Origin of the sequence: Lysinibacillus sp. NPDC093190 (assembly GCF_050280425.1) — a bacterium.
In the GTDB taxonomy this organism is placed as follows: domain Bacteria; phylum Bacillota; class Bacilli; order Bacillales_A; family Planococcaceae; genus Lysinibacillus.
The window spans coordinates 19947-135289 of the sequence record NZ_JBNNVG010000004.1 but is presented as its reverse complement, the minus strand read 5'-3'; the positions used below and the strand labels follow the sequence as shown (position 1 = coordinate 135289).

The 115343-nt window shown below is 35.9% G+C and carries 103 protein-coding genes, 5 pseudogenes and 2 riboswitches (1 of these 110 only partly in view); of the genes and pseudogenes, 64 read left to right on the top strand and 44 right to left on the bottom strand.

Going from position 1 to position 115343, the window contains the following annotated elements:
• The 9 genes from ACQKOF_RS05310 to ACQKOF_RS05270 form a co-directional block, all read left to right on the top strand.
• On the top strand, positions 1-198 hold the end of the coding sequence (locus ACQKOF_RS05310; protein WP_427554381.1) for an Imm51 family immunity protein. 1467 nt of this gene lie to the left of the window's left edge; 198 of the gene's 1665 nt are visible here — the last part of the coding sequence; its start codon lies beyond the left edge, outside the window; it ends in the stop codon at positions 196-198.
• Between the two features lie 149 nt (positions 199-347).
• Positions 348-758: a hypothetical protein gene (locus tag ACQKOF_RS05305; RefSeq protein ID WP_427554379.1), complete on the top strand. Its 411-nt coding sequence runs from the start codon at positions 348-350 to the stop codon at positions 756-758.
• 19 nt (positions 759-777) lie between these two features.
• A complete protein-coding gene (locus ACQKOF_RS05300; RefSeq protein ID WP_427554377.1) occupies positions 778-1563 on the top strand; it encodes a hypothetical protein in 786 nt (261 codons plus the stop codon).
• Positions 1564-1571: 8 nt separating this feature from the next.
• Entirely contained in the window at positions 1572-1835 is a 264-nt protein-coding gene (locus ACQKOF_RS05295) for a hypothetical protein (RefSeq protein WP_427554376.1), read from the top strand.
• A gap of 154 nt (positions 1836-1989) precedes the next feature.
• Positions 1990-2697: a WGR domain-containing protein gene (locus ACQKOF_RS05290; protein ID WP_427554374.1), complete on the top strand. Its 708-nt coding sequence runs from the start codon at positions 1990-1992 to the stop codon at positions 2695-2697.
• Between the two features lie 793 nt (positions 2698-3490).
• Positions 3491-3817, top strand: coding sequence for an ArsR/SmtB family transcription factor (locus ACQKOF_RS05285; protein WP_427554372.1), 327 nt, complete (start codon positions 3491-3493; stop codon positions 3815-3817).
• Positions 3814-4224 (top strand): SRPBCC family protein, encoded by a 411-nt coding sequence (locus tag ACQKOF_RS05280; protein WP_427554370.1) that lies wholly within the window; start codon positions 3814-3816, stop codon positions 4222-4224. Before ACQKOF_RS05285 ends, ACQKOF_RS05280 begins: the two co-directional genes overlap by 4 nt.
• Before the next feature lie 208 nt (positions 4225-4432).
• A complete protein-coding gene (locus ACQKOF_RS05275) occupies positions 4433-7603 on the top strand; it encodes an ATP-binding cassette domain-containing protein (RefSeq protein ID WP_427554368.1) in 3171 nt (1056 codons plus the stop codon).
• Positions 7604-7723: 120 nt separating this feature from the next.
• The gene (locus ACQKOF_RS05270; RefSeq protein WP_427554366.1) at positions 7724-8416 is read left to right on the top strand and encodes a diphthine--ammonia ligase; all 693 of its coding nucleotides are present in this window, start codon (positions 7724-7726) and stop codon (positions 8414-8416) included.
• 515 nt (positions 8417-8931) lie between these two features.
• Here ACQKOF_RS05270 and ACQKOF_RS05265 read toward each other — a convergent pair.
• Together ACQKOF_RS05265 and ACQKOF_RS05260 are read right to left on the bottom strand one after the other, a co-directional pair.
• Entirely contained in the window at positions 8932-9048 is a 117-nt protein-coding gene (locus ACQKOF_RS05265; protein ID WP_427554364.1) for a YjcZ family sporulation protein, read from the bottom strand.
• 245 nt (positions 9049-9293) lie between these two features.
• Positions 9294-9908, bottom strand: coding sequence for a hypothetical protein (locus tag ACQKOF_RS05260; RefSeq protein ID WP_427554362.1), 615 nt, complete (start codon positions 9906-9908; stop codon positions 9294-9296).
• 170 nt (positions 9909-10078) lie between these two features.
• Between ACQKOF_RS05260 and ACQKOF_RS05255 the strand changes: the two genes are divergently transcribed.
• Positions 10079-10495, top strand: coding sequence for a VOC family protein (locus tag ACQKOF_RS05255; protein WP_427554360.1), 417 nt, complete (start codon positions 10079-10081; stop codon positions 10493-10495).
• A 237-nt stretch (positions 10496-10732) separates the two neighbouring features.
• Positions 10733-11722 (top strand): hypothetical protein, encoded by a 990-nt coding sequence (locus ACQKOF_RS05250; RefSeq protein ID WP_427554358.1) that lies wholly within the window; start codon positions 10733-10735, stop codon positions 11720-11722.
• Between the two features lie 88 nt (positions 11723-11810).
• On the opposite strand, the gene ACQKOF_RS05245 is transcribed toward ACQKOF_RS05250, so the two are convergent.
• The gene (locus tag ACQKOF_RS05245) at positions 11811-12725 is read right to left on the bottom strand and encodes an NlpC/P60 family protein (protein WP_427554356.1); all 915 of its coding nucleotides are present in this window, start codon (positions 12723-12725) and stop codon (positions 11811-11813) included.
• A gap of 1039 nt (positions 12726-13764) precedes the next feature.
• Between ACQKOF_RS05245 and ACQKOF_RS05240 the strand changes: the two genes are divergently transcribed.
• A complete protein-coding gene (locus tag ACQKOF_RS05240; RefSeq protein ID WP_427554354.1) occupies positions 13765-14565 on the top strand; it encodes a helix-turn-helix domain-containing protein in 801 nt (266 codons plus the stop codon).
• On the opposite strand, the pseudogene ACQKOF_RS05235 reads toward ACQKOF_RS05240, so the two are convergent.
• Together ACQKOF_RS05235 and ACQKOF_RS05230 are read right to left on the bottom strand one after the other, a co-directional pair.
• Positions 14563-14893: pseudogene (locus ACQKOF_RS05235) on the bottom strand (LysR family transcriptional regulator); the annotation flags it as partial. The gene ACQKOF_RS05240 and the pseudogene ACQKOF_RS05235 sit on opposite strands and share 3 nt — an antisense overlap.
• Before the next feature lie 273 nt (positions 14894-15166).
• Complete coding sequence (locus ACQKOF_RS05230) at positions 15167-15646, bottom strand: NUDIX hydrolase (protein WP_427554504.1); 480 nt, start codon at positions 15644-15646, stop codon at positions 15167-15169.
• 248 nt (positions 15647-15894) lie between these two features.
• Positions 15895-16088, top strand: a riboswitch (cobalamin riboswitch).
• Between the two features lie 194 nt (positions 16089-16282).
• On the opposite strand from ACQKOF_RS05230, the gene mmgD reads away from it, so the two are divergent.
• From mmgD to ACQKOF_RS05200, 6 genes are all read left to right on the top strand, one after another.
• Positions 16283-17404, top strand: coding sequence for a citrate synthase (gene mmgD / locus ACQKOF_RS05225; protein WP_427554352.1), 1122 nt, complete (start codon positions 16283-16285; stop codon positions 17402-17404).
• Between the two features lie 98 nt (positions 17405-17502).
• On the top strand, positions 17503-18936 hold the full coding sequence (gene prpD, locus ACQKOF_RS05220) for a 2-methylcitrate dehydratase (RefSeq protein WP_427554350.1): 1434 nt from the start codon (positions 17503-17505) through the stop codon (positions 18934-18936).
• Positions 18937-18948: 12 nt separating this feature from the next.
• The gene (gene prpB, locus ACQKOF_RS05215; RefSeq protein ID WP_427554348.1) at positions 18949-19863 is read left to right on the top strand and encodes a methylisocitrate lyase; all 915 of its coding nucleotides are present in this window, start codon (positions 18949-18951) and stop codon (positions 19861-19863) included.
• Positions 19864-19910: 47 nt separating this feature from the next.
• Positions 19911-21569 carry an acyl-CoA dehydrogenase family protein gene (locus ACQKOF_RS05210; protein WP_427554346.1) on the top strand — a complete coding sequence of 553 codons (1659 nt, stop codon included), beginning with the start codon at positions 19911-19913 and terminating at the stop codon, positions 21567-21569.
• Positions 21570-21595: 26 nt separating this feature from the next.
• Positions 21596-22381: an enoyl-CoA hydratase-related protein gene (locus ACQKOF_RS05205; protein ID WP_427554344.1), complete on the top strand. Its 786-nt coding sequence runs from the start codon at positions 21596-21598 to the stop codon at positions 22379-22381.
• A 14-nt stretch (positions 22382-22395) separates the two neighbouring features.
• Positions 22396-23460 (top strand): enoyl-CoA hydratase/isomerase family protein, encoded by a 1065-nt coding sequence (locus ACQKOF_RS05200; RefSeq protein WP_427554342.1) that lies wholly within the window; start codon positions 22396-22398, stop codon positions 23458-23460.
• 228 nt (positions 23461-23688) lie between these two features.
• Here the strand turns inward: ACQKOF_RS05200 and ACQKOF_RS05195 are convergent, their stop codons facing one another.
• The 4 genes from ACQKOF_RS05195 to ACQKOF_RS05180 all read right to left on the bottom strand — a co-directional run bounded on the left by ACQKOF_RS05195 (position 23689) and on the right by ACQKOF_RS05180 (position 25464).
• Positions 23689-23940, bottom strand: a complete 252-nt coding sequence (locus tag ACQKOF_RS05195; RefSeq protein WP_427554340.1) for a hypothetical protein — start codon at positions 23938-23940, stop codon at positions 23689-23691.
• Positions 23941-24327: 387 nt separating this feature from the next.
• Positions 24328-24558 carry a hypothetical protein gene (locus ACQKOF_RS05190; protein ID WP_427554338.1) on the bottom strand — a complete coding sequence of 77 codons (231 nt, stop codon included), beginning with the start codon at positions 24556-24558 and terminating at the stop codon, positions 24328-24330.
• A 35-nt stretch (positions 24559-24593) separates the two neighbouring features.
• Entirely contained in the window at positions 24594-25187 is a 594-nt protein-coding gene (locus ACQKOF_RS05185; protein WP_427554336.1) for a TetR/AcrR family transcriptional regulator, read from the bottom strand.
• Between the two features lie 169 nt (positions 25188-25356).
• Positions 25357-25464, bottom strand: coding sequence for an HAD hydrolase-like protein (locus tag ACQKOF_RS05180; protein ID WP_427554334.1), 108 nt, complete (start codon positions 25462-25464; stop codon positions 25357-25359).
• A 164-nt stretch (positions 25465-25628) separates the two neighbouring features.
• On the opposite strand from ACQKOF_RS05180, the gene ACQKOF_RS05175 reads away from it, so the two are divergent.
• The 13 genes from ACQKOF_RS05175 (at position 25629) to ACQKOF_RS05115 (ending at position 38148) form a co-directional block, all read left to right on the top strand.
• Complete coding sequence (locus ACQKOF_RS05175; RefSeq protein WP_427554332.1) at positions 25629-25949, top strand: ArsR/SmtB family transcription factor; 321 nt, start codon at positions 25629-25631, stop codon at positions 25947-25949.
• Entirely contained in the window at positions 25949-27007 is a 1059-nt protein-coding gene (arsB, locus tag ACQKOF_RS05170; RefSeq protein WP_427554330.1) for an ACR3 family arsenite efflux transporter, read from the top strand. Before ACQKOF_RS05175 ends, arsB begins: the two co-directional genes overlap by 1 nt.
• Before the next feature lie 10 nt (positions 27008-27017).
• Complete coding sequence (arsC, locus tag ACQKOF_RS05165) at positions 27018-27437, top strand: arsenate reductase (thioredoxin) (RefSeq protein WP_427554328.1); 420 nt, start codon at positions 27018-27020, stop codon at positions 27435-27437.
• 1 nt (position 27438) lies between these two features.
• Complete coding sequence (gene arsD, locus ACQKOF_RS05160) at positions 27439-27798, top strand: arsenite efflux transporter metallochaperone ArsD (RefSeq protein ID WP_427554326.1); 360 nt, start codon at positions 27439-27441, stop codon at positions 27796-27798.
• A 1-nt stretch (position 27799) separates the two neighbouring features.
• A complete protein-coding gene (gene arsA / locus ACQKOF_RS05155) occupies positions 27800-29569 on the top strand; it encodes an arsenical pump-driving ATPase (RefSeq protein ID WP_427554324.1) in 1770 nt (589 codons plus the stop codon).
• A complete protein-coding gene (locus ACQKOF_RS05150; protein WP_427554323.1) occupies positions 29566-29847 on the top strand; it encodes a Fe-S cluster assembly protein HesB in 282 nt (93 codons plus the stop codon). The genes arsA and ACQKOF_RS05150 overlap by 4 nt, the downstream gene beginning before the upstream one ends.
• A gap of 14 nt (positions 29848-29861) precedes the next feature.
• Positions 29862-30665 (top strand): arsenite methyltransferase, encoded by an 804-nt coding sequence (locus ACQKOF_RS05145; protein WP_427554321.1) that lies wholly within the window; start codon positions 29862-29864, stop codon positions 30663-30665.
• Between the two features lie 591 nt (positions 30666-31256).
• Positions 31257-32150, top strand: a complete 894-nt coding sequence (locus ACQKOF_RS05140) for a cation diffusion facilitator family transporter (protein ID WP_427554319.1) — start codon at positions 31257-31259, stop codon at positions 32148-32150.
• Between the two features lie 883 nt (positions 32151-33033).
• The gene (locus ACQKOF_RS05135) at positions 33034-34158 is read left to right on the top strand and encodes an ABC transporter (RefSeq protein ID WP_427554317.1); all 1125 of its coding nucleotides are present in this window, start codon (positions 33034-33036) and stop codon (positions 34156-34158) included.
• A 16-nt stretch (positions 34159-34174) separates the two neighbouring features.
• Entirely contained in the window at positions 34175-35386 is a 1212-nt protein-coding gene (locus ACQKOF_RS05130; protein WP_427554315.1) for an ABC transporter permease, read from the top strand.
• Positions 35387-35397: 11 nt separating this feature from the next.
• Complete coding sequence (locus tag ACQKOF_RS05125) at positions 35398-36324, top strand: ABC transporter ATP-binding protein (RefSeq protein WP_427554313.1); 927 nt, start codon at positions 35398-35400, stop codon at positions 36322-36324.
• Between the two features lie 916 nt (positions 36325-37240).
• Positions 37241-37528, top strand: coding sequence for an autorepressor SdpR family transcription factor (locus ACQKOF_RS05120; RefSeq protein WP_427554311.1), 288 nt, complete (start codon positions 37241-37243; stop codon positions 37526-37528).
• A complete protein-coding gene (locus ACQKOF_RS05115) occupies positions 37525-38148 on the top strand; it encodes a hypothetical protein (protein ID WP_427554310.1) in 624 nt (207 codons plus the stop codon). Before ACQKOF_RS05120 ends, ACQKOF_RS05115 begins: the two co-directional genes overlap by 4 nt.
• 252 nt (positions 38149-38400) lie before the next feature.
• Here ACQKOF_RS05115 and ACQKOF_RS05110 read toward each other — a convergent pair whose 3' ends face one another.
• Complete coding sequence (locus ACQKOF_RS05110; protein WP_427554308.1) at positions 38401-39312, bottom strand: DNA glycosylase; 912 nt, start codon at positions 39310-39312, stop codon at positions 38401-38403.
• Positions 39313-39480: 168 nt separating this feature from the next.
• Here ACQKOF_RS05110 and ACQKOF_RS05105 point away from each other — a divergent pair, with 168 nt between their 5' ends.
• The 5 genes from ACQKOF_RS05105 (at position 39481) to ACQKOF_RS05085 (ending at position 42901) form a co-directional block, all read left to right on the top strand.
• Positions 39481-40194 carry a 2OG-Fe(II) oxygenase gene (locus tag ACQKOF_RS05105; RefSeq protein ID WP_427554306.1) on the top strand — a complete coding sequence of 238 codons (714 nt, stop codon included), beginning with the start codon at positions 39481-39483 and terminating at the stop codon, positions 40192-40194.
• Between the two features lie 88 nt (positions 40195-40282).
• Positions 40283-40921, top strand: a complete 639-nt coding sequence (gene adaA, locus ACQKOF_RS05100; protein ID WP_427554304.1) for a bifunctional transcriptional activator/DNA repair enzyme AdaA — start codon at positions 40283-40285, stop codon at positions 40919-40921.
• Positions 40905-41438 carry a methylated-DNA--[protein]-cysteine S-methyltransferase gene (gene adaB, locus ACQKOF_RS05095; RefSeq protein WP_427554302.1) on the top strand — a complete coding sequence of 178 codons (534 nt, stop codon included), beginning with the start codon at positions 40905-40907 and terminating at the stop codon, positions 41436-41438. Before adaA ends, adaB begins: the two co-directional genes overlap by 17 nt.
• 31 nt (positions 41439-41469) lie before the next feature.
• Positions 41470-42288 (top strand): radical SAM protein, encoded by an 819-nt coding sequence (locus tag ACQKOF_RS05090; protein WP_427554300.1) that lies wholly within the window; start codon positions 41470-41472, stop codon positions 42286-42288.
• A 94-nt stretch (positions 42289-42382) separates the two neighbouring features.
• Positions 42383-42901 (top strand): GNAT family N-acetyltransferase, encoded by a 519-nt coding sequence (locus ACQKOF_RS05085; RefSeq protein ID WP_427554298.1) that lies wholly within the window; start codon positions 42383-42385, stop codon positions 42899-42901.
• A gap of 48 nt (positions 42902-42949) precedes the next feature.
• Here the strand turns inward: ACQKOF_RS05085 and ACQKOF_RS05080 are convergent.
• Positions 42950-43312, bottom strand: a pseudogene (locus tag ACQKOF_RS05080) (FMN-binding negative transcriptional regulator); the annotation flags it as partial.
• A 560-nt stretch (positions 43313-43872) separates the two neighbouring features.
• Between ACQKOF_RS05080 and ACQKOF_RS05075 the strand changes: the two are divergent.
• The 4 genes from ACQKOF_RS05075 to ACQKOF_RS05060 all read left to right on the top strand — a co-directional run bounded on the left by ACQKOF_RS05075 (position 43873) and on the right by ACQKOF_RS05060 (position 47946).
• Positions 43873-46008, top strand: a complete 2136-nt coding sequence (locus tag ACQKOF_RS05075; protein WP_427554296.1) for an ATP-dependent helicase — start codon at positions 43873-43875, stop codon at positions 46006-46008.
• 280 nt (positions 46009-46288) lie between these two features.
• A complete protein-coding gene (locus ACQKOF_RS05070; protein WP_427554294.1) occupies positions 46289-46486 on the top strand; it encodes a hypothetical protein in 198 nt (65 codons plus the stop codon).
• Positions 46487-47360: 874 nt separating this feature from the next.
• Positions 47361-47552, top strand: a complete 192-nt coding sequence (locus tag ACQKOF_RS05065; RefSeq protein ID WP_427554292.1) for a hypothetical protein — start codon at positions 47361-47363, stop codon at positions 47550-47552.
• 76 nt (positions 47553-47628) lie between these two features.
• Entirely contained in the window at positions 47629-47946 is a 318-nt protein-coding gene (locus tag ACQKOF_RS05060) for a hypothetical protein (RefSeq protein WP_427554290.1), read from the top strand.
• A gap of 496 nt (positions 47947-48442) precedes the next feature.
• Here the strand turns inward: ACQKOF_RS05060 and ACQKOF_RS05055 are convergent, their stop codons facing one another.
• Positions 48443-48535: a hypothetical protein gene (locus tag ACQKOF_RS05055; RefSeq protein ID WP_427554288.1), complete on the bottom strand. Its 93-nt coding sequence runs from the start codon at positions 48533-48535 to the stop codon at positions 48443-48445.
• A gap of 521 nt (positions 48536-49056) precedes the next feature.
• Between ACQKOF_RS05055 and ACQKOF_RS05050 the strand changes: the two genes are divergently transcribed.
• Positions 49057-49479, top strand: coding sequence for a hypothetical protein (locus tag ACQKOF_RS05050; protein ID WP_427554286.1), 423 nt, complete (start codon positions 49057-49059; stop codon positions 49477-49479).
• Positions 49480-49566: 87 nt separating this feature from the next.
• On the opposite strand, the gene ACQKOF_RS05045 is transcribed toward ACQKOF_RS05050, so the two are convergent.
• Together ACQKOF_RS05045 and ACQKOF_RS05040 are read right to left on the bottom strand one after the other, a co-directional pair.
• Positions 49567-49719, bottom strand: a complete 153-nt coding sequence (locus tag ACQKOF_RS05045) for a hypothetical protein (RefSeq protein WP_427554284.1) — start codon at positions 49717-49719, stop codon at positions 49567-49569.
• Positions 49719-49907 carry a hypothetical protein gene (locus tag ACQKOF_RS05040; protein ID WP_427554282.1) on the bottom strand — a complete coding sequence of 63 codons (189 nt, stop codon included), beginning with the start codon at positions 49905-49907 and terminating at the stop codon, positions 49719-49721. Before ACQKOF_RS05040 ends, ACQKOF_RS05045 begins: the two co-directional genes overlap by 1 nt.
• Positions 49908-50508: 601 nt before the next feature.
• Between ACQKOF_RS05040 and ACQKOF_RS05035 the strand changes: the two genes are divergently transcribed.
• Positions 50509-50853 (top strand): hypothetical protein, encoded by a 345-nt coding sequence (locus ACQKOF_RS05035; RefSeq protein ID WP_427554281.1) that lies wholly within the window; start codon positions 50509-50511, stop codon positions 50851-50853.
• A gap of 386 nt (positions 50854-51239) precedes the next feature.
• Positions 51240-51503 (top strand): annotated as a pseudogene (locus ACQKOF_RS05030) (DNA mismatch repair protein MutT); the annotation flags it as partial.
• 313 nt (positions 51504-51816) lie between these two features.
• On the opposite strand, the gene ACQKOF_RS05025 reads toward ACQKOF_RS05030, so the two are convergent.
• Positions 51817-52092 carry a YqhV family protein gene (locus ACQKOF_RS05025; protein WP_427554279.1) on the bottom strand — a complete coding sequence of 92 codons (276 nt, stop codon included), beginning with the start codon at positions 52090-52092 and terminating at the stop codon, positions 51817-51819.
• Positions 52093-53236: 1144 nt separating this feature from the next.
• On the opposite strand from ACQKOF_RS05025, the gene ACQKOF_RS05020 reads away from it, so the two are divergent.
• On the top strand, positions 53237-53416 hold the full coding sequence (locus ACQKOF_RS05020) for a hypothetical protein (protein WP_427554277.1): 180 nt from the start codon (positions 53237-53239) through the stop codon (positions 53414-53416).
• A gap of 743 nt (positions 53417-54159) precedes the next feature.
• Here ACQKOF_RS05020 and ACQKOF_RS05015 read toward each other — a convergent pair.
• Positions 54160-55611 carry a PLP-dependent aminotransferase family protein gene (locus ACQKOF_RS05015; RefSeq protein ID WP_427554275.1) on the bottom strand — a complete coding sequence of 484 codons (1452 nt, stop codon included), beginning with the start codon at positions 55609-55611 and terminating at the stop codon, positions 54160-54162.
• Between the two features lie 140 nt (positions 55612-55751).
• Between ACQKOF_RS05015 and ACQKOF_RS05010 the strand changes: the two genes are divergently transcribed.
• The gene (locus ACQKOF_RS05010) at positions 55752-56798 is read left to right on the top strand and encodes an ornithine cyclodeaminase family protein (RefSeq protein WP_427554273.1); all 1047 of its coding nucleotides are present in this window, start codon (positions 55752-55754) and stop codon (positions 56796-56798) included.
• 30 nt (positions 56799-56828) lie between these two features.
• Positions 56829-57698 carry a PhzF family phenazine biosynthesis protein gene (locus ACQKOF_RS05005; protein ID WP_427554271.1) on the top strand — a complete coding sequence of 290 codons (870 nt, stop codon included), beginning with the start codon at positions 56829-56831 and terminating at the stop codon, positions 57696-57698.
• A gap of 200 nt (positions 57699-57898) precedes the next feature.
• On the opposite strand, the gene ACQKOF_RS05000 is transcribed toward ACQKOF_RS05005, so the two are convergent.
• Positions 57899-58198, bottom strand: coding sequence for an MBL fold metallo-hydrolase (locus tag ACQKOF_RS05000; protein WP_427554269.1), 300 nt, complete (start codon positions 58196-58198; stop codon positions 57899-57901).
• Between the two features lie 305 nt (positions 58199-58503).
• Between ACQKOF_RS05000 and ACQKOF_RS04995 the strand changes: the two genes are divergently transcribed.
• From ACQKOF_RS04995 to ACQKOF_RS04975, 5 genes and pseudogenes are all read left to right on the top strand, one after another.
• Positions 58504-59070, top strand: a complete 567-nt coding sequence (locus ACQKOF_RS04995; protein ID WP_036130195.1) for a TetR/AcrR family transcriptional regulator — start codon at positions 58504-58506, stop codon at positions 59068-59070.
• 58 nt (positions 59071-59128) lie between these two features.
• Complete coding sequence (locus ACQKOF_RS04990; protein WP_427554267.1) at positions 59129-60985, top strand: alpha/beta fold hydrolase; 1857 nt, start codon at positions 59129-59131, stop codon at positions 60983-60985.
• Positions 60986-62897: 1912 nt separating this feature from the next.
• Positions 62898-62993 carry a GntR family transcriptional regulator gene (locus ACQKOF_RS04985; RefSeq protein WP_427554502.1) on the top strand — a complete coding sequence of 32 codons (96 nt, stop codon included), beginning with the start codon at positions 62898-62900 and terminating at the stop codon, positions 62991-62993.
• A gap of 485 nt (positions 62994-63478) precedes the next feature.
• Positions 63479-64327 (top strand): acetyl-CoA carboxylase, carboxyltransferase subunit beta, encoded by an 849-nt coding sequence (gene accD / locus ACQKOF_RS04980; protein ID WP_427554265.1) that lies wholly within the window; start codon positions 63479-63481, stop codon positions 64325-64327.
• A pseudogene (locus tag ACQKOF_RS04975) lies at positions 64320-65281 on the top strand (acetyl-CoA carboxylase carboxyltransferase subunit alpha). The gene accD and the pseudogene ACQKOF_RS04975 overlap by 8 nt, the downstream one beginning before the upstream one ends.
• 1012 nt (positions 65282-66293) lie before the next feature.
• Here the strand turns inward: ACQKOF_RS04975 and ACQKOF_RS04970 are convergent.
• The 4 genes from ACQKOF_RS04970 to ACQKOF_RS04955 form a co-directional block, all read right to left on the bottom strand.
• The gene (locus ACQKOF_RS04970; RefSeq protein WP_427554500.1) at positions 66294-67775 is read right to left on the bottom strand and encodes a sodium:solute symporter family protein; all 1482 of its coding nucleotides are present in this window, start codon (positions 67773-67775) and stop codon (positions 66294-66296) included.
• 7 nt (positions 67776-67782) lie between these two features.
• The gene (locus ACQKOF_RS04965) at positions 67783-67989 is read right to left on the bottom strand and encodes a DUF3311 domain-containing protein (RefSeq protein WP_427554263.1); all 207 of its coding nucleotides are present in this window, start codon (positions 67987-67989) and stop codon (positions 67783-67785) included.
• Between the two features lie 210 nt (positions 67990-68199).
• On the bottom strand, positions 68200-69489 hold the full coding sequence (locus ACQKOF_RS04960; RefSeq protein WP_427554261.1) for an amidohydrolase: 1290 nt from the start codon (positions 69487-69489) through the stop codon (positions 68200-68202).
• Positions 69486-70709 carry a MalY/PatB family protein gene (locus tag ACQKOF_RS04955; protein WP_427554259.1) on the bottom strand — a complete coding sequence of 408 codons (1224 nt, stop codon included), beginning with the start codon at positions 70707-70709 and terminating at the stop codon, positions 69486-69488. The genes ACQKOF_RS04960 and ACQKOF_RS04955 overlap by 4 nt, the downstream gene beginning before the upstream one ends.
• Positions 70710-70904: 195 nt before the next feature.
• Here ACQKOF_RS04955 and ACQKOF_RS04950 point away from each other — a divergent pair, with 195 nt between their 5' ends.
• Complete coding sequence (locus tag ACQKOF_RS04950; protein WP_427554257.1) at positions 70905-71384, top strand: MarR family winged helix-turn-helix transcriptional regulator; 480 nt, start codon at positions 70905-70907, stop codon at positions 71382-71384.
• Positions 71385-71557: 173 nt separating this feature from the next.
• Here ACQKOF_RS04950 and ACQKOF_RS04945 read toward each other — a convergent pair whose 3' ends face one another.
• From ACQKOF_RS04945 to ACQKOF_RS04905, 9 genes are all read right to left on the bottom strand, one after another.
• Complete coding sequence (locus ACQKOF_RS04945) at positions 71558-72481, bottom strand: alpha/beta hydrolase fold domain-containing protein (RefSeq protein ID WP_427554255.1); 924 nt, start codon at positions 72479-72481, stop codon at positions 71558-71560.
• Between the two features lie 868 nt (positions 72482-73349).
• Positions 73350-74282, bottom strand: a complete 933-nt coding sequence (arcC, locus tag ACQKOF_RS04940; RefSeq protein ID WP_427554253.1) for a carbamate kinase — start codon at positions 74280-74282, stop codon at positions 73350-73352.
• A 5-nt stretch (positions 74283-74287) separates the two neighbouring features.
• Entirely contained in the window at positions 74288-75058 is a 771-nt protein-coding gene (locus tag ACQKOF_RS04935; protein WP_427554251.1) for a DUF2877 domain-containing protein, read from the bottom strand.
• Positions 75055-76320 carry a DUF1116 domain-containing protein gene (locus tag ACQKOF_RS04930; RefSeq protein WP_427554249.1) on the bottom strand — a complete coding sequence of 422 codons (1266 nt, stop codon included), beginning with the start codon at positions 76318-76320 and terminating at the stop codon, positions 75055-75057. The genes ACQKOF_RS04935 and ACQKOF_RS04930 overlap by 4 nt, the downstream gene beginning before the upstream one ends.
• Positions 76320-78077, bottom strand: a complete 1758-nt coding sequence (locus ACQKOF_RS04925; protein ID WP_427554247.1) for an acyl-CoA synthetase FdrA — start codon at positions 78075-78077, stop codon at positions 76320-76322. Before ACQKOF_RS04925 ends, ACQKOF_RS04930 begins: the two co-directional genes overlap by 1 nt.
• A 17-nt stretch (positions 78078-78094) precedes the next feature.
• Positions 78095-79144, bottom strand: coding sequence for an ureidoglycolate dehydrogenase (gene allD, locus ACQKOF_RS04920; RefSeq protein ID WP_427554245.1), 1050 nt, complete (start codon positions 79142-79144; stop codon positions 78095-78097).
• A gap of 133 nt (positions 79145-79277) precedes the next feature.
• Entirely contained in the window at positions 79278-80081 is an 804-nt protein-coding gene (gene allE / locus ACQKOF_RS04915) for a (S)-ureidoglycine aminohydrolase (protein ID WP_427554243.1), read from the bottom strand.
• 27 nt (positions 80082-80108) lie between these two features.
• Entirely contained in the window at positions 80109-81338 is a 1230-nt protein-coding gene (gene allC / locus ACQKOF_RS04910; protein WP_427554241.1) for an allantoate deiminase, read from the bottom strand.
• 300 nt (positions 81339-81638) lie between these two features.
• Positions 81639-83261, bottom strand: coding sequence for a lactate permease LctP family transporter (locus ACQKOF_RS04905; protein ID WP_427554239.1), 1623 nt, complete (start codon positions 83259-83261; stop codon positions 81639-81641).
• A 309-nt stretch (positions 83262-83570) separates the two neighbouring features.
• On the opposite strand from ACQKOF_RS04905, the gene ACQKOF_RS04900 reads away from it, so the two are divergent.
• Positions 83571-85184, top strand: a complete 1614-nt coding sequence (locus tag ACQKOF_RS04900; protein ID WP_427554237.1) for a PucR family transcriptional regulator — start codon at positions 83571-83573, stop codon at positions 85182-85184.
• 351 nt (positions 85185-85535) lie between these two features.
• Here the strand turns inward: ACQKOF_RS04900 and ACQKOF_RS04895 are convergent, their stop codons facing one another.
• The 7 genes and pseudogenes from ACQKOF_RS04895 to ACQKOF_RS04865 all read right to left on the bottom strand — a co-directional run bounded on the left by ACQKOF_RS04895 (position 85536) and on the right by ACQKOF_RS04865 (position 94772).
• Positions 85536-86426, bottom strand: a complete 891-nt coding sequence (locus ACQKOF_RS04895; RefSeq protein ID WP_427554498.1) for an alpha/beta fold hydrolase — start codon at positions 86424-86426, stop codon at positions 85536-85538.
• Positions 86427-86820: 394 nt separating this feature from the next.
• Positions 86821-88074: an MFS transporter gene (locus tag ACQKOF_RS04890; RefSeq protein WP_427554235.1), complete on the bottom strand. Its 1254-nt coding sequence runs from the start codon at positions 88072-88074 to the stop codon at positions 86821-86823.
• A gap of 450 nt (positions 88075-88524) precedes the next feature.
• Positions 88525-88899 (bottom strand): cupin domain-containing protein, encoded by a 375-nt coding sequence (locus tag ACQKOF_RS04885; RefSeq protein WP_387082784.1) that lies wholly within the window; start codon positions 88897-88899, stop codon positions 88525-88527.
• A 108-nt stretch (positions 88900-89007) separates the two neighbouring features.
• On the bottom strand, positions 89008-89967 hold the full coding sequence (locus ACQKOF_RS04880) for a 2-hydroxyacid dehydrogenase (RefSeq protein ID WP_427554232.1): 960 nt from the start codon (positions 89965-89967) through the stop codon (positions 89008-89010).
• A gap of 441 nt (positions 89968-90408) precedes the next feature.
• Positions 90409-92731, bottom strand: a pseudogene (locus ACQKOF_RS04875) (ABC transporter permease).
• A 2-nt stretch (positions 92732-92733) separates the two neighbouring features.
• A complete protein-coding gene (locus tag ACQKOF_RS04870; RefSeq protein ID WP_427554230.1) occupies positions 92734-93438 on the bottom strand; it encodes an ABC transporter ATP-binding protein in 705 nt (234 codons plus the stop codon).
• 746 nt (positions 93439-94184) lie between these two features.
• A complete protein-coding gene (locus ACQKOF_RS04865) occupies positions 94185-94772 on the bottom strand; it encodes an SCO family protein (protein ID WP_427554228.1) in 588 nt (195 codons plus the stop codon).
• 591 nt (positions 94773-95363) lie between these two features.
• Between ACQKOF_RS04865 and ACQKOF_RS04860 the strand changes: the two genes are divergently transcribed.
• The 5 genes from ACQKOF_RS04860 (at position 95364) to ACQKOF_RS04840 (ending at position 99914) form a co-directional block, all read left to right on the top strand.
• Positions 95364-95699 (top strand): DUF485 domain-containing protein, encoded by a 336-nt coding sequence (locus ACQKOF_RS04860; RefSeq protein WP_427554226.1) that lies wholly within the window; start codon positions 95364-95366, stop codon positions 95697-95699.
• Positions 95700-97253 carry a solute symporter family protein gene (locus ACQKOF_RS04855; RefSeq protein ID WP_427554225.1) on the top strand — a complete coding sequence of 518 codons (1554 nt, stop codon included), beginning with the start codon at positions 95700-95702 and terminating at the stop codon, positions 97251-97253.
• 487 nt (positions 97254-97740) lie between these two features.
• Positions 97741-98079, top strand: a complete 339-nt coding sequence (locus ACQKOF_RS04850) for a DUF485 domain-containing protein (protein WP_427554223.1) — start codon at positions 97741-97743, stop codon at positions 98077-98079.
• 8 nt (positions 98080-98087) lie between these two features.
• Complete coding sequence (locus ACQKOF_RS04845; protein ID WP_427554496.1) at positions 98088-99632, top strand: solute symporter family protein; 1545 nt, start codon at positions 98088-98090, stop codon at positions 99630-99632.
• A 99-nt stretch (positions 99633-99731) separates the two neighbouring features.
• The gene (locus tag ACQKOF_RS04840) at positions 99732-99914 is read left to right on the top strand and encodes a hypothetical protein (RefSeq protein ID WP_427554221.1); all 183 of its coding nucleotides are present in this window, start codon (positions 99732-99734) and stop codon (positions 99912-99914) included.
• Between the two features lie 232 nt (positions 99915-100146).
• Here ACQKOF_RS04840 and ACQKOF_RS04835 read toward each other — a convergent pair whose 3' ends face one another.
• The 7 genes from ACQKOF_RS04835 to parE form a co-directional block, all read right to left on the bottom strand.
• Complete coding sequence (locus ACQKOF_RS04835; protein WP_427554219.1) at positions 100147-100896, bottom strand: TatD family hydrolase; 750 nt, start codon at positions 100894-100896, stop codon at positions 100147-100149.
• Entirely contained in the window at positions 100886-101635 is a 750-nt protein-coding gene (locus ACQKOF_RS04830) for an ABC transporter ATP-binding protein (protein WP_427554217.1), read from the bottom strand. The genes ACQKOF_RS04835 and ACQKOF_RS04830 overlap by 11 nt, the downstream gene beginning before the upstream one ends.
• Positions 101613-102383, bottom strand: a complete 771-nt coding sequence (locus tag ACQKOF_RS04825; protein WP_427554494.1) for an ABC transporter permease — start codon at positions 102381-102383, stop codon at positions 101613-101615. The genes ACQKOF_RS04830 and ACQKOF_RS04825 overlap by 23 nt, the downstream gene beginning before the upstream one ends.
• Complete coding sequence (locus tag ACQKOF_RS04820) at positions 102383-102673, bottom strand: thiamine-binding protein (RefSeq protein ID WP_427554215.1); 291 nt, start codon at positions 102671-102673, stop codon at positions 102383-102385. The genes ACQKOF_RS04825 and ACQKOF_RS04820 overlap by 1 nt, the downstream gene beginning before the upstream one ends.
• A gap of 1 nt (position 102674) precedes the next feature.
• Positions 102675-103670 (bottom strand): ABC transporter substrate-binding protein, encoded by a 996-nt coding sequence (locus ACQKOF_RS04815; protein WP_427554213.1) that lies wholly within the window; start codon positions 103668-103670, stop codon positions 102675-102677.
• 169 nt (positions 103671-103839) lie between these two features.
• A riboswitch (TPP riboswitch) is annotated at positions 103840-103949 on the bottom strand.
• A 732-nt stretch (positions 103950-104681) separates the two neighbouring features.
• A complete protein-coding gene (gene parC, locus ACQKOF_RS04810; protein ID WP_427554211.1) occupies positions 104682-107114 on the bottom strand; it encodes a DNA topoisomerase IV subunit A in 2433 nt (810 codons plus the stop codon).
• On the bottom strand, positions 107111-109087 hold the full coding sequence (gene parE / locus ACQKOF_RS04805; protein ID WP_427554209.1) for a DNA topoisomerase IV subunit B: 1977 nt from the start codon (positions 109085-109087) through the stop codon (positions 107111-107113). Before parE ends, parC begins: the two co-directional genes overlap by 4 nt.
• A gap of 693 nt (positions 109088-109780) precedes the next feature.
• Between parE and plsY the strand changes: the two genes are divergently transcribed.
• The 6 genes from plsY to ACQKOF_RS04775 form a co-directional block, all read left to right on the top strand.
• Positions 109781-110383, top strand: coding sequence for a glycerol-3-phosphate 1-O-acyltransferase PlsY (plsY, locus tag ACQKOF_RS04800; RefSeq protein ID WP_427554207.1), 603 nt, complete (start codon positions 109781-109783; stop codon positions 110381-110383).
• An 18-nt stretch (positions 110384-110401) separates the two neighbouring features.
• Positions 110402-110692 (top strand): HesB/YadR/YfhF family protein, encoded by a 291-nt coding sequence (locus tag ACQKOF_RS04795; protein WP_427554205.1) that lies wholly within the window; start codon positions 110402-110404, stop codon positions 110690-110692.
• Between the two features lie 129 nt (positions 110693-110821).
• Entirely contained in the window at positions 110822-112357 is a 1536-nt protein-coding gene (locus ACQKOF_RS04790) for a spore germination protein (RefSeq protein ID WP_427554203.1), read from the top strand.
• 26 nt (positions 112358-112383) lie between these two features.
• The gene (locus tag ACQKOF_RS04785; protein WP_427554201.1) at positions 112384-113583 is read left to right on the top strand and encodes a Ger(x)C family spore germination protein; all 1200 of its coding nucleotides are present in this window, start codon (positions 112384-112386) and stop codon (positions 113581-113583) included.
• 3 nt (positions 113584-113586) lie between these two features.
• Entirely contained in the window at positions 113587-113820 is a 234-nt protein-coding gene (locus tag ACQKOF_RS04780) for a hypothetical protein (protein WP_427554199.1), read from the top strand.
• A gap of 36 nt (positions 113821-113856) precedes the next feature.
• Positions 113857-115343 (top strand): endospore germination permease (locus ACQKOF_RS04775; protein ID WP_427554197.1); only part of this gene is annotated, 1487 nt, incomplete at its 3' end.

The window sequence follows — 115343 nt, the reverse complement described above, 5'->3', positions numbered from 1 at the left end:
TGCTCGCTTGCTGATGTGTATTTGCAAGAAAAGTTGCCAGAGCTAGAAGGCATTGTGCGTTTCGACCCAGAAACAGATATGTTCTGTGCGTATGCCAGCGAAAAGGACGCATTGTTGCGATTCGCTGTCGGATTTAAACAAGCGTGTGAAAATGATGAAAAAATACATGATTTATTTTCTAGGGCGATATTGGATTAATGGATATTGAAGACGCATTAAGAGAACGTGAATGGTAGTGAGTTATGTTTAAAATAACTGTTACGATGCTACCCAATACTCTATATTATAAAGGCTTTTAAAGAGGGAATTTTTACTAATTAGAAACTCAAGATAAAGGGGAATGGCCTATGCAAGATATTCGACCAACGTCACGCTGGCGCAATGCTAAAAGAAAAGAAGAGGAAGAATTTACTGCTGGATTGATTGAGAAAGATGACTGTATTTACGCGGAATTGTTTCCAGATAGTTTTATTCATCAGACAGAAATGGTGCTAGAGCAGTATGCAGCATCCATTGCGAAACTGCCAAATCACCCAGATAGCTATCCTGCAATTATGAAATCTATTGAAACGGCGGTACTTGCCCTAAATGAGATTAATGAGATAGGTGGAGGCGGATTAATTGAAACTGGAGAACGAGAGGAGCTTTGCGACTATTTTGACCAAGTGCTGATTCATTGTGGACTTGATATTGATGACCTTACTAAAAGTCAGAATCTTGGACGTTATGAGTTAACAGATGATTGGCGTGAGTGGTAATTAGAGGGGGGTGTTCGTTTTGCTTGAATTGACGAGTGCAGTATGGGGAAATCTGACAGGACCAAAGGGCTCTGGAGAGAATGTGCCAGCGTTATTACAGCGATTGAAGCAAGCATACGACCAAGAAACAGTTGATGCGCTTTTTGAAGACTATTTGTTTCATCAAAATACCATTTATACAGTTACCTATGCGGCTGTTCCTTATTTGATGCAGATAGCTTGTTCAACGAACTATCTCGAAGTGCAACATCATTTGTTTATTATCTGCGGTATTATTGAGGCGAGTCGCGGTGATAGTGGCTTTCCGACAGCTTTAAAGATACTTGATGAACATATCGGAGCAGATATTTACAATAGCTATATTGAGGCAATACGTGAGATGGCGTTATTAGGAAAAGATGTGCGTACCTACGCAACTACTTTGGATGATAATGTGGAAAAGCGTTATGTTCTCGCCGCAGATGCAACTTATCGAGGAGCGTACAGACTGGCGGATATGCTATTGACGTTTGTGACAGGGGATGAGTATATTGCTATATGTCCACATTGCAAGGAAGATGTATATTTGTGGGAGGGAGCTACACAGGCATTTGTACAAGACCCTGTTTTCGACAAGGAACAAGAGGCTCACAAAGTTGTACCTGCCTCGAAATTTTCAGATATGGAGCAAATATTGTTAGCAGAACAAGCGGCATTGATTGGTGAACAAGAACTTGTACATGATTTGCCGTATTTAGCTGGTGAGGTAAACTGTCCTTCGTGTAGTGTAAATATACAAATTTGGTCGGCGCTACTTGAGCAGTAATGGATATATTGAAAATTGAAATGTCAAGAAGAAATGAACTTTATTTTTGTCTCAATACAGTCTCAACAGTGGCGTTGCTCCATATTTTTCAACAAAGAGAGGGTGTGATTTTGGTCGATGCTTCTTCTGTTCATAAAATAACATTTATACTTGGGAATGATGAGTTAATTGACAACCAGAAATACGAGATGACTCTTTCTTTATCACTTAATGCCTTTGACTATGGCATCTACAAATTGCGTGAATTCATCAATACGGGGAATATTTCTTAAAGTATCAATTGATATAGTGTGATTTTAATGATTATGCGATAGTAAGAAGCATTTTGGGGAATGGATTATAAACAACCTTTCTACCACAAAAGAGTGTGTAACAGTATTACGAAAGTTTGAAATAAAGACAACACAGGAATGGATGTACAGTTAGATGAAAAAAACTTTTACATATCAAGACGAAAAATCAAATAAATTTTGGACAATTGATTATTTTAGGATGACAATATATGTGCATTACGGAAAAAATGGAACAATCGGGAAGTATGGAATGAAAGAATTTGAGTCACAAGAAATATGTGAAAAAGAAGCCCAAAAGTTAATTGTCAGTAAAATAAAGAAAGGGTATCAAGAAAATCCTACATTTGATTTTGATAATTGTCTTTACTTTGATGTAGGGGAATATGGTCCACATCCAAAAACGTCACACCCACGTTTTGTCGCCCATTTCACAGAAGAATTTTATTATGATTGTGGTGATGAAGAAGCACCTTTTGGTAGTGATGAAGGGTCTGATACACTTTATGAAATGGAAGAAGTCATAAGAAAGAAGCGCATCATTGACTTTGCTACTTTCCCGAAGCATTTAATAGAGAATATATGGGGAATGGATTATATATCAGTTGACACATTGGATGAAAAAGCTGTGCGTGATATGGCAAAAGAGCATGAAATGGATGTGATGCAAAGTGACATAATTACCTATGCAACAGCCTTTGGTCAAATTAAAATTACTGGGAAACTAGATTCAGCTTTGAAGAAGAATGCACTTTTAGCATTGAAGCGTTTTGCTATCATGTATTCTGATGGACAATTAACGGCAACACAGCAGACAATGTATAATGATTTACTTGCGTTTTAAATTGAAGTCAACAAGAAATAGACGGATTATAGCAAGATTGCCCAGTATTTGGAGTAACGAGATGCCGAGCCGTTCGATTCGCACGAAGCATTGATTGATGTGTTGCAACCTAGATGTATTCGGATTAGTGCGAATCAACAGCATCAGCTCGACTGTGTTTTTGATTTTTCTCTGGATGAAAATTATAGCGACCAGTTTTTGGGTTGTATACTTTGACGAGAATTTTGAGGTATATAATATTTCTCATGGAAGCTAGATCTTAATTTGAAAAGAAGAAATCAAAAACAGAGAATATTAAAAAAAGAAATGATGTAGATTTGAAATAAAGTTGTACCATCAAGAGACAAAATATACTTCTTGTAGCATTCTTGTGGAAATGCAGCAGGCATACTAGAAGTAAAAGGGAAATAAGCCCAAATGAAATAAAGGCTATAAAAAAGGAAAAGAAGTATCTACTTTCATGTCCATAAACGTGGACGTTAAAGTGGATACTTCTTTTTCAAGTAGAGGTAGTTTGGACAGGATAATAAAACAAAAGCAGGCAATCCAAAGAAGTACTGATATGTCCAAGCTTATTTTTAAGATTTTGATTTAATACATTAGAATTTTTAAAAAATCATGGATCCTGAATACAAGTACGCGGTGGAATCCAAGTTAAGGAAATTCTATTCGTATTAATGTAAGGTGAATAAAACGAATGTAAATATCTCAAAATAAAAATTGACTGGACACTAATTGGTGTCATATAATTAAGACACCAATCAGTGTCCAATTCATAAGGGGGAGGGCGATTTTGAGCGACAAGACTCAAGAGCGTGATGTTTATGCTGCTATTGCTGATCCAACAAGACGTCAATTAATACGTTTGCTGGCAGATGTAGAAGAATTACCTCTTCACGAATTAACGGCTCAATTTCAAATGGGTCGTACAGCCGTTTCTAAGCATTTGGCTATCCTTAAAGATGCTGATCTCGTAATTGCTCGAAGGGTTGGTAGAGAAACGAGGTATCGATTGAATGCCAAACCGTTGCAAGAAATTCAAGATTGGGTATCGTATTACGAAGATTTCTGGAAAGAAAGAATGGTTAAATTAAATCTTTTATTGGAGGAAAAAAAATGAAAGCAGATGTATCTTTAGATTATCAATTTACAAGTTCAATCGAGAAAGTTTGGAACGCATTAACGGATTCAGACACTCTTGAAAAATGGATATGGAAAAATGACTTTAAACCAATCGTAGGACATAAATTTCAATTCCGAGCTGAGCCAAATGAATGGTGGGATGGAATTGTCAATTGCGAGGTACTTAAAGTGGACGAGCCTCATACATTATCTTACACTTGGGCAAGTGCCGGAGAAACTACTACTGTTACATGGACGTTGACAGAAGGTTCAGATGGAACTACACATTTACATCTTGATCAAAGCGGATTCAGTGAAGCAACGAAAGCTCGCCAAGGAGCAATCGAAGGAGCTAAATACGCTTGGGTTAACATGGGTAATCAGCTCGAAAAAGTGTTAGCATAAAAATGATTTCTTCTTCTCCCATGATACCTGCTTTTCAAGATCAACCTTTTAAGCAAGTATCAAAAAGTTAAGGAGAATAATCAATATTAATCGTTTGGCGCTTTTCAGGACACGAAAAGCGTCATTTTTTTGTCGATTCATAAACACAACAAATACAGTTGAAGTTGTGCTAACATGACTGTACTAGATGGAATGGAGAGAATAGCCGATGAAAATAAATCAATTAATTGCTAACAATATAAATCGCTTAGATGTCGACTTGCCGGAAGATCAATCTTTAGGAATTGCTGGTTTGTCCGGATCTGGTAAAACTACATTTTGTCAAACTATTGGTGAAGAATCTAAGAAGCGTCTCGTTTCTTTATTGCCAAAGGCTGAATATCAGTATTTATTCCCTAATATAATGGAAACAAATTTCAGTGCCATCAAGATGGAAGAAATGCCTTTAGTCCTTTTTCTCGGGAAATCATCAATTTCTACCAATCCACGTTCAACGGTTGGTACCCATACAGGCATTTTTAAAGAGATTCGTGAAAGGCTTGCAGAAAAGTTTGATCTTTCGCCAGAGGTTTTTTCCTTTAATAATGCATTAGGCTGGTGTCCTGCATGTAAAGGACGAGGAACAACTAAAAATGTCGAATGTAAAAAGTGTGAGGGTAAGCGTTACAGTCCAGAAGTTGAGCAATATAAGCTAGAATTATGGAATCAGCCGCATAGTATTTCCGATATTAACAATTTAAGTATTGAAGCGATTTATTCCCTTTCAGAGGAATTAAATATTAGCGAAGAGAGACAACACATTCTTGAAAATATTATCAATATGAATATTGGTTACTTAACAATAAATCGAATCATGGGTACTTTATCTGGCGGGGAATTAACACGACTTTACTTAGCAGAATTTATGGCAGCTAGTGAAAATACCGTGATTATTATTGATGAAATTTCTGTTGGTCTTGATCACCAAACTTTGTTGAAAATTTTAGAACAGATTAAACAATTGGGCTATAAAAATCAAATTTGGCTTATTGATCATTCTGATACGGTGCTCGATACAGCGGATGAGCAACTGTTCTTTGGGCCGGGCAGTGGGAAATACGGCGGAAGAATCGTCGAAGAATCACCACGTCCAGAGCCAATCCATTGGGAACGAAATCAGGTAATGCCTACAGACTATTATCAATTTCATGATCTTTACTGTCGTAATATTGAAATGGCTGACATTCAGATTCCAAAAAATAGACTTGTAACTGTTACAGGTGAGTCTGGCTGTGGGAAATCAACCCTTGTCAATGAGTGCATCTCCAAGGATTTTCTAAAACGATATCCAAAAGATAAACTGGTCATGGTAGGACAAGACCGAAACCAATCGATAACTAGCCGATCAACTGTTGCAACGTTTCTTGATATCAAAAGGAAAATGACGAAATACAGTGACGAAATTGACGATATTTTTCAACGCTCCATTGAAGACATTATTGAGGAGCTTCCAAATGAAGACATCGTTCATAAACGCTTAAGTTTACTGATCAAGCTGGGGCTCGGTTATTTGACGTTGGAACGAAAAACACAATCTTTATCGACAGGTGAGTTTCAATGTGTTCATTTAGTTTCTGAGCTGTTTTCGAACGCAAGAAACCCGCATACGCTGTTTATTTTCGACGAACCTTCAAAAGGTTTATCACAAAATATTTTAAACCAATTCATTGATAGTGTTAGGGACATTCTGCAAGATGAATCCGTCTCTATTATGATGATTGAACATAATGCCTATATGATAGATAGCTCTGATTTTATCGTAGATTTTGGGAAAAGACAGCAGGAACCTGTTCGACATCTTGATGTTGTTAGTCATGATGATTATTTTAGTCAACTTAACAGTACAAGTAGTGATGCTTCATTGCATATAACTTCTACACTAGATTTTAAAAATGACATTCATTACTTAGAAGAAAATCATATTACCTATTTTAAAAATGCTGAAAACATTTATAAAGGCGGTATTTTAAAAAGCTTATCATCCATGGCCCGTTTAATTTATGGGGAGTACGAATCTGCAACGATTGCACCAGTCGTTGCCATTGACCTGGAAAGACACTTATATAGTCAGTATAGTTTTTTATATGAAATTGGTGGCTTAATCAACCATATCGTGGCTGCCCATCCGACCAATAAAAATACAAGAAGCTTTGATTTCTTTAGTCAAGAAAATCATTGCCCTAGCTGTTCTGGCCGCCTGGAAATTGAAAAATTTGATTTCGATATAGTCATACAAGACAAAACAGTGCCATTTTGGGATGGCTTATTACATCTAGACGTGATGGAAGTATTAAAATATTATCAATATCCGAAATTGCAATTCCTTTTTGATGAGATCAAAAAGGAACTGGGTCAAGATATTAGTAAAAGCTACAATGAGATGACAGAAGAAGAAAGACATACATTCCTATATGGTTATTGGGAAAAATCATTTTATGATAAAGCAAGTAAGTCCTCCAAAAAATGGGAAGGTTTTAATTTTATCCTTGGACGTTATATCGTTATTTCGAAATCAATTATTAAAGAGCAAATGAAAGAATCAAAAGAAATGATTGCCTGTCCAATATGTCATGGAGCGGTGCTAAACCATAAGAAAAAACTAACGTTTGGAGACACTGATATTCGGGAAATAATTCATCAACCGATCGATCAGGTCATAAAAACTGTAGGGAACTTACCAGAGCTTGAAAAACTAAAAGCAATTGTAGGTGGCGATATGACACTTACGGAAGATGTCTCCTTACTTCCTAGAGAAACACAAGTATCGTTAAAAATGCTTGAATTAGATCTAGCAAGCTTTGCCGGTTATGAAATAGTACTAAATAATGTTTTACCATTCTGGGACAAAATTAAAGATAATATCGAAGCAATAAGCCGCAATAATCTAATTACAATCTGTGATTTTGCCAACATTGACGAAACGAGAGAAACCATCATTGATAAGTATTTCACTAATGGCAAATACAAAAAACTAACATACGTCTATGAAGCATTTGGCTATAAAAAAATTGTGACACAAATTAATAAAATTAAAGCAAGTCATAAATGTCCATTCTGTAATGGGAAGAAAGTCATTTCAGAAGATAATCTCCATGATGGCGTCTATAAATTATCAGTACCATGTGTTAGTTGCTATGCAAGTGGCATCAATGATGAAGGGCGTAAGGAGATCGTCGAAGGTGTAGACGTTCAAACATGGCTTACAGGCAAAGTAAATGATGTTGTGGTTGAAAGTTTACGAACGGAGGCTGTTTCAGATATACCTATTTTCAATCGTATTCGTGAGTTAAATAAACGAGATATGATGGCGATTTACCAATACCTTGAGCAAAATAATTAATTATTTTAAAAGTAAGCTACCTCATAAACTCATTTGCAAAAATAAATGCAAATGAGTTTTTATGTTATTCTGAGAAAGAGCTTGTAAAAAAGTTATTAGAATAAAAGGGGAAAGATATGAATGGCAGAATTAGTGGATTGGAAAAATAATGCTCACGGCCATAAATTTATAGCTTCATTTAGCGGAGGAAAAGATAGTGTCTTAGCTCTATATAAATCGATGAAGGTTGGAGAGGCGATTGGACTGATCGTCATGCTGGAGGAAGAAGGTAAAAGTTCCAGATCTCATGGAATGCCTCCTGAACTCATTCGTGCTCAAGCTCAATCTATAGGTTTATCTGTTTATACTGCAGCAGCAAGCTGGACAGAATACGAAAATGTATTTATGCACCTTTTAGAAAAAGCTAAAAATCAAGGTGCCGAAGTGTTAGTAACGGGAGACTTAGATATGCCGGAACATGGCTGCTGGCATGACAAGGTTACGCAGAATGCTGGGTTAAAGCTAGGCATGCCTTTATGGGAAATGAATCATCGTGAAGCCGTCGATGAGTTCATAAACCTAGGATTTGTTACAATCATTGTAACTGTTAATTTAGCATTAGGAATGCGAGAGGATGATTTAGGGCGGACGTTAACCCATGAATACGTAAAGGAGCTTGAATCCCGTGGTATTGACCCTTGCGGAGAAGGTGGAGAGTTCCATACGACAGTATTAGATGGGCCCATTTTTAAACATCCTATTCCAGTTCGTAAATGTGAGGTTATTAAAAACGGAGAATATGCTTTTTTACCTTTAGAGCTAGACCAAAACTAAATCTTATAGGTGCCGCACAGAAGATTATAATTGTAAATTGCGGAATGATACTGTATTTTCCTTTAAACACAGAGAATAGCGTGGGACATTGTCTATCTATTTGAGGCGTGTTTCATGTTATTTTTTTGCCTGCAGTAAAAAATGTTTGAATTTAGGACTATATGTATTTAGTATCGATAAAAGATTTTCGTGATCCTTAGGTATCATTTGCGAACTTTTTTGACATATTCCATCCAGAATATTCGTGTTTAAGTCGTTGGAATGCGCTTCCTCCATCGGCTGAAACACGAACATTTTAGTTACCAGTAATATCTTCAACTGACTGTATAATCATGTGTTCCCTTACTAGCTCAAAGAGTTGGGATGAAAAAAATATTACTGTAAATAATGGATACTTTGATTGGAAAAATATTAAAAGGGTCACCGGAGGAAAGTGACCCTTAGTAAATATTTGAAGGGAAAGGATAAGATTATATTATCCTATTAATTATGGGCATTGGAGGCGGTATTGGGTATTAATAGAATCCGATGAAGCTAGTGCCGACAATGATCAATAGAATGAATAGAACAACGATTAGCGCAAATGCTGAACCAGTACCATAACCGCCGCCAGAACCGCAGTATTCAGACATAGTAATTACCTCCTTTCTACAATCTATAATATGAATTGTTGTTAAAAGGAAGTGCGATATTTATCTACTCATTAAAATAAAATTTTAAAAAAGTTTTATAAAAAAACCACTCATGTAAAAGTGACCCTGAAATATGGTGATAAAAAGCTAATTATAAAAATTCAGCGAATAATATAAAAAAGATTGATTATTTTTCATCCTCCTTATTTCACAAAAGCCCGCCTTAGCTTAATAATGAAAGATATTTAACTAGGTCTAATGTATTCTCCTGTTAAAGCATTAAAGCCCGCTGCTTGCATTTTTGTTTGGTCACTATTCCAACCGATCACTAATAGAAGATTAATATTTCTCTCTATATCTTTTCTAAGCATAAAATTATACCCTTTAGCCCAATTTTTACCTGGATAAATACCGCCGATTTTTAGTGCCTTTTGAAGCATTTCAGGTGAATCATATATAATATCTTTCATTTGTATAAACTCTTTTTTTGGGTAAGGAGAAGCACCATCGCTCGTTAAATCATTTGTATCATCTATTTTTCCGTCATGAATGGTTACTAAAAAAGCCTTATTAGTTTCTGGCACTCCAAATAAAATATTCCAATGCTTTCTTTTGCCGTTACTTCCAATTGACTTCCCAGGCTTATCTAAATCAATATTTATTGCATCTATTAATTGAGCATTTTTATTCCATTTCAATGCAGGCGGATTGGCTAATTCAATCGCTTGCTTTATTGATAATTCTTGCTGTTCAGCGACTTCTAATGGATCTTCAGTTGATTGTAGTGTACGAGCAGATACTTTCTCAACAGCACCAACTGAAATTAACAAAAGTAAGACAACAAACACTATTTTTTTCATTTTCTCGCCACCTTTTTAAGGATATTGTTTACAAACTTTATTCATTTATTCACCGTCGATCAATAAGCTATTACTTGTCGAACAATTATTCCAATGGTAAAAAGGGATATACTGGATTTTATAGAATACTATTAACCAACCTATAAAATTTTTAATCAGGGGTGATGAGATTGGAAATTACTCAAGAACAAAAGTCGTTATTCAGTAAAATTGGCTATCTCTATTTACCAGCTAACAATATTGATGAAGTAATTGAATGGTACCAAAATAAGCTTGGATTTCATCTGAAAACACCGAAGTTTCAAGATGATATTGGTTTTGTAGCAGTATTAACACCGCCAGAAGGATATGTTGTATTACTCCTTGTAGAAACAAGGGATCCTACAACAGCAGATTTTTTACGCGACGGTCGCACGTATCAAACGTTTACTTTAAATTGTCCAGACCTTGAATATACACATTCATCTTTAAAAAATAGTGGTGTAGAAGTTACCGAAATTGTTATGCGAGGGGAAAATGCTAAATACTTTGTCTTTACCGACCCATCAGGTAATCATATTGAGGCTGCTTGGTCTGTATGGGATTAGGTGTAATCAACATTAATTTTCAACAGGGAGGATTCAAATTAATATTGATTTATAACTTTAACATTGCGATGTCTGTTCTATAAGAGTACTTTTCAGCAAAACAGAAGCTAATATTGAGTAATGGCGCATATAATTTATACAAATAACCTCGTTAGTATGGGGTGATTTTTTATTGGATGTTTAAGTAAAATGGTTTTAGTTAGATCAAAAATCATCGTTCAAGGTGGAATTGAAATCATGAATGCAAATCAAAATGAGCGAATTCTCTATGCGGTTTTCGAAAATGAAATTCAATTACCTATCCTAGATATTACTCATCCTCTTTTCAACGCAAGTATTGATGAACAGGCGTATCATTTGAGCTGTCGCAAGTCAGCCCGGAGCATTGAATCATTGAAGAAGATGCCTGCCTTTATCCGGAACATCTTTGTGAAAATGTCGAATGTCGACAATTCCTATCTTAGCGGCATGCGTACTTTGCTGTACAAACTTGGCCCCGAATTAAGCAGGGGGATAAAATTAGGTTTCCGAGACAAGTGGGCTGTGAAGCAAACCTCTTTCATGGGACTTCGGATTAGGCTGAGGGATCTTTGCCGGAGCCAGTCGAAAATTTTGCTAGCCCAGCTCAAGCAATTCCCTGAACGGAACCTTTGTTTCTTCAATATCGCTGGTGGGGCCGCTACTGACAGTATCAACACCCTGATTCTAATGCAGGAATCGGACCCGGAATTACTAAAAGGACGGAAGATTGAGATCAACATTTTAGATATCGATACTTACGGTCCCAATTTCGCCAAACGGTGCATCGATGTTTTGAAGCGGCCGGGGGAACGCTTTCATGGTCTGGACATTAACCTCAAAACAATTCGTTATGACTGGAGCCAGCCTGAGGCATTACAAAAGATGAGTTTGGAACGATCCGATTGGATTCAGCTCTGTTCATCGGAGGGCGGTCTTTTTGAATACGGTTCAGAATTAGATATCATTGAAAATTTAAATCATTTCTTTGCCAACTCACCTAAGGACGCTCGGGTCACGGGTTCATTAATTTTCGACCGGGCGCATGTAAATCCGGGATACCTTGGATTTACAGAGTTTATTGGCGTGCAAATTCGATATCTAGGGCTGGAGGGGTTGCAGCGAATTTTATCTCAAACTTCGTGGGTTTTGGAAGAATCCCATGAAATTGATACAATCTATATTCTGTTTTCCTTGAAGAAAGCGTGACTGGTAGGGAAGTGTGACATGATATTGCCTAGAAGCAAAAGAACGAAAAAAGGCATCTCATCCATAGATGAAACACCTTTTCTTGAAGTTATTGAGTTAATCGTTGAAGGAAGGTATCTAATTGTACTAGTGTGACATTGTCGTTCACCCCGAAAGCATTGTTACCTTTACCAATCGTAATTTTATTGGAAGAGAGAATAGCTACATAATTGTAAGCCCAATGCGTACTTGGAACATCAACAAATTGTAATGCTGTTCCTTGTTGTTTTAAATGGAATGCTTCCACTAAAACTTTCGCTAATTGACCACGTGTTATAGGAGAACCAGCATTGAATTTTCCGTTTACATCACCCGTAAAAACGCCGAGTTTTTTTAGTGCTTCCGCAGCACCTGCATATTTAGACGTTGGACTTACATCAGGAAAACTTGAATTGGTGTTACTAGTATCTAAATGTAATTGATTAGCCAGTTTAAGAGCAACCTCACCACGCGATGCATAAACGCTAAAGTCAACTTCAGTGCCTTTTACTTCTCCCAAATCATTTTCAGTGAAGTTTGCAATGCGTTTTGCCCCTACGTAACGAGATCCCCAGTAATAGGGATCATTGATTTTATCGATTTTAACCCCAGAACTTGTAGTAGCTGAAATAAAATTGCTGTCACCTATGTATATGCCAACATGGGAAACACCGCTTCCCGAAGTATTAAAAAATACTAGATCCCCAGTCTTCAACTGATCTTTAGCAATAGCAGTACCTTGCTGATATTGAGCTGTAGATGTACGTTGTAGTGAAATCCCTAACTTAGAAAAAACGATTTGTGTATATGCTGAGCAATCTACACCTGTCTTAATATCTGTTCCTCCATATTGATAAGGAACACCTATATATGCTTTTGCTGTATTTGTTATATCTGCTATTGTTGCTGCTTTCGCATCATGATTACCCATGCCTGTGAAGAACATAAACGATGCGAAAATGGGTAGTAACCATTTTTTCTTCAATTAAACCTTACTCCTTTCAAAAAGCTTTCGACTTTGACTAAAGTAAGAATAGCATGAAACAGGCATGAGTTATTTTTCAATAATATTACCGATTCCCCTTAAACAGCAAAATTGATACCTTAATTTTAACTGTGTAAAACTTCTGCAATAATCATGGGCAATTTTACTAAAAATAGTTGAAGTAATTGGATAGAGAGGGATAAAAGTGTTAAGTTAGATATTTTATCTAATTAAAAACCGTTATTTATTTTTAAGTGATTCCCTAGTTATTTCACTGAGGATTGAGGTGAACACGGTATTTTGGCTGTCACTCTTTAAAGTTTTCGCTATTATTGGTATGATTATCCACCGACCAACTGACTGGTATTTTGAAGATAAAACTTTATTTTCTCGCTTACAATACTGAGAAAATTAGCTTAGATTACTTTATAATAATTTAAATTGGATATACGAAATAAAATAAAAGGATTCTTTTGATGGCATTCGGTACTCCGGAGGTATGAATCAAAAGAATCTTTTTTGTATTACAGGAGGAGGTTTTCGAAAAGCTTATACTTGATTAAAAAAACAAAAAAACCCAGTTTAATACTGGGGCGGCGGTTTGTCAGGTCAAGTATTTTTACTTTTCTGGGTAATCTATATGTAATGGAGGTGAACTAAACAACCTCTAGTATTATTAAGTCGTAACAACCAAGTTGAACTTACCCTGTGTGGAACTGACCATACATTAGAGCAATATCATTTCTACAATTTTAGGATATGGTTAAAAAACCCCCCGTCAACCATTTCTATTAACAAAATAGTTTGACCGTAAATTACACTCCATTCAAGTATTGATCGAACCGTAGCTAAGAGAATATAGTGTTGTTTTATTGGCTATGTAATTAAAAAAATCCTTATTAGCGTTTACAAATGCTGGAACGGATTTTGTGTATCACTGGATTTGTTGCCTTGCGGTTGATTTTTTCTACTAAAATAAAATATAACTCCATTGGAATTGAAGGCAAAATGCATTTTAATAATAGTATAGGGAGTGAAAATGATGAGAGAAATAAATATTGCAAAAGTTATTACAACAAAAAGAAAAGAAAAAGGTATCACACAAGATAAACTTGCTGAGTATGTCGGTGTATCGAAGGCTTCCGTATCCAAATGGGAGACGGCTCAAAGCTATCCGGATATCACCCTGCTGCCACAATTGGCAAACTATTTTAATATAAGCATTGATGAACTCATAGGCTACCACCCGCAAATGACAAAAGAAGATATAAAGAAAACATACCAACGGCTGGCTGAGGATTTTAGCAACAAGCCTTTTGATGATGTACTTGATCAATGCCGTGCAATTATAAAGAAATATTTCTCTTGTTTTCCTCTGCTACTGCAAATGGCTAAATTATTTGTCAATCATTTTGTCCTTGCTACGGAAAGGGGAAAACAAGAAGCACTGTTACAGGAAGCCATTGATTTATGTATCCGGATTAAGAAGGAAAGTGATGATATTTGGATCGCGAAGCAGGCAAATTCATTGGAAGTGCTATGTCATATTATCTTAAATCAACCAATGGAAGCTTTGGAATTACTTGACGAAACAATGAAACCGCCGATTAGTGATAACTTTTTACTCTCCAAAGCCTATCAAATGACAGGAAATATAGAGAAGGCAAAGGAAGCTTTGCAGGTTAGTCTGTATCAACATCTTCACGGCCTACTTGCGCCGGCACAGTCATACTTGCTGTTAGTTGCCAATCAACCTGAAAAATTTGAGCAGGCCCTTGAACGTTTTATCGAAATTTCAAAAATCTTTGAAGTAGAAAAACTGGACCCTAATTTGTTGTAACAAATAGTCCGACACTAAATTTGTTAATTCACCAGGTAAAGTACCGATCACTAATTTCCCTGCTTTTAATTTTTTAAGTTCAATTATCTGATTGCTTGTATTATCTATTGCTCGAAAAATATGAGTACATTGCTCATGCAATATCTTACCAGCATCTGTAATAGCTATTTTTTCCCAAGACGATCGAATAGTGGAATGCCAAGTTCATTTTCCAATACTTTAATTTGATGGCTAAGCGTTGGTTGAGTAATATTCAATTTTTCGGCAGCCTTTGTAAAATGAAGTTCATTGCACAATACTAAAAATATTCAAGCTGTCGTATTTCCATATACGTACCTTCTTTAATAAGATTATTTCTTATATTATAACATTATTTATATAGAGAACCGTTTAATTCATCGGAGAATTGATATCAAATTTAGTAATATGAGAGGAGTCAAATACAATATCGAACTCCACCATGCGACTGCCATTTTTGCATAAAACCCTTCATGATTAACACTATTAGAACGCTATCAATCTGATTACCTTCAACAAAATAATTTATCAGCATGACCACCCGAAAACGACTTAAGAGAAATCATTATTACATAAATTTTCACTATTCAATTGCAAAAGAACTACCTAAATCCCACAATTCATCCTCTAGAGTTTCTAATAGAGTTTTTGTTCTCTTTTCCATATTATCAGGGAGCTCTTTTTTACTGAAATATGTAAGTTTCAAACTCTCACCATCCTTTATCTCCAACACACCACTTACATTTTTAGCAATATAAAGATGAATGACTGTATAGACTTCATCCCCATTTGGATATTGGAAATAATAATCTGGTCCTGAAAAAACACCAATCAGGTCAAATTCATTGGCTACGAGTCCTGTTTCTTCATGGAGCTCACGGTAAGCAACTTCTTCTAAAGTTTCATTTAGTTCCATTGAGCCCCCGGGTAATCCCCAATCCAACGTATCCGAACGATGTTGAAAGAGAATTTTCTTATCATCGTTTATCACAAGAATTGTCGCCCCGATGCTTATAATCGGCCTACTACCGATAAGTTTCCTTAATTCTGAAATATAGCCTATACTCGTCCCCCTAATACTTGTCATTAAAAAATATTCGTTTTTTCAAAATATGAATCCTCTATTTTACTTCCAAGTTTTAAAAATAGCTTCATTGGTATTGATCAACAATCTTTTTTGTGCAAAATAGTGCTAAAAAATACAGAATAGTTCTTCAAAAATGAAAAATAGCTTTTTATGATCAGGCTTTTTCAAATTTTGACTATATTGATTGTTTTGAAAACTCTATGTTAAGGTTAAAAGACAAATTGAATATGCTAAATTTTGGTGGTTCAAATGGATTTATTCCATTTGATTAAAAGGGAAGTTGGTGAGAGTCCAACACTGTCCCGCAACTGTATTTAGGAGTTCAATAACAAAGCCACTGTTTTGTTTGTCAAAATGGGAAGGTGTTATTGTAGCGTTGATCATAAGTCAGGAGACCTGCCACTAAGGTAAGCATCAATTGACCTACGAGGATAGGGAGGTGTTAGCTACTGCATGATCTTTGTGAATGCTTGTAAATTCACTGTTTATTTGCTCTGTCATGCTTTTGTAGATTAACAACTTCTCAAAGGGGTAGAAGTTGTTTTTTTTGTAGTTCTTTCGTGTTTAATTGGTAACGCTTACAAGAATAATTAAACAAAGGGGTTGTAATGAATGGAGTTAAATTATTCGCCAGGTCTTGATGGCATCATTGCCGCTGAAACAAAGCTATCTTTTTTAGACACTATAGGAAGTCAAATTGTCATAAGAGGCTATGATTTGATTGAATTATCACAGAAATATTCATATTTAGACATTGTCTACTTATTGTTGCATGGGGAAATACCAAATACCAAGCAACAAGCTGATTTACAGGACAAGTTGAAATCTAATTATCAAGTTCCACAAGAGATTTTTCAAATTTTCAAGTTATTGCCTAACGGGACACATGCTATGGATGGGCTTAGAACAGGAATTTCTGTTTTAGCAGGCTATGATCAGCACATCAATGATCGTTCTACTGAAAAGAATTTGACGCGAGCATATAGACTTTTAGGTGGCATGCCCAACATCGTAGCGAATAGCTATCGTGTATTAAATGGTCAAGATGTCGTGGAGCCTGATAGCAAGCTTTCCTATAGTGCAAATTTTTATTACATGATTACTGGCAGAAAACCAACTGCGTTAGAAGAAGAAATCTTTGATCAGTCACTCGTTTTATATAGTGAACATGAGATGCCAAATTCGACGTTTACAGCTCGTGTAATTGCCTCTACACAATCTGATTTGTATGGTGCTTTAACTGGGGCTGTCGCATCATTGAAAGGTAATTTACATGGTGGGGCAAATGAGGCTGTGATGTATATGCTTCTTGAAGCCAAAACAGTTGAAGGCTTTGAAACATTGCTGGAAAACAAACTACAAAATAAAGAAAAGATTATGGGCTTTGGTCACCGTGTATATATGAAAAAGATGGACCCAAGAGCGCAAATTATGAAAGAGGCTTTGCACAAATTATGTTTGGAGCAAGGGGATGACCGCTTATATCACATGTGTGAAGCTGGTGAAAAAGTGATGGTACAGAAAAAAGGGTTGTACCCAAATTTAGATTATTATGCAGCACCAGTGTACTACATGCTTAGTTTGCCGATTGAAATATATACACCAATCTTCTTTGGCTCACGAACTATCGGCTTATGTGCTCATGTGATAGAACAGCATGACAATAATAGATTATTTAGACCTCGTGTCAATTATATTGGCGAGCGTCATAACCTTGAAGAATTATCGGTATAATCAAGTTTTAACAACTCGCCATAGAGCTGATGGGCATTCTGACCAATGTCCATCAGTATACCAGTATATCAAATTCATGCCTTGAGAGGAAGATATAGATGATTAAAACAAATGACATATCTAAGACAGATCAATTACTAACTGATATTGCCGATTACGTATTAAATACAACGATTACAAGTGAAGAGGCATACGAAACAGCACGTTATGTATTATTGGATACTTTGGGTTGTGGCATTTTAGCCTTACAGTATCCTGAATGTAGGAAACTTCTTGGTCCAGTAGTACCAGGTACAGTCGTCCCTAATGGTACACGTGTTCCGGGAACTTCCTATGTTCTTGATCCAGTTAGAGGCGCCTTCAATATCGGTTGTATGATTCGTTGGTTGGATTATAACGATACTTGGCTTGCGGCTGAATGGGGACATCCTTCAGATAATTTAGGTGGCATATTAGCTGTTGCGGATTATTTGAGTCGCGTACGTATTGCAGAGGGTAAAGAGCCTCTAAAAATGAAAGACGTTTTAGAAATGATGATACAAGCCCATGAAATACAAGGCATTCTAGCACTAGAAAATAGCTTAAATCGTGTAGGTTTAGATCATGTTCTGTTTGTCAAAATTGCGACAACAGCTGTTGTGACAAAAGCATTAGGTGGCTCTCATCAAGAAATTATCAATGCATTGTCAAATGCTTGGATTGATAATTCAAGCCTACGAACATATCGACATGCACCTAATACAGGTTCTAGAAAATCATGGGCTGCTGGAGATGCAACAAGCAGGGCAGTGCAATTAGCTATGATGGCCGTGAAAGGCGAAATGGGATATGCAACAGCCTTATCAGCACCTGGCTGGGGGTTCCAAGACGTTCTCTTTAATAAACAAGAATTAAAACTTGCTAGACCACTTGCATCTTATGTCATGGAAAATGTTCTATTCAAAGTTTCTTATCCAGCCGAATTTCATGCACAAACCGCTGCTGAATGCGCTGTGCATTTACATCATGAAGTGAAAAATCGATTAAACGATATTGAAAAAATTGAAATTACTACACATGAATCTGCCATTCGTATCATCGATAAAGAGGGGCCTCTCAATAATCCAGCTGATCGTGATCACTGCATTCAATACATTACAGCTATTGGTCTCATCTACGGAGACATTACAGCAGACCACTATGAAGATGATGTGGCCGCAGATCCAAGTATCGATGACTTGAGAAATAAAATGGAGGTCGTTGGAAAAACACAATATACAATCGATTACTTAGACCCTGAAAAACGCTCGATTGCCAATGCTGTTCAAGTTGATTACAAAGATGGCACATCATCAGAGCTAGTTGAGTGTGAATATCCTTTGGGACACCGATTCCGTCGAGAGGAAGCATTCCCTCAAATCATTGATAAATTCCATCAAAATATGAGTACACATTATTCTCAAAAACAATTAAGTAAAATTAATCAGATTTGTGCTGATAAAGAGCTTCTTGAAAATAGTTATGTTCATGAATTTGTAGATTTATTTATTTAGGAGGTTTTATAGATGGCGTGGATTGTGAACGAAGCAGTTTCACAAAAACAATTGGCTGAACAATTTCGAGCTTTAATCACTCATTCAACTATTTTGCAAATACCAGGAGCTCATGATGCAATGGCAGGCTTAATGGCTAAAAAAGTTGGTTTTGAGGCATTGTATCTTTCTGGAGCTGCCTACACAGCGAGCAGGGGCTTACCTGATTTAGGAATAATATATTCAAATGAAGTTGCTGAACGTGCTAGCGATATTATTCGTGCAACTAATTTACCAATACTAGTAGATATTGATACTGGCTTTGGTGGTGTATTAAACGTTGCACGTACAGCTCGCGAAATGGTAGAGGCAGGAGTGGCTGCTGTACAGCTTGAGGATCAAAATCTTCCCAAAAAATGTGGTCATTTGAATGGTAAAACACTCGTTTCCCAAGAGGAAATGATACAAAAAATAAAAATGATTAAACAAGTAGCGCCTACTTTAGTTATTGTTGCCCGCACAGATGCAAGGTCTGTAGAAGGTTTAGAACAGGCAATCATTAGAGCTAAAGCCTATGTAGCAGCCGGTGCGGATGCTATTTTTCCAGAGGCTCTACAATCGGAAAAAGAGTTTAGACAATTTGCAAGTGAGCTAGATGCTCCTTTATTAGCCAATATGACTGAATTTGGTCAAACGCCTTATTATACAGCTAAGGAGTTTGAAAAAATGGGCTATGCGATGGTTATTTATCCCGTTACATCAATGAGAGTAGCAGCAAAAGCATATGAACGAGTGTTTGACTTAATAAAAAATACAGGGACTCAAAAAGAAGCTATTGAGGATATGCAAACTAGAAGTGATTTATATGAAACAATTTCTTATTACAAATTCGAAGATTTAGATAGTGAGTTGGCGAAAACCATCTTACCTAAAGAGGAAATAAAGTAGGAGAAAAGGAATCTGCTTTTCTCCTCTTTCTTTCAAGGGGGCCTAGTATGGATAAAATAGAAGACAAAATGTCGATCTTTACACCTGAGGACTTTCAAGATGAGGAAAAGCTCATAGCAAAAACTGCAGAGCTGTTCATTAAACAAGATGTCTCACCTAATATTTCAGCTATTGAGCAGCATCAATATGATGTCACTCGTCAATTATTTCAAAAAGCAGGTGACCTTGGTTTACTTGCCATTGAGATACCCGAAGACTATGGCGGACTTGAGCTCAATAAAAAAATCTCAGGGTTAGTTGCAGAAAGAATGGGTTATGGTGGCTCATTTAGTGTATCTTACAATATTCATGCAGGGGTCGGCACATTACCCTATGTCTATTTTGGAGATGAGTCACAAAAGCTGAGGTACTTACCAAAGCTGGCTTCAGGTGAATGGATTGGAGCCTATGCCCTGACGGAGCCAGACGCAGGTTCAGATGCATTACGTCCCAAAACAAATGCGATTTTGAATGAGGATGGCACAGCATGGGTATTAAACGGTGAAAAGCAATGGATTACCAATGCTCAGCTAGCAGATATCTTTGTTGTTTTTGCGAAAACAAACGAAGGAATGACAGCTTTCATTGTAGAACGTTCCTTTGCAGGAGTATCTGTGGGGCAAGAAGAAGAGAAGATGGGCATTAAAGGGTCTTCGACGGCAACCCTTATTTTGGAGGACGTTGCAGTACCAAGTGATAATGTTCTTGGCGAAGTTGGAAAAGGCCATAAGGTTGCTATGAATATATTGAATATGGCGCGACTAAAGCTAGCTTTCTCAAACATTGGAACTTCCAAACAGGCACTTCAATTAGCTGTGAATTACGGTAAGGAACGAAAACAATTTCAAAAACCCATCGTTGATTTTACAATGATACAGGAAAAACTTGCTGAAATGGCAGTATTAATTTATGGCGCAGAAAGTGCTGCATACCGAACAGCTGGAGAAATGGATGATGTCATGGAGTTAGCTAATAAAGAGTCGATAGATCATAAAATTTCTGATTTCGCTATAGAATGCGCACTCAATAAAGTCAATTGCTCAGAAGCACTAGGAAAAATTGTAGATGAAGCCGTTCAAATACATGGCGGATATGGTTATATGCAAGATTATGAAGTAGAACGTTTGTATCGTGACGCAAGAATTAGCCGTATTTTTGAAGGAACGAATGAAATCAATCGCCTAACAATTGCTAAAATGTTTTATAAAAAGCATGCGCAAATAGCTTCTACAGATAATGCTTCAGTAGCAAACCAGCCATTAGAAAGTAATCATCAATACATCCAGCTTTCCAAGTATTTAATACAAATAGCCATTTCTGTCATTGCAAATGCACAAATTAATTTGGAACAAGAGCAGGAATACATGCGTCTGTTGGCTGATATGGCAAAGGATATTTACGTTATGGAATCTTCTTTACTAAGAACGGAAAAGGCCGCATATGAAAAAACGAAACACTTGATGACAGATATAATGTGTCAGGAGGGCTACCGTAAAATAGAAGAAAGTACAATTGACATTATTTCTGCTGCTGAAACAAATGAGCCAATACGAAAAACATGGTTGGATGATATTCAACACTTAAACATCCCGCTACATCAGAATCTCTTTATGAAAAAGCGAGAGATTGCGAGAAGTATCATCGACAATCCAAAATCTATTAGTTAATTTTCATAAACAGGAGGGAAACGATTATGGTCGATACATTTGCAAATGTAAGCAAAGAAGGTACCATCACGATTATTCATTTAGATCATCCACCAGCAAATACTTTGTCATCAGCAACTATTGAAAATCTTCGTCTCATTTTCAAAGAGCTAGCAGAGGACGAAGAAACGAACGCCATCATTATTACAGGCTCCGGCCGATTTTTTGCCGCTGGTGCAGATATTAAGGAATTTGTTTCTGCCTTTGGACAACAGGAAAGAGCATTGCAAATGGCCGAGGCAGGACAAGCTCTATGTGATGAAATTGAAGCTATGAAAAAGCCTATTATTGCTGCCATTAATGGTCCAGCTCTTGGAGGTGGTCTAGAGCTAGCATTAGGCTGCCATTTCAGAATCGCTTCTAGTAATGCCATTGTTGGCTTACCAGAATTAAAACTTGGGCTACTTCCAACATTCGGCGGCACACAACGACTTAGCAGAATGACGAGTCAAGCAAAGGCTCTACAATTAATTTTAACAAGCAAACAATTAAGTGCTGACGAGGCACAACAACTAGGTATCATTCAACTGGTGACGGAATCTGAGGACCTTCTGCCAACTGCAAAAGCTATTGCTCAATCCTTTGTTGATGGTAAAAGTATGACAAGTGTCTCCCGTACAATTGAATGTGTAATTCAGGGCGGGAAAGATCACCTCCAAAAAGGACTGGAACTTGAACGAACACGTTTTGCTGAGCTATTTTTAACAGAGGATGCTAAAGAAGGCGTTCAGGCATTTATTGAAAAAAGACAGCCACACTTTAAACATTTTTAAGGGAGGGATCTAATATGGAGAACGAAGTAATATTTTCGGTCAGTGACGGTGGAGCAGCAATCATTACGCTGAATCGACCAAAAGCTTTAAACTCACTTTCCACTGAAATGCTAAAGCCCATCGGAGAGAAATTGAAGGAATGGCAAGCTAATGATCAAATTCACCTTATCATCCTAAGAGGTGCTGGTGAAAAGGGATTTTGTGCTGGTGGTGATATTAAAACACTTTATAAAGCTCGCTCCAGTCAGGAAGCTTTCAAAAATGCCGAAGTCTTTTTTGAAGAAGAATATCAAGTAGATATGGCTATCTATCACTATCCTAAACCGATTATTGCATGCCTTGATGGCATTGTCATGGGAGGTGGGGTCGGTTTAACCTATGGGTCTAGCCACCGAATCGTTACTGAACGGACAAAATGGGCTATGCCGGAAATGAATATTGGCTTCTTTCCAGATGTTGGTGCTGCCTATTTTTTAAACAAAGCACCAGGCTATGTAGGATATTACTTAGCATTAACCGCTTCTGTCATCCAAGCTGAGGACGTTCTCTTTGCCAATGGAGCAGATAGCTATATGACGAGCGATAATCTACAAAAATTCCTTGCACGCGTTGAACAGACGGACTGGCATGCACAGGAAACAAACATAGCTTTAAACCAATTAATAGAGACATATTCAAGTAAAACATTAGGAAACAGTGAACTTGCCAGCCTTCAAAATGAAATAGATCAACATTTCGCAAAATATACAGTGGCAGAGATAGTAGAGTCCTTAGACAATGACCCAAGCAAGTTTTCACATGAAACAAAGCAGTTAATTCTGTCTAAATCTCCATCTTCATTAAAAATTACGTTAAAGCAGCTTATAGATGCGCGAGATAAAACATTAGAAGCATGCTTTGCGACGGATTTAATTTTGGCTAAAAACTTTTTAAAACATGACGATTTCTTTGAAGGTGTACGCTCTGTCGTCATTGATAAAGATCGAAATCCACAGTATACCTTTAAAACATTAGCTGACTTTACAGATGAAGATATGGAGAAGTTCTTTCAAGATAGCAGTGCGACAGTAACGAAGTAAGAACGGCTAGATGTTATGTCAATAAACAAACACTGAAGAGGCTGGGACATAACTAAATGGTTCCTTCATAAAGCCGAATAATCTCTAAATTAACAAAACACGATAACTAGAAAAACCGAACTATTTCGAAACACTTCATGAGCGTTTCATTGGATAGTTCGGTATTTTTGTTGGCTAAAACACTTTTGTCCCAGCCTCATACTTCGCTACTATACAAAAAGATAATGTCTAATCGTTTTTAACACTTTGTCGATATATAAAAACACTGCTTATTATTCCAAGTCCACCAAATAACAAAATCCATTTTTTGTTGAAAAAAAGCCCATATATCAAAATTGCACTACTAATAATTCCACTTGAAAATGCACTAGATACCATGAAATTTTTTGTTGGTGTAGGGAATCGAATAGAGGTTCCCCAATTTTTATTTCCCCATTTACATGCTTCGTCCATGATAGTATGTAGTTTGTCTAACATCATTTTATCCCTCTTTCATTTTAGTTATCAATTATGACTCGACATAATTGCCGCTGTCGCGCAGAAAAACAATGCGTCCGGAATCGGCTTTGTGCTTAGGCCTGCAGATGTTTTTTGTGCGAAAGCGCAGTGCTAAAGTAGCGGCAGCAACACGATGCAGGTCAGTTAGCCGTTATCGCATGGATGTGATGATCTTAGGCTAACATCCTCTAAGAACTCCTTTTTGATTTCGTGACATCCGCCGGAAGCTTTGGGCCAACGTGATGTTGGTCACTCAGTCGTGTGTTGTTGCTGCCGCTACGCTTTCGCACAGACAGATTGCCACAGGACGTGGCGTTCTTAGACTGAGTTCCTCTATTTCAGCGGATGTTTTACACTCGCTGAAAGAAGTTAAAATACGAAGAAAGAAAATAAAGCATTGGACAGAGCACCTAAAAAAGTTAACAATGCAATTGATAAACAAACCATTCCAGCAATCTTTTTCGTTTTCTGTTCTCTATTCTTTTTGGATATTAACACTAACACTAAGATTAGTAGAACGATTGCTACAATGATATCAAACACGATAAAGATAGGTGCTTTTCCTTTAAGAAAGTCTATAATACTCCAAAATAAAGTCATCGCTATCCTCCAATTTTATATTTGAAATAGAGCCTCTATTCAAAAATACTTGCTACCAACTGCTTAGTCATAAATTGAAATGCAGCAAAATGATCACAGTTTTTTGAAATTCCATCTTTACTTGCAATACTTGAAAGAAGTACGGTGAAAGTAGAAAATGCTAACTTTTCAGAAACTTTCAATTTAAGATTTGCTCGTTCGATTGCAGTACGAAAAAGATCACTACTGTCAAATGTTAGTTTTTCTTTCATTTCCTCTGAAAGCTTACTATAAAATGATGTGAAATCGGTCGTTTTTACGTCATAAAGAAATGGTTTGCTATCGTATTCATAGTAAAGCTCAAGTATCGCTGTTTCAAAACCGGACTTTTCAGGGCATTGTTCAATTCGCTTAATAAAATCCCCACAAATAGCTTCTTGAATGTCATACAAAACTTCAAAAAAAAGTTCTTCCTTACTTGAATACAAATTATAAAAAGTACCTGTTGATATTTCTGCTTTTTTACAAAATGCACCAATACTCGTTTCTTTATAACCTTGAGAAATCCAAAATGCCATACACTCATCTTTCAATTTACGTTTAATCAAAACTTTATCTTCTTCAGAAAATACTTTTTTTCCTCTTGCCAAAGGGAATACCTCCTTTGTGAATTTTTTATACGAATATTCATATAATATATTCATAAAATACCATCAATTAGGATTCTTTACAAGGGATTAAAATATAATTCAGAAAAATTCCGGCAATAAGTCAACTATGTGGGGGAATCCAAACCAAGTAAACTCTTCAGATGTTTGGCTATTGGCTGACCCCAATATACATACAATTCTTAGGTTCAACCTGTAATTCAGTAACGGCTTTTAATAAAGGTACAGGGTTGGGCTTATGCTTTTTACAATAGAGCACTAAGTGTCAATGTTTTTTGAAAAATAGGTAAAAGCATATTGCATTTATTATTTAGCAAGCATAATATAAGCGTATAGTTATATAATAATTTAAGCACCTATAATTAGTTGGGTGATTTTATTTTAAACTATATATAAGTAAATGGTTATATAAGGAGATCAGATATGGAAAACACACTAATTGAAAAACAATTAAAGGCAGCAGCTGACTTGAACCGTATTAAATTACTTGCATGTATGAAGAACGGGGAGGTTTGTGTATGTGATTTTGTTGATGTTTTGGGGATATCACAACCAGCAGTTAGTCAGCATCTTCGAAAATTAAAGGAGGCAGGTATTATTACTGAACGAAAAGTAGGAACTTGGAAACATTATCGTTTAGTTGAGGAACAGACACCACTTATGAAAGGTATTTTAGAACAAATTGAGTCTGTGCAGGGATGCACCTGTGGTTCTGATTGCACACACATAGAGGAGGATAATTAATGGGTAATGATTCTTTAACAAAACAGCTTTCATTTTTAGATCGCTACCTTACTATTTGGATTTTTGTAGCGATGGGTATTGGCGTTCTTTTAAGTATAACAATGCCCAATATTGGTGGAGCATTAGAATCCATGTCGGTTGGAACAACATCGATACCGATTGCCATAGGGTTAATTGTGATGATGTATCCACCACTGGCAAAAGTAAAATATGAGGAAATGTGGCGTGTGTTTAAGGATTGGAAAGTTCTTTTACTGTCATTATTCCAAAACTGGCTATTGGGTCCGTTTTTAATGTTCTTTTTAGCCATTATCTTCTTAAGAGATTATCCGGAGTATATGGCTGGACTCATTATGATTGGTTTAGCACGATGTATTGCAATGGTAATCGTGTGGAATGATTTAGCGCGGGGAGATCGCGAATATGTAGCTGGTCTAGTTGCCTTTAATTCTATTTTCCAGATTGTAACGTATTCAATTTTTGCCTACTTTTTCTTAAATGTATTACCTGGTTGGTTTGGCTTAGAGAATTTTAATGTGTCCATCTCCATGTGGGAAATTACGAAAAGCGTCCTTATTTACTTAGGGATACCATTTGCTGCTGGAATTTTAACACGATGGATCGGTATCAAAACAAAAGGGAGACAGTGGTATGAAGAAAAGTTCTTACCAAAGATTTCACCACTTACTTTAATTGCACTACTGTTCACAATTGTGATGATGTTTGCATTAAAGGGTGAGAAATTAGTGGAATTACCACTTGATGTAGTACGAATTGCTATTCCATTATTTATTTACTTTGTGATAATGTTTGCAGTTTCATTCTTTTCTTCACGTAAAGTAGGTGCATCTTATCCTGTTACAGCAGCCCTTTCTTTTACAGCCGCTAGTAACAACTTTGAGTTAGCAATTGCTGTAGCTGTAGGTGTTTTTGGACTTCATAGTGGAGTGGCGTTTGCCGCTGTTATTGGTCCACTTGTTGAAGTACCGGTACTCATTGGACTTGTATGGGTGGCCTTACGTTGGCAGAAAAAATATTTTAAAACTATTAAATTATAGGAGCACTAATATGACAAACACACTTTATTTCTTATGTACAGGGAACTCATGTCGCAGTCAAATGGCTGAGGGTTGGGCAAGAAAAGTATTACCTACTAATTGGACAGTTAAAAGTGGTGGTATTGAAGCACATGGAGTAAATCCGAATGCTATCAAAGCAATGGCTGAGGTAGGAATTGATATTTCGAATCATACATCTGACTTAATTGATTTTGAGACATTAAATAATGCAACACTAGTTGTTACTCTTTGCGGAGATGCAGCAGATAAATGTCCGATGACGCCTCCTCATGTTCGTCGTGAGCATTGGGGATTCGAAGATCCAGCCAAAGCGTCAGGTACAGAAGAAGAGATGTGGGCAGTTTTCCAAAACGTACGTGATGCTATTGGAAAACGAATTGAACAATTTGTAGCTGAGGAGTTGAAATAAAATGAAAAAAATTCATATTTATGAGCCAGCAATGTGCTGTTCTACGGGATTGTGTGGACCATCTATTGACCCAGAGTTATTACGTATGTCATTTGTAATGAATAATTTAAAGAAAACAAATATAGAAGCTGAACGATTTAATCTAACAAATGAACCAAATGCCTTTGTAGAAAACGAAGCCATCAATCAGCTTCTAATGTCTGAAGGAATGGATGCATTGCCTGCAACATTTGTAGATGGAGAATTACTTTGTAAAGGGAAGTATCCTACAAATGAACAATTTTCACAGTGGTCAGGACTTTCAGAAGAAGAACTATTACACAAACCAAAAGTACGCTTTTCACTAAAAGGAGATGCGTAAAATGGAACGCTTTACAAGAAGTCAATTTCCTGATACACCTTTTCTCTTTTTCACAGGGAAAGGGGGCGTTGGAAAAACATCTGTTGCTTGTAGCTTGTCAATAGCACTTGCAGGTGAAGGAAAAAAGGTGCTACTAATTAGTACGGATCCAGCATCCAACTTACAAGATATTTTCGGTCAAACACTTTCTAATACCCCTACCAAAATTGAAAGCATAGACAATTTATTTGCGTTAAATTTAGATCCTGAACAAGCAGCACAACATTACAAAGAGCAAATGGTTGGCCCGTACCGAGGGAAACTGCCTGATGTGGTGCTACAAAACATGGAGGAACAACTTTCAGGCGCTTGTACAGTTGAAATTGCTGCATTTAACGAATTTGCATCACTATTAACAGATAGTTCAGTGGTTGAAAATTTCGACACAATCGTGTTTGATACAGCTCCAACAGGGCATACATTACGTCTATTACAACTACCTTCTGCATGGTCTACATTTTTAGATGATAACACTACTGGTACTTCGTGTTTAGGTCCATTAAAAGGACTAGAGCCACAACGTGAAATCTATAAAGAGGCAGTTGAACGTTTGAAAAATTCCAATCAAACGACACTAATGCTTGTGACACGTCCAGACAAGAACCCTTTAAAAGAAGCAACACGTGCGTCTCATGAACTGTTTGAAATCGGTATTCAAAATCAGGTTTTATTAATTAATGGGTACATGAAAAATCTTATTTCGAATGATGAAATGGAGAAAGCATTCATTGCACGCCAAACTGAAGCATTAGAGATGATTCCTAAAGAGTTAAAACAATTTGAACAATACTACTTACCGTTTGTACCTTACTCATTATCAAATATTGAGCGTATGCAAGCATGGATGACAGATCAGGTTATCACAAATGAAAATGAATCAGAAAAAGGTATTACAATTCCAGAAGTTGAGGAAATGATTACTCATTATTTAGTACGAAAACCGAAGCTTATTTTCACAATGGGTAAAGGTGGTGTTGGTAAAACAACAGTTGCTTCGTATATTGCCCTACGCTTAGCAGAAGAGTGTATGCACGTGCATTTAACTACGACTGATCCAGCAGCGCATTTAAATTGGACGTTCGGTGATGACCAAGTTAAAAATGTAACGGTAAGCCGTATTGATCCGAAAGTAGAAGTTGCAAATTATGAAGCAGAAGTGCTTGCAAAAGCAAGTGAAACGATGAATGAAGAAGGTTTAGCATTTGTGAAAGAAGACTTGGCTTCTCCTTGTACTGAGGAAATTGCCGTATTCCGAGCATTTGCCAATGTTGTAGAAAATCATCAAGATGAAGTCATTATTATTGATACAGCACCAACTGGCCATACGTTGTTGTTACTAGATGCGACAGAAGCTTATCATCGTGAGATAAGCCGTTCGCAAGGTGACATCCCTTCAGCTGTTTCAAGCCTGTTACCACGGTTACGTGATGCGAGTTATACAAGTGTAGCAATCGTAACACTTCCTGAAGCAACACCTGTTTTTGAAGCAACACGATTACAGGAAGATTTACAGCGTGCTGGATTGTCTGTTGATTGGTGGGTTGTCAATCAGACATTTTCATCTATTAAAACAACTAGTCCAACATTAATACAAAAGCAACAAGCTGAAACAAAATGGTTAGAAGAAATTAAATCTATCAGCAACAATCAATTCGTGGCGATCCCATGGGTAAAAACGCCACCAATTGGAACAAAAGGTTTACATGAACTTAAAGGAGAGACATTCAAATGAAAATAAGTCCAGAAGGTAAAAATTATTTAGAGCAAGTATTAGCTGATTCTGAGGTGAAAACACTGCGCTTCTTTGGCATTCCAGGATGCTGTGGCGTTAATTTAGGTGTGGGCTTAGAAGCACCTACAGATGAAGATGCTGTAGAAACAATTGAAGGTATCGAAGTTGCCATCCATCCTGATATTGCACTACAATTAACAGAAGTCACAATTCATGCAGAAGAAGAGAATGGCGAACTAGGTTTAGTGTTATTAGGATATTCGCCAAAATCTTGCTAAGAGGTGATTTTATAATGAAGAGAGAAGACGATATTCGTACGAATGTACGTGAAAATTATACGAAAGTAGCCTTAAAATTAAACAGTACACAAGGATGCTGTACACCAGCCTCTAGCTGTTGTAATCCGAATGACAATCAAAATATTTCCATTGAAGAAATTTCTCAAAAAATGGGCTATACAAAGGAAGAACTAGCTTCTATTCCTGATGGAGCCAATATGGGACTTAGCTGTGGCAATCCACAAGCGATCGCGGATTTAAAACCTGGAGAAATTGTTGTTGATTTAGGTTCTGGAGGTGGTTTCGATTGCTTCTTAGCTGCACCAAAGGTAGGGAAAGAAGGTCAGGTAATTGGCATTGATATGACACCTGAAATGATCTCAAAGGCACGTCGTAACGCAGAAAAACCAGGCTTTGAAAATGTAGAATTTCGTTTAGGTGAAATTGAGCATATGCCTGTTTCGGATCATACAGCTAATATAATCATTTCAAATTGTGTGATCAATCTATCTCCAAACAAACCACAGGTATTTAGAGAAGCTTACCGCATTTTAAAAACAGGTGGTCGTTTAGCGATTTCAGATGTTGTTCTAACGGCAGCCTTACCAGAGAGTTATTTAACAGATATGAATTTATATTCCGGATGTATCTCTGGTGCTATTTCAATTGAAGAATATGAAGTACTTTTAAAGGATGCAGGCTTTACAAATATCTCAATTGAACCAAAAGATGATTCAAAAGAATTTATCCGTGAATGGGAACCTAATTATGATTTAGAAAATTATATTGTCTCAGCTATTATTCAAGCCGTTAAATAGGTGATAAATAGCGATGACTGAACCGTGCTAGGTTTAACATAGGTATGTTAATTGCCTCACAACCTATTTGAAAATAAATAATTACGTCTAGCTTCGTGCTAGACGTAAAAAATACACTGTATATAAGAGAATGCTTATATTGAAAAATTTATAGAGAAGAAGGATTTATTTATGAAAACACTTAACATTACATAAGGTCCAGCGTAGCTGTTCGATAAATACAAAGGTTGGAATATCATTTTTCTTGTTAATAGTTGATATTACTATACACACTCCCAATTCCACTAAATACAATATATTCCAATCAAAAACCTCTCATAAATGTTTGCAATTACTAAGTAATGAAGAATCCATTTGAAGGATTTTCTGAATGAGAAAATCACAGTAAATACGAGTTACTAATTTGGTCTGAGGCAACTTATTTTTATGCTCTAAATTTATTTAGTAATGGTAAAAAAGGTTGCTGTAGACCCACTCGATATTCGTCTGATATCATAGTTGAGTATTAACTGAAGGAAGAAGATTAAGGGTATTTGAGGAGAAATCTTCGCTTATTTTTATTTATAAGAACCTTAATCGGAGGAGAAATAAATGGTTAGTGAGAGAGAACAAATTAGTAAAAAAGTTGCATGGATTGCACTTGTATCAAACCTAATTCTAATGATAGGTAAAATCTTCTTTGGTCTTTTTGGGGGTAGTGAGGCTGTATTTGCAGATGGAATTCACTCTGGGGCAGATGTAGTAGCTTCGATTGCTGTGCTAACAGTTGTAGGTATCTCTAATAAACCACCTGATAAGGATCATCCCTTTGGACATGGTAAGGCAGAGGTGATTAGTGAAGCAATCGTTGGAATTATATTAATATTAGTTTCACTATATATATTAGTAGAAGCAATTTTAGCATTTTTTGATAAACCCGGTGTACCACAGTACAGTGCATTAATAGTAGCCATAATTTCTTACATAGCGAAAGAAATATTATATAGATACTCCATAAAACAGGGGAAAAAGTGGAATAGTAAAGCTATTATAGCGATTGCTTATGATCATAAAGGTGATATTGTTGCTTCCCTTGCAGCATTTATAGGAGTCCTCTTAGCGATTATAGGAAATGCAATTGGATGGCCATTTTTATTATACGCGGACGCTATTGCAAGTGCTTTAGTAGCTTACTTTATTTTTAAAATCGCAATGGAATTAATTAAACCTTCTGTTGATGTTTTAATGGAAAAAAGCGTAGATCAGTATCTTTTAGACGGATATCAAGCCACTATTCATGAATTTAATCAAGTAAAACGAATAGATAAAATCCGTGCAAGAGAACACGGTCACTATAAGATTCTAGACGTCCGTCTTTCACTTAATCATGATTTAACAATTAAACAAGGCCATGATATAGCTCGTGATATAAAAAATGAAATATTAAATAAATATCCAGATGTAGGGGAAGTCCTTATTCATATTAATCCTTACTATATGGAATAGAACCTGATTAAAAGTAACTTACAAAAGAGTGCAGCTTAAAGTGTTGGTAATAAGCGCACGGGTAAATCTGAATGCTATCGATGTAATAACTGAGGAGCACACTGACTGAATCCAATAAAACTAAATTTAATAAAAGACGTAAATAAAACTTCTATTATATAAATTGAATAATTACTTAAAGAGCATGTTTTTTACTACATAAAGTAAAGGCTATGCTCTTTTTTCATTCTAACAGAAAGATTGCCTTGATCATTTTTTTAGAAGTAATTTATTTTTGTTCTTGATAATTAATGACCATTTTAAATTCGTCGGTAGCTAGGATATTGTAAAACATATTTCTACTATTTACGTTTGCTATTGTCCCTGTAATTGTATTGTCAATCCATAAATAGAATTCATCATCGTTTAGTTTGATCTTATATTGCGGAACTATTTTGTTATCTACTTCACCGAATTCTCTAGCTTTTTTAAATGTTTTCTCTATAACTTTAATATCCTTCGCATCAGATATTAATTGTAATGTGTCGGGTTTTACTTCTTCGAAATTAATTAATTCTTGAATTTCTATAGTTTTTGTTGTTACTTTATTACTGTTACAAGCCACTAACCATATAGAACAAATAAATAAAAAAAAATTGTTTTTATTTTCACCTTATCATCACCCCTTTTTATTCTATCTCTTCTTCCATAATCGTTAATCGTTGAATTGATCATATCCCCATATAAGTACTTCTTCACTTTGTAAAAAACACCTGCTTTAATCAAACAATTGAATATTCTACATATACAAACTTTATATTAAACCTTTAAAATCTAAAAATTGAAAAAATATCCACAATACCTTATCATGTAATGTAAATGCTTTCATTAAAAAGTGAGGAGGATGCCGGTGTTAAGAGCATTAAAAGTAGGTCTAGTTATTGAGCGAGCGAATCGGAAAAATTTAGTCGCACTAGTCGCTGTTATCATTATCGTTTTTGGCTTTATGTTTTATATAAATGCACAAATCCTTGGTAATCAGCTTGTCGAGAAAAAGGGTGATTATTATTCAGCACAAGCTATACTATCAAAGTTTCAAGTTAAAGATGCTTCAGAATCAGGTGACGGAAGCGACTTATATAAAAATTTAACTAAGCAAAAAAGCAATATTGCTTTACAAATAGCAGCATTAACGATGGACAAACAATCTATGTATTATGAGACTTCACTTCAACTCGCAAAATTAAGACAAGAGGCATTCGAATTAGAAGGATACGAAAATATTGCAGAATTATTGCCTTCTAAATTGCAAAATTCTATGGACTACCTTTATTTTAAGAGGATGATTGATGAAGGAAAGTATATAATATCCGATTTATTTCAGTACATGCCGTTTTTATTATTTTTCTTTCTTCACGTCGGGGCAGGTTGGTACATATTTATTAGCTTCCATACAAGTTCTATTTTACTAGATGACTTTGAGCATTCTAGTATAATTCAGGGCTTTCCTGTTCGATTTGATCACTATATTTTATCTAAATGTATTATTGCTTTTTTATCCATAGTTACAAGCATTTTGCTCATTTTTATTTGTGCAATTCCATTGTGGATCATAAATGGACTTGGTAACCCATTAGAGCCTGTAGGGATATATGTAGGAAATGCCACATTAATATCTACGATTCAATATATTGCAATGAGCGTTGGTTATATGATAGTAATTTCAATTTTTGTCATGCTGTTGTCGATTATTTTAAATGTGTTACTGAAAAATATGTATTTAACATTATTTGTACACTTTATTGTATTCTTTTTACCGATGATTTTTCCATCTCTTATTAGTTTAATGCCCTATAATCCTTTTAATTTTATGAACTTCAATGATATTTTACGAGGCGTACCAGTAGATTTAGCGAAGCCTGTTGATATTACTATGAATTTAGGCTTAATCATCATCTGTATAAGTATCATTTTAATGTTATTCGTTATTAAAACATTTTTCTCAACAGGAAAAATCAATAGGACATAGGGGAGGTCTTATAAGCATGTGGAGTTATTTTAAATTTGAATTCAAGCAGTTTTTTACGAATAAGAAAAACTTAGCAATCTATTTTTTGCTTGCTTTTGCAACCTTTTTTTATGTATTTAAAATAGCGCCAACTTACAATCCAATCGAAAGTGTTGACTATGATGAAATTGAGGCGCGCTATTTAACACGTCAGGAATTTTTACATCATATGGAGGGACAAGATTTAAATGCTGTTCATCCTTCCGTTATTTATGCTATTGAAATATTTAAGGAAATTAACCCTATCGATAAAAAAAGATTAGATGCATTGGATGAGGGGAATTTAAAAAAATATGCAGATTTAACTCGCGATTGGTACTACTTTACGAATTCGTTTACATATAGAAATGAGGCATTTTCATATAACTCAAAGTATTTTATAAAAAATAACAAGTATGCAGCAGATGATGCCTTTTACGCCTATTTAGAGCAGGCTGACCGGTATAATTCTTATTCGAAAGCAGATTATGAGTTATCATTGGAAATTTTCGAGCAACGCACAGCGCTTCAAACGTTCGAACGCTTATTAAAGGGAGTACTTCCAATTATATTAATTGTCTGTGTACTTCTTTTATCAATTGATATTGTTAAAAAAGATCGACGTCATCCATCTATTTTAAAGGGATTTCCAATTAGTGATTGGAAAAAGCTACTTGTGAAAATGTTCGTTGCTCTACTAGGTAGCGTAGTATTATTTGTACCGCTTATAGTTGGCTTCTTTATCATAGGCTTACAATCCGGTTTTGGGAATTTCAATTTACCATCTCCTGTGTATGCAGCTCATCTCGATTGGCGTGTGGACGGTAAATTTGAAATGATGACATTAGGTACGTTTTTAGAACACTCCTTCATTTTGCTTGTTACCTGGTTTATCGTCATAATCAACGTTGTGCTATTATGCAGTATTATATTCCGCAGTGAGATGGTAAATTTCGCTGTTGGCTTGCTCCTTATTTTCGGCGAGAATTTTTATTCCAGCCGTTACGTCGGTTATTTTTGGGACGTTCAAAACTATCCGACATCTTACATTCAAGTCGGACAAATTATTTCAAAAAGGCGAAATTTTTATTATATGAACAATCAGTTAGATTTTACTTTAGGATTACAGTTGTTGCTTGGACTAGCAGGGGTTGTTATTTTTTTAATGATACTTATTGCATTGAATAGGCGATATAAGCTAATAAAATAGGAGGGATAAAGATGATTGAAATTCAAAATATTACCGTGCAATTTGGGAAAATTAATGTGTTAAATGATATTTCAATGACATTTGAGCAAGGAGAAATGATTGGGCTTGTTGCACCAAATGGAACGGGAAAATCCACATTTATGAATGTGTTAATGAATTATGTGAAACCTCTGAAAGGAAAAGTAGTATTTAAAGATGGGCTAAGTTACTCGAATAAATCAAACGAAGTGAAAATTCATAAATTCGTGACGATGATGCCAGACCAAAGTGACTTGTATAATCACTTAAGTGGGCGCGAGCATTTAAAAATGTTTGCAACAATGTGGCAATCGGATTTAAAACTGATTGACGAAACAATCGAAGCATTAAATATGGGGCATTATGTGAATAAAAAAACAGGCACTTATTCCCTTGGTATGCGCCAGCGTTTATGTTTTGCAATGCAAATTGTCACAAATACGGAAATTATGATGATGGACGAAGTAATGAACGGACTTGATCCAAATAATGTAGAAATTATTTCGAAAATATTATTAAAGAAAAAGGCAGAAGGTAAGATTATTATTATTGCCTCCCATTTACTTGATAATTTAGAGAAGTACGCAGACCGAATTTTCTTATTTAACGAAGGAAAGCTAGTTGATACCAATCAAGTAATAGAAGGTTTTAGTCAAGCGCATATTAAAACTATTCGAGTAAAAAACATGGAGAATGATACCAAAAAACAACTTCACGAGCTATTTCCAAACATAAAACTTCAAACACTTACAAATGGAATGTCACTAATTCATTTACCAAGTTCTGAAGCAAGTTTATTAAGTTCGCTTACATCTTTTTTAGTTGAGAGAAATGTGGTGGATTTTGCATTCGGGAAAGTTACATTAAATGATTTGTATTCAATGTATTATCATGAAGATAAAAATGTGACAGCCAGTTAAACAAGTAAGACTCGTCCATGAACAAGTCTGCACATTCTTGTAGTGAAGGATTTAAATATCCTTTCGTTGTTGGTGTTAGATGTACTTAATTGGTTCAAATTACGATAATTTAATGGCTGAATTTGAAGATTCTGATGGTGGTTAGAGCCTTTGACTGGAGTAACCTAGTACAAGATTTTTATTTTACATGTATGCAATATTAGCAAAATAAAGAGGCTGAGACAAAAGTGTTTCAGCCAACAAAAATACCGAACTATCCAATGAAACGCTCATGGTGTTTCGAAATAGTTCGGTTTTTCTATTTATCGTGTTTTGTAAATTTAGAGATTATTCGGCTTTATGAAGGAACCATTTAGTTATGTCCCAGCCTCTTTTGTTTAATTATATACTCTTTGAAAGGGGATGTTAATTTGAAAGGTGCAAAGCTTACACTTTTTATAACAAGTTTAGTAGTACTGTTACTGTTTTATTTGATTAACCGAATGACTGCGAGCCCAGGTACTACTTCAGGTAATGGGAATCCAGCATTGATAGTCGTTGCCATATTACTCCCACTATTCATTCTAATGGTTTTATTATGGGGAAGAATTTTTCGAGTGCATTCAATATGCCAACGCTTTTACTCAAGAAAATAAGATAGGAAATAGAGATTTACAAGGGTGAAGGGAGTAAAGGGGCTAGCAAACCTCAATGCCGACTATCACTGCAAGCAGTATCAGCTGCAGGAGGGCTATAAATTATCTGTTTGCGGGCGGTTTGAAATATATCCTGAACAAATTCATATTCGAACGGTTGAACAATTTATTGGTTATATCTGGTTGTTTGCATATTGACAAAAAAGATACCGGCGTGGTTTAATTTAATTATTAAATAATTATTTAAATGTTTAAATCAGACAAGAAAGGTAGGTGATAATATGACGTTAAATCTTACATTCAAAGCGCTCTCCGACCCGACCCGACGCAAAATTCTTGATCTACTCATGGATAAGGATTTAACGGCTGGGGAAATTGCCGATCATTTTCAGATGACAAAGCCTGCAATTTCTCATCATCTTAGCTTGCTCAAGCAAGGTGGATTGGTATGGGACGAAAGGCAAGGACAGCATGTTATTTACTCCATCAATACTACTGTATTACAGGAAGTAATGAAGTGGTTTATGCAATTCAATAATGGCAAGGGAAAGGGAGAGGAAAATTTATGAAAAAGTATTTGTTTTCGTTGTTGCTTTTCATTATAGCTGTGATAGCAAGTGTATGGAGCTACCCACAGCTTCCTGAAAGCATTATTTCCACTTCAAAGTATCAAAGTGATTCTACCGCTACTCCCAGAGAGTTTTTGGTGAGCATGATTCCCGTAATGATGATTCTTGTGCTTGTCTGTATGGCATTGATACAGAAGCTTGGATTGAATAAAAAAAGCCCGCGCTCCGTTGAACCAGTTAATGCGATTCTGAACGGCATCATTCTTATCCTTCTGCCAGTTCACGGTCTGGTATTGGCCTATGGCATGGGTATTCCGTTTAACGTGGATATCATTGCTCCTCTAGTTACAGGCGCTGTGTTCATTGTGATCGGTAATTTTATTCCGAGAGTGAGAGGAAATTTAGGATCTAGCCTGGCTGCTTCCGTATACGATACCGATAACGGGATCGAAATTCGCAAGTCTCACCTTTTCATGGGTCGGGTATATGTAGCAAGCGGCTTCATCATGCTGGTTAGTACACTCGTCCCTGGCGGCGCATCTTTACCGGTCTTTATTACTCTGCTGCTGCTTACTGTAATTATCTCTATCATTGGGTATTACAAGTTGCTACGAGGATAAAGAGACGTGCTCTGAGATTATTAAAAAAGATCATGCCTCAGTTATTTAAAAGTGTACCCTGTAGAGTAGACACCTAAAAAAGTCTACCTGCAGGGTATATTTTTGTATGATTTAGAAACACAACTAGAGAAATACACTTGGGATTGAAAAGCTATGAGTAAAAAGATTAATGCCTAACTAGGTCAGTCAACAAGATTGGTTTTAATTTCATTCTCTTTTTATTGAGTACATTCTGGTTTAAGTTGTAATTAATCAGTAAAGGACACGCCATAAATAAAAGGTAGCGTATGATTCCCAGTTTTTCCATGGTAACGATATTTCTAAGATTTCATCTTTCGTAGGCTTTCGGTCCATATTACGTAATAATTTTATCGAATTAATAAGACCCACATCATCGATTGGAAAAGCTGTCTGGAACCTGAGACAGCGCATTAGAACATAATTGGCTGTCCAAGGACCGATTCCTCGTATTCTAATTAAGTTCTTTTCAGCATCTTTAAAGTTCATTGTCATTAATTTTTCCCTCGATATTTCTCCACTTGCCATTAATTTGGCAATTCCAATGATATATTCACTTTTTTTTACCGTCATTTTAATATCTGCTAGGTCGGTAGGTGTTAACTGTGCAATTCGTTCGTACGGTGGGAACACCCAATACTTTTTCCCATTCCATTCGATAGAATCGCCAAATCCTTCTACAAATTGCTTCTTTAAGGCGTACGCGAAGGCTAAGTTAATTTGTTGCCCTAAAACTCCCCAACATAAAGCTTCAAATAAATCGGGAATGCCGACAACTCGCAATCCATAGAATTTTTGGGCAGGCATTTTAAGTAATGGGTCTGCTTTTGCCATTTCATAAAATGGCGTTAAATCGTTATCAAGATCAAACCATTCATGAATATATTTTACAATCTCTTCCCGTTTCCACTTTTCAATAGGTCTAGAATCATTTAGGAATTGAACAACCATTTGTTTATTATTGATTACGCTTACCTGTACTAAAGACCGAATTTCCCCAATGGCTATAACTTTTGTAATGATATCGTTCTCTATTTCATACATGCATTCATTTTTTTCCCTTGTTAGATAGGCTAGGTTTGCATTCATGTCGAAATTTTCAGGTAGTGTGATTACAATATCATCATTGACTTCATACCATGTCACTTTTTCATTCTCCTCATCTTATTACGATTTTCTATTGCAATTTTACTTTATCACATAATAATCTTTACTAATTTTGTTATCTTGCTATTACATTCTAAACACCTTATTTTTTTCTATTTATGAGGTTATAGTGTTAGTTATCAAGAATGTTAAATAGGAGTGATAAAATTGGTCCAAGCTATAAAAACACGTATCGAAAATTTAAATTGGGATTCAATTCAAAATGAATTAGATGAGCAAGGATTTGCAAAGCTTCCAGCGATTTTAACAAAAGAGGAATGTGAATTCTTCATAGAGTTGTATTGTGAGGAAGAGTCATACAGAACGACAATCAATATGACGAGATACCGCTTTGGGAATGGGGAGTACAAATATTTTTCCTATCCATTACCTGAAATCATCCAAAGTTTAAGAGAGTCTTTTTATCTTGAATTGGCCAAAACAGCCAATCGATGGTTGGGTTATTTAAAGAAAACAGAACAGTTTCCAGATCATCTTCAAGATTTTTTGAACACCTGTGAAGAATATGAACAAACTAGACCGACACCTTTAATATTAAAGTATGAAACAGGCGGGTTTAATTGTTTGCATCAAGATTTATATGGCGATATATTTTTCCCGTTTCAAGTAGTATTTGTGTTAAATCAACGAGATAAAGACTTTTGCGGTGGAGAATCTCTATTAGTGGAACAAATTCCTCGTGCTCAGAGTAGGGGACATGTAATTACTTTAGAACAAGGCAGTGCGCTGATTTTTCCGACTAACCATAGACCAGTTCTAGGTAAAAGAGGATTTTACAAAAATACGGTTCGTCACGGAGTAAGCACGGTTACTTCTGGAGAACGATACGGTCTTGGAATCATTTTTCACGATTCTAAATAAAAATTAAACTTCAATATCTTGCTATTCCATTCCCAGAATTGTACATTCTGAATTTATAGGGAGTATATTGTAAGGAGAGGTGAGCTAAATGCTGGATAGTATCAATAACGGACATAAAGAGAGCCATGATCATAGAATTTCGAATGATGTAGAAATGATAACAAATGAAAAGTGGCAAGCAATTATAAATAATGATGCAGCGTACAATAATCAATTTTTCTACGCTGTAAAGTCAACAGGGATATTCTGTAAACCATCCTGTAAATCTCGCGTTCCGAACAAAGAAAATGTATGCATTTTTCCAAACGCAGAACAAGCTATCCGCGCAAATTTTCGCCCTTGTAAACGGTGCAAGCCCACTAATGAAAACCTGCCTGATAGCGAGTGGGTTGATTTAATTACTGAATACATTGATAAAAATTTCACAGAAAAATTAACGCTAGAATCGTTAGCAACTATTTGTCATGGGAGTCCGTATCATATGCATCGAACATTTAAAAAGATTAAAGGCATTACGCCGGTTGAGTATATACAACAAGTTAGAGTACACGCGGCTAAAAAGTATTTGATTCAGACAAATAAAGCGATTGGAGATATCGCCATATGTGTGGGTATTGCTAACGCGCCTTATTTTATTACTTTATTTAAAAAGAAAACTGGACAGACACCAGCACAATTTCGTCAAATGAGTAAAATGGAGGAAAAGTACAATGGAAACAAAGAATAAACCAACCCTTTATTGGTCTTTACTAAAGTTTAAAGATTGGAATTTTTATATTGCTTCAACTTCAAAGGGGCTTGTGTTTGTAGGGTCACAGAACAAACCATTCGAGGAATTGTTCGATTGGGCTAAGAAACGCTTTCCAGGAAGTCCTCTTGTTGAAGATGATGAAAAGCTGGAACCCTATGTCGTTGAAATCACTCAGTATCTAGAAGGAAAGCGAAAAACCTTTACTGTTCCATTTGAGTACGTAGGTACGCAATTTCAGCTAGCAGTCTGGCATGCACTTTGTGAAATTCCTTATGGACAGACGAAATCCTATTCCGACATAGCAAATGCTATAAATAAACCAGCAGCTGTTCGTGCTATAGGCGCGGCTATTGGGGCTAATCCGGTATTAATTACTGTACCGTGCCATCGTGTAATAGGAAAGAATGGCTCATTAACTGGCTATCGGGGCGGATTAGAAATGAAGACACTGCTCCTAGATCTAGAAAAGCGAGCTTCATCTAGCAATGAGTAATTATTGCCGTACAATAAATGGAGGTTACGTCATGAAAAGTGAATTATTCTATAAAAGTCCGAAAACCATTCTGAATAAAGGGACTGGCTTTCTTTCTGGATATACTCATTCACTAAATCCTTATACAGGCTGTTCATTCGGGTGTTCCTATTGTTATGTACGCGAAATGCCTGTATCTCTTTTTCGAGAAGGGGAATGGGGAAATTGGGTCGATGTTAAAAACGGAGCTGCGAATTTATTAAAAAAGGAGCTTCATCGCGCCAAAGCCAAAGGGAATGTAACCATTTTTATGTCATCAAGTACAGACCCGTATCAACCAATAGAGCATAAGGAAAAAGTGACGCGATCTTTACTAGAAGTTATGGTAGAAGATCCCCCTGACTTCCTATTTGTACAGACTAGAAGCCCACTTGTAAGTCGAGATATCGATTTGCTGCAACATTTTAAAGATAAAGTTCGAGTAAGTATGACTATTGAGACAGATTCGGAAACGATACGTAAACATTTTACTCCAAAGGCACCCCCAATCCAGGCGCGCTTTAAGACATTGGAAAAATTAGCAGCTGCGGGAATACCGACCCAAGTTGCTATAGCCCCCATCTTACCAAGTGGGGAATATTTTCCTGAGAAGTTGAAGCCATTCGTCGATCGGATATGTATTGATGACTACTTCATGGGCGATGGCAGTGGTGGAAAACGCACAAGAAAACTTGATATTGAGGAAAAATATGCCCAACTTGGTTTAGAAGAATGGTATGGACCAGATGTAATTAAAAAAGTATATAATCGATTTATTGAAATTTTTCCGGAAAATCACGTTTATGTGAGCCAGGCTGGGTTCGAGCCGTAAAAAAATAGGAAGTGATTACATGCATATTTTTTATTGCAAATACAATAAAAATAACTTAAATTTATAGAGAGTTAACTATAAAGGAGTGTAATCAATGACTGTAAAATTAGCTAAGTGTAGTATAGGAGATTTAATAAAACTACAAGAAGTCAGTATCGAAACATTCAATGACACATTTAAAGATCAGAATTCACCTGAAAATATGAAAACTTATTTGGAGAAAGCATTTAATACTATACGGCTGGAGAAAGAATTGTCCAATCCAAATTCGGAGTTCTATTTCATCTATTACGACGAAGAAACTGCTGGCTATTTAAAGGTAAATGTCAATGAGGCTCAATCAGAGCAAATGGTGGATGAATCACTAGAAATTGAAAGAATTTACATTAGAAATAAATATCAAGGAAAAGGACTTGGAAAACATTTAATCAACAAAGCGATGGAAATAGCGGTAGCACAAAACAAAAAAAGCATCTGGTTAGGTGTTTGGGAAAAGAATGATAATGCCATAGGTTTTTACAAGAAAATAGGTTTTATCCAAACTGGGGCTCACTCATTTTATATGGGTGATGAAGAACAAATTGATATCATCATGACAAAAACACTTATATAAAATATTTATGGCAGAAACGTTGATATAATAACATTTCTGCATTCTATTTTAGTCATTTTCTATTTTTTTCATGGCTTCTGCCACTGCAGAAGCATTAGGATCCTCTTCTTTATAAAGCTTGCTTATAATATTTGCGTAATAAGTAGCATTACGATCTTGACTTAATTTATAGGCAGCTTGAACTTCTTTTATTCTAATTCTAAATCCTTTTATTCCTTTTATCTCTTGTAGTAACATTTCAGGAGAAAGATTATCCCACAATACGGGATTTTCACGAAATTTCTCATATTTTTCAAGTAAATTAGTCAAATCCTGTTCTAACTCATTTCCTTCCATGAGACTTGCTTTTCCATAAACATGAACTGATTGATAATTCCAGGTCGGTACATTTTCTTTTTCATACCAAGAAGAATAATGGACCATTAAATATAACTAATATTAAAGGCAATGAATCAAATAATGGGAGATAACGTGAATATTTATGGTGCTAGTAGTAGATTACATATTCTGCTGGAACCAAATAATAGTATGTCCGAAGGTGACTAATAGAAAGAGCAAAAATGGAAGGTGTAAAGTTATATCCAACGTCAATTTTTTATGCGATCCCCCAAAAAAAACAACCAGCAAAAGTTTTGCTTGAGTTTGCTAACTTAGATGAAGAAGAATTTGATCAATATTGAGTTGTAGAATAGCTATTCAATACGCTAGAGCAATTACCATCAATCGATGTGCAGGACACCGCAGCGTTAGACGCGCTCATGCCCAGATCAGAGAAGATTCTGACTAACTTTAAGGTGTCGAAAAAATAATGATTTAAATTATGATAACAATAGCGCCCCCTGAACACAGGTGGGCGCTATTTGACGCTTATATTTATTCTTTCTTTGCTTTAATATTGTGCGGCTTTCCTCGGATGAATCCTCATCATTTGGTATAATAAAGAATAGATTTTTTGGAACGGAGCGATTGATATGAACGGAGCGCAAAAAGCGTTTTTTGAGGAAAAGGAGCGTTCACTTGGTGTTCGTCTAAATGATGTGCAGACGCAGACGGTGTTGCAAACGAATGGCCCGCTGTTACTATTGGCATCACCCGGTTCAGGAAAAACGACGACGATTATTATGCGTATTGGCTATATGATTGAAGCGCTTGGTGTGAATCCTTCTCGCATAAAGGCTGTTACGTTTAGTAAGGCATCGGCCAGTGATATGAAGTCACGTTTTGCAAAGTTTTTCCCGCATTTGCCACCGGTTGATTTTTCGACGATTCATAGTTTAGCATTTCAAGTTGTGCGGCAGACACTTGAACGTCAGGGCATTTCGTACGGCATCATTGAAGAATCGGACAAGCCTGGTGTTGTTTCAAAAAAACGAGTGCTTCGCGAGATTTTTGAACAATTAAATGGCTCAAAAATTACCGAAGATCAGTTAGACGAGCTACTGACGTACATAACGTTTATCAAAAATAAAATGCTGCCCGAACAGGAATGGGCAATTGCAGAAGTAAAGGTACCAAGAAAAGTCGAGATTTTACAGCGTTATGAGGAATATAAACGCACAGGTAGTGACCGTTTGTTAATTGATTTTGACGATATGCTATTAATGGCAAATGATATTTTCACGAAAAATCGAGAAGTGTTGGCGCAATACCAACGCCGCTACGATTATTATTTAACGGATGAAAGTCAGGATACATCGCCAGTTCAACATGCGATCATCGCAAAGCTCGTCGCAGTCCATCAAAATTTATGCGTCGTTGCAGATGAGGATCAGGCCATTTATAGCTGGCGCGGTGCAGAGCCAGATTATTTGTTGAATTTCCGAAAGATATATCCTGAGGCGTATGTTTTACTTATGACGCAAAACTATCGTTCATCTGCAACGATTGTAGAACCAGCCAATATATTCATTCAGCGAAATAAAAAGCGTTATAACAAGCAAATGTTTACGGAAAATCCTGCAGCAGAGCCAATCTCGTTTAAAATCCTAGAGAATTACAATTTACAGGCCAAATATTTAGTGGACCAATTGAAAAATGTGTCTAAGCGCGGCTCAACGGCTATTTTATATCGAAATAATACGTCAGCCATTCCGCTTATGGACGTGTTTGACAGAGCTGGTTTGCCTTTCTATATGAAAGATTCCACGATTCGCTTTTTCACGCATTGGGTCGTGGAGGATATTAAGAACTTCATGCGTCTAGCGTACAATACAAAAAATATCACGGTATTTGAAAAAGTTTACAGAAAAATGAATGCTTATATTACACCCACGCAATTGAAGGCGCTACAGAAAGTGCAGGAGGATGACTGTGTATTCACACAGTTGCTAGAGCATGTTGAGTTAAAGGATTATCAGCCTGAATATATTAAACAGATTCGCAAAACGTATGATAGCATTCAATTTGATAAAACGACGCCAACAGCCATGCTAGAGCATATCTGTTATGACTTTGGTTATGAACGTACCTTAAAGAAAATAAGTGAGAAACTCGGTTTTAATTATGAAAATTTATTAGATATTGTGAATGTACTTGGTTTAATTGCTCGTCATACGCCGACGATGACCGAATTTGCGGGTCGTTTGAAGCAGCTTGAAAATTTAGCACGATCGTCTCATATAAAAAATGAATTGAATGCAATTACACTGACAACATTGCACAGTTCAAAAGGCTTGGAATTTGACCGTGTGTATTTGATTGACTTGATTGAGGGGATTTTACCTAGTGAGGCAGAAGAAGAAATCGAGGAAGAAACACGACTCTTTTATGTCGGTATCACGCGTGCGATTCGCCATTTGGAACTAATTTCGTATAGTAAGCGTTTTAAAACAAGTGTGGTGCCATCGATTTTCATGAAGGCGTTAAAACAAATCGTCACACCGCAGGAAATGCCGAAGAAAGCTCTGAAGCAATACCGTAATGAGCGGACGATTACAACCGAGTCAGCGTTAATCGTTGGCTCAAAAGTAAAGCATGTGATTTTTGGAGAAGGAGAAATTTTAGCCGTTACGAGTAGTACGATTGAATTGTCATTTGCTACGGGGCTTAAGAAGCTTTTGACGGATACATGTTTACAACAAGGCTATTTAGAAACGATGGAAGATTAAATGAAGCGTATTCGGGATTTTTTCGAATACGCTTTTATAGTAGTGCTATTTTGTAGGGGTCCTTGATGGAAAATAACCGGCTTTACTTCGTAATGTGTCAAAGTATGTGTGTTATGTGCGTATATAAAATTGAGAAAAAAGAGAGTCAGTGTCTTAAGGCTGTTTATGTTTGACTGTTTTCTTATAGATTGTTGCTATTAAACAAATGAAGTAGGTTTTTGAATAAAAAGTAACAATATACGAAGAATAAGCAATAAACATAAATCAGAGGTGAGTGTTGATGGTTAAACAATACTTAGTCATATTAGGAGTTTTATTTATTGTTATTACTTCTACGCAAGTTGTTAAATCAGAAACAATTCCAAAAGCAGAAGAAATGTATGTCACAACAGAGGACATTATTTTAGATATTGTATTCCCATATATTGATAAAAGAGTAATAAGTGAATATGGGCAGAATACACTTTTTGATTGGTAATGGAAAGGAATTTTTGATATAACTTACAATGACAATCATTCCTATGATGTTACTGTAAAAATTGAAATCCCATCGAAAAATCTTGATGATGCTAAAGAAGATTTAGTTAAAGTAAGAATATGCCCATCCTGTGATAGTGACAAGATTAATAAGCAGAAATGTAATCACGGTTTCAAAATTGATATATTAGATTACAAACATTTATCTCAATTGCCTTCACACTGACCTGAGCCTATTCCACACCAACAAGTATCCTTCTATCCCATTCTCGAATAGTCTGAGCGCTGTTCTGTAGGACAAAAAAGAAAAGCACATCAGCTACCACAATCCCATCATAAAAATACTGATTAAGGTACTAAGATATAATTGAGGTAAATTGGATTAAGTTAATATTTAGGCAGGTTAGTTCAATCGCGGATTCATAATTTTCCACAACTGGTTGATGTCTAAACGACTTATTCTTTTAATTTACAACTTATTAAGAAATGTAATTGTTTTGGCTGTAGCCTTGCTATTCCTATTTGCAATGAGAATTAGCGAAACATAAAACATCTTTAATCTCTATATAAAAGCAAGTATCCTTAAGAAACAGTGTTTGGAAAAAAGGGGTTTGCGTGATATATAGTTAGTGGATGGTGATTGTTTGCAAAAATCTCGACAGAGGATAATTAACGAACTTTTTATACAAAACCTATTGAAACATTCGTGTTTTCACTCTAGAAATGCTATTCGCCCATCGGCTGGATACTTCTTCAATTGAATAAAACACGAATATTATATCCGATCAGCCAAGTACACTAAACCAACAAAAAAAGTACAATGACTTCACTTTTTAGTCATTTAAAATGAAGGGATTGTAAATAATAATCCGTTTTTGAACGTAACCATTGAGGATTTTACAGGTGATACGCATCTTTCGAAATACTTAGATATTATGGTACTGTATCAAGTGTATAAAGCAGCACATGAATTACAACCAGATGGAGTAAACATTCTCGCACCATTGCTGTTGGATATTTATACTGGATTACGTTCTACGAATTTAATTAATTGGTTAAATCGCTAGAACTCTTGATAAAGAAGATAATAAAAAACAATAGTATATTAAAACACCAATTATTAATTCAAAAAATAGAGAAGGATTGCTTCCAAATCCACCAAAAGCAATGGCTGTACTTTGTGATTATGCACAAGGAAAGTCACCAGATGATCCATTGCGTTATGGATTAAAAGGAAAGGCTTTTGCCAATAAGCAAATGAATTACATAGTGAAAAAGATTCGTGAACATCTAGAATGGATTGTTGAAATGCCAGTACCTATTAAAAGTGACGTTAAAAAGAAAATTAAAACAAATAAGTATTTCACGCCGCATGAGCTACGTTATTCGATAACAGGCATATTCCACGATATAGGGGTTGAAGATAATTCTATTCGGTTGCATTCTAAAGACAGTCTTTAGGTCTTTAGACTTTCTAAAGAATTGAAACAGCTTCGAACGGCACAGATTTTATTGGAAAAGTTCTTGAATCTGCATTAGAAATGGAAGAGAAGTTTAGTGAACTAATGGATTTAGAAATGATCTATGAACAACTACCAGTGGCATATAATAACCTATTAAAACATACTATATTATTGAATTTAAGGATCAACAAAATTCGTTTTACTTTTTCAAAAATGGAACATGCAATGTTATCGAATACAAGTCCTTATTCAAATATTTTGTTGTAACATCAATGTTCCAAAAGGAGGCCGTAAGTGATGTAGCTTGAAGCGGGTAGGTGGGAGGCCTGCCTTTAAAGATGACATGTAAACCCGCGGATCTAGTGCTTGACGATTTTTATTTAGGAAAACAGGTTTTAATGGATAAATTTGATATGCTCTTAAAGAAGCTTTATAGGATACCAGAAGCGGGATGAAGGGGGCAATATACATTCTTTTTTCCCTTTTCCATCAATTCAAATCGTTTCATTAACTAAATCAACTTGTTCCCAAGTTGATGAAACGAGTTCAGATCGCCTCAGACCTGTTGTTACTAACAATTTAAACATTGTCTCATTTCGCATAGAAAAACGTGATTAGTTGCGTTCTAAATAGTTAAATAGCTGTTGTAGATCCATCAAGGTCATATAGATCGCAAGTCGAAAAGTATAGATATTATGGGTAGTTGACGTAGCATTCTTTCACAAAAAATAATTTTAGTTTACATAATATAAATATCTTGGTCATAACCTTCTAATTATTGGATGGTATCATTCAAAAGAGTGTGTTAATTATCTTTTATAGAATATTTAAACAATATTCGCAAAAATTATTACATAAGTAATACATACATAAGTTGCAAACATTGTGTTAACTTTCTGTTTTGGGAGATTTTAAATGAGGTATGCATGACATATAAATAAAGAAATGTAGTTATTCAGTACAATTTATATCTATCTGAAATATAAATTTTTACAGTAAGTAGAACGAAAGAGAACATTCAGTTGACCTTATTGCAAAGCTGCTTTTCATACAGCATAGAGCCATTAATAGTACTTATTTCTCTCATCTGAAAGGGTGATGACCAATTATGAATAGACTTTCTTTTGGAGTAGACATTAAGAAAATTTTATTGCTGGTTGGATGTCTTGTATTAATGATGATACTTGGTGCTTGTACAAATGAAAAAAAAACAAGTCAGTCAGAATTTAAAAAACAATATTTTGAAGGAAAAAGTGATAATTGGTATGTAAAAATGGTAAGCGAAATGGATAGCAATAGACGCTATATTATCTCTTATATTGGAGAAGGAAATAAACCATTAAATTTTAAATATGAAATATATGAATCTTCACACAACCCAACATTTGGCGATGGCGAATTTAAAAACCAAGAGGAATTTGAAATTTTTTTAAAATGCGGTGGACCGTGTGATGCCCTTCCTAATAGCGTGCCTATTCAAATTCAATGGGAAGGAGAAGAAGAAAAAGTAGTAATTCGTAATAAAAAATAGAATGTTGTCGGTAACATCGTTCTATCCTAAACTTTTTGAATTATTTAGCAGACATTGCATCAAATATCGGCAGAAACACAAGTTGGACTAATCTACCAATTCATTTCTAGGCTCTTTGGTTGTAACTTTCGCAACTGTCATCAATTTCAGCCATAGTATTACTTGTTCCAACAATAACACCAGGTCTTCTTTTTCCTTTTGATCTTTGTAAATCCAAATTTCATCCTTGGCTTTAGACATTATTCTTCTTCCGCCTCATCGTCTACAACAATGTGATCTTTATTGAAATACTTTTCATAAAGTATTTCGAGAAGTTTCCACTTTTCATCAACATTCATGTTTTCCATTGCTTCGGATTTCCATTGCAGTTTTTTCACTCCTGTATGTTGGTAATTTTTTACCAATTTCGGCTTTTCAATACCAATCAATATTTTTATTCACACCATTTTTAACGAAAGAACGTAAGGATGAAATTTTACAAATCAATTGAAGATGGTGCCAAATGATCATTTTTAACACGTTCATGGATATACAACGAACAAGTGCCTTAGTAATATCATTTGGTCAAATAATCGATTATTTGACTCTAGAAAGGCAACAAAGCTGTTCAGAGCATATTCGTAGCCAACAAGTGTATTATCAGAAGAAACTCATCGATAAGTAGCATTGATTAACATAAATAACACCTCCGATAATTTACAAAAAATTAACAACCCGTTTAAACGGAGATAATTTTCGTTCAAAAAATCGATAAACGGTTCACGACAAAATATTGAGGAACTTGTCACAATAAATAAAAGATATTGTACGTGAAACATGAATCTACGGACACCCGAAAAGTCATTAACTAAGCAATTCTTTAGAATATGTCTGGACATTGTGATCAAAAGACAAGAAACTCCAGACAAACATGTTAAATTTTTTATATAAACCAAAAGAAATAGTTGTTGATGGATAAGACCAATCTCAGTTGGATAAAATATTTGTGAACTTAAAAAGTTCAAATTTTAAGGATTGGGAGGACTAAATATGTCATCTGAAATGGGAGAAATACATCGTACTGGTGAAGACATTAACGACGAAATAGTACATTTTGGTGGGCAAGCTGAGAGTGTTTTTAGTTCATTGGCTGAACCAGGTCGACTTTCAATACAAAAGAAAGCAGACGAATTAGCTGCACAGTATCTTGAAAGTAATCCTAATCCAGACTATTATGATTGTGTTGAAATTGTAGCAGAGGGAGTTTTGACAGCAAGGAACGAAATAAAGGCTAGCAGTGGTTCTTGGGGAGAATCAGTAGATACAGCACTTGGTGCCAGCGTTGGAATTCCAGCAGCAAAAATAGCTTGTAAAAGAATAACGATGTTGTCTTAACATTAATTTTTGAAAAAGCGTAGGCGTAAAAAGCTTATGCTTTTTGATATTTATTGATTTCTTTTATCTTCTCCTCAATAGTAATTTTAGTTGTCTGGACATTCTTGTCCATATAGAAAAAGTACAGATATTATGGGGAATTGACGTATCCAAGCCCTCTTGCACGCCAAATATATTTTTAGTTTACATAATATAAATACCTTGGTCACAACTTTCTAATTATCGGATGCTTCCCATAATTTATCGTTCAAAAGGGGATTATTCATTTAAATAATACTAATTATCGTTTAATCTAGATTCTCCTTAAGACGAATAAAATATTCAGCGTAACAATTAATTGCACTTCCAATTGTCAGACAAAAATCTAACCTAAGCCAGCAGACGCAGCAAGAAGAGAAGCGCTAGAAGAGTTAGGTATAAAAGTAAGGGTCAAGGATTGTATCGCAGAAGTTAAATTTAATGGCAATCAATATTTTTTCTTATCGGAAATAATTGAAGGGGATTTTGGAACTGGGCAAGGTGAAGAGTACACTGACAAAAACAAAGATAGAGGAACTTATTTACCAATATGGGTAGAGGTTGAAAAAATGTTGTCGATTGATGTTAAGCCGAAAGAAGTTGCTTTAAAGTTTCATTATTTATTCAAGTAGAAAACTACCTGATGCAGTGTAATGTTACTAAACAATCTGAGGATAGAAATTATAAAAGGGTCACTGAGTAAAGGTGACCCTGAATGAGGAAGGATGTGACGGTCAACCAACGCCACAACTGAATAAGTGCGTGCAATACACTTTGTGCAAGTAGAGGTTACTTATACGTAAAAAACGTAGCGTCGTCACACGCTACAGCAAACTAATGAACATTATTAGGATGTAATTAACATCCATTGCAAAACAAACTTTTTGGAGAATTTTATTATTTTTTGAATTACTTGATTTATTACTTTTTAGGAATGCTTTGTTATTACTTAATATGTGAACTAATAAGAATAAGTGTAATTCCCGTAAATAGGCAAATGATTCTCGCCACAGGAATTTTATCAGCTAGTCCAAATAATGCAATTGCAGTCGTTACGATTAAAACTGTTGGACCAACCAAAGCAAGCATTGTATTAATATAGAATGCTTTTTCTAAACTATTAAACTTTAGCATCAACAATCCAGCACTTACTTCAATACTTCCAGACAATACGCGTAAAATAACCATAGCAAGAAGCGATTTTTCAATAATTGTCATCATCCTATCTTTATAGAAAATTTTCGCTTATATTATAATTCCATCATTAGGATAATAATAGACTTCTGTTTTAATGAAATACTAAAATCAATATATGTATGATTCGTATCAAATATTCTTGTTATATTATGCTTTATAGTGTTTTAATAAGTGATTTTCTAGTTAAAAGTTCAAAGAATTTATTAATAGAATCAGTTTTATAAATCCATTTTCTGTTTTTAAAAGGAAATAGTATAGGTGCATATAATAAAATCCTAAAGATTTATGGGAAAGATAGTACTTTTAAAAGATGCAGGCTTTACAAATATCTCAATTTAACCGAAAAATGATGTCTCAGCTATTATTCAAGCTATTAAATAAAAGGTTTAATTAATTGAAATTGAACAAAACCACAAGCAAACATAACCCCGTTCTAAATTAGAACGGGGTTATTTGAAGGAACATAAGTGCATTGTTGATAAGAAAGTAGATAATCATAAGTTTCAACATCATTTTTAATTTGTCTGTAGATTCTTGTCCATATAAAAGTACAGATATTATGGGTAGTTGACGAATCCAAGCCCTTCTCCTCGCCAAATAATTTTAGTTTACATAATATAAATACCTTGGTCACAACTTTCTAATTATCGGATGTTTCCCATAATTTATCGTTTAAAAGGGGATTATTCGATTAAATAATGCTAATTATCGTTTAATGTAGATTTGTCCAATATTCATAAGAATTATTCATAAGAGTGAACAAATAACAAAGTGAAACCGATAGTATTATATATTGCTTATGAGTTATTTAATACATACAAATATTGAAGGAATAAGGAAAAGCTGTAGTCTATAGTGTAGAAAATCAATGAGGTGTTCACCCTAGATTATGTAAAATAAGGAAACGCTAAATACTTTTATTGTGCGCTGTGAGAGCGATCGAGATGGGCAACGGTACGTGTGACTAAATCTCGATACGTTTCAAGTAAAGAACCAGTTAAGGATTTAGAAATAGCTAAGAAAGAATCTCCTAAAGTAGATAATCAATGAGAGATTGAAACAAGTGATGTTATGCTAGCTATTGGTGATTCTTTAATGATAGATATTACTTGAAGCTTACAAGAAATATATCCTAACATTACAATTGATGCAAAAATCGAGCGCTGTAATGATGTTAGATGGGGGCACTACTGAATTAGCGTGTTCAGTAGGTTTATCGAAGAATGTAAAAATTGATGATACTTTGATTCAACATATAGTTGATGATTCTATTAGGAATATTTCTGAAACAGAAAACGTAACATTTGAAAATACAAAAATAATAATCGAGAAACTAACAGACATATAAGTATAGTCGCTATATGGGATTAATGAGGTGATAAAGAGGAAAAAAACTGCTGAACATATTATTGGATCGATAATGGTATCTTCTGGTGTTGGCATTAATTCGACCATCATATTAATGATGTGACGTGGCGTACTGAACCAAATCCACCAACACCAATGTGTTGCTCACTGTTGGTAAAGAAAGTTTAATAGTTTGCAGTATTTATTACTTGGCACATGAATTAAAAAATTGTCATACTATTAATAGTCGTGTGACTAAAAAGATAGGATAATTATTGACTTCTTAGGATTTTTACATGATATATTATTTTAAATTAAATTTGTTTAGGAATAACTACGGTGAAACGTACAATTAATGATAGAGGTCTTTTATATGTTTATTCTGACAGCCCATGTGGAGTGCATAGTATTGATAGAGAAGAAATAGTCTCATATTAAAGGCTTAGGAGGTTTTTGAGTAAAAATTGAAGTGTGTTTTGTGTTCCCTCAGACTAATTATTTTGGGGGAAGTTTGCTTTAGGGGGCCGAACAAATACGCAGAACTATGGATATTTGTGTTAAAGTTCGGGTTCTGCGCATAGGTTATTTGAGTTATAAGACAATTGGTTTTTTAGAAAATTAGATAGATTAATGATTCAAAACTTCAGGAACTAGAGGAGTTGATGATGCTTTCGAATCTCATACAGTGGTTATTCAATACTCATTTTTATAATTATCTGCCATATTTAAATCTCTATATGAAACTTAAAAAATTTGTTCTGCTACCAATTCTGAAAGAGTTTTAATTCCATAGTCAATTTCATTTAAGGATGCATAAGAATAAGAAATTCTTAAATATTGATCAGAGTGAAACTCATACAAATCTCCAGGGTGAACAAGTATTTTCCGACTTAAGGCTTTAGTAAAAAGCTGGTACATGGATATACCTTCATTTAACTTAAGCCAGATAAAATATCCGCCCCTAGGGATATTCCATGTACCGATGCCGGTAAAATATTTCTTTAATGCTTCAAGAGCAACATCTCTTCGGATCTTAACATTTTTCCTCATTATATCGTTATGCTGATAATAAAGACCACTAGAGAATAGTTCTGTGGTTACATTCTGGGAGAGTGAGCTGGTTCCATAATCAGTTTGCATTTTTATATCTGCCAATCTTTCAATGACTTTTTCTGATCCAACAATCCATCCAATCCTGAGACCAGGACTTAAATTCTTCGATATTCCACCAATATATAATACAAGTCCATTGTTATCAAATGCCTTTATTGGCTGTGGAGGTTGTTCATCAAACCAAAGCTCCCTATATACATCATCCTCGATAATAGGCAAACGTTCCCTATCACACGCATCAACAAGCGTTTTTCTTCTTTCAAGTGACATGACACTCCCGGTAGGATTTTGAAAAGTAGGTATTGTAAAAAGCATTGCTCCTTTTCTCCGCCTATGTCGATCCACCAATTCTTTTATTTCTATACCTTCTTCATCCAGCTTAATTCCCGAAAGCTGCATTCCGAACGATTGAAAGGTTCTAAGAGAGTATAGGTAGGATGGCTTTTCAACATATACTACTGAGTTCGTGTGCAAAAGGCCAAGGGAAATAAGCTGCATTGCCTGCAAAACACCAGAGGTAATCAAAACTGAGGATGGATCAGCTTCTATTCCTATTGTTTTAAGGTATGTGCATACCTCTCTTCTTAGATGGATATTTCCTTTTGGTTCTTCATAACCCAGCGATGCCATAGACTTGGACAGTTTTTTTAGTACGCCCTGAATCATTTTGTTAGGTATTAATTCAGGGGAAGGTTCGCAGGACCCCATTCGGATGATATCAGGTTGGAATTCAGCCTGATTGATCTGCTGCATTATATTTTGATTTGTTTGATGTAATCCCGAAGATATATAGGGAAGCCAATTATGTGAATGATTAATGGACATTAATGTCCATGTATTGTTTATTACTTTTGTACCTCCACCAGCATTACCGCTAATAAGGCCTTCAGCTGCCAGCTCTTCAAGGGCAGATACTACGGTACTTCTGTTTACACAGAAAATTTCAGAAAGTGTCCGCTGACTTGGCAATTTGAAACCAACTGGCCATTCTCCAGTTGCTATTTTATCTTTTATGAAGTTAACAATCTGTATATTCAATCGAGTAGGATTATTTCTATCAGGTCTCCAGTTGATATCCAACATTAAATTCCTCCAAAATCATAGTACTTTTACAATATCATTTGGTTGGTTAAATAACAACCAAGAATGGTTGGAGACTTTTTGTTGTTGTTCAAATACAATTACATTAACAGATATTAAAATTTTAAAGGAGAATGATAACTATGGTACCAATAAGAATTCTAAGTGATAATGATGTTAAGAACATTCTTGATATCAAGAATACAGTAGCATGTGTAGAAAAAGCCTATGCGCTTAAAGCCAACAATCAGGTGAGACTATTCTCCATGGTATCTGAGGTGATTTTTGAGGGTAGGGCAGAAATGGATATTAAATCAGGGATGCTTAATGAAGAAGATGTGTTTGGATTAAAACTCGTTTCATGGTTTGGTGATAATAAAAATCAAGGGCTTCCAGCTATAACTGGGCTGACTATGTTATTTGATTTGAAGAATGGGTTTCCTAAGGCAATGATCAACGCAAGTTATTTGACAGGAATGCGTACTGGAGCAGCAGGTTCAATAGGCGTGAAACACATGTCAAAACAAGATTCAAAAACACTAATGATTGTAGGTACAGGCGTTCAGGCGATTTTTCAAATAGCAGCCACTCTATCTCAAGTTCAGACAATCAATAAGGTATATATATATGACCCCGTAAAATATGAAAATGCATCAAAATTCCAGTATTCAATAAAGACGGAACTAAATAAAATCATAAATGATATCAACGATACTTATAATAAGAGCTGGAAACAAAGAATTGAGTCAGTTCAGTTTGTAGCTGTAGAAAATCCAGTGAAAGCTTTGGAAGAAACCGATGCAGTAATTACGATAACGCCTTCGCGAAAACCACTGATTTTTAAGGAGTGGATTAAGCCAGGCATACATTTCAGCTGTGTGGGGGCAGACATGACTGGAAAACAGGAAATAGATGAAAAGATTTTTGAGGTAGCTTCTGTATATGTAGATGATATTACACAAGCATCGACAGTCGGAGAAACACAAAGTGCTATAAGGGCTGGTATATTAGGCAAAAACAATTTGACTGAAATTGGACAATTCATACTTGGAAATGCGAAAGGACGTACAAGAGATGAAGAAATTACGATTTTTGATAGTACTGGCATAGCATTGCAGGATCTTGCAGTTTCAAAATATATTGTATCAAAAGCAGAAGAAATGAATGTTGGGACAATCGTGCAAATATAAAATCGATATACAATTTGGAGGGATCATATTATGAAGTTAAAAGTTTATACATTAAATTCATTTGCAAAATCCATTGAGGGAGGGAACCCTGCCGGAGTGGTACTTAGCGCTGATTATCTATCAGATGCGGACATGAAAAAAATAGCAGGTATCATCGGTTTTAGTGAGACTGCTTTTGTCATGAAGTCAGACCTTGCTGACTTCAAGGTTAGATTCTTTACACCTAATGAAGAGGTTGATCTTTGTGGCCATGCAACGATAGCGGCGTTCTATACACTTTCAAGCCAAGGATATATTAAACCAGGAAAATATTCTCAAGAAACAAAGGCTGGAATTTTAAATGTAGAAGTAATGGAAGACCTATCAATTATGATGGATCAAAATGCTCCAAGCTATTATGAAATAATAGACAAGGAGGAAATTGCAGATTCCTTAAATATTACTATAGATGAAATGTTGGGGGATCTACCAGTGCAAATTGTATCTACTGGCCTTAGGGATATACTTGTACCGATTAGAAACTTAGATATATTAAATTCTATAAAGCCAGATTTTGAAAAAGTAACAAATATCAGCAGTAAATATAATACCATTGGTTATCATATTTTTACCCTTGAATCACTAAAGGATTCAAATGCTCACTGTAGAAATTTGGCACCTTTATATGGAATTCCAGAAGAATCTGCAACTGGTACATCCAATGGTGCTCTTTCATGTTATCTATATAAATATGGTAAAATCAAACCTGAACATGTTATTAATATATCTGTTGAGCAAGGTTACTCTATGAAAAAACCTTCAGAAATAGTTATAGCGTTAGCCACTCAAGGGAAAGAAATTATTGGGGTAAAGGTGGGCGGAAAAGCATTGAATTTGTCTGAAACAGAGGTTGAAATATAATTGTAGAATATAAATTTCTAATAAAATTGAAATAATAAGATAGCCGGATTAGGTGTTATGGTACATCTAGTATGGCTGTTTTTTTCTTAGATCGTTTGTAAACAAACAGACCGTCAAAGCATTTACGGACTGAAAAGGCATTAGTTTTAAGGTGCTCGTTTAAGTATAGAAAATTGAGACACAAAATAGAATCCAATTACTTACTGAAGTTGGATATGGTCCCTAGGGCTACAAAATACAAGAGTTTCTTTATTCAAGATGGATATAGATTTCGTATCCCAATGATCAAAATGACGATGTGTTAGAAGGATAGCATCTACATCTTCGAAAATCTGAAGTGAAACAGTCAATGAAGTCAATGGATTTCTGCGATAATTTCTAGTGAAAGGGACAGGTGAAAGTTTACCGGCTTCACTCAACATCGGATCAATCAGAAATTGTTTTCCATTTATTGAGATAATTGATGTAGCATGTCGAATATACTGTACTGAAATGGGCATAAAAGCATCTCCTCTAAACAATTTAGTGACTACAAAAATAAATTCGTATGTATCTTCCAAAAAAAACATATTTGTTTTCTTTTCAAAAATATATGAACCTAGCGTTAAAACACAAGTGAAAAATTGCAAGCCATCCAAAACAGTTTTGGGGTTCAGTTCAACTTTGTTCAAAATGAAATTAATTTTTAGCAGTAAAATCAATTAAAGTTTAGCTTTTTTGATCAATTTTTTTATTAAACTAACAAAAATACTTGCAACACCTATTATAGTACTGTACAGTACTAATTATGACAAGGGGAAAATTAATGAATCAAAAACGTGTGATTGAAGTAGCTGCAACATTATTTTTAGAAAAAGGGTTTGCTTATACAAGCATGGATGAATTAGTTCGTGTAAGCAAAGTTTCAAAGTCTAATGTGTATTATCACTTCTCTAATAAGGAAGAATTGTTGGAAGGGGTCGTTGATTATTGGATTGAAATGTATCAATCTGCAATTGATGGCTTACTATCTCAAAACCAATTATTAGTTGAAGATCGTATCCAACTGTTTTTAAAGCAATTATCACAAGGAGTTCAGACGAGAGAATATAAGGGGAGCTGTCCATTTATTACGCTTTATATTCAAAGCCCTACAAATGCCACAAAAGTAAAAGAAAAAATAGGTCTTTTTTTTGCAGGATTACAAACGAAAGTTTCTCTATTACTTAAACAAGGGGTAGAGAATGGTGAATTTAGAAAGACAATTAATATTGACGAGGTTGCATCTCTTTTTATTACAAATCTTGAAGGAGCGCTATTTATTTCAGAAACACTGAAGGATGCAACTGTAATCATGAAAACAGCAGATCATTTTTTTAACTTGCTTCGATAAAAGAAGCATTTTTTTTACATCAAATTAGTACTGAATAGTACTAAAAGGAGGATTTTATATGAGAACAGTATTTTTAACTGGTGGAACAGGTTTTATTGGAAAGCAATTAGTGAAGGAATTAGCCAAAGAGCATGTTACAATTCTTCTACTAGTGAGATCGAAAAGTAAAGCAACACGCATTTATCAAGAAAGAGGCATCTTAAAAGAGGCAGTTATGCACTTTATTGAAGGTGATTTGACGAAAATAGACTTAGGTCTAAGTGCTGAAGATAAGGAGTTGGTATTGAAAACGGATGTGATTATTCACGCAGGTGGCCCCATGGATATTCAAGCGACAAGCAAAGAGGCAGCTTCCGTATTTTTGAATGGTGCCCAACATATTAGTGAATTCGCTAAAAATATTCATCAATTGAAGGGATTGCAACAATTTATTCATGTTGTAGGCTATATGAGTCCCTTTGATGATAAAAATAGCAAGATTGCGATAGATGTGTTTAAAGAAGGAAACAATTTTTTGAAAATAAAAAATCCATATGAGAGAACAAAGTTTTTAGCAGATCTTTATATCCGTCAGCAGGCATCAACAGTAGGTTATCCGCTTTCAGTAATTAATCCACCAACTGTAGTTGGTAGTAGTAAAACAGGGAGTACGGAGCAAACAGGAGGCTTAGGCTTGCTTGTGATGAGTATGCGAAAAGGGCTCATGCCAGTGATTCCTGGAGGTAAGGAATATAGATTACCACTTATTGCAAACGATGAACTAGCAAAGTTTATTGTGCAGGTTTTCAGATTGGAGCAACCAACTATACAAACATATACACTTGTTGAAGATAAACAACATGATCAGAATATTTCAGAATTATTAGATGCTATGTCAGAAAGTATGAATATGACTGCACCTAAAATTTCTGCCCCATTGCCATTTATGAAAGCACTTATGAATAGTGGCGTAAGCAAAATAACCCAAATTCCTGCTGATGGGCTGAACTTTATTACAAATCGAACATTTTCAAATGGTTCAGCGAAAAAGATTATGGGAGAAGATTGGTTTAAGGAGACAAATGTAATGAAATTTTTCCCAGCCGTAATAGCTGATCTGGATTATCGCATGATGTATCAAAATGGCCAGCACAGTCATTTATTTAAACGAACATTATGTAATAATACTACCATTTACCAATCACAAGGAAAGGGTAAACCGTTTATTTTATTACATGGTTTATTAAGTGATGGAGAGGATTTATTTCCTTTAGGGAAAGAGCTTCATGAAAAAACGGGTCGACCTGTATGGATCATGGACCTTCCAGGTTTGGGACGTTCTCCTTTTAAACGAGAGAAAAATCTATTAAATATCTATTTGAATGTAGTGAAAAAGTTATTGGAGAAAGCTACTAACGGTGCCCATCTAATTGGCCATTCATTTGGTGCGTATATTCTTTTGGAAGCATTAGTACAAAAGTACATAGATAAGAAGTATACAATTACTTTACTTCAGCCACCTGTTGCTAAAAAAAATGCTAAATCGATAAATGTTCCTCAATTTATGAACAAATGGACATTGAAATTGGCAACTACTAATTTGATAGAGCGTTATTTATTAAGTAATGGTTTATTTGAAAGTACGGAGAGCATCCCTGAACATTATATTGAAAAAATAAGTAACAGTTTTACTTCTCCTAGAATTTTAAATACTACGGTTCAGCTTAACAGTTTACTATTGAAAAACGATCAAGGTGATTTCAATGAAGTAACAAAGTATAATCTTCGCATTATTTGGGGGGATTATGACAGAGGCTATTCTGCTCCTTCGCATCTTGGTAAGGTTGATTTTGTTCCATATGGTCATCATTTTCCTCTTAACCATCCGAGTGAAACGGCTAATTTGGTAATAAAAAATAGTAGTACTAGCAGATAAGAGTGTGGGATAAATAAAAAGTGGGTAGTAAGATCGTTGTGTCTTTGAAATAAAGTCGTACTGTTTGAAAAAAAAAGATTGTCTACATGAACGCTGGATATATTTACTTAAGAATCTAACAGCTAATCAATTACAGCGTACATATCAGTATCCTGAGGTAGTAAACTGCGAATTGAACAAAGTATTGCTCTTTACGCATGGCATGTAATCACCTTGTGAAGAAATATACTTAAACTCCCATGAAAGAACGTAATAATCTTTCATAAAACAAACAGATTATTTTATGTTGCATGTAGTCGAGCCATTAAATCCCTAGTGCTGATTATTTATACAGCCGACCAGCAAAAAGTAAAAAAGTTTTTTATAGAAAATGAATTTGCAAAAGAAGATGAGATCTTGCTTCTGTAAAAACTAATGTTTAGTATCCTTTTTACAGGTAGAAGTGAAAATTGCTGATATATTACAGTCGAAAAAGTATACACCTAACCAGTTGTCGAAATTTATTTGACGACTGGTTATTTAGTATTGTTCTTCGGAATAAATTATAATGAACTTCCATGTTGTTTATTATAAGTTTCTTATGAATGGCTAGCTGAACAATTAGGTGTAAGTAAAGCACTTGTAGGATTTATGTTAAAAGGAGATTGTACTCTAAAATCGGAACGTATTGAACAATTTGCTAGGATAATGAGGATTACGACAAAAGAATTGGTTCATACAGATGCAATAATAGAAGACCAATTGACTGTTAATTTGCTAGGTGAATTATCTAATCAATACTAGCTAAAATGAAGGTTTTGCATTTGTTGTTGTTAAATAGGGATTGAATACCATTTAGTAATTATTCTTTATTACAAACACTAAAGAGCAGTCCATTTAAAAATAAGGAAGATCACACATATAATTACTCTAAAATAGAAATTAAAAAGTTAAAGTAAACCAGGATAATTTATGAAGTTATGGCTATTGTGGAGCTGCACATGTAGAAAATGATCAAACTTTGTTTTAGATATTAAAGGATATGAGGAATTTCAAACCCAACGTTTTATGTAAAATCATGTATTTTAAAAAATGAGCTGTCTGGACTTTCTTGTCCCAAAAGTAGGGAATAATATTTTGTCTGTAGATTCTTGTCCATATACAATATACAGTTGTTTCTGCAATTATGGGTATTTGACGTATCTAAGCCCTCCTCCACGCCAAATAATTTTAGTTTACATAATATAAATACCTTGGTCACAACTTTCTAATTATCGGATGGTTCCTATAATTTATCGTTCAAAAGGGGATTATTCGTTTAAATAATGCTAATTATCGTTTAATGTAGATTTGTCCAATATTCATAAGAATTATTCATAAGAGTGAACAAACTAAGCTGGTCGATACTATATCTTAATATAGGATAAAAAGTTGATAAGGAGTATTTCTCCTTATCAACTTTTTTATAATTATTATCCCTATTTAAATAGCGACTTAGTGCTGTACCAATACCCATAAAGTCGCGACGATTAATACCCCTGGCTATTGGCTAACTGGACTATAAGATGAATTGCTTTACATTGAGGGAAAGCTTAAAAAGCGCTTTAGTAGACCTCAAATGAAAGTAAAACATGCACTAACGACGAAAAGAATATGAAATTGAAGGAAATTATTAAATTTTTATCCAGTTTATTATTTACTTTTAAATAACTATTTTGTAAGATAGATTAAAATACAAAAGTGGTCAGACCACTTTTGTATTTATTCAGTAAGAGCCACCATCCTCTAAAGGTAGTGGATTTCGTTTCTTTAAAGTAAGTCGCATGTTTATCTGTGCGAAAGCGATAGAACGAGGAATTGATCGTATGGATAAAAAAACCGAACAAAAGAAGTGTTTTTAGATATCGTCCAACAATTACGACAACTTATTAAAATGGAAGAAATACAGGCTGGAGAAAAACTACCTTCCGAACGAGTTCTTTCAGAGCGTCTAGGTGTCGGGCGATCCTCTGTGAGGGAGGCATTGTGAAGCTTAGAATTGTTAGGTCTTATTGAAACGAAACATGGGAGAGGTATGTTGCTAGCTTCTACACATAAGCATCAGCTCGTAGAAATACTGTCAATGTTTATATTAGAAGATGAAAAATCTAAAAAAGATGTCGAATTAACGCGATAAATTCATGAAAAGGAAGCCATTCGCGTAATAAGTTGTACAGAGACTCTGCGAACACTACGTGTGTGGGACAGTTTTTTTGTAAGGCTAAAAATAGAAGGTACGATTAATTCTCAAGATGTATTACGAGAAATAATCATCACAGCGGAAAATCGTCTTTCACTAAAAATCTGGTTTCAGTTAGCGGCTTATGATGGTGACCGTGTAAATCAAAGCTCAACAGAAGAAGAAAAACTATGTTGAAATCGATGCAGCTTGGCTATGAAAAAGAAGCATTGCAAGCTTACGAGCAGTGGATGAAGACTTTACAAAGCATGTAAACAACAAAGGGGGAGACGAACATGGCAATACGTAGCTTATTTAGTAAAAAGAAAGAGGACGGACAGGAAAAGGGATTTCCTGAAGGACTTATGACAAAATGTCCAGAATGCCGTCACATTCAGTTAACAAAGGAATTAGAAAAAAATCATAAAGTGTGTACAAAATGCGATCATCATTTCAAAATGACTGCACGGGAGCGCGTAGCATATTTCTTAGATGAAGGTTCATTTGTATCAATGGATGATCATTTACAAACAAGTAATCCACTTAATTTCCCTGATTATGTAGAAAAAATTTCAGTGGCTAAACAACAAACGGGATTAAGCGATGCTGTACTAACTGGGTTAGGTACTCTTGATGGAGAAGAAATTGTTGTAGCAATTATGGATTCTCATTTCCGTATGGGCTCAATGGGCTCAGTTGTCGGAGAAAAAATCACACGTGCCGTTGAAAAAGCTATTAAATTACGTGTACCGGTTATTATCTTTTCTACTAGTGGTGGAGCACGCATGCAAGAAGGTATTCTATCATTAATGCAAATGGTAAAAACGAGTGCGGCATTAAAACATCATAGTGAAGAAGGACTATTGTTTATTTCTATCATGACGCATCCTACATACGGTGGCGTTTCGGCAAGCTTTGCTTCTATTGGAGATATTAATATTGCTGAACCACAAGCATTGATTGGCTTTGCTGGTCGCCGTGTAATAGAAGAAACATTAAGAGAAAAACTACCGAATGATTTCCAAACGTCAGAATTTTTACTAGAGCATGGTCAGCTTGATGCAATTTTCCATCGAAAAAATTTACGAAACCAAGTAGCAATGCTTGTAAAAATGCATACGAAAGGAGGCATGCAACATGTCTAAAAATTTAGCTTTTGAAGAACCAGTAGTACAATTACGTGAAAAAATTGATGAGTTAAAAACAATTGCTACCGAAGCGAAAGTAGATATGACAGGCGAAATCGAAAAGCTTGAAACACGCCTTACTCAGCTAGAACAATCCATTTATACCAATATGAGACCATGGGATCGTGTACAGGTTGCTAGACATCCTGAACGTCCAACAACATTACAATATAATATATAGAAGCTATGTGCGAAAATTTTATAGAATTCCATGGAGACCGTTCGTTTGGTGATGATGCGGCTATTCTTGGAGGAATCGCTCTCTTTGAAGGACAGCCCATAACAATTGTTGGACACCAGCGCGGAAAATCAACTAAAGAAAATATTCGACGAAATTTTGGTATGCCACACCCAGAAGGATATCGTAAGGCATTACGCTTAATGAAGCAGGCTGAGAAATTTAAGCGCCCAATTATTTGTTTTATTGATACGAAAGGTGCCTATCCAGGTAAGGCAGCCGAGGAACGCGGCCCAAGTGAAGCCATTGCCAGAACTCTTGCTGAAATGACGATTCTAACAGTACCAGTTATTAGTATTGTTATTGGAGAAGGCGGAAGTGGTGGTGCAATTGCATTAGGGGTAGCTAATCGCGTCTTTATGTTAGAGAACTCAACGTATTCTGTTATCTCGCCTGAAGGTGCTGCATCGATCTTATGGCGAGATGGTAGTCTAGGGAAGCAAGCAGCAGAAGCAATGCGTATAACAGCACCTGACTTAAAAGAGCTTGACGTTATTGATGGAATAATCCCTGAAATAACTGGTGGAGCACACCGTAATGTTGCGAAGCAAGCAATTTATATAAAAGAATGTATAAGCGTCACACTAAAAGCATTGAATTCTTTAAATGGCGAACAATTGATTGAGGATCGTTATGAGAAATTCAGAAAGATTGGACAATATACAGAAGCTTAAATTCATTTTTAGGTTTTGGACATGTGTATTTGCTCGTAAAGAGATAAACGTTGTTTCTTAAATAAAATAATAGCCTATTGCTGGAAGAAAAAAAGGTTGTAGTTTGTAAAAAAGATTGGTCATTTAAAATAAAGTTCGATAATTTGTGATATAGTTTGATAAAAATAACTTCGCATTTAAATAAAACCCATTCATTTTGATCAAACTTTTTTCAAAATACGTGGGTTTCTTCTAACTATTATAAAATCAACGTTTGCAGCAAACTTTTAATCAAACTTTATTCCAAACCAACACTAATGTGCATAGCTGTGGAACAGTACGAGCACATGGAGAAGAAATATTAAGACAGCCGGAAAAATGTGCGTTGTCTGGACATTCTTGTCCTTTTTATTTTTTGAAATGTAAGTTTGTCTGGACGTTCTTGTCCAAAAAGTAGGGAATTATATTATGTCCGGACATTCTTGTCCAAGATGTCTGTAGATTCTTGTCCATATACAGAAAAGTACAGATATTATGGGTAGTTGACGTATCCAAGCCCTCCTCCACGCCAAAATAATTTTAGTTTACATAATATAAATTATAGGAAGTTATGTATCAATGAAAAGTATACTAATAATAGTGAGACGGAACAGCTGTAAATTTACATGATTTAGATTCCGATGACTTTTTAAAACAAATTGTCACCACCATTATAGTTCAATTAAAAAGAATCCATTTTTACATGCTTGATTAAAATGGATTCTTCTTAAGTAAATTTACACCTAATTGTTATACATGCGATTACTTCATTTCAACGAGTAAATCTTTTTGTAAGACGTTTTGTTCTGCCGCTGAACCGGCTAACTGCTGCGATTTTAAAATTTCATATTCTTCTTAACATACATGATTAGTGTAATTCACAATGTTAATCTATACGACTTTATTTGATGATCCAATTGCTTTTAACGCTTTTTCGGTAAAAAACATTATTATTAAATCATCCCATTCAAATATTCAGAAAATACAAACGTTGTTATTGAAGGTTTTCTACTGTTTTCTCATTTGTAGGTTCATTATTATTACCAGCTAGCTTGCTTGTAAGCACACTAACAAGTAAACTTACTAAAATATTTACACTTAATGCTAGGAAACCAATGTTGATATCTTGTATGTAAGATGGCCAGCTTGGAAACAGCTTACTAAGATGAGCACCTGTAGCTGCCTGCCAACCAACAATCGTGACACCCACAATAATCCCAGCAAAAACACCTTGTACAGTTAATGGATTTTTCTTCAAAAAGCTACATACAACAGCTGGTACAAATTGAGTCACTAATCCATACCCCATTAAGAATAATAACGTAATTGCTCCACCACCACTAAACGTAAAGTAAAGTGCAACAAGTGCAATTACTGGAACTGAATAGCGAGCAATGATACCAATTTGTTGATCGGTAGTTTGAGGTCGAATAGGTTTTACGACATTTTTCGCAAGTAATGTAGCTGCAGACATTAAAATCAATGAACCTGGCACAATTGCAGTTAATAACCCTGCTGCTCCAATAAAGCCGACGATGACTGGATTAAATGTTTGCGTGGAGATTTTAAATAAAGCTAAATCCACCGCGCCTCCTTCTAGTTCAGGAACTTGTAAAATTGCTGCTGCTCCAACAAATAAGATAAATAATAAAAATAATGCATAGATCGGAAGCAAAATCGCATTATTTCTTAGTGCATTCCCACTTTTTGCTGAAAAAGTAGCAACAAATGTATGCGGCCACATATAAAACCCTAACGATGTTAACATGATCGTTGAAATATACCATGAGGCGCTAAAACCTGAGTCTGGAAGTGATAAGAAACCTGGTTTAACAGCTTCAATTGCTTCCCACATTGGCTGAATCCCGCCATAATAATGTATAGGTAAGTAGATACCAAGGAATATCACAACACCAAGAATAAGAAAATCTTTAATAACAGCTGTCCAAGCAGAGCCATGAATACCTGAAACCATAACATAAGTAATCATTGCAATTGTACCAATCCAAATTGTTATTTTCGGATCAATCGCTCCATAGGAAGCTTCGGAAACGATAATGCCAAGACCTTTTAGTTGAATGATTAAATAAGGAATTAACGCTACTAACCCTACAATGGCTACAAGCGTGCCGAGAATTTTACTATTATATGCCTTTTCAAAAAAGTCCGATTGCGATAATAAACTATGTTTCTTTCCGTAAGCCCATATTTTAGGTGTTAACCAGTAAGCAATTACATAGTTTAGCATCGCGATATTGTAAAATGCTACGCCACCTTTTCCATACATCCAACCACTTACCCCTAAAAATGCATTAGTTGTATAAATTTCACCAGCCATTAATAAGAAAATGAAAATAGATCCGAATCCACGGCCTCCAACACTCCATTGTTCAAGGCTCATATCTTTCCCTCTACTTGCCATAATGCCTAATAGTAAAGCAATCACTAAGAAAATTGCAATGATTCCAACTGAAATGATCAAATTATTCCACCTCCTCTTTTGCATCAGGATTTATACGATGAACGATAATCATTAAACCAGTTCCTAGAAAGATCCATAAAACCATCCAAAATAATAGAAATGGGAGACCTAAAATATATGGTTCGGCACTTTTAATAAAAGGAATTCCTACAGGCATGCCAAAATATGCTAAGAACGTGAGCAAGTAACAGAACTTTTTTCTTGTCATTTTCCCTATCTCCTTTTTAATTAATTATGCCTCGGCATAATTGTGTCCGGAATCGGATTTGTGCAAGCACAAAGGACTCCTTACCGATTCTGTGACATCCGCCGGAGACATTAACTTCTTTCAGCAGGTGTTCGGATACCCACTAACATTTGTAGCTGATTCTTCCTTTTAGCTTCAGAAAATAATTGCTGAAAGAAGTTAAATGAAATGCTATTCATTTATTAATTGCTTGAATCCGTTATCAATAAATAGACTAGTTATATCTCTTTTATCAGGAGTAAAATCAACTTGTTTTTCACAATTTAGAAAATCAAATGTGTATTGTACAGTAGCCGCCACACCTAGTTTTAAAGCATCTTCATCTAGGTCAAAGTAAACATTATGATGTTCGGCCCCAATCCCTTCTTCGAGGTTTTGTATGCCAACGAATGCAAACACACCTGGGAAGTATTTTTCATAAAACGCAAATGATTCCGATGCCATCCATGCAGGGATTGCATGTAATGCATCTGTACCAATTGCATTTTTCACTGCATCCATCGCAATTTGTGCACAATCTTTTTGATTGTAGACAATTAAATCCGATTCTTTAGGTTCTATCAAAAATTCATATGTGCAATTATGCAGGTCACAGACTTTTTCTAGGATTCTCTTAAATTCTTTTGCCGCATGTGCACCTTGGTTATAATCTAAATATCTGGCTGTTCCTGAGAACTGTAAAGTTTCTGGAATAATATTGGCTGCAGAACCCGAATTTATCGTTCCAATTGAATAGGTAATTGTTTTAAAAGGATCTAGCGTATTTAACCTCATCGCTCTTAAATTGTTATAAAAATCGGTAAAACAGTCTAATGGAACAACCGACAAATCCGGTCTTGAACCATGTCCACTTTTTCCTTTTATTAAGACATCAAAAACAAAAGAAGCTACCATTCTAGGGCCTGGTTCAACGGATATTTTCCCAGTCGGAAGATCCGATTTTAAATGGATACCCCATATTCCGTCGCCTCCAATTTCGTATAACCGTTTACAGAGATTATAAATTCCTCCGCCCATTTCTTCCCCTTGTTCAAAAGCGAGAAGCACTCTCCCTTTAATATGGTCTTTGTGTTGCGTTAAGATTTTCGCTACACCCAAAAGCATCGCTGTTTGTCCATCATGCCCACAAGTATGAGCTGCTTGGTCAGACTCAGAAAACACTACTTTCTTCTTTTTTAAATTATTTTTTTCTTCCTTCATCGGAAGTGCATCTAAATCTGCTCTAAGAATTAATGTTTTTCCCAGTTTTCCCCCTTGAATATAACCAATAATTCCACCATTAGGGACGATTTCGTAATGAATGCCTAGTTTAGTTAACTCCTCTGTAACTACTCTCATTGTTCGTATTTCTTGCAATCCGATTTCAGGATGCCTATGGAGATCTCTTCTTATCTCAATTACATAAGGTTCTATTTCTTTGGCAGCCTTCAATGCATGTAGCTCAAATTCTATTGTTTTCATTTTCTATACACCTCTTCCAATCGATTTTTAGATTCGATATCTTGAAATTCTAAAGCGATTCTTTCAAGTGCTTCTTTTATAAGGGGTCTTGGTGAAGGGATACAGATTCTTTGGAAGTCTTCTCCTTCAATTCCAAATAAGTGACCATCCTCAAGTAAAACATTGGCTTTGTTATAGATACGATCATGAACCTCTTGAGCTGGAAGATCATATCCACTAAAGTCCATCCACATCACGTATGTTCCTTCAGGAATCCTAACTTTGACGGTAGGCATTTTTTCAGCTAAGTAATTTTTCACATACGTCATTGTGTCATCCAAATATTCTGTTAGTTGCTCTAACCATTTTTCTCCTTCGTTGTAAACAGCTATCAGGGCTGCAATTGTAAACGGTGATGGTAACTGCATCCCCATTGTGTCACTAAAATTTTTTCTAACTTCTGGGTTTGAAATAATCACATTTGTACAGTGCAAACCTGCAACATTGAATGTTTTGTTGATTGCTGTGCACGTGATGATATGATCGGTACTTTTTGCAACTTTTGCGATTGGTATAAATTTTTGTTTTTTTCTAATGAGATCTCCATGAATCTCATCAGCTATAATAATCACGTTATTTTCCTCGCATATATCTGAAAGCCTTTTTAGTTCCTCGTACGATAGAACCCTTCCAGTTGGATTGTGTGGGTTGCAAAGAATGAACATCGTTGTATTTTCTTCTTTTGCTTTTGCTTCAAAATCCTCAAAATCAATGTAGTAATATCCTTCATCATCACATTTCAACGCATTATTTCGAACAACTCTCCCATTTCCCTCTATCGAAACTGTGAACGGTGGATAAACAGGACGTTGAATGATGATGCCCTCACCAGGTTTAGTGAAAGCTTTTACAGCTATATTCAAGGCATGTACTGTTCCAGGTCTATATACAATCTCTTCTCTGTTGTTTGTCCAATCATGTCTTTTTTCAAACCAATGCTGAATAGATTCAAAGTACGCATCTGGAAAAACAGAATAGCCAAAAATACGATGATCAACTGTTTTATGTAGTGCATCTATCAATGGTTGCGGTACGGGTAAATCCATATCTGCTGTAAATAGTGGAATGGTCTCATTGTCATACCTTTCTGTATAACCCATTGTTTTGATTAAATCTTCGCCATCCCACTTTAAGGAATAAGTATTTCTGCGATTAACCACTTTATCAAAATTATATTTCATGCTTGCCCCCCACTTACTTGTGTTCAACTTTTCTACTAAATCACTATTTTTATAACGTTTATATTAAATTTTTCTCTATTTAACACCTTAACCGAGAAATAGCCAATTGAAATTTCAGAATATTTTTAAATTTAATCAGATTCTAAACAAATGTTAAAATTAATTTGCTACCAATTATAGGGAGGGTGATGCATTGTGGAAAAAGAGAAGGTTTTTTATGAGCTAATGGAAACGATTTACGAGACATCTAGACTTATTAGTTCATATGAAAATATCCCAAGAAAATATGGCACAGAAGATGAATTGTATATGATAGAAGTTCATACACTCAACTTAATTGGAGATCAAGTAAAAACGACTACTACTGAAATTGCAGAAATTAAAAATTGCACGAAAAGTGCTGTTTCTCAAATGGTAGATAAACTAATTAAAAAAGGATTAGTCATTAAATATAGAAATGTAGACAATTATCGAGAATTGAATATTGAGTTAACACCCAAGGGCAAAATAGTTTATGAATATCATAAAAATCTAGGTTTAGAGAAATATCGGAGTCATTTGAAGAACCTTGAGCAATTTACGACTGAAGATTTTCAAAAGTATATAACAGTTTTAAACTTAATCAATCAAAGGACACAAAGCGTGCTTAATGACAAAAAATCTAAGACGTATTAATTATCTTTGCTCTATACAAAAAAGGAGTGCCTCAAAGTCTAAATTTGATCTTTGAGACACTCCTTTTTACGTTATACATTGCTGTCATTTTTTTAAAATCTCTACCTCTTGTTTAAACGAAGACTTCCCTCCTAGTGGCCGCTTCAAGTACAGTTAAGCTCCATTTCTTTAAATTAACTTAGTATATTAAAAATTTTCTGTTGAGCATCTTGCGCTTCAGGAATTGGCATAACAACAAACACATGATTCATTTTAGGATAAACAAAAGTATTGATTTCAATTCCAAGTTCCGTTAGTTTTTCATCCAGTCTTATTGCATCTGGATATAAACATTCATGTGTTCCAATAAAATGAGTAATCTTCCCAAGTCCTTGAAAGTCACCGTATATTGGACTAATCAATGAGTCTTTTAGATCTTTATCAGCTGCCCAAATCTTTGTAATGACTTCCATTCCTTCACTAGCTAACATCGGATCCTTTTCTTCATATTCAGCTATAAGAGGATTTTCAAAACTCAAATCTACACATGCTGATAATAAAATAATATCTTTCGGTTCAGGTAAATTGTTCATTTTTAACAGATGAGCTAGGCCAAGTGCTATATTACCGCCTGCCGAATCTCCCATAATCGTTAATTGATTCGAATTTTCAACAGTTGCAAGCATTTCTTTATAGAGGTTTAGCATTTTTGGATACGTATCTTTATAGTTAAAATGAGGTACTTTAGGATAAATAGGAGCAATTATTTTCGCATTCAATGATTGCGCCATTTTATCCAAAAACCACCAGTGAAAATTTAAAGGTTGATTCGTCCAAGCGCCACCATGTAGATAAAGAATTACTTTTTGTTTCGGAGACTCTTGGTCATTTAATGTGAAAACCTGTATGCCCTCGAATGCCTCCTCCTTAACATCACTTAAAAATTGAACATCTTCCCCTATAACATATGGTTTATTATTTTCAGTTCCCATTAACTCAACAAACTGTTTAGTGTTTTCAATACTAGAAAAACTCATTTTATTACTTTCGGAAGTTAACCATTTTTCAAATTGAACACTTTCTTCAGAACGTTCTCCGTTATAAATTTCTAGACTCATTTTTAATGTTCTCTCCTTTAAACTTTTTTACTGTTCATCTTGTCGTTTCATAACATGCTATGATTTAAAATAGCCTTATATCGCTTTATAAAAAGTCTTTAACAAGTTAGATAGAATGTCTTCATTGAACGTAGGCGTTAATACTGCATCTATATTTACAGAATAAAGGTTGAATGATGTTTCAAGGTCAAAATAAAAAGCCTTTTCTATCTCATAAAAAAAGTGAACATGGGCTTCCATTTCAATTATTATAACAGATAATTTGCCAAAACCTTCCTATTAAATACTTGATTGCTATGTTTCTTTTTATAGTAATTGCTCAAATTCTTTACGTTCCTGTATGTAATCGACTTACTTCCCCTTTAGCTCGAATTTTTATAAAGTTTAAGATGGGAACATACGTTCCACACCCGTGAAATTAGCATTTTTCTTGAAAACTTTTTAAAAAGACAACGAGCTAAGTTACTTTTTGTGTAGAAAGTGTGTGAGCATTCCCCTAATCATACCGAGATTCGTGTTCTCCTTCTGATTCCACGTACCGCAGACGCCTTTGCTATCAGCTAACCAATGCTTCTGTCTCACCGCTTCTGAAGCTTCCCCCCTATAGTTATTACGTATGCCGAGCGTACAATAAAAAAAGAGACGAATTTCTTCGCCTCTAACTATCTACCCTTATCCGTTTATATAAACATAGCCTCGATTTGTTGTTTCATTTATGCCCTAACATCTTATCTTCCGCTATAAACAAGCAGATTTATGAACTATAACAAAAGTAACGTCAAAAAGTTTGCAACGTCTATAGTCTGTGATTACTCACTTCATGACGTTGCAAACTTAACGGATTACGGTCCTTGAACCATATTTAAACTTATTGTGTTATATGTGTACCTGCTTTTCCATCTAATGCAGCTACCGCTTGATCTAATGAACAAATGATTGCCTCTTTGCCTAATTTCGCAAATTCTATAGCTGCTTGCATTTTTGGTAACATACTACCTGCTGGGAATTGTCCTTCTGCAACATACTGTTCAGCTTCTGCTACTGTAATGCGGCTTAATTTTTGCTCATTTTCTTTCCCAAAATTAATATAGACATTTGGTACATCAGTTAACATCATGAAAACATCCGCATTCACTTGTTGCGCTAGTTTTAATCCTGAACGATCTTTATCAATGACTGCTTCAATACCATGTAATTGACCACTGTCTTCACGATATACTGGTATACCGCCACCACCAGATGAAATAACAATCGTTTCATCAATTAAACGTTTAATTTCATCTATACCATGAATCACTTTTGGTTCTGGTGAAGGGACAACGCGTCTATATCCCCGCCCTGCATCTTCTGCCATTGTAAAGCCTTGTTCTTCTAAACGCTGCGCTTCTTCTTCCGAGAAAAATACACCTATTGGTTTAGTCGGATTTTTAAAAGCTTGATCACCCTTGTCCACTTCAACCATTGTTAGCAATGTCACCACATTTGCAGCAATGCCACGTTCTTTAATATGGTTTTTTAAAGCTGTTTCCATCATATAACCAATGAAACCTTGTGATTCTGCGTTACAAACATGAATTGGTAGTGGTTCGACTACATTTTTTGCAGCTTCATTTTGGGCAATGATATTTCCCACTTGCGGACCATTGCCGTGTGTAATGACGATGTTATGACCCGCTTCTCGAATTGCCACCATATGGCCTGTTGCCGACACTACATTTTTTAATTGATTTTCATAAGTTGCTTCTTGTTTTGGCTGTAAAATGGCATTACCACCCAAAGCAATAACTACACTTTTCCCCATTTCTTTCACTCCTTAGTTAATGACATATAAATGCCATATAACGTATCCATCCCAGATGATGATCCTACTTCTATAAGCCTGTTCATGCTTTCTAAAGATGGATCATGCTGCAATGCTGTAATCTTCGAACTAAATACACCGTCTATAGCACATGTTAAAAAGCGCTTACTAACAATGGTCGTTAATGGTTCCTCGATTAAAGCTTTTAACGTTTCTAGATGTTTATGTTCGATAAAATTTTTAATAAAATGTCCGTACAATATGCCGACAAGTATATCATCACCTGTTGGTGTTAAACCTTGTCCACGTCCAATAAAATAACGGAATGTCTCGTCAAGATTTTCGGTTGGATCCTGTAGTCGATTGATCAAGGACAATACAAGTGCTCGTTCAAAATCTGATGATTCATATGAAGTAAATGAAATGTATTGAAAATTTTCTTTTAATTTATTTATATTTGCATGTTCAAAATCCATATATAACGGTAGTATTTTTACATTAAACACCATTTCGAAACGGTTATGAAAAAGACGGTTATTACGAAATATTAATATATCGCCTACCTTAATATTGGTCTTTACTGTTTGTCTCGTTTGAGGATCAAGTAAGATCCCGAACGGAAATGTACCATTTTCATCGGTACCAACAAATACCAATTCTCCATTTTGATCAACGATATTCAACCCTTTTTCAAACATACTGTGCACGGTAAAGGTTTTTCCTTCTTTTAATAATTGAAGTGCGATTGAACCAACCCCACTTGCTTGTAAAATCATCCGTTAAAGCCTAGCTTTTCGGCATATGCTGTGATAGCTTTCTCAAAACATTCGATTGGCGGATGAACTGTACCGGCACCAATTTGTCCGTACCCCGCAATTTTGTGGGCAATACCTGTGTTGATGACTGGTGTGATCCCTGTTTCAACAACTTTCCGTGCATCGATACCTAAACATGCGCCCTTGAAGTCCCAAGTTGGGATGACAAAGTTAGGGTTTTCGCTAATACAGATTTCAGTCATTTGATTACTAGTTTCAAGCGCATCATTAAATCCACCTGTACCAACAAAGCGTGTAACTGCAGGGGCTGCAATCATCGCCATACCTCCGACACCGATTGTTTCTGTAATCGCTGAATCACCGATATCTGTGTTTGCATCTTCTGCTGAGTAACCAGTGAAATATAATCCTTGCGGGGTATTAACAGGACCAGTAAACCATTCGTCTCCCATGCCCGCAATACGGATACCAAAGTTTTCACCGTTTCGGCACATTGCGGTAACAACTGTGCCGTGTTCAATTGTACGTGCTGCATCCATCATCGCTTTACCAGTCGCCATAGCAATATTTAAGAAAAATTGGTCTGTGTCAGCTAAAAATTGAATTACTTCAGTGCGTTGTTCTTTTTCAACGTCTTCTAATGATGCAATGACTGGAGATAGTTCTTTTAAGAATGCAAGTGAAGCTGCAATATTACGTTGGTGGAACTCATCACCCATTGCAATAGCTTTCGCAATCAATACGTTCACATTCAAGCCTTCATCAAATGTTTTTAATGCTTTACTTAAAACTGGACCTAATACATCTTTCATCCAATGTAAGCGATTGATTACTTGCTCATTGTAAGCGCCAAAGCGTAACACTGCTCCTATCCCTTCGTTCATTTGACAGTACGCTTCGTTACCACTTTCTTTGTTAATAACGACAAGTACTGGCATGTTAGGTGACGTAATACCACCCATTGGTCCAACTGCATTCACATGGTGACATGGAATGAATTTGATCTTATCGTTTTCAAGTAATTCACGTGCATTCTTTTCGTCTTCTGCCCATCCTTCAAAAAGGATTGCGCCAACACAGGAACCTTGCATAGGATCTGTCATGTTTTCATACTTAATTGGAGGTCCAGCATGTAATAACACGTACTCTTCTAATTCAGGAATCACAGATTTAGCAGGTACAACATCCGTTAAAAATGGTGCTGCTGCTATGATCTTCTGGATAACGGCTTCGTTCGCTTCATTTATTGTTTTGTAACCCATTAGATTGTACCTCCTTCATAATAGTTTAAGAATTGAAGTACTTTCATTAACTTTTCATCGCCACCAGCAATTGGACGCCAGTTAAATTGAACACACTCCGAGCCACTGTTTTGAACAGCTTCCGTAAAGCTTTTTAGCCCAATATTGATTACACTTGGTTTCATATTGATGAAGGACATAATTTTCTCATCGACTGCCAAGTTTTCTTCTGTATAATCAAATTTTTGTACATCAACGATTGGTTGATCCACTGTACCGCCTACAAGTTGGATAGCTGTGCGAACCATTTGATCGTTTGTTTTACAGATAATGGCCCCACTCTCTTTTAAAATCTCAATTTGTTTATCGTAACCTTGGATGTCTTGAGCCGTACCTACAACCGTTGCAAGTACTGCCACTTGGCGACCATTTTGATGTGCATTTTCTAAAATACGTTTGATTGTTGGTGCTAGTTCGCTAGCCATATCTTCATGACCACCGTTACCGATAACGTTATCAATCATAACAACCGCTGTTTCAGGGTCGTTCATAGATGATTCAAGCATCTCGATACGTTTTTCAGGATCAATCATCGGGTGTGGTTTACCTTTTGTATAAACATCATCACCTAAATCAATAATTTCATGATTGTTTGTCTTCAAAACATAGCTATCGTTCTGTTCTTTCGTTATCGTATCTTTGAATGCATCTCGCACTAGCATCGCTGCTTCAGATGCTAATGTACCGCCTGAATAATAACCTTTAATACCAACTTGTGATTCTTTTAATAAAACGTCTACATGTTCAGCTGTTGTCGGTTCAAAATTCGGTTTGTCCCCATTTGATAATTGGACAGATGCAACTGCTGCTTCTTCAAGTGTATACGCGTGATAGATATTCGCTTCTTGATAAGTTGGTTTATCACCTAAGAATAGTGTAACAACTGGTTTGTCAATATTTCTTAATACATTTAATACTTTGCGTTTTACTTCCTCTGCAGGTGGTTTAGAGATTACTGTAATGACTTTTACTTTTGGATCTTGGTTTAACGCTTTAATGCTATCTAACATCGTAATCGCACCAACTTCCGTCGATAAATCACGTCCACCTGTACCAAGAGCATTTGTTACACCTTTACCATAACGGTCTATAATTGTTGACACTTCTTGGATACCTGTACCTGATGCACCAACAATACCGATATCGCCTACTTTTACGTTATTTGTAAAGGCAAGGGGTACGCCGTGAATAAGGGCAGTACCACAGTCTGGACCCATCACTAATAACCCTTTTTCATGCGCTTTTTGTTTCAGTTTCACTTCGTCTTCTTTCGAAACATTGTCACTGAACATGAACACATGTAAACCTTCGTTCAATGCGTTTTCCGCTTCCATTGCAGCATATTGACCAGGAATTGATATTAACGCTAAATTTGGATTGTTCGCAAGCTCCATTGCACGTTTCCAGTTGTGAGCTTCTTGACCTTTAGACGTATTTTGTGAATCTGAATCACCTTTTAAAGCGATCTCTACTTCTTCTTTCACTTCGTCTACTTTTTCTTCTTGATCTGTATCTACAACGATGACGATATCATTTGGCTTTGCTTTTTCTAATTCATCCGTGCCTAAGCCAGAAGATTTAAAAATGTCTTTGTTCGCTGGTGTTCCCATCATGATCGATACTTTGTTTACACCATCAATTGCAGACAACTTGTTCGATAAAAGCATTAACACGATGGAGTCTTTATAAGTGTTTTCTTTTATAATTGTGTATAACATGATGATCCTCCAATTTATTATTCTGCAAATCTATTTTTTCCATGATAACGATCGTAATGAACGTCGTCTGACACAAGATAGTTGTAAATGTCGTCTACGATTTCAATACCTTCCTTATCATATTCCTTACTTCTTAATATACCGCGTTCACCTGGATAATAAATTTCTCCATAGCCCTCTGCCGCTGGCTGCGCTTTTAACTCATTAAGCATTGTTGAAATTTGTCGTTTAAAAGCATCTAAATTTGTGAAATAGGCTGGGTTAATCACGATATGAATTTGACCTAAATCGCGTCCTTTAGTTAAGTCTTGATACATAGAAGACACATGTATACCATGTGGGACTCCTAGAAGACTACCTGATAAAATATCTACCATCATCATCAAGCCGTATCCTTTTGGACCTGCAATAGGCAGGAGTGCATGAACATCTCTTGCATTCGTCGTTGGTGCACCAGTAGCATCAACAGCCCATGTATCTGGAATCGATGAATTTTTACTTCTTGCATCTAAGATTTTGCCCCATGCTTGGACAGTAGTCGCCATATCAAATGTAATGATACGGTCATCAGCAGACGGTGCACTATAAGCAATTGGGTTTGTCCCAAAATAAGGTTCAGTTCCGCCAAACGGTACGACCATTGGATCTGATTGACACATACTTAGAGCAACCATATCTTGTTCTGCTGCCATTTCAACAAAGTAACCTAAAGCACCACTATGTGAGATATTTTTCATACCAACAACGGCAACACCTGATTTTTTAGCCATTTCAATCGCTTTTTCCATCGCTTGCTTTGCTATTTGGTGACCTGGACCATTATCCCCATTAAATACCGCAGATGCTGGTCCTGTTTGTTCAAATGTATAGTTTGGATTGGTTGTAATACCGCCTTTTGCAATTCGTTCAGAATAGTATTCAACACGTACAGCACCATGTGAGTGAATACCTCTATGATCAGCGTATGTTAATACGTCTGCAACATCATGTGCCGCTCCTTCATTTAATCCTGCTTTCATAAACTTTTGCTTCATTAAATTAAATAGTTCTTCTTTAGATACACGCATCTTGTTTACTCCTCATTTAATTAATATTTTGTGTCAGATTCTAAATAATCTAGAATTTTATTTTAGAAATTCTTTTGTAACTAAGATGCCTAATTTATCTTTGGATAACTATCGGAGATAATATACTCACTTTTTATAAATCAATATCTCTGTTTGCATCTTTAGAATAAATGTATGAGAATGGCTCATCTAAACCAATTGCATAGGTTGCTTGCGGTACATAAGCGCCCATAAAGATATAATCACCTTTATCAACCGGCATCCATTCGTTGTCTAGGTTGTACATGCCTCGCCCACTTAAAACATAAGCGCCGTGTTCTTGAACGTGTGTTTCAATGTAACCATGTGAAGCACCTGGTTTGAATGAAAGAATATGAATGTTCATGTCATATCCAATTTCTTTTGGTAATAAGTCTTGAATTAATACTTCTTTCATACCTTCATATGCCTCTTGTTCGATGTCGTTCACATTACCTGTAACGACTTCTGGTGTATACCCTTTAAGAGGTTGTCCTTTAAGTGGTTGATAACGTTTTTTGTATAAGAATAAGCGGCTATCTTCACCGTTATTATTATTTTCAAAAGTTAACTGTAAGTGTGGGGGCACATATAAATACCCACCTTCTGTTAATTCGTATCTTTTACCATCTGCAAAAGCATTGATTTTGCCATAAACAACGTATACAAAAGATTGAATACCATCACCAGCGAAACCAGTTTTGTTTCCACCTTTGTTTTTTACTGTTACTAAATAATCTACAAATCTTGCACCTAAACGCGGGGATCCTAAGATTGTTACGTCACAATCTTTAAAGCCAGGTACAACATTATTAACTAGGCCGTCTGGTGTGATTACCGCGTAATTGTCTTTTTTAATGACAGATCGTGTTTCTAATAAACCTTCTCTGTATCCTTGAACTTGATTTAAGTAACCCATAATTATCTGGCTCCTTTTTCATTATTTTTATTCTTTGTATGCTAGTTCATAAAGTACATCGCTTAATACTTCAATACCTTTAACAAGATCTTCTATCTTCGTCTCTTCACTAATGTTGTGACTAATTCCATCAATAGAAGGTACAAACAACATCGCCGTTGGAACATATTGAGCAAAGATTTGTGAGTCATGTCCTGCACCAGATGGCATCACTTTATATTGATTCTCTACATTGTTCTTTGCTGCTTGTTCAATGATTTGAACGATTTTTTTGTCCATCAATGTTGGTGCCTCATCCATCCATAAATTAATGTCGTAAGTCATACTATTTGCTTCAGCGACTAATTTAATTTTGTCTTCGATTTCTGCTGCAAAATCATTTAATAGTTGCTGATCAATATGACGACAGTCTACTGAGAACGTAATTTCACCAGGAACTACATTTACTGTGTTTGGTACAAGTGTGACATGACCGAACGTTAATACAAGTGGTTCCCCAATTTCTCTAGCACGTTTTGTTAAGTCCGAGACAATTTCACTATAGGCAACAACTGTATCGCGACGTAATGACATTGGCGTAGTACCAGCGTGGTTTGCTTCACCTTTTAAGTTGATCGTGAAGCGTTTTTGACCAACGATGCCATTAACAACACCGATTGTTTTGTTTTCTGTCTCTAACACTTTACCTTGTTCAATATGAATTTCAACAAATGCTTTAATGTCATTACGAACTTCAGTCGTTTTTCGATAATCAAAGCCTGATTTACGCATCGCGTCTTCGAACTTGATGCCCTCAGCATCTGCAATCGTGTCAACATCCGATTTTTTAGCTAAGTTAAAGAAGTTTTTGCTACCCCAGAATGTGTAAGGGAATCGACTACCTTCTTCTTCTGCAAGCGATAATACTTCTAATGAGCGTAGTGGTTGGCCATGTTTAGCTTTTAAATATTTCACAGCCACCAGTGCAGCTAAGATACCGAATTGTCCATCTAGATGACCACCTTCAACTACTGTGTCGATATGTGATCCTGTTAAAATGGTTTCTTCCGGATATTTACTGCCAACAAGACGCCCAGTTAAGTTACCTATATCGTCGAAACTTGCTTCTAAGCCTTCTTCTTTGAATGTTGCTTCCAGCTCACGAACGGCTTCATTCCATTCTTGAGAATATAATAGGCGTGTAATCCCACCTTGTTCTAAACCACCAAAACTTGTGAATTTCTTATCTAAAGATTGAAAAGTTGATTGAATATCCATTACTCTTTCACTCCTTCCTTCAAGTACACTTTTATTATAGGTCCATACTCACAACCATTCATTGACACAATGAACAATAATGGATGGTCTTTTTATGCACTTTAGACAAATAATTTTTGATAAGGAGCAAGTAGCTCGGAGTAAATAAGAACGCTGTTAGCTATTGATTATGGAAAGGGTCTAAGAAGGCGTGTGAGTGGAGTAAATAATCAATTTTATCCTTACTAAAAAACAAAAACCACATAGTAAATCTATGTGAAAACTTAGATTTACTATGTGGTATAGTCCTTATTAAAATGATTAGAGGATAAAAGATAGCCCGAGTGTCATGATACATACAAGTAGGAGCAAGCCTAAGCTATATCGTATTGTATATTGAAAGATTTTTGACTCATTCCCGGTTTGATTAACGGCGGCTGCTGCAATCGCGATAGATTGTGGTGAAATCAATTTTGCTACGCTTCCCCCAGCAGTGTTAGCTGCTATTAGCAATGATGGTGAGATGCCGATCTGCGTCCCGGTAACAACCTGTAAGCTACCGAATAGTGCGTTATTATTTACAACCGATCCCGTTAGAAAGACACCAATCCATCCTAATACTGGACTAACAAATGGGAAGAATTCACCCGTTTTGGCAAGTGCAAGTCCTAGAGAAGTGCTAAGCCCAGAGAAGTCAGAAAGATTTGCAAAAGCCATTACAAGTACGATTGTAAAAATCGGTAACCATAGTTCTTTAATCGTGTCACCTAGCAAATGAACTGTTTGTTTGATGTTTAACGCAGGAAACAGGACACTCGTTAAAATGATAGCCAATAAAATCGCCGTTCCCGTTGCCGAAACAAAGTTAATAGTTAAGATAGCTGGTATAGAATTGGCTTCTGTTACGATTGGTGGTATACGTATGATTTGATCGTGTAATCCAGGAATTTTCAATGCGACAGTCGTAAAATCAAGTGCACCACCATCTACAAATAATTGTTTAAATTCAGGCAAGCTCCAAACGGCTATAACACCAGTGAGGATATAAAATGGTGACCAAGCTACCAAAATCTCTTTCATAGAATAGTTTTTTAAATTTCCTGTTAGTTCTACCCCAGGTTCATGGTAAATCGTTTTCGGTTGCCATTTCCTTAAGAATAAGGCTAAAACCACCATACTAACTAAAGAAGGAATAATATTCGCAAGCTCTGGCCCGATCGTAGTAATCGTAAGTAAATGAAGCCCTGAATAGACACTACTGACGACCAAAATGGCTGGGAATATCTCTTTTATTCCTTTGATACCATCTAAAATAAAGATGAGGAGAAAAGGAACGAGAAATGAAATCAAAGGTAAAAGATAGCCTGTCATTCTTGACAGTTCTAACGTTTCCATCCCACCTACTTCAGCACCAGTAATGACTGGAATTCCAACTGTTCCAAATGCGCCTGTAGAGGCATTGGCGATTAGGCAAAGTCCAGCAGCTTTAATGGGATTGAAACCAAGCGTCACTAGTAAAGCTGCACAAATAGCGATTGGAACACCTAATCCGGCCGCTCCTTCCAAGAAAGCATTAAAACAAAAACCAATAAGCAATAATTGAAGTCGTTGATCCTCGGTAATATTCGCTATACTACCACGTACGATCTCAAACTTTCCGGTTTGCACAGAAATTTTGTACAACCAAACAGCCATAATGACGATATAACCAATAGGCCACAACGCTTTACCTGTTCCGAAAATAATTGCTCCAAATGCTTTAGTTATCGGCATATCGAAGACTCCGACTGTAATGATAATGGTAACACCTAAAGTTAATGCTGCTGCATAAATCCCTTTTAATTTAAAGATTGTTAAACTAAGTAGAAATAGGAGTATAGGAAGAAAGGCTATGATGCCACTCACTATTTCGTTTCCAAGTGGATTGTATTGTTGATCCCACATCGTTGTCACTTCTTTCTAACGTAGTTATTTCTACCATGGTTTAGTTGAGCAAAGGTGAATTTCTTTGTTCAAGCTACTTTAGCATGCTATCCTTGTAGTAACCCGCTTTTCAAAAAATAAAGAATCACGTAGAATATTCTGACCTTGTTCAAGCATATTATTCTCCTTTACTATTTTGAAATAAAGGATTATACGTATAATAACCTTCAAAAATAGTATACAATCAGAGTGATAGGTTATCCTTGTAGCATCTTACATATTTAATTCATATTTTGGCTTTTTCTAACAAATATAAAGGAGATGATTCTTATGACAACATTAAAAGAAATCATGTCTGTCCAACAATTTTCTGATTTAACATTGTTAAATGATGAGGGCGATTTAGAAAGAGAAGTAGAAATGGTCGATATTACTGAAACGCCTGATATTAAAAATTTCACAGCACCCCACTCATTTATTGTCACTACAGGTATGTGTTATCAACATGACCAATCCGGATTAAAGGATCTCATTCGAGAATTAAATGATATACCAGTTGCTGGCATAGGCGTTAAATTATCGCGCTTTTTAGAAAAAATTGATGATGAAGTAATAGCATATGCAAACGAGTTAAAATTCCCCATTATCAGAATCCCTGATAGTTGGAATCTTGGATCCATTACGCATCATATATCATCCTATATTTTGGATGAAGAAACTGAAAAGTTATACTTTGCATTAGATATCCAACAAGAATTAAATACAATGCTTATGAGAGGTTTGAGCTTGGAAATGATGATTGAACGTATGAGCAGACTCCTTAGAGTCCCTGTGATGCTCTTAAATCCTTTTCATCAAATTAAATCGATGAGCCATCACTTCCAAGAACACTCAGAGCAAATTCCGAAAAATCTTAGTTACTTCAAAAGATGTGTGAATTCCAAGCAGATTTCACCTAATAATAAAGCATCTTTCCAAGAAGAACATATTATATTTGAAGTTCCAGCATTTAAATATTTTCCGTATTATTTGATGGTTTCAAATGTCAATACGCTCACTTATCCATTTAGTTTGCTTGCTATAGAACAAGCCGTAAATACACTTAGTCTCGCCATTTATAAAAATAGTAAAATCAAAGAAGCGGAACAACAAGATGTAAACCGATTTTTCGAAACATTGATGTCTGAACATCCTGATAATCTTATTTCAGTCAAACAGCACCCTGAGTTTTTAAAAAAGCATCTTATTCAACCATCCAATTTCTATCAAGTGATCGTTTGTGCGATTGATCAAGAAAGGGATGTGGAAAATAATATTTATTTGAATGAGCGCTATCAAATGACTTTTGAATGGCTAACACATAAGCTGACTGACATTGATCCTTCTATCAGTGTTTATAGGTCTCCAGGTAATCATCGGTTTACGATACTATTACAAACTAAACATCAATATTATTTAGATTACTGCAAATATATCCAAAAAGAATATCAAAAACTTTTTAATAGCACACTGTCATTCGGTATTGGTAATGAAGTTACTGAATTCTCACAGTTACCACTCTCTTATTTCGAAGCGAATGAAGCTTTTGATCATAAGTCTGAAAGTGATAAAGTTGAATTTATAGAACTCTATAAATCTAAAAGTGTAGAAGAATTATTACAACTCATTCCAGCCAATAAATTAAAACCGTTTATCACGTATACACTAGGTTCATTAGCCTATCCGAAAACGACGAAGGAAAAAGAACTAAAACATACATTGAAAATCTATTTGGCGAATCATTGTGATCTGACAAAGACTTCGGAAGATATATTTATTCATCGGAATACGGTAAAATATCGTATTAAAAAATGTGAAGAGATTTTAGGTCAGTCTATCGAATCGCCTGATATTTCATTGGATCTACGATTAGCATTATTTGCATCAGAGAAAGTAAATTTTTAAACTAAAAAATCCCGCTAAAAAGCTGTTATGCATGCTTTTAGCGGGATTCTTTTTGCCTATTTTATCGGAACACTTGCTTCCCACCTCAATTATGAGCAAGCAAATGGTGTAGCTCCTACTCACGATGTTATCATGAAACCGGCGCTTATTCGATTGAATCCACATATACGTTTAAATGAATTCTCTGTTAGGAACCCCTTTAATTGATGAAATGGAGCTGCTTTAACAACTGTTCCAAAAGCATCACCGCTTCCACCCTGGTCGTGCAAATTGATAGCGTTGCGCACCTGAGCCTACTCAGCCCCATCTGATGCGCATGACTCCGGCTGGTTGCCACTCAGTAGGCGCGTGTCAATTGCGACGAGCCGTACGCTCTATGCCATCAACGATTACTTTGTACAGTTGGTGCGGCAGGTCGTGCCCCATGCCATCAACCAACATAAGCTCTGCGCCCGGGATGGCAGAAGCCGTGTCCTCGCCACATGCCGGGACGAACAGTGGATCCTCTCCCCCATGAATGACAAGTACTGGTACTTTAATGGTTGTCAGCCGCGGACGACGGTCACCGGAGACAGCCATAGCAGCAATTTGTCGTCCGACACTGCCTGGATCATAGGCTCGTTGGACTTCCTCCAGAATGAGCGCCCGATAAGCATTCTCTTCAAACGGATAGACGGTGCCGGCGATGCGTTTGGCAAAAGATAGACTGTGCGCCAAAAATCCTGCTTCATCCTCAAATGGGTTCGGCGCCGGTTTAGTCATCATTGCCATGACATCTGGGGCAGTTTGCGGAAGGGCGGGATTACCGGAACTGGACATAATGGATGTGAGCGATAATACTCGTTCTGGGTACTCACTAGCTGCAATCTGGGCGATCATTCCGCCCATCGACCTGCCAACGAAATGTGCTTGGTCAATTGACAGGGCATCGAGTAGTCCGATAGCGTCGTTGGACAGGGCATCGAGAGTGTAAGGGATATCCGGTTGCTGTCCCGACATGAGAGCAGTCGCCAGTGCGTCAAAATCCAATGTTGGATAATGGCTAAAGTGCGTCGAGCAACCTACGTCGCGATTGTCAAAGCGGATTACGCAAAAGCCTCGCGCTGCTAAAATCCGACAAAACGAATCCGTCCATCGGATCATCTGGGTTCCCAGCCCGGCGATTAGAATAATAGCCTCGTCATTTTCGTTACCGAAACTGTCATAGGCCAAATCGACGTCGTTAACTTTTAGGATTTTCATAATCATGATCTCCTCCTTTTCTGGGGGATATAGATTTATCACAAGTTTTGTATCATCCATAAATATTTATTTGAATTATAGCATTTTTTTCAAAATATTACACTTCTATTGTAATTATTATCCATATATTATTTCCCTTACGATTCTATTATTTTCATTCAGTTTCTTCTGAAAATAAGTGACGAGGATTTGTTCCTTGTTACTATTGCCTAATCCAGTTGTTATATAGAACTCGGATTGCATGGGGGTGTACAATTCATGTTTTATATAAATCTAGAGCATTAGCTTCTTCATGTGTAAGACCACGATAATTCCGCTGCCTTTAGACAGCAATTACAAAACTACCTATCAGCGAGAGATGTATTAAATCCCTACAGATAGGTAGCCATTTACTTTATTCATTAGTTAGGGGATTGATTGTTTTCTTCTCTTTCAACATCACGACAAGGAAGAATAATATCGCTGCTGCTGCAAGAAGTATTGCTGCAATATAGAATGCTAATACTTTCGAACCAGTGATATCACCAATATAACCTGTAAGAGTTGGCGCAATAACTGATGAAGTCATTCCAAAGAAGTTAAAGATACCTAGTGCTTTGGCCATGTTGTTGGAAGGTACTGAATCAGTTACATATGTGATTAAAACTGGATCAATGGCAAGTTTACCTAATAAACCGTATAAAACTAATGCTGCATAAAGGACAGATGGGTTAGGTGCAAATACGGTTAAACTAATTGTTACGGCTGCACCAATTAACAAGAAGATAATTAATTTCTGACGCATATGTGCATTTTTGTCAATATACTTAGAAAATATCAATGCACCAGGTACTGCTGTGACTGCAACTAAAGCAGCTACATATCCTACTGAACCTTGTTCGAATCCTTTTTCTGCGACAAGGAATGATGGTAACCATGTCACAATCATGTAATAACCATAACATGTTGCAAAATAGACGAAATAAATAACTAATTTTTTTATCGAGAATAATTCTACGCCTTGAGATACTGTGGCTTGTGTTGTTTTCTTATCTTCAGATGTTTCATTTGTAGCTGTTTTTTTGTCTTGTTTAACAAATAAAGCAAACACAAATGTTACAGCTACTATTAAGACTGCTATAATATAAAGCATGTAATTCCATTGGATTTCAAGGCCACCTACTAATACAGATGAGCCTACTAGACCAATAACCATCCCTAATGCAGAACCACTGTTGATGATCGCATTAGAAAAGCTTTTCTTATCTTTTGGCATATATTTAGCTGATAAAGAGAAAGCCGCACCATAGTATGAGCCAGTCGAAAGACCTGCCATTAAGGCGCCTACATAAACTTGATTGATTGTCGTGCTTGATCCAATGACGAATGCTGCTAATGCAAAAATGATAAACGCAGGGATTAATACTCGTTTTTGTCCAAATTTATCAACGAGTATTCCTGATGGAATTTGCATACCAGTATAGGCAAAGAAATAAATAGAAGCAATAAGTCCTACTTGAGTATCGCTAATATTACCAAGCGATTCTTGAATTTGTGGATATATTGGTGTAAGTATTGTACGATAAATCCAAATAGCTACCCAACCTAAACACAATGCAAAAATGATTTTTTTGTAATAATTCGGGTCATGTTTAACTGTTTGTTCCATGGTTGACACTCCCATTTTTTTGTATTTACTTATGTTGTTACTTATGTTATTACTAACTTGATTGTAGGTTACGAGAAACTAAATAACATTGTTCACTTTGAACAAAAATAAAAATAACTTTGCACATTTTAGACAAAAGAGAATTTTTAAAATAGTTACAATTTCGTCCAAACGTACGAATCCTCTCTTTGTTTTACTGCTGAACTTCGAGGGACTGTCTATAAAGACTAATAAAAAAAACGGATTGAGGAATTTTTTTATTTCCTCAAACCGCTTCCCTAGTAAATTTTGTTGGACAAATAATAAAAAGGCTGCCAAACAATCAGATGTAAATCTGACTTTTTGGCAGCCTCATTGTAAGATCCACTTATTCCCGTGAAATCGTGTTAACCTCTCTTTTTTACGATGAAAACTAGTTAATCAACAGACGCGATAGTTAATTCTATACTATTAATGTGGAATAAAACCAATTGGTGTTGGACCCGCAATTCCTAACATTACAAAATCTTTATCAGAAGTATTAGTCATACCGTGCTTTTCACCCGGACGCGCAACAACAACATCACCGGCTTTAATTTGGACCATTTCACCACATTCTGGATAAAAATCTGCTGTTCCTTCAATAACAATCCAAATATCATCCGCTTGCTTGTGCGAGTGAATAGGCAAATTTTGTCCTGGCCGCATACACCAAACAGCTCCTACAGTATTAGGTGTTTCATAGAAAATATGTTTTGTCGCTTCTTCTTCTCTAAACTCTTGAATATCTGGCCAATGGAAAATACGGTTTTTCAAATCATTTCTTGCTATTTTTTTTAAAGGCATTGTATTTTCTCCTTGTTTCAAATTTCAAACTTCACCATACTCAAATGATTTAGCGTGGATTAGACAACGAATAAAAACTTCTCGGATTTGCTAGAAAATAGCAAAGAATTATCTTTTAATAATATTTTGAGGTTTACCTTCTAAAAATGCCATCGTGTTATCGAATGCAATTCTAGCTCGCAATTCCATAGCTTCATCAGTAAGGAACCCTACGTGTGGTGTTAAAATTACATTTTTGGCGTGTAATAGTTTATAGTCTCCAGGAATAGGCGGTTCCATATCAAATACGTCGATACCCGCTCCTGCAATTCGCCCTTCATTTAATGCGTCCGCCAATGCATCATTATCAACAATCGGTCCTCGCGCGCAGTTGATTAAAATAGCTGATTCCTTCATTAATTCTAATTTTTCTTTCGAGATTAATCCCTTTGTACTTGGTAGTAAAGGTATATGTAATGACACAATATCAGATTGTGTTAATACCTCATCTAATTCCATATACTTGATTCCTAAAGCTTCAGCTTCTGGATTTCTTCGGGATTGGTCTGCAGCCACTATTTTTGCGCCGAATGCTTTGAACAAATGAGCAGTCATCATACCAATTTTACCTGTACCAATCAAACCAACTGTTTTACCTTTAATTTCACTACCTTGGAATGCTCCTGGGAAATTAGCTCCACGAATTTCTTTATCACCCTGAGTGATATGGCGATACACATCTAATACTAAACCAATTGTTAATTCCGCCACTGCTTGATTTGCATAGCCAGCTGCATTACATATCATAATATCTTGCTTTTTAGCTTGAGCGATCCCTACATGATCAACACCTGTAAAGGCAACATTAATTAATTGTAACTTGTTATTTTGATCAATGACTTCTGTAGGATAAGGATTATTAGCAATCATTATCACATCTGCACCTTCACTACGTCTTACTAATTCTGCACTATCCGTTGTTTTCTCGTTGTAATAAACAAATTCATGACCGCCCTGTTTAATTGGTTCCGCTAATTTTTCAATAATCGAATCCGTAACATTTAATGGTTCTAATAATTTGACTAACATGTTATCAATTCCCTTCTATTATTTTGCAATACGTCTGTTGATTAACTAGGTACCATAGTTTAAAACTAGGAAGGTTTTAAAATCAAGAGGTGAATGAAATTTCAGTTTTCACTTTGTACGTTTTGCACAAAAAATAAAGTATTTTCATTTTTAGTCACTTCTACTTTTCCATATTTCCTTATGGTATTCCTTAATTCAATTGTAGGATAGGAGCATTTAAATAACATTGTTCACTTTTAACAAAAATTGAAACTATATTACATGTTTTTGACAAAATCTTTCGTGCAAAATAAAAAATCAGCCCATCTAACCCTAAGATTATCGGACTGATTCTTTACATTATAATCGTAAATTTAACCACACATTGTTCTTTGTCTACATCTTTAGACAATCGGTGCTCCTTGATTAAGGTTAGCATTTTACACCTTTACCACAAAAACTCTATTCCACACTTTTTAGCGATTCAATCATATTTATTTTCGTAACTTTTCTTCTAAGAAGTAAGTTAGACACTATAGTCAGTAAGAACGCGACAATTATAGAGACTAATATGATTAACATATTTAATTTATCTGGGATTTGTTGATGGGTGCTTGATAGAGCCTTTACTATAATTTTATAGACATAGCCACTGATCGGTAAAGCTACAATGATCGCAATTGTCGTTAGGATGATGTTTTCCAAAAATATTAGTCTGTTTATTTTATTTTTTTGGTAGCCTAATACTTTAAGTGTTGCAAGCTCACGATTCCTTTCATATATGTTGATGGAAGATATCGTATAGATGGCGCCAAAGGAAAGTATGATGGCGCTTGTGATAAACATGATAAATACAAAACTGTTTTGCTTCACAATATATTGAGCCGATTTTTTTAAATCATTCTTATCTGCAATTGTATCTACACGGTGATCTTTTTCAAAAAACTTACGAGCGCTCATAGCATCAGTAGAGTTATTTGCTTGAACTAAAAGCGAGGTTGGATTGTAGTCTATGTTAAAGCTCTTTAAGTACTCTGGTGTACTATAAAATGATGGATTCGAATATTGTGTAGTTATATTTAAAACCTTCATTTCTACAGAAGTATCTTTTAGTTCTGGCGCTGTAAACTTTATGTTGACACTATCCCCTTTAGAAATATGATATTTGTCAGCGTAAGATTTTGGTACAAGCAAACCGTTATTTTCTAAAGATATCCTATTGTCATTTTCGTCAAAGAAATGAATGAGATTATTTTCTTTTTCAGTAACAACTAAAGTTGCGCTTTCTTTTTCATTATCTTTTATGATTTCAATAGGAAAAGTGGATAACAAATAACTATTTTTAATTTCAGAAGGTAATTTTACCGTATTAATTTGTGCCTATCGTATAATCTACTCTTAGATCATAAGTATAAACATTTTCAATTTGGTCTGCTACTTTTAGCAAGGATGCTTGAGTACCGAAAGCAGTAATCAATAAAACGGTGCTGACAACAACACCAAGTGAACTTGCTAAAGCTTTTTGTTTATTTAATAATATATTTCTCAAAATGAGTTTATAACTGTAGGAAATATGGCTCCATAGACCTGGAACTCTTTCTATCAAGAGCTTTTTCATCTTCTTTGGCGGTTTAGGACGCATAGCCTGAGCCGCATGTTCTTTTAATATAGTTCTACCGCTTAAGTAACATGACAGAATCCCAAAAGCACTGGAGAAAATAAACGGTGGAATGATTGAAAATATAGAGAGTGAGAATTTTATGTGAGGCAAAGAGTAGGCCCTTGCACAAGACGTAGTTACTAAAGGAATAAATACAAAAGCGGCAATTACACAGCCAATGATTGAGCCTAGTATACCTGCCAGAACAGGGTATCCCATATAGTGAAGCATGATGTTGCTGTTTTTTACACCTAAAGCCTTCATAATACCAACTTGATTCCTTTGAGAATCGATAGTCCTCGACATGGCGAGAAATAGGATAATCGCTTCAATCAAAAAAAGTACTAAAGGTATAACTTTACTCATTAAGTTATTATTATTAATCGTTTGATTGATTTTAGAATAATTCAAAGTCCGTTCTTTGTTTACTTGATCTAAATAACTAAGTTGTTTGGATTGTGCCTCAATTGATTTGCCTAATTGTTCAATATCTTGCCCTTTTTTTGCATCAATGATGACTTCATTATAATAAAAGCCATTTAAAATTTCAGGTAATGTCTCTTCGGCAATATAAGCTACCCCATACGTTTTATGGTCTTGAATTTCGTTCTTTTTTGCATATTCCACATTCTCACCCAAACCACTAATTGTAAAATCAAAATTTATGTCATTCGCCTTGATTGTGAATTGATCGCCAACACGATAATGATGTTCTTTTGCATAGTGAGAATCTAATAAAATCTCACCCTTGTTTAATGGGATATTCCCTTCAATGATAGTGGGCGTATTTATTTCATTGTTTTCAGGGATCGAATGAATTTTTAATGACGTTTTGTAATCATCAAAGGCTTGCGTAGCATCTAAGGTATAACGTCCTTCAATTTTATGGATCCCTTCAATTTTACTTAACCGAATCACATCATTTTTAGAAAGTTGACTGTAATACACATTTAAATCGCTTAAATGATGTTCTTGAAAGTAATCCTTCGTATAAGCACTAAGATTATCGCTATAGGTTACAAGTCCCGCATAGAAAAAAGCACCTACTGCAATCACAATCACTATGGCTATAAATTGCCCCATAGATTGTTTAATGTCCCGCAATAATTTTAAAAACAATTTCATGCTTACCACTCAATCCCTTCAACACTTTGTTTTTCATCATTGATCGTAACGCTTTCGATTTTTCCGCTTTTTACTTTAATAATTTTGTCAGCCATAGGAGCAATTGCAGAATTATGTGTGACTAAAACAACGCATTTCTTTGTTTCCCTGTTTAAATCTTGCAGAAGCTTTAATACAGACTTACCTGTTACATAATCCAAAGCGCCTGTTGGTTCATCACAAAGTAAAAGTAAGGGATTTTTTGCAACCGCTCTAGCTATAGCAACTCTTTGTTGTTCTCCTCCAGATAGCTGCGAAGGAAAATTTTTCATTCGATTCGCTAATCCGACTTTATGTAAAATATTTTTAGCATCCAGATGGTTTTTACATACTTCAGTGGCAAATTCAACATTTTCGAGAGCGTTTAAATTCGGAATTAAGTTATAAAATTGAAAGACAAAGCCAATTTTCTCACCACGATATTCTGTTAACTTTTTTTCGTTCAATCTTGTTATTTCTTGATTCCCAACAAACACTTGACCTGAGGTAGCTGTATCCATACCACCAAGAATATTCAAAATCGTACTTTTACCCGCTCCACTTGCCCCTAAAATAACGACAAATTCCCCTTCATAAATGGAAAAGTCAACACCATCAAGAGCTTTGATTGGGACTTCTCCTATTGTGTATTCCTTCGTTACGCTTTTAAATTCGATGAGCTTTTTCATTTATTCCATCCCTTCATATAAGTTTTGGTCAACGTCAAGTAACTCTAAAATAAACAACTATTGTCGTATATTTTAGAGTTACTGTTTATTTGCCTTCATTTTTTTCGATACGCTTTATCAAGAAGCCGTTGATCACGGCAAAGTATTAGAGATTTAAATCGAATTAAAAAGGATTTCAATCTACCGTTCTCTGTGGCAGTTTCAACCACACTATACATGATGGCACATCACTTCCCAACGGCTTAAAGATGATTCCATTGCTATTGATGGCCTATCTGTATCGGCATAATTTTGTCCAGATTCGGCCGAAAGCATTTAAATCTTTCTAATAATATATAAGCTGATAAAATTAAATATATACACGTTTGGTAAAAAATACATTTTTGATCGCATTCTTATAAAAAGCAGCTTTATATAAGAATTTCCATACAGTCGACTTTTAGTAGACATAATATAATTATTTAAAAAAGGTTGAATGATGAGTTTCGAAGAGGCTGGAGGCTTAGTATAGTATTTATAATCACTATTGGTTTCTTTGCATTTTATTTTTTTGTATTATTTCTGTATCGTTGAATTCTTTTATTGTACTTAAGCATAGAAAAAGACACTTTAGCAAATTTAATTGGAATATGCATACGGTGTCCTTTGACTATATTATTTATATCAGCAATGGGATGTTCGATATTTCTATCATTCAACCATAAAAAATAACTCAGAAGTCATTCCAACCTCTGAGTTATTTTTTATTATTTAGTTAAAGCCTTCATATCTGCCACAATCGTCTCAACTGGTACATCTGTAGTACCGTTATAATCCTTCACAACTATACCATCAGCATTCACTAAGTAATAACTTGCCATATGTGTGACTTGATCAGAATTCGGATCATTCATGACTAATGAATTAAACGATTTCTTAGCAAACTGTTCAATATACTTTTGATCATAGCCAGTTAATAGCTGCCATTTGCTTGCATCGGGCACAGAATACGTTTTTAAATAATTCGTTAAAACTTCTGGCTTATCCACCTGAGGATCAACACTAAAAGCTACAATTTGATAGTCTTCGACGCCTTTATCTTGAAGTGCCTTTTGCACCTCTGTCATGTTATACGTCATTGGTGGACAAATGGAATTACAGTTAGTAAAGATGAACATCGCTAACCATGGTTTGCCTTTAAAGTCTTTAAGGCTAACCTGTTCATTTTTTTGGTTTGTAACCGAAAAATCTTGTACTTCTATGTTCATTTCTGGTTCAAATTTATAACTTCCGCAAGCAGTAAGTATGCTACTTATTGTTAGTATCAATACGAGCATGACACTGTTCTTTTTCATTTATTTGCTCACTTCCCTTCAATTTGCCATCGTTGTTTATTGTATAAATTATAGTTACTTAATACAAGATATGAGCTTATACTTTCATTTTTTTATGTCAATTCAATGTATATTGTACGATTTTGGTATATTAACATCCTGTATTTTCTAGACAATTCACACTTTTTTAAAAATTTATTAAAGCTGTTTTTTACTATTTTGGTTATTTCCCAAGACATCATTTATTTGTTATATAACAAAGTTTTTTTGCCTTTCTGGCTCCTCCATCATATGATGACACACAATAATAAATTCCTCAAAATTCTCTTTCATGTTCGAATTTTCTCCTACAATCAATATTATCATCAAGAAAACTATTTAAGAAATATTATTCTAATAGAAAATACTATTCTCTTTCATACAGATTATTTCTATTAATTCCTTATTATTTCTATGTTATTTCCACATTCTGAAAGTGATTAAAAATTACAAAAACTCAAAATTTAGTATTGCATTATAAGAAAATTCCCCATAAAATAAGTGAATATAACGACGAAAGAAAAAGAAATATGTCGTTTAAAACAGAAATATAACACTTTAGGGGGAATAATAATGGCAAACATTTCTGGGAACAAAAATATAGATTCAGTTGACTATAGTGCAATTGAAGCTATGGAATCGTTCAACAAGTTCGTGAAAAAGAAAAATACCTTCCTTTTCTCGATTACAGCAATTTTTTTAACACTTTATATTTTGCTACCAATCCTTGCTTTCCAACCTGTACTACAACAAAAAATCTTCGGAAATATTACGGGTGTTTGGGTTTATTCAGCTGCATTATTTATTATGACAATCGTTCTTTGTACAGTATATGTGAAAAAAGCTGCTTCATTTGATAAAGCTGCTGCTGCAGTGCTAGCAGAGTATCACGAGAAAGGTGGAAATTAAATGAACTTAGTATCCGTTGGTTTCTTTTTAGCAATCGTTAGTTTAACACTTGTAGTAACATATATCGCAGCGAAGCGTACGTCTTCTGCAGCTGACTTCTATACAGCTGGCGGTGGTCTTAAAGGTTGGCAAAATGGCTTTGCGATCGCTGGTGATTATTTATCTGCAGCCGCATTTCTTGGAGTGTCCGGTGCAATTGCGTTAACTGGTTTTGATGGTTTCTTCTTCTCTGTCGGCTATGTAGTAGCTAACTTAGTTCTTCTTTATGTAATTGCAGAGCCTATGCGTAACTTGGGTCGTTATACTTTAGCAGATATGCTTACTGCCCGTTTTAATGAAAAACGTATTCGTGGGGTTGCTGCGTCAGGCACAATTATCATCGTAATCCTATATATGATTGCGCAATTAGTAGGTGCAGGTGCTCTTATTAAACTATTATTTGGTATTGAGTATTGGATTGCGGTTTTAATCGTAGGTGTAATGATGACTACTTATGTATTATTCGGTGGAATGACAGCTACTTCTTGGGTGCAAATTATTAAAGCTAGCCTTCTATTATTTGGGACAGGCGTATTAGCTACATTAGTATTAATGAAATTCGATTTCTCTCTTATGAAAATGTTTGATACGATCGCCACGGATCATGGCGAGAAATTCCTTGTACCAGGGATGAAATATACAAGTACCATTGATTCGGTTTCGATGATGATGGCCCTTGTTTTAGGTACATCTGGATTACCGCATATTTTAATGCGCTTCTTCACTGTTAAAGATGCCAAAACTGCTCGTTCTTCTATTTCATGGACAACTTGGATTACAGCTATTTTCTTCTCATTAACTATTTTCTTAGGGTTTGGCGCATTAAATTTTGTAGGTATCGATAAAATTCTTGCTGAAAGTAAAGCTGGTAACACGGCTGCCCCACTTCTTGCTAATTATTTGGGCGGTGATGTATTAATGGCATTTATCGGTGCAGTAGCATTCGCAACCATTTTAGCGGTTGTATCAGGCTTAGTTTTAACAGGAGCTTCTGCCATTTCTCATGATATTTATGGTGAAATTATTAAAGGTGGTAAATTAACAGAAAAGCAACAAGTTGTAGCAGCTCGTACTGGCTCGATTTCTATTGCCATTGTATCGATTATCCTTGCATTATTTGCGCAAAACTTAAATGTATCGTTCTTAGTATCCTTCGCATTTTGTATCGGTGCTTCAGCAAACTTACCAGTTATTCTTTACACAATTTACTGGAAGAAATTCAATTCAACAGGCGCTATAACAGCGATGGTAACTGGGTTAGTATCATGTTTAGTTTTAGGGGCAATGGGGCCAAATGTATGGAGTCCTGTTGAAGGTGCGGCAATCTTTGTTGGCAATCCTATCGTACCGTTAGCTGTTCCAGCGGTCATTACAATTCCACTTGGCTTTATCGCAGGTTATTTAGGCACTGTTCTATCTTCTAACAAAGTACCACAGGAAGAAGCAGATCGTATTTATAAGGAAATTCGCGTTAAAGCAAACACGGGAGTTTCTGTTTCTGATATCTCTCATTGATCGCTTCTGACAATCCAAATTATTGAAAAAATATCTATCAATTATCCTATTTATCTTAATAAAATTATCATGTTAAAAAACTCGATTTTTATCGGGTTTTTTAACTTTTTATTTCAAAATATTTACCAATTTACTTATCGAACAATACTATTCTCTTTCAAAAAAAACTGATTTTCACTGAGTAAATAGTGTTTATTTTTTATAAAAAACCATTTCTTTTTAGAAATTTTATCCATATTTTTTGCCCGGAAATCTAGAATTGACCTAACTCTACTTATTTATCAGAATTTTCTAAAACCCTTTTATTTCTAGGCTTTGTTATGTATATTCTCTCTTAAGACTATTTTTCTGAAAATTATTTTTTCATAATTTTTCTGAAATGTATTGCAATTTTGTGAACTGTCTCATAAAATGAAGATGTGAATTCACTAAACTAGCAAAATCAAGTCTTTAAGCAGTAAAAATAAACACAAAATGGGGAATGTTAATGGGGAACAATCAAGCAAACAAGGGCGTCGTGATAGACTATGATGCAATTGCAAATCAAGAATCATTTAAAGCGCTTGTGCGAAGAAAGAATTCATTTCTTTGGTCAATGACTGCGATCTTCTTAGCGGCTTACATGCTGCTACCAATTCTTACTTCGTTCACGACAGTATTACACCAAAAGGCAATTGGGGAAATTACTTGGGTGTGGGTATATTCAGCAGGGCTATTCATCATGACTTGGTGCTTATGTCACTTATATGTAGCAAAAGCAAATAGCTTTGATAAAGAGGCAAAAGCGATTATCGCTGAATACGAGAACGGAGGTGGCCGCCGATGAATAACGGGATGAGTTTTACAGCCATATTCTTCTTCGTAGCTATTGTTGGTTTAACATTAGTTATTACATGGTGGGCATCTAAACGAACTTCTTCTGCAAGTGATTTTTATACTGCAGGCGGTGGGTTAACAGGCTGGCAAAATGGACTAGCCATCGCTGGTGACTACTTATCAGCAGCATCTTTCTTAGGGATCGCCGGAGCAGTTGCATTATTTGGATTTGATGGATTCTTCTTCTCTATCGGTTATTTAGTAGCTTACTTAGTGGTTTTATATATCGTAGCTGAGCCATTACGTAATCTTGGTAAATTTACATTAGCTGACATGATCACAGCGCGTTTTGATAGCTCTAAAGTTCGTGGTACAGCAGCTTTAAGCACTATTACAATTGTATTATTCTACATGATTGCACAACTAGTTGGTGCAGGAGCACTTATTCAATTACTTTTAGGAATCGACTATTGGGTTGCCGTTTTAATTGTGGGCTTCATGATGACGACTTACGTACTATTCGGTGGTATGACTGCAACATCTTGGGTACAAATTATTAAAGCTTGTCTTTTAATGTTAGGTACAGTTATTATTTCATTCTTAGTATTAAAAGAGTTCGGCTTTAGTATTGCAACGATGTTCAAAGAAATGGAAACTGCAACTGATAGCGGTGCAGCTTATTTGAACCCAGGTCTTAAATATCAAAATGGTATTGATACTATTTCAATGTTAATTGCTTTAGTTTTAGGTACAGCTGGTCTTCCACATATCCTAATGCGCTTCTTTACAGTAAAAGATGCGAAAACTGCTCGTTCCTCTGTAATTTGGGCTACTTGGATTGTAGGTATCTTCTACATTCTTACAATCTTCTTAGGCTTCGGTGCAGCTAAATTCGTTGGTAAAGAAGATATTATTGCTGCAAACGCTGCTGGTAACATGGCTGCTCCACTTCTGGCGGAAGCACTTGGTGGGGACATTCTATTCTCATTCGTATGTGCGGTAGCTTTCGCAACAATCTTAGCGGTAGTAGCTGGTCTTGTACTTTCTGGAGCTTCTGCCCTATCACATGATATTTACGGACAAATCATTAAAAAGGGTAAAGTTACAGAGAAAGAGCAAGTACTTGCAGCTCGTATAGGTTCTATTACAATCGCTATTATTTCAATCCTTTTAGCACTTGGTGCACAAACATTAAACGTAGCGTTCTTAGTATCACTTGCATTCTGTATTGCAGGTTCAGCTAACTTACCTGTAATCATTTATACAATCTACTGGAAACGCTTTAATACAGCAGGTGCTATTACAGCAATGTTGACAGGTTTAATCTCTGCTTTAATTCTTGTTGCAGTTTCACCAAACCTTTGGAATCCAGTTGAAGGAAAAGCAATTTTCGTTGGTGATCCGTTAATTACGTTAACGAACCCAGCAATAATTTCTGTCCCACTTGGCTTCCTTGGAGGTTTCATCGGAACATTGCTTTCTAAGGAAACAAACGATAAGAAATATCGTGAAGTGGATGTTAAAGCAAACACAGGTATTTCTGTACAGGACGTATCTCACTAATAATAGGTCAACCGCCTCGTAAGTTCATACTTACGAGGTTTTACTTTTTCTTCCGTATTCGGTACGATATTTACAAATGACTATTGGGGGTAAGATAACTTGACTCAATCAAAAGCAAAAAAGAAGCGTATGCATGTAAAGCGCACTAAAGGGAAGGATGTTGAAAAAAATCGTCAATCCTCCCCTTTCAGTACACATGAAAGAGTAACGAAAACTAAAAAAGAAAGCATTGAACAAAATTTTACAAAGCATAGAAAACACAACCACACTGAGGGTGATTAGTGGTTGTGTTTTATTTTGTTAATGAGAGATCTTCACGAACATTTTAGTGATTCTGATATTTTTATCAGCGATGTTCGGTGCTTTATCAGCGATTTTAGCTCTTTTATCAGCGATGTTCGAGGTTTTATCAGCGATTCTGGTACTTGTATCAGCGATGTCCGGTGTTCAACTCTTTTATCGGAAATTGATAAAAAAACACAACCGCTCTTTAAAAGAACAGCTGTGTTTTTTGTTATAAATGATAAAATATTGTCGTATTTCTTGTGATGATGCGCGCCGCTTCCTGTGTTGTAAGCCCCTTTAACGAAGCGATAACCTCAATGGAATAATCCATCATCCAAGGAGATGTTCGTTTATTGTCAAAAGCACCTTCGAATGGCCATGGTCCATCTGTTTCTACCATCATCAGCTCGATTGGGTATTTTTTGATCAGCTGTTGAATCTCAGCCTCGTACGTACAATCAGGCGTTACAGAAATGAAATACCCATTATGAATCATCCGTTCAATCACTTCCGCATCGCCCTTAAACCAATGAAAATGCGCTTTCGTTACATGATGTTTTTCTAGCAGATCACAAACAATTGCCGCATCCTCATAAACCGCATGTAACACAATCGGTTTATTTAATTCCTTTGCCAATACAATAAATCTTTCTAACAATGCTTCATAAGGAAGATCATCAATCGCCTTCTCCTGCTTCAAATAATAAGGCAATCCTACCTCGCCAATCGCCACCATTTCATGAGCGTGTTGGCGTATCCAATCGAATAAAGCCTCTTCCTCCGTATCACTAAGTAACGGTTGTTCGGGATGAAAGCCAAACGCTGCTTTTACCTTTGCATAGGCTTTCGACAACTTCAACGTCTTCTCACACGATTGAAGATTCATGCTCACGGCAATTACATGTTCAGCTTCCTCAAGCAAAGTTGGTATGTCGTTTTCCTTATACTGATCTAAATGAATATGTGCATCAATCAACATTGGCCTCATCCTTTTCTTCTTTTAAATACGTGAATAACTGTTGCTTTAATGCTGTAAATGTAGCGGAATGGCGAATTTCTTCTTGTCGTGGCCTTGCAAAAGGTACGATAATTTCTTTTTTAATCGTTGTAGGCCGTTTCGTGAGTACGAGGATACGATCAGCTAAAAAGAGAGCTTCCTCGATACTATGTGTAACGAACAGTATAGATTTCCGATCTTTCTCCCATATCGATAAAAGCCACGCCTGCATTTCAAGCCTTGTAAACTCATCAAGCGCAGAAAACGGCTCATCTAAACATAGAATGGGCTTATTACTGACAATTGCACGTATAAACGATACTCGCTGTTGCATACCACCCGACAGTTCATTGGGATACGCATCTTCAAACGCTGCGAGCCCCACTTTGTCTAACCATTCCTTCGCAACGTTGACATTTGGTTTTCCATGAAGCTCCTCGACAATCGTGACGTTTTCTAATATTGTACGCCAGGGTAATAAGCATGGTTGTTGAGGCATATAGCCAATCGTTCCTCTTTTTTGCTGGATATCTGTATCGTTTAATAAAATGGCACCCTTATCAATAGAAGAAACACCGCCAATTAATTGAAAGAGTGTACTTTTTCCACTGCCTGACGGACCGATAATCGCAACAAATTCCCCGTCCTTCACCTCAAAAGATAAATTACGAATGACAGGAAGAGCATCAAAGGATTTATCAATGTTTTGAATGTTTAGCATGGCGTCCTCTCCCCTTCACAACAAGTTTTTCTAAAAATTGAATAGCACTAAATAATAGTAAACTTAAAAAAATGATGGCAAAAATCGCTACAAACACACGATCCGTCCGAAATGAAGATTGTGCCAATGTCATATAGACACCAATCCCCTTTTTCGCACCTAGCCATTCCGCAATGACAGCCCCCATTACACTATAGGTTGCCGCAATTTTAATGCCAGAAAAAATTGCCGGGTACGCATAGGGCCATTCAAGCTTCCAAAAGGTTTGTGCTTTCGTTGCACCTATCATCTCAAAATAATGCTTCAGCTCAGGTGAGGTTTGACGGAAGCCATCCATTGCCGAAATAACGATGGGGAAAAAGCACACAAGACAAATAATAATGAGCTTTGGCATTAAGCCAAAGCCAAACCAAATGATTAATAGCGGTGCTAGGACGAGCACAGGAACATTCTGCGACATGATGAGAATAGGATAAAATAGCTCCCGCACAAACGTAAAACGATGTAATAGCACGGCAACCGTTAGTCCACATAATATCCCGATGGCTAGACCAAGAAGTGCTAATTGAACAGTCGCTAAAGCATGCGGTACAAACGTCTCATACGATTGCAAGCCTTCTTTTAAAATGGCACTTGGTGCGGGCAATAGCCAATGTGGCACGTCTGCAAAACGGACAATTAGTTCCCATATGAATAAGAGGAAGGCGATAAAAATTATCGTCCTTCCCTGTTTGAAAGCCTGCCTCATCACTGGTATTTCTCCGTTAGTGTATCCATTGTAATACCGGATGGCTGATATAAAATTTTCACTTGTGTAATGACATTAATAGCGCCAAGCTCAATCATCTTATCATTCATTTTTCCAATGATTTGTAGTAAAGTCGATAGCTCACCCTCCATTGTCGTTTCTAATGGATGAACTTCATATTTCACCCCAGATGCGTCGATAACCGCAATCGCTGCATCGACAAATGGGATCACATCTTCATATTTTTCAGTTTTCGGGATAATTTGTACACTTATTAATGAGTTTGCCATACTATTTTGTCTCCTTTTTCGGTAAAAAGTCGTTTGTAAATGCTTGTTTTGCGTTAAATTCGCCCTCTAAAACTTTGTTGCTGGCCATCCATTTCGCATAGTTTTCCCAGATAGCTAGCTTTTGCTCGCCCCATTGTGCAGCGTCGTCTTGATATTTATCTGCTAGCCACTCCTGACTTTTATGCACAAGGTTTTTATCTAAATCAGGTACCGCTTCTAGTAAAATATCAGCTGCCTCATTTGGATGTTTTATCGCATATTCATAACCCTTTGCTGTAGCAGCGACAAATGCTTTTACCGTCTCTGGGTCATTCTTAATCATTTTTTCATTTGTAGCAAGTACAGGTGTGTAATAATCTAACTGATCACTATAATCTGTTAAATATAACATGTTCAATTTTTCACCACGTTGTTCTGCTTCGATACCTGTCCATGCATAATAAATCCACGCAAAATCAATATCTTTTTTCATCATTGTGAAGAAATCTATATCGCCTGCATTGACTATATCTAACTTATCAATATCCGCATTTTCTGTTTGCATAAGTGATTGCAGTACAGCCTTTTCAAGTGGTGCACCCCAGCCACCGTATGTTTTACCTTCAAAATCCTTTGGTGACGAAATGCCTTTTGACGCAATGGATGCGAAGCCAGAAGTATTATGTTGAATAATCGCTGCAATCGATACTAAAGGTACATCCTGAACGCGTGCCTGTGTAATGCCTTCCTGATAGCTTACTCCAAACTGAGCCTTGCCAGACGCCACAAGTTGATCTGCGCCCGTTTCGCCAGGTAATAAAATATCAACATCTAAGCCCTGTTCCTTAAAGTAGCCAAGTTTTTTCGCTACATATAAGCCTGTATGATTTGTGTTCGGTGTCCAATCAAGAACGACCGATACTTTTGTTAATCCTTTTGCATCCTTTTTAGCCTCTTTTTCGCTACAGCCCACTAATGTTAAAAGCGCAGCCATCAAGATCAATAACCATTTTTTCATGCCGAATCCTCCAAGTAAGTAGTGTGAAAGTGTTCATGAATGAATGTGTTTACCAGAAGATAGCGTATTCACGGTTTGTTTACACCAAAGTCTGTGCATGCAATAAAAGTCTGCAAAAAAACGCCTAGGATTCCTCCCAGACGTTTTGTAATCAGTATCAAAAATTTTTATTTTTTGAATAGATGTTCCCTACGCTGGTACGAGCCAAATCAGGTTCAAAGGGTCAGCGTCTATCGGACACAATCTCAGCTGGCAACACCAGCCCCCCTACATTCTTTCCATATGAACTTTTCGTGATTATTATACCCATATCTCTTCGTAAATGACAAGGCTCTGTTTACCGAAAGCACTGCAAATAATAATTTTAAAGTCCATCCCTACTTAGAATTCCATTTGTTGGAACTTGTTTTTTTCTATATGTTTTAGTGTTTTTGCTTCTTCAAATAGCGTATTTTTTCTTTTTATTGCCATGTTTATTGGAACAATTGGTGAGCTGATGTTTGTTCCTATTAAGCAGGCAATGATAGGAGAACTTGCCCCATCTAACGCTCGTAGCACTTATATGGCTGACTACCTACGGAGCAATGATTGTATCTTCGTTATTGATCATCATTGGAGAGTGGATTCGCCCCATATATATGAGCGGATTACTCCTTATTCTAGGAATAACTGGTGCATTTTTGTACTACGTAATTACAAAAACGCTATACGCTAAAGTTAGTGAAAGGACTGAAGAAAAAGTACCTGTTTCATATTAAAGGATTGTTTTGCACTTATGAAAGAAAACAAAAGAATCTAACTAGAAAACGATTTTATTGTTATTTTTTAAGTTTGGTAAAGTATTTTTTTAATAAAAATAAAACCTCTCCCATAAATGTTCGAAGTTTTAATAATAAATAACTTTATTGCATTCATCCCTTCTTTAGATTGTATAGGTTAGACAAAACACAAAGCATATTGGTTTCAATTAACCTAAAAAGCCCAGCTCTCAAGGAGCATGGGCTAGTAATGTTATTTCTCTTCTTTTTTGACCGCGAAGACATGTGAAATGGTACCGTCTGAAGCTATATCCACTTTAAAGGAGCCATTTGAATGGCGATCTGCTCGAGTTAATGCTTGTACATCAAGGATCTCTTGCACGCCTTTTTCCGTTTCGATTGTTAGCTGTTCCTCATCAGTTACCTTGACTACAGCCACGATACGATGTGGGTTCGCTTTTAATTCTGTTAACACTTTTAAGCCGCGTTTTGCACGACTAGTCATCTCTACCTCGGCTACATTCATTTTCTTCACAGCACCGCGATGCGTCACAATCGCAACATATGCCGTGTCATTTAGCGGTAAAACATTGACGCCGACTAATGCTTCTCCGTCTTTCAGCGTAATCCCTTTGACGCCGCCTGTTTTTACACCCGTTACTGGTAATTCCTCCATTGGGAAACGAATAGCATAAGCCGTATCTGTCGTTAACATTAGTTCTGCCTCGTCCGTCACGATATCTGCAAAAATCATTTCATCGCCTGATTTGACATTCATCGTTTTGATTGGTTTCGAATAGCGTGTAACGGCATAATCTGCTAAAAGTGAGCGTTTAATTTGTCCATCTTTCGTAGCCGTTAAAATATACGTATTGGCCTGTTCGAATGTTTCAAAACCGTATACAGCAATAATAGATTCATCTTCCCCGGTTGGCACAATACTTGAAATATGCTGACCAAGATCCTTCCAACGAATATCAGGTAGTTCATGGACAGGCTGATAAATATAATTGCCTCGATTTGTGAACAGTAATAGATGATGCTGCGTATTTAAGTTCGCTTCATATAACAAATAATCGGAATCTTTCATCGCAAAATCCTGACCATTCGAAGCTGCATGTGAACGTGTAGATGTACGCTTAATATAGCCATCCTTTGTGACAGTCACTACGACCTCTTCACTTGGGACAAGGACATCTAACGTAATTTTGATTTCTTCAATTTCTTGTTCAATTTTTGAACGACGTGGCTCTGCAAAGCGCTTTTTAATGTCAAGTAGTTCCTGTTTAATAACACGTACAAGTTTTGCTTCACTATTAAGAATACCTTCAAGCTTGGCGATAAGTTTATTTAATTCATCTTGTTCATTGCGAAGTTCTGTGATATCTGTATTTGTTAAACGGTATAATTGCAAGCTAACGATTGCCTCTGATTGCACTTCTGTAAAGTCAAACTTCACCTGTAAATTCGTTTTCGCATCTCGTTTATCATTAGAGGAACGAATCGTTGCAATGACTTCATCTAAAATGGACAGCGCCTTGATCAAGCCTTCAACAATATGCGAACGATCTTTAGCCTTTTGCAAATCATAAATGGAGCGGTTCGTCACGACTTCCTTTTGATGGGCAATATAAGAATCCAGTAACAATGGCAATGTCATCATTGTCGGACGACGATTATGGATTGCAATCATATTAAAATTATAAGCTACTTGTAAATCAGTTGTTTTGAACAAGTAATTTAAAATTCCCGGTCCCGGAACATCCTTTTTCAGTTCAATGACAACGCGTAGGCCTGTACGATCCGATTCATCACGAATTTCCGCAATCCCTTCCAGTCGTTTATCCACACGTTGCTCATCAATTTTCTTCACAAGATTTGCTTTATTGACATCATACGGTAATTCCGTAATAACGATTTGCTCTTTGCCGCCTTTAATTGGCTCAACGACTGCTTGAGCACGCACAATAATTTTACCACGTCCTGTTTCGTACGCCTTTTTAATGCCATCGACACCTTGAATGATACCACCTGTTGGGAAATCAGGGCCTTTAATAACGGTCATTAATTCATCAACAGTCGTATTTGGGTTATCTAAGCGCATAAGAACACCGTCTAGCACCTCATCAAGTGCGTGAGGAGGGATGTCTGTTGCATAGCCGGCCGAAATACCCGTTGAGCCGTTAACTAGTAAGTTCGGGAAACGAGCTGGTAAAACAGTTGGCTCCATATCCTGATCATCGAAGTTTGGTATAAATTCAACTGTTTTCTTGCCAATATCGCGTAGCATCTCCGCTGCAATAGCAGAAAGTCTAGCCTCTGTATAACGCATCGCTGCCGGTGGGTCACCATCAACAGAGCCGTTATTCCCATGCATTTCAATTAGCATATGGCGCGCTTTCCAATCCTGACTCATACGCACCATCGCTTCATATACTGAGCTATCACCGTGTGGGTGATAGTTACCTATAACATTACCGACAGTTTTTGCTGATTTACGGAATGGTTTATCGTTCGTATTGCCCTCTGTAAACATCGCATATAAAATACGTCGTTGCACAGGCTTAAGACCGTCACGTGCATCAGGCAACGCGCGGTCTTGAATAATATATTTACTATAGCGACCAAAGCGGTCACCCATTACTTCTTCTAAAGGTAAATCTTGAAACTTTTCCGTACTACTCATGCTTGGTCCTCCTCTTGTTGGATGAATTCATTTTCTAAAATATTTGAATCATCCTCCATGCCGAAGTCTACATTAGCTTCGATCCATTTACGGCGCGGCTCTACCTTATCACCCATTAATGTTGTCACACGTCTTTCAGCACGTGCACCATCCTCAATCGTTACACGAATTAATGTACGCGTTTCAGGGTTCATTGTCGTATCCCACAGCTGGTCGGCATTCATCTCACCAAGACCTTTATAGCGCTGTAATATGTAACCCTTACCAACTTTTTTAATGGCCTTTTGTAAATCATTTTCAGTCCAAGCATATTCAATCACTTCTTTTTTACCAGTACCCCTTGATACTTTATAAAGTGGTGGTAATGCGATAAATACCTTTCCAGCTTCAATCAATGGTCGCATATAGCGATAGAAGAACGTTAATAGCAGCACTTGAATATGCGCTCCGTCAGTATCAGCATCGGTCATAATAACGACTTTGTCATACGATGAATCCTCGACAGAAAAATCTGTTCCGACGCCAGCACCAATGGCATGGATAATCGTTGAAATTTCCTCGTTTTTCATAATATCCTGAAGCTTTGCTTTTTCCGTATTTATGACTTTACCACGCAATGGTAAAATCGCTTGGAACGTACGATCACGTCCTTGTTTTGCAGAGCCCCCTGCAGAGTCACCTTCGACTAAATACAGCTCGTTTTTCGCCGCATTTCGAGATTGTGCAGGTGTTAATTTCCCAGAAAGGATCGTACTGCCTTTTTTGCTCTTCTTGCCGTTTCGTGCATCTTCACGTGCCTTACGAGCCGCTTCACGTACTTGCTGCGCACGAATAGCTTTACGCACAAGAGATGCAGACAATTCAGCGTTTTCCTCAAGTACATATAAAATTTGCTCCGAGACAACACTATCCACTGCCGAGCGTGCCTCACTCGTCCCGAGCTTACCCTTCGTTTGACCCTCGAATTGTAGTAAATGCTCAGGTATACGAACAGAAACAATCGCCGCTAAGCCCTCTCGAATGTCTGTCCCTTCGAGATTTTTATCTTTATCTTTTAACAGACCAATTTTTCGTGCATATTCATTGAACACACGTGTTAACGCTGCCTTGGCACCAGTTTCATGTGTCCCACCATCTCGTGTACGTACATTGTTAACAAATGAAAGGATTGTTTCTGAGTAACCATCGTTGTATTGGAAGGCGAATTCTACTTCAATTTCGTCTTGAATTCCTTCTACATACTTAACTGGATGAAGTACATCTTTCTCCTCATTCAAATACGCAACGAAAGCTTCAATGCCGTTCTCATAAAAGAAAACATCACTTTTGCCTTCCTCGCGTTCATCGATTAACTCAATTTTTAAGCCTTTTAATAAAAATGCTGACTCACGTAAACGTTCTGCAAGCGTATCATAATTGTATTTTGTTACAGAGAAAATCGTGTCATCTGGTAGAAAATGAACAAGTGTTCCTGTCTGTTTTGTTTGTCCAATTTCTTCTAATGTCGTCACAGGATGGCCACCGTTTTCAAAACGTTGACGATACTTTTTACCGTCGCGGTGAATCGTTACTTCTAAAAAAGTAGATAAAGCATTAACAACAGAAGAACCTACACCGTGTAAGCCACCGCTTGTTTTATAACCGCCCTGTCCGAATTTACCGCCAGCATGTAAAACCGTAAAGATAATCTCGGGAGTTGGTTTCCCCATTTTATGCATACCTGTTGGCATCCCACGGCCGAAGTCTCGAACGCTGATACTTTGATCTTTATGAATCTTGACAATGATATGAGAACCAAAGCCAGCCAGTGCTTCATCTACCGCATTATCTACGATTTCATATACAAGGTGATGAAGTCCACGGCCATCTGTAGAACCGATATACATGCCGGGTCGTTTTCGTACCGCTTCTAATCCTTCTAATACTTGAATGGCGTCATCATTATAGACGCTTGGTGACTGTTTATTCGCCAAAAAAATTCCCCTCCAAAAAACAAACGCATGTTCTATTTATGTTCTCTTCCTAATCATAATAGCATTTCCTAACAATATCTAGTGGCAGGCCCAATAAATTTTTAAAATTTCCTCACAGCTTCAGCGTTTTGATCTATTTTACTGGAAGAAAAGTTTGCAATAGTTGCTTTAATATGTATTAAGAACTCTTCCATTCCCTTGACGCAGGGCAGTAAACTTTAGTTGCATAAATAAAACAACAAATGGCTAACTTCTGGTCATACTCTTTTTCAAAACGATACCAATCGCTGAAGGCTTTGACCTTTCATTCAAAAGCATTTGAATATTCTCTGAAAAATATACAGGTATAGTAATAAATGGGTTTCTTCTGTCTAAAGAAGATTCATACTAGCTTACTCTAGAAATTAAAGATAGACTTCTATTCTACCAAAGGAATGGGTGATTGACAAAATTGCCATTCTACCTATATTTTTAGAAAGGGCTTTCAAGCTGACTACATGAATCATGTCAAAAAGCCTAACCTCCATTCAAATACATATAAAAATCCTTGAAAAATAGTTATCTTTTGTAATGAATTCAAGATGCACTAAGAAATCTCCTTCATGACATTGTAGATTATAGAGAAAAAGTGTAGAATTATTGATACATATTATTAGTACCAAGTAATAATCAATGAATGAAAGGAGTCCAAATATGCTAAATGGACTTATTATTTTATGTGCTTATCTAATCGGCTCTATACCTTCTGGATTATGGGTAGGCAAAATTTTTTATAAAACTGATATTCGTGAACATGGAAGTGGTAATTTAGGCGCGACTAATACATTTCGTATTTTAGGAAAAAAAGCAGGAATAGTCGTAACGATTATGGATGTCTTAAAAGGTACAGCAGCTGTATTACTTGTAGCTCTTCCTGTATTCTCTGATGTCTCCATTCACTCGCTAATTCTTGGACTAGTAGCCGTTATCGGTCATATGTTCCCTATCTTTGCAGGCTTCCGTGGAGGGAAAGCGGTGGCAACATCAGCAGGGGTTCTCTTAGGATATTCATGGCCTCTATTTATCTTACTATTTATTGCTTTTATTGTAACATTAAAATTAACGAAGATTGTAAGTTTAACTTCCATGATTGCCGCTTTAGTAGCACTTATTTATTCAATCGTTTATTATTTTGTTACAGGTGATTTTGCGTTAGGTATTTTAGTAGCATGTTTATTTACCTTTATCATGTATCGTCACCGAGCAAATATTGCCCGCATTAAAAATGGTACCGAGCCAAAGGTGAAATGGCTGTAACGGAAAGAGGAGATTCTAATGAATATCGTACTAACAGATGTAGCCCTACAATGGTTCAAACAAGAGATGGAAGTAGAATCCGGAGATACTATTCGTTTTTATGCTAGATATGGTGGTTCCAGTCCTTTTCACGAAGGCTTTTCTCTTGGTATGACACGTGAAGAACCAATCAACATTGGTATAAAGACAGTTATTGACGATGTTACCTATTATATTGATGAAAAAGATTTATGGTTTTTCAATGATCACAATTTACATGTAGATGTGGATGCTACAAATGACGAATTAAAATATGAGTATAAAAAATAAAGCAGTGTTTCCTTTCGTTTATACGAAGGGAAACACTGCTTTTTTTAATGAATACAATTCCAACCTTGGTTTATCTTCTCTCAAAGTTGTACATTCTATATTTACGTAAAAACTTGAGGAGGAAAAAACATGTCTATTTCTAAAATTGCTGATACCTCCCAAAACAATGACCAACTGTATACTTCTCTTTCTCAAAATTTGAAGATGATTAAAAATACACTCGGGAATAGTAATGACCTTGTCATACGAGAAATTACCATTGGAAAAGCTGAAAAATATACGTTGGCGATTATCTATGTAGATGGCTTATCCGATAAAATAAGCATTTCTAATTCTGTGATTTCTAAACTAATGCTTGATATTGAGGATAATCAGGATGAAGAAATAGAAAAGATTATTCGATATTTAAGAGATTCTTGTTTAACAGTCGGCGATGTGAATGATATTTTCAATTTTTCAGCACTGTACAATTCTATTTTGAATGGTGATACGGTCATCTTATTAGATGAATCTTCAACTGGTATCGTGACAAGTACAAAAGGTGCAAAAGATAGAGCGGTAATGGAGCCATCAACAGAGTCGGTCATTAGAGGACCAAGGGAATCCTTTACGGAAACGTTACGTACTAACACGGCCCTTGTCCGTCGAAAAATTAAAAGTCCGAATCTTTGGATTAAGTCCCGTATTATCGGTGAGGTAACGAAAACGGAAGTTGCTGTCATGTACTTAAATGACATTGCGAATGACAAAATAGTAGCAGAGGTTCTTTCCCGATTAGATCGTATTAATATTGATGGTATTTTAGAAAGTGGCTACATCGAAGATTTTATTCAAGATTCAAAATTCTCTATATTTCCTACAATTTATAATTCAGAACGGCCTGATGTTATTGCTGGTGAACTATTAGACGGTAAAATCGCCATTTTAGTGGATGGTTCACCGTTTGTCCTAATTGTACCGGCCCTGTTTACATCCTTTTTACAGTCTGCTGAAGATTATTATCAGCATTGGATGATTAGTTCTTTTGTACGTCTTTTAAGATTTTTTGGAATTAGCCTAGCCTTGGTGGCACCATCCCTTTACGTAGCTATCACTACCTTCCATCAAGAAATGCTACCAACTCCTATGCTAATAAGTATTGCATCTCAACGAGAAGGAGTCCCCTTCCCTGCCGTTGTAGAGGCACTCATTATGGAGATTGCCTTTGAGGTGTTAAGAGAAGCAGGTCTTCGAATGCCAAGAACCATTGGACCAGCCGTATCCATTGTTGGGACATTAGTGATCGGTCAAGCTGCCGTAGAAGCAGGAGTTGTATCAGCCGTAATGGTCATTATTGTGGCATTAACAGCCATTTGTAGCTTTTTATTCCCTGCTTATGGCTTATCCAATACAGTCCGTGCTCTTCGTTTCCCATTAATGATTGTAGCAGCAATCGTTGGATTGTTTGGTGTGATGTTTGGCCTTATGATCATCGTCCTACACTTATGCAGCATTCGAACTTTCGGTGTTCCATATTTAAGTCCATTCGGCCCATTAATTTTAAAGGATCAAAAAGATGCACTAGTGTTGTTCCCGCGTAGAGCCTTATTGACTCGACCACGCTTAATTAGTCAAAAAAACACTGTCAGGGGTCATAAATATTTTAATACAAAAAAAAGGAATTAAACGAATGTGTAAACGAGGAATGAACCATGGCAAAATTTAAGGCAATATGTTTACTAATGATTCTTACTTTATTTTTAAGTGGTTGCTGGAGTAAGCGTGAACTCAATGAATTAGCGATTGTCGCAGCATTAGGAATAGATAAAGTAGATAATGAATTTGAAATAACTGTCCAAGTCGTGGATCCTGGTGAAATTTCCTCAAAACAACCTTCTTCAGGACGATCACCTGTTATTACCTACCATTCAAAAGGTACAACGGTTTTTGAGGCTATTAGAAAAATGACAACAGTAACTGCTAGAAAACTTTATTTTTCTCATCTACAAATAGTTGTGCTCGGTGATGAATTGGCAAAAGAAGGAATTAGTGAACCGTTAGATTTGATTTCAAGAGATCATGAATTCAGAAATGATTTCGATGTCATCGTTGCTCATGACGCGACTGCCGATGAAGTTTTAAATGTATTAACGCCTATCGAAAAAGTACCAGCTAATAAAATGCTAAAATCTCTTAAAACATCAGAGAAAACTTGGGGTACAACTCAATCCATTAAAATTGATGAATTAATCAATACTTTAAATAACAAAGAAAAAAGTGTAGTCATGTCTGCCATTGAAATCCATGGGGATAAAAATGTTGGAATGGAACAGACGAATGTTAAAAGATCGAAATCTCCTGTGCTATTGAGGTATACGGGCTTAGCTGTATTTAAAGAAGATAAACTCATTGGGAATTTAACGGAAGATGAGAGTAGAAGCCTAGGTTATTTAAGGGACAGAATAGAAAGTACAATTGAAATTCTTGCTTGCCCTAAGGGAGGTACGTTATCAACTGAAATTACGCACTCAAAGACGAAAATAAAAGGTGAATTTGAAAAAGGAGCTCCCAAAATCAATGTTTCTATAGATGCTAGCCAAAATGTCGGAGAAGTTGAATGTAATATAGATCTTACTAAAGAAAAATCGATTCTAAACGTCAATAAAAAAACGGAAGAACTTATTAAAAAACGAATCGAAGAAACAATCCGAACAGTTCAGCAAAATTATCGGGTCGATATTTTTGGATTTGGTGAAGCACTTCATCGCACAAATCCTAAAGAGTGGAAAAAAATAAAAAAAGACTGGCTAACTATATTTCAAGAGCTACCAGTTAAAGTTGAAGTACATGTGAACACACAAGGATTAGGGACGATGGAAAACTCATTAGTGAATAAGACGAAGGGAGAATAAGCTATGATTATGACGATATTCATACTAATCATTTCTGCTGGTATTGCCTTTGCCTTCATTCCAACATTAAAAAAAAATAAAGAAACGAAAACGATCGTTATTTTTTCGATTTTTTTATTGCTCGGTGCTGCATTAAATATTGCGGTCTCATTAAGGCTTAAAATTCCGAGCCCACTAGACTTAATTACCTTTATTTTTTCACCAATTAAAGATTTATTCGTCTCCCTGACAAAATAATAAGGCAACTTTATATTAAGAAAAGGGGTATCGTTCATGATGGAAAAAGAAATAATTAGTTCAAGACAATTTATGATCATTACCCTTCTCTTTTCAATTGGCACAGCCATTTTAATTATCCCTGCAAGTGTAACGAGCGAAGCAAAGCAAGATGCATGGATTGCAGCGATCATTGGTGTCGTTATAAGTTTGCCCATAGTAAAGCTTTTCGTTGCTTTAGGAAATAGAACACCTACCCTTACATTTGTAGAGGCTAATGAAAAGATATTAGGTCGTTTTTTCGGAAAAATTACTACAATTGGCTTTATTATTATATCCTTACTTTCTGCCGGTGAATTATTATATTTCATTGGAATTTTCATGAAAACGGAAATAATGCCAGAAACACCTACGATGGCCTTTGCATTAATGTTCAGTATTATCATTATTTATGCTGCATTTCTAGGAATTGAAGTTTTTGCCCGTTCTGCAGAAATACTATGTCCAATTTTTATTTTAATTTTTATTTTCTTTGTAATTTTTATTTCACCATCCATCCATATTGAAAATATACAGCCAATAATGGAAACACCAAAAAAATCATTATTCTTTAGTATAATTCGATTTATAAGTCTTTTTTCATTCCCACTTGCTGTACTATTAACGATTTTCCCTTCCGCAGTTAACGTCCAAAAATCTGCACAAAAAGGTTTTTACATTGGCACAATTATTGGAGGGATTGTCTTAATTACGATCATCACACTGTCTATCCTTGTCCTAGGTCCGGCAAATACTGCTGCTCGGACATTTCCTAGCTATTCATTAGCTCAAAGAATTTCAATCGGGAATTTTCTGCAGCGTATTGAGGTAATTATGGCAGCCATGTGGATCATATCAATTTATATTAGAACTTTTATGTATTTTTATGCTGCGGTTATCGGTATCAGACAACTATTTAAAATTAAAAATCATCGACCGCTCATTTTTCCACTCGGCATGATTATCCTTGGGATTTCACAAATTGTTCATCCTAATATCATTCATTCAGATATTTACAATAGAGAAACATGGCCTATATTTTCCTTCGTTTTCATGATTTTATTACCATTAGTTTTATTACTTGTCGCGATGATTCGTAAAATTAATGGTAATCAAGGAAATGCTACGCAATGTAGTAGTAATACACAAAATGAAAATGGTAGTAATAACGGAAATGCTACACAAGGTGCAGGTAGCAACAATAACGATAATTCTTCACAGAATGATAGTAGTAGCAATGCCGGTAATACTACACAAAGTGATAGTAATAACGATAATTCTACTCAAAATGAAAGTAGCAACAATGCCGGAAATGCTACACAAAGTGAGAGTAGTAGCAATAACGATAATTCTACTCAAAGTGAGAGTAGCAGCAATGCCGGTAATTCTACTCAAAATGCAAGTAATATTAATAACGATAATTCTACTCAAAATGAAAGTAGCAACAATGCCGGAAATGCTACACAAAGTGAGAGTAGTAGCAATAACGATAATTCTACTCAAAG

Coding starts and splice junctions, on each gene's coding strand:
- ACQKOF_RS05305 (WP_427554379.1), top strand. CDS start 348: ATGCAAGATATTCGACCAACGTCACGCTGGCGCAATGCTAAAAGAAAA.
- ACQKOF_RS05290 (WP_427554374.1), top strand. CDS start 1,990: ATGAAAAAAACTTTTACATATCAAGACGAAAAATCAAATAAATTTTGG.
- ACQKOF_RS05280 (WP_427554370.1), top strand. CDS start 3,814: ATGAAAGCAGATGTATCTTTAGATTATCAATTTACAAGTTCAATCGAG.
- ACQKOF_RS05275 (WP_427554368.1), top strand. CDS start 4,433: ATGAAAATAAATCAATTAATTGCTAACAATATAAATCGCTTAGATGTC.
- ACQKOF_RS05270 (WP_427554366.1), top strand. CDS start 7,724: ATGGCAGAATTAGTGGATTGGAAAAATAATGCTCACGGCCATAAATTT.
- ACQKOF_RS05265 (WP_427554364.1), bottom strand. CDS start 9,048: ATGTCTGAATACTGCGGTTCTGGCGGCGGTTATGGTACTGGTTCAGCA.
- ACQKOF_RS05260 (WP_427554362.1), bottom strand. CDS start 9,908: ATGAAAAAAATAGTGTTTGTTGTCTTACTTTTGTTAATTTCAGTTGGT.
- ACQKOF_RS05250 (WP_427554358.1), top strand. CDS start 10,733: ATGAATGCAAATCAAAATGAGCGAATTCTCTATGCGGTTTTCGAAAAT.
- ACQKOF_RS05240 (WP_427554354.1), top strand. CDS start 13,765: ATGATGAGAGAAATAAATATTGCAAAAGTTATTACAACAAAAAGAAAA.
- mmgD (WP_427554352.1), top strand. CDS start 16,283: ATGGAGTTAAATTATTCGCCAGGTCTTGATGGCATCATTGCCGCTGAA.
- prpD (WP_427554350.1), top strand. CDS start 17,503: ATGATTAAAACAAATGACATATCTAAGACAGATCAATTACTAACTGAT.
- prpB (WP_427554348.1), top strand. CDS start 18,949: ATGGCGTGGATTGTGAACGAAGCAGTTTCACAAAAACAATTGGCTGAA.
- ACQKOF_RS05210 (WP_427554346.1), top strand. CDS start 19,911: ATGGATAAAATAGAAGACAAAATGTCGATCTTTACACCTGAGGACTTT.
- ACQKOF_RS05205 (WP_427554344.1), top strand. CDS start 21,596: ATGGTCGATACATTTGCAAATGTAAGCAAAGAAGGTACCATCACGATT.
- ACQKOF_RS05200 (WP_427554342.1), top strand. CDS start 22,396: ATGGAGAACGAAGTAATATTTTCGGTCAGTGACGGTGGAGCAGCAATC.
- ACQKOF_RS05195 (WP_427554340.1), bottom strand. CDS start 23,940: ATGATGTTAGACAAACTACATACTATCATGGACGAAGCATGTAAATGG.
- ACQKOF_RS05190 (WP_427554338.1), bottom strand. CDS start 24,558: ATGACTTTATTTTGGAGTATTATAGACTTTCTTAAAGGAAAAGCACCT.
- ACQKOF_RS05175 (WP_427554332.1), top strand. CDS start 25,629: ATGGAAAACACACTAATTGAAAAACAATTAAAGGCAGCAGCTGACTTG.
- arsB (WP_427554330.1), top strand. CDS start 25,949: ATGGGTAATGATTCTTTAACAAAACAGCTTTCATTTTTAGATCGCTAC.
- arsC (WP_427554328.1), top strand. CDS start 27,018: ATGACAAACACACTTTATTTCTTATGTACAGGGAACTCATGTCGCAGT.
- arsD (WP_427554326.1), top strand. CDS start 27,439: ATGAAAAAAATTCATATTTATGAGCCAGCAATGTGCTGTTCTACGGGA.
- arsA (WP_427554324.1), top strand. CDS start 27,800: ATGGAACGCTTTACAAGAAGTCAATTTCCTGATACACCTTTTCTCTTT.
- ACQKOF_RS05150 (WP_427554323.1), top strand. CDS start 29,566: ATGAAAATAAGTCCAGAAGGTAAAAATTATTTAGAGCAAGTATTAGCT.
- ACQKOF_RS05145 (WP_427554321.1), top strand. CDS start 29,862: ATGAAGAGAGAAGACGATATTCGTACGAATGTACGTGAAAATTATACG.
- ACQKOF_RS05140 (WP_427554319.1), top strand. CDS start 31,257: ATGGTTAGTGAGAGAGAACAAATTAGTAAAAAAGTTGCATGGATTGCA.
- ACQKOF_RS05135 (WP_427554317.1), top strand. CDS start 33,034: ATGCCGGTGTTAAGAGCATTAAAAGTAGGTCTAGTTATTGAGCGAGCG.
- ACQKOF_RS05130 (WP_427554315.1), top strand. CDS start 34,175: ATGTGGAGTTATTTTAAATTTGAATTCAAGCAGTTTTTTACGAATAAG.
- ACQKOF_RS05125 (WP_427554313.1), top strand. CDS start 35,398: ATGATTGAAATTCAAAATATTACCGTGCAATTTGGGAAAATTAATGTG.
- ACQKOF_RS05120 (WP_427554311.1), top strand. CDS start 37,241: ATGACGTTAAATCTTACATTCAAAGCGCTCTCCGACCCGACCCGACGC.
- ACQKOF_RS05115 (WP_427554310.1), top strand. CDS start 37,525: ATGAAAAAGTATTTGTTTTCGTTGTTGCTTTTCATTATAGCTGTGATA.
- adaA (WP_427554304.1), top strand. CDS start 40,283: ATGCTGGATAGTATCAATAACGGACATAAAGAGAGCCATGATCATAGA.
- adaB (WP_427554302.1), top strand. CDS start 40,905: ATGGAAACAAAGAATAAACCAACCCTTTATTGGTCTTTACTAAAGTTT.
- ACQKOF_RS05090 (WP_427554300.1), top strand. CDS start 41,470: ATGAAAAGTGAATTATTCTATAAAAGTCCGAAAACCATTCTGAATAAA.
- ACQKOF_RS05085 (WP_427554298.1), top strand. CDS start 42,383: ATGACTGTAAAATTAGCTAAGTGTAGTATAGGAGATTTAATAAAACTA.
- ACQKOF_RS05075 (WP_427554296.1), top strand. CDS start 43,873: ATGAACGGAGCGCAAAAAGCGTTTTTTGAGGAAAAGGAGCGTTCACTT.
- ACQKOF_RS05070 (WP_427554294.1), top strand. CDS start 46,289: ATGGTTAAACAATACTTAGTCATATTAGGAGTTTTATTTATTGTTATT.
- ACQKOF_RS05055 (WP_427554288.1), bottom strand. CDS start 48,535: ATGTTTAAATTGTTAGTAACAACAGGTCTGAGGCGATCTGAACTCGTT.
- ACQKOF_RS05050 (WP_427554286.1), top strand. CDS start 49,057: ATGAATAGACTTTCTTTTGGAGTAGACATTAAGAAAATTTTATTGCTG.
- ACQKOF_RS05045 (WP_427554284.1), bottom strand. CDS start 49,719: ATGTCTAAAGCCAAGGATGAAATTTGGATTTACAAAGATCAAAAGGAA.
- ACQKOF_RS05035 (WP_427554281.1), top strand. CDS start 50,509: ATGTCATCTGAAATGGGAGAAATACATCGTACTGGTGAAGACATTAAC.
- ACQKOF_RS05025 (WP_427554279.1), bottom strand. CDS start 52,092: ATGATGACAATTATTGAAAAATCGCTTCTTGCTATGGTTATTTTACGC.
- ACQKOF_RS05020 (WP_427554277.1), top strand. CDS start 53,237: ATGATGTTAGATGGGGGCACTACTGAATTAGCGTGTTCAGTAGGTTTA.
- ACQKOF_RS05015 (WP_427554275.1), bottom strand. CDS start 55,611: ATGTTGGATATCAACTGGAGACCTGATAGAAATAATCCTACTCGATTG.
- ACQKOF_RS05010 (WP_427554273.1), top strand. CDS start 55,752: ATGGTACCAATAAGAATTCTAAGTGATAATGATGTTAAGAACATTCTT.
- ACQKOF_RS05005 (WP_427554271.1), top strand. CDS start 56,829: ATGAAGTTAAAAGTTTATACATTAAATTCATTTGCAAAATCCATTGAG.
- ACQKOF_RS05000 (WP_427554269.1), bottom strand. CDS start 58,198: ATGCCCATTTCAGTACAGTATATTCGACATGCTACATCAATTATCTCA.
- ACQKOF_RS04995 (WP_036130195.1), top strand. CDS start 58,504: ATGAATCAAAAACGTGTGATTGAAGTAGCTGCAACATTATTTTTAGAA.
- ACQKOF_RS04990 (WP_427554267.1), top strand. CDS start 59,129: ATGAGAACAGTATTTTTAACTGGTGGAACAGGTTTTATTGGAAAGCAA.
- ACQKOF_RS04985 (WP_427554502.1), top strand. CDS start 62,898: ATGGAAGAAATACAGGCTGGAGAAAAACTACCTTCCGAACGAGTTCTT.
- accD (WP_427554265.1), top strand. CDS start 63,479: ATGGCAATACGTAGCTTATTTAGTAAAAAGAAAGAGGACGGACAGGAA.
- ACQKOF_RS04965 (WP_427554263.1), bottom strand. CDS start 67,989: ATGACAAGAAAAAAGTTCTGTTACTTGCTCACGTTCTTAGCATATTTT.
- ACQKOF_RS04960 (WP_427554261.1), bottom strand. CDS start 69,489: ATGAAAACAATAGAATTTGAGCTACATGCATTGAAGGCTGCCAAAGAA.
- ACQKOF_RS04955 (WP_427554259.1), bottom strand. CDS start 70,709: ATGAAATATAATTTTGATAAAGTGGTTAATCGCAGAAATACTTATTCC.
- ACQKOF_RS04945 (WP_427554255.1), bottom strand. CDS start 72,481: ATGAGTCTAGAAATTTATAACGGAGAACGTTCTGAAGAAAGTGTTCAA.
- arcC (WP_427554253.1), bottom strand. CDS start 74,282: ATGGGGAAAAGTGTAGTTATTGCTTTGGGTGGTAATGCCATTTTACAG.
- ACQKOF_RS04935 (WP_427554251.1), bottom strand. CDS start 75,058: ATGATTTTACAAGCAAGTGGGGTTGGTTCAATCGCACTTCAATTATTA.
- ACQKOF_RS04930 (WP_427554249.1), bottom strand. CDS start 76,320: ATGGGTTACAAAACAATAAATGAAGCGAACGAAGCCGTTATCCAGAAG.
- ACQKOF_RS04925 (WP_427554247.1), bottom strand. CDS start 78,077: ATGTTATACACAATTATAAAAGAAAACACTTATAAAGACTCCATCGTG.
- allD (WP_427554245.1), bottom strand. CDS start 79,144: ATGCGTGTATCTAAAGAAGAACTATTTAATTTAATGAAGCAAAAGTTT.
- allE (WP_427554243.1), bottom strand. CDS start 80,081: ATGGGTTACTTAAATCAAGTTCAAGGATACAGAGAAGGTTTATTAGAA.
- allC (WP_427554241.1), bottom strand. CDS start 81,338: ATGGATATTCAATCAACTTTTCAATCTTTAGATAAGAAATTCACAAGT.
- ACQKOF_RS04905 (WP_427554239.1), bottom strand. CDS start 83,261: ATGTGGGATCAACAATACAATCCACTTGGAAACGAAATAGTGAGTGGC.
- ACQKOF_RS04900 (WP_427554237.1), top strand. CDS start 83,571: ATGACAACATTAAAAGAAATCATGTCTGTCCAACAATTTTCTGATTTA.
- ACQKOF_RS04895 (WP_427554498.1), bottom strand. CDS start 86,426: ATGAAAATCCTAAAAGTTAACGACGTCGATTTGGCCTATGACAGTTTC.
- ACQKOF_RS04890 (WP_427554235.1), bottom strand. CDS start 88,074: ATGGAACAAACAGTTAAACATGACCCGAATTATTACAAAAAAATCATT.
- ACQKOF_RS04885 (WP_387082784.1), bottom strand. CDS start 88,899: ATGCCTTTAAAAAAAATAGCAAGAAATGATTTGAAAAACCGTATTTTC.
- ACQKOF_RS04880 (WP_427554232.1), bottom strand. CDS start 89,967: ATGTTAGTCAAATTATTAGAACCATTAAATGTTACGGATTCGATTATT.
- ACQKOF_RS04870 (WP_427554230.1), bottom strand. CDS start 93,438: ATGAAAAAGCTCATCGAATTTAAAAGCGTAACGAAGGAATACACAATA.
- ACQKOF_RS04865 (WP_427554228.1), bottom strand. CDS start 94,772: ATGAAAAAGAACAGTGTCATGCTCGTATTGATACTAACAATAAGTAGC.
- ACQKOF_RS04860 (WP_427554226.1), top strand. CDS start 95,364: ATGGCAAACATTTCTGGGAACAAAAATATAGATTCAGTTGACTATAGT.
- ACQKOF_RS04855 (WP_427554225.1), top strand. CDS start 95,700: ATGAACTTAGTATCCGTTGGTTTCTTTTTAGCAATCGTTAGTTTAACA.
- ACQKOF_RS04850 (WP_427554223.1), top strand. CDS start 97,741: ATGGGGAACAATCAAGCAAACAAGGGCGTCGTGATAGACTATGATGCA.
- ACQKOF_RS04845 (WP_427554496.1), top strand. CDS start 98,088: ATGAGTTTTACAGCCATATTCTTCTTCGTAGCTATTGTTGGTTTAACA.
- ACQKOF_RS04835 (WP_427554219.1), bottom strand. CDS start 100,896: ATGTTGATTGATGCACATATTCATTTAGATCAGTATAAGGAAAACGAC.
- ACQKOF_RS04830 (WP_427554217.1), bottom strand. CDS start 101,635: ATGCTAAACATTCAAAACATTGATAAATCCTTTGATGCTCTTCCTGTC.
- ACQKOF_RS04825 (WP_427554494.1), bottom strand. CDS start 102,383: ATGAGGCAGGCTTTCAAACAGGGAAGGACGATAATTTTTATCGCCTTC.
- ACQKOF_RS04820 (WP_427554215.1), bottom strand. CDS start 102,673: ATGGCAAACTCATTAATAAGTGTACAAATTATCCCGAAAACTGAAAAA.
- ACQKOF_RS04815 (WP_427554213.1), bottom strand. CDS start 103,670: ATGAAAAAATGGTTATTGATCTTGATGGCTGCGCTTTTAACATTAGTG.
- parC (WP_427554211.1), bottom strand. CDS start 107,114: ATGAGTAGTACGGAAAAGTTTCAAGATTTACCTTTAGAAGAAGTAATG.
- plsY (WP_427554207.1), top strand. CDS start 109,781: ATGCTAAATGGACTTATTATTTTATGTGCTTATCTAATCGGCTCTATA.
- ACQKOF_RS04795 (WP_427554205.1), top strand. CDS start 110,402: ATGAATATCGTACTAACAGATGTAGCCCTACAATGGTTCAAACAAGAG.
- ACQKOF_RS04790 (WP_427554203.1), top strand. CDS start 110,822: ATGTCTATTTCTAAAATTGCTGATACCTCCCAAAACAATGACCAACTG.
- ACQKOF_RS04785 (WP_427554201.1), top strand. CDS start 112,384: ATGGCAAAATTTAAGGCAATATGTTTACTAATGATTCTTACTTTATTT.
- ACQKOF_RS04780 (WP_427554199.1), top strand. CDS start 113,587: ATGATTATGACGATATTCATACTAATCATTTCTGCTGGTATTGCCTTT.